This window comes from Streptomyces sp. NPDC051776 (genome assembly GCF_040681345.1).
Taxonomy (GTDB): domain Bacteria; phylum Actinomycetota; class Actinomycetes; order Streptomycetales; family Streptomycetaceae; genus Streptomyces.
This window is the reverse complement of record NZ_JBFAYQ010000008.1, coordinates 57672-173014: the sequence shown is the minus strand read 5'-3', so window position 1 is coordinate 173014 and position 115343 is coordinate 57672. Positions and strand designations below refer to the sequence as shown.

At 71.1% G+C, this 115343-nt stretch carries 87 protein-coding genes, 1 tRNA gene and 1 pseudogene (2 of these 89 cut by a window edge); 56 read left to right on the top strand and 33 right to left on the bottom strand.

Translation table 11 applies throughout. The features are described 5' to 3' along the window. Positions 1–43 carry the 3' portion of a hypothetical protein gene (locus tag AB0M26_RS09685; RefSeq protein WP_365257224.1) on the top strand. Its footprint begins 2396 nt before the window's first position, so 43 of the gene's 2439 nt are visible here — the last part of the coding sequence; the start codon falls outside the window, past its left edge; it ends in the stop codon at positions 41–43. 93 nt (positions 44–136) lie between these two features. Here the strand turns inward: AB0M26_RS09685 and AB0M26_RS09680 are convergent, their stop codons facing one another. Continuing rightward, a complete protein-coding gene (locus AB0M26_RS09680; RefSeq protein WP_365257221.1) occupies positions 137–1228 on the bottom strand; it encodes a hydroxyneurosporene dehydrogenase in 1092 nt (363 codons plus the stop codon). A 110-nt stretch (positions 1229–1338) separates the two neighbouring features. Here AB0M26_RS09680 and AB0M26_RS09675 point away from each other — a divergent pair, with 110 nt between their 5' ends. The 3 genes from AB0M26_RS09675 to AB0M26_RS09665 all read left to right on the top strand — a co-directional run bounded on the left by AB0M26_RS09675 (position 1339) and on the right by AB0M26_RS09665 (position 3675). Next, on the top strand, positions 1339–1773 hold the full coding sequence (locus AB0M26_RS09675) for a hypothetical protein (protein ID WP_365257218.1): 435 nt from the start codon (positions 1339–1341) through the stop codon (positions 1771–1773). Next, positions 1734–2312, top strand: coding sequence for a helix-turn-helix domain-containing protein (locus AB0M26_RS09670; RefSeq protein ID WP_365257216.1), 579 nt, complete (start codon positions 1734–1736; stop codon positions 2310–2312). Before AB0M26_RS09675 ends, AB0M26_RS09670 begins: the two co-directional genes overlap by 40 nt. A gap of 535 nt (positions 2313–2847) precedes the next feature. After that, positions 2848–3675: an oxygenase MpaB family protein gene (locus tag AB0M26_RS09665; protein ID WP_365257302.1), complete on the top strand. Its 828-nt coding sequence runs from the start codon at positions 2848–2850 to the stop codon at positions 3673–3675. Between the two features lie 160 nt (positions 3676–3835). Here the strand turns inward: AB0M26_RS09665 and AB0M26_RS09660 are convergent, their stop codons facing one another. After that, the gene (locus AB0M26_RS09660) at positions 3836–5422 is read right to left on the bottom strand and encodes a M1 family metallopeptidase (protein ID WP_365257213.1); all 1587 of its coding nucleotides are present in this window, start codon (positions 5420–5422) and stop codon (positions 3836–3838) included. Between the two features lie 430 nt (positions 5423–5852). Between AB0M26_RS09660 and AB0M26_RS09655 the strand changes: the two genes are divergently transcribed. Next, a complete protein-coding gene (locus tag AB0M26_RS09655; RefSeq protein WP_365257299.1) occupies positions 5853–7553 on the top strand; it encodes a BCCT family transporter in 1701 nt (566 codons plus the stop codon). A 121-nt stretch (positions 7554–7674) separates the two neighbouring features. On the opposite strand, the gene AB0M26_RS09650 is transcribed toward AB0M26_RS09655, so the two are convergent. Further along, a complete protein-coding gene (locus AB0M26_RS09650) occupies positions 7675–8634 on the bottom strand; it encodes an FAD-dependent oxidoreductase (protein WP_365257210.1) in 960 nt (319 codons plus the stop codon). 355 nt (positions 8635–8989) lie between these two features. On the opposite strand from AB0M26_RS09650, the gene AB0M26_RS09645 reads away from it, so the two are divergent. Together AB0M26_RS09645 and AB0M26_RS09640 are read left to right on the top strand one after the other, a co-directional pair. Then, on the top strand, positions 8990–11218 hold the full coding sequence (locus tag AB0M26_RS09645; RefSeq protein WP_365257208.1) for an NADP-dependent isocitrate dehydrogenase: 2229 nt from the start codon (positions 8990–8992) through the stop codon (positions 11216–11218). Positions 11219–11408: 190 nt separating this feature from the next. Continuing rightward, entirely contained in the window at positions 11409–13046 is a 1638-nt protein-coding gene (locus AB0M26_RS09640) for an ABC-F family ATP-binding cassette domain-containing protein (protein ID WP_365257205.1), read from the top strand. Between the two features lie 411 nt (positions 13047–13457). On the opposite strand, the gene AB0M26_RS09635 is transcribed toward AB0M26_RS09640, so the two are convergent. The 3 genes from AB0M26_RS09635 to AB0M26_RS09625 form a co-directional block, all read right to left on the bottom strand. Further along, positions 13458–15851, bottom strand: coding sequence for a Tex family protein (locus tag AB0M26_RS09635; RefSeq protein ID WP_365257202.1), 2394 nt, complete (start codon positions 15849–15851; stop codon positions 13458–13460). 385 nt (positions 15852–16236) lie between these two features. Further along, positions 16237–17103 carry a hypothetical protein gene (locus AB0M26_RS09630; RefSeq protein WP_365257199.1) on the bottom strand — a complete coding sequence of 289 codons (867 nt, stop codon included), beginning with the start codon at positions 17101–17103 and terminating at the stop codon, positions 16237–16239. Between the two features lie 542 nt (positions 17104–17645). Then, positions 17646–18395 carry an enoyl-CoA hydratase/isomerase family protein gene (locus tag AB0M26_RS09625; RefSeq protein ID WP_365257196.1) on the bottom strand — a complete coding sequence of 250 codons (750 nt, stop codon included), beginning with the start codon at positions 18393–18395 and terminating at the stop codon, positions 17646–17648. Between the two features lie 439 nt (positions 18396–18834). On the opposite strand from AB0M26_RS09625, the gene AB0M26_RS09620 reads away from it, so the two are divergent. Further along, a complete protein-coding gene (locus AB0M26_RS09620) occupies positions 18835–19317 on the top strand; it encodes an ATP-binding protein (RefSeq protein WP_365257296.1) in 483 nt (160 codons plus the stop codon). 177 nt (positions 19318–19494) lie between these two features. Here the strand turns inward: AB0M26_RS09620 and idi are convergent, their stop codons facing one another. From idi to galE, 3 genes are all read right to left on the bottom strand, one after another. After that, positions 19495–20088 carry an isopentenyl-diphosphate Delta-isomerase gene (gene idi / locus AB0M26_RS09615; protein WP_365257193.1) on the bottom strand — a complete coding sequence of 198 codons (594 nt, stop codon included), beginning with the start codon at positions 20086–20088 and terminating at the stop codon, positions 19495–19497. A gap of 169 nt (positions 20089–20257) precedes the next feature. Beyond that, complete coding sequence (locus AB0M26_RS09610; protein ID WP_365257190.1) at positions 20258–21202, bottom strand: cation diffusion facilitator family transporter; 945 nt, start codon at positions 21200–21202, stop codon at positions 20258–20260. A gap of 129 nt (positions 21203–21331) precedes the next feature. Next, positions 21332–22339 carry a UDP-glucose 4-epimerase GalE gene (gene galE / locus AB0M26_RS09605; protein ID WP_365257188.1) on the bottom strand — a complete coding sequence of 336 codons (1008 nt, stop codon included), beginning with the start codon at positions 22337–22339 and terminating at the stop codon, positions 21332–21334. A gap of 294 nt (positions 22340–22633) precedes the next feature. Between galE and AB0M26_RS09600 the strand changes: the two genes are divergently transcribed. The 7 genes from AB0M26_RS09600 to AB0M26_RS09570 all read left to right on the top strand — a co-directional run bounded on the left by AB0M26_RS09600 (position 22634) and on the right by AB0M26_RS09570 (position 29792). Next, a complete protein-coding gene (locus AB0M26_RS09600; RefSeq protein WP_365257294.1) occupies positions 22634–24538 on the top strand; it encodes a DUF5941 domain-containing protein in 1905 nt (634 codons plus the stop codon). After that, positions 24535–25287, top strand: coding sequence for a phosphocholine cytidylyltransferase family protein (locus tag AB0M26_RS09595; protein ID WP_365257185.1), 753 nt, complete (start codon positions 24535–24537; stop codon positions 25285–25287). The genes AB0M26_RS09600 and AB0M26_RS09595 overlap by 4 nt, the downstream gene beginning before the upstream one ends. Next, the gene (locus AB0M26_RS09590; protein ID WP_365257182.1) at positions 25275–26336 is read left to right on the top strand and encodes an iron-containing alcohol dehydrogenase family protein; all 1062 of its coding nucleotides are present in this window, start codon (positions 25275–25277) and stop codon (positions 26334–26336) included. The genes AB0M26_RS09595 and AB0M26_RS09590 overlap by 13 nt, the downstream gene beginning before the upstream one ends. After that, positions 26314–27093: a CDP-alcohol phosphatidyltransferase family protein gene (locus tag AB0M26_RS09585; RefSeq protein ID WP_365257179.1), complete on the top strand. Its 780-nt coding sequence runs from the start codon at positions 26314–26316 to the stop codon at positions 27091–27093. The genes AB0M26_RS09590 and AB0M26_RS09585 overlap by 23 nt, the downstream gene beginning before the upstream one ends. Next, a complete protein-coding gene (locus AB0M26_RS09580) occupies positions 27090–27977 on the top strand; it encodes a glycosyltransferase (protein WP_365257176.1) in 888 nt (295 codons plus the stop codon). The genes AB0M26_RS09585 and AB0M26_RS09580 overlap by 4 nt, the downstream gene beginning before the upstream one ends. 110 nt (positions 27978–28087) lie before the next feature. Further along, positions 28088–29017, top strand: coding sequence for an ABC transporter permease (locus AB0M26_RS09575; protein WP_365257173.1), 930 nt, complete (start codon positions 28088–28090; stop codon positions 29015–29017). After that, positions 29010–29792: an ABC transporter ATP-binding protein gene (locus AB0M26_RS09570; protein ID WP_365257170.1), complete on the top strand. Its 783-nt coding sequence runs from the start codon at positions 29010–29012 to the stop codon at positions 29790–29792. Before AB0M26_RS09575 ends, AB0M26_RS09570 begins: the two co-directional genes overlap by 8 nt. Before the next feature lie 81 nt (positions 29793–29873). On the opposite strand, the gene AB0M26_RS09565 is transcribed toward AB0M26_RS09570, so the two are convergent. Then, on the bottom strand, positions 29874–32069 hold the full coding sequence (locus AB0M26_RS09565) for an MMPL family transporter (RefSeq protein WP_365257167.1): 2196 nt from the start codon (positions 32067–32069) through the stop codon (positions 29874–29876). Positions 32070–32153: 84 nt separating this feature from the next. Here AB0M26_RS09565 and AB0M26_RS09560 point away from each other — a divergent pair, with 84 nt between their 5' ends. From AB0M26_RS09560 to AB0M26_RS09515, 10 genes are all read left to right on the top strand, one after another. After that, the gene (locus tag AB0M26_RS09560) at positions 32154–32804 is read left to right on the top strand and encodes a TetR/AcrR family transcriptional regulator (RefSeq protein WP_365257164.1); all 651 of its coding nucleotides are present in this window, start codon (positions 32154–32156) and stop codon (positions 32802–32804) included. A 393-nt stretch (positions 32805–33197) separates the two neighbouring features. After that, complete coding sequence (gene hpnC / locus AB0M26_RS09555) at positions 33198–34097, top strand: squalene synthase HpnC (protein ID WP_365257161.1); 900 nt, start codon at positions 33198–33200, stop codon at positions 34095–34097. 8 nt (positions 34098–34105) lie between these two features. After that, positions 34106–35044 (top strand): presqualene diphosphate synthase HpnD, encoded by a 939-nt coding sequence (gene hpnD / locus AB0M26_RS09550; RefSeq protein ID WP_365257158.1) that lies wholly within the window; start codon positions 34106–34108, stop codon positions 35042–35044. After that, positions 35044–36534 (top strand): hydroxysqualene dehydroxylase HpnE, encoded by a 1491-nt coding sequence (gene hpnE, locus AB0M26_RS09545; protein ID WP_365257155.1) that lies wholly within the window; start codon positions 35044–35046, stop codon positions 36532–36534. The genes hpnD and hpnE overlap by 1 nt, the downstream gene beginning before the upstream one ends. Continuing rightward, the gene (locus AB0M26_RS09540; protein WP_365257152.1) at positions 36531–37649 is read left to right on the top strand and encodes a polyprenyl synthetase family protein; all 1119 of its coding nucleotides are present in this window, start codon (positions 36531–36533) and stop codon (positions 37647–37649) included. Before hpnE ends, AB0M26_RS09540 begins: the two co-directional genes overlap by 4 nt. 134 nt (positions 37650–37783) lie before the next feature. Then, positions 37784–39835, top strand: coding sequence for a squalene--hopene cyclase (gene shc, locus AB0M26_RS09535; RefSeq protein WP_365257149.1), 2052 nt, complete (start codon positions 37784–37786; stop codon positions 39833–39835). Further along, positions 39835–40539: a 1-hydroxy-2-methyl-2-butenyl 4-diphosphate reductase gene (locus AB0M26_RS09530; protein WP_365257146.1), complete on the top strand. Its 705-nt coding sequence runs from the start codon at positions 39835–39837 to the stop codon at positions 40537–40539. Before shc ends, AB0M26_RS09530 begins: the two co-directional genes overlap by 1 nt. Beyond that, positions 40490–41515, top strand: coding sequence for an adenosyl-hopene transferase HpnH (hpnH, locus tag AB0M26_RS09525; RefSeq protein WP_365257143.1), 1026 nt, complete (start codon positions 40490–40492; stop codon positions 41513–41515). Before AB0M26_RS09530 ends, hpnH begins: the two co-directional genes overlap by 50 nt. 123 nt (positions 41516–41638) lie before the next feature. Continuing rightward, positions 41639–43693: a 1-deoxy-D-xylulose-5-phosphate synthase gene (locus AB0M26_RS09520; protein WP_365257140.1), complete on the top strand. Its 2055-nt coding sequence runs from the start codon at positions 41639–41641 to the stop codon at positions 43691–43693. Continuing rightward, positions 43690–45225, top strand: coding sequence for an aspartate aminotransferase family protein (locus AB0M26_RS09515; RefSeq protein ID WP_365257138.1), 1536 nt, complete (start codon positions 43690–43692; stop codon positions 45223–45225). Before AB0M26_RS09520 ends, AB0M26_RS09515 begins: the two co-directional genes overlap by 4 nt. A 96-nt stretch (positions 45226–45321) precedes the next feature. Here the strand turns inward: AB0M26_RS09515 and AB0M26_RS09510 are convergent, their stop codons facing one another. Next, positions 45322–46143: a tyrosine-protein phosphatase gene (locus AB0M26_RS09510; RefSeq protein ID WP_365257135.1), complete on the bottom strand. Its 822-nt coding sequence runs from the start codon at positions 46141–46143 to the stop codon at positions 45322–45324. A 213-nt stretch (positions 46144–46356) separates the two neighbouring features. Between AB0M26_RS09510 and AB0M26_RS09505 the strand changes: the two genes are divergently transcribed. Beyond that, positions 46357–47190 (top strand): SGNH/GDSL hydrolase family protein, encoded by an 834-nt coding sequence (locus AB0M26_RS09505; protein ID WP_365257132.1) that lies wholly within the window; start codon positions 46357–46359, stop codon positions 47188–47190. A 283-nt stretch (positions 47191–47473) separates the two neighbouring features. Here AB0M26_RS09505 and AB0M26_RS09500 read toward each other — a convergent pair whose 3' ends face one another. Next, positions 47474–47956: an ATP-binding protein gene (locus AB0M26_RS09500; protein WP_365257130.1), complete on the bottom strand. Its 483-nt coding sequence runs from the start codon at positions 47954–47956 to the stop codon at positions 47474–47476. Between the two features lie 136 nt (positions 47957–48092). Here AB0M26_RS09500 and AB0M26_RS09495 point away from each other — a divergent pair, with 136 nt between their 5' ends. The 10 genes from AB0M26_RS09495 (at position 48093) to AB0M26_RS09450 (ending at position 57721) form a co-directional block, all read left to right on the top strand. Continuing rightward, positions 48093–48962, top strand: coding sequence for a helix-turn-helix transcriptional regulator (locus AB0M26_RS09495; protein WP_365257128.1), 870 nt, complete (start codon positions 48093–48095; stop codon positions 48960–48962). A 2-nt stretch (positions 48963–48964) separates the two neighbouring features. After that, positions 48965–49201, top strand: a complete 237-nt coding sequence (locus tag AB0M26_RS09490) for a DUF397 domain-containing protein (protein ID WP_360861825.1) — start codon at positions 48965–48967, stop codon at positions 49199–49201. 106 nt (positions 49202–49307) lie between these two features. Next, positions 49308–50054, top strand: coding sequence for an SAM-dependent methyltransferase (locus tag AB0M26_RS09485; RefSeq protein WP_365257125.1), 747 nt, complete (start codon positions 49308–49310; stop codon positions 50052–50054). A gap of 40 nt (positions 50055–50094) precedes the next feature. Next, entirely contained in the window at positions 50095–50904 is an 810-nt protein-coding gene (locus tag AB0M26_RS09480; RefSeq protein ID WP_365257122.1) for an SAM-dependent methyltransferase, read from the top strand. Between the two features lie 365 nt (positions 50905–51269). Continuing rightward, positions 51270–51887, top strand: a complete 618-nt coding sequence (locus AB0M26_RS09475; RefSeq protein ID WP_365257119.1) for a TetR/AcrR family transcriptional regulator — start codon at positions 51270–51272, stop codon at positions 51885–51887. A 327-nt stretch (positions 51888–52214) separates the two neighbouring features. Further along, entirely contained in the window at positions 52215–52772 is a 558-nt protein-coding gene (locus AB0M26_RS09470) for a carboxymuconolactone decarboxylase family protein (RefSeq protein ID WP_365257116.1), read from the top strand. A 58-nt stretch (positions 52773–52830) separates the two neighbouring features. After that, entirely contained in the window at positions 52831–53823 is a 993-nt protein-coding gene (locus AB0M26_RS09465) for a PfkB family carbohydrate kinase (RefSeq protein WP_365257113.1), read from the top strand. Between the two features lie 831 nt (positions 53824–54654). Then, a complete protein-coding gene (locus AB0M26_RS09460) occupies positions 54655–55512 on the top strand; it encodes a GNAT family N-acetyltransferase (protein WP_365257110.1) in 858 nt (285 codons plus the stop codon). After that, positions 55509–56153, top strand: a complete 645-nt coding sequence (locus tag AB0M26_RS09455; protein WP_365257107.1) for a GNAT family N-acetyltransferase — start codon at positions 55509–55511, stop codon at positions 56151–56153. The genes AB0M26_RS09460 and AB0M26_RS09455 overlap by 4 nt, the downstream gene beginning before the upstream one ends. Before the next feature lie 323 nt (positions 56154–56476). After that, positions 56477–57721 (top strand): MBL fold metallo-hydrolase, encoded by a 1245-nt coding sequence (locus tag AB0M26_RS09450; protein WP_365257104.1) that lies wholly within the window; start codon positions 56477–56479, stop codon positions 57719–57721. 211 nt (positions 57722–57932) lie between these two features. Here the strand turns inward: AB0M26_RS09450 and AB0M26_RS09445 are convergent, their stop codons facing one another. The 3 genes from AB0M26_RS09445 to AB0M26_RS09435 all read right to left on the bottom strand — a co-directional run bounded on the left by AB0M26_RS09445 (position 57933) and on the right by AB0M26_RS09435 (position 63630). After that, on the bottom strand, positions 57933–59117 hold the full coding sequence (locus tag AB0M26_RS09445; protein ID WP_365257101.1) for a low temperature requirement protein A: 1185 nt from the start codon (positions 59115–59117) through the stop codon (positions 57933–57935). 399 nt (positions 59118–59516) lie between these two features. Further along, on the bottom strand, positions 59517–62513 hold the full coding sequence (locus AB0M26_RS09440) for a glycoside hydrolase family 2 TIM barrel-domain containing protein (protein WP_365257098.1): 2997 nt from the start codon (positions 62511–62513) through the stop codon (positions 59517–59519). Positions 62514–62925: 412 nt separating this feature from the next. Beyond that, on the bottom strand, positions 62926–63630 hold the full coding sequence (locus tag AB0M26_RS09435; RefSeq protein WP_365257095.1) for a carbon-nitrogen hydrolase family protein: 705 nt from the start codon (positions 63628–63630) through the stop codon (positions 62926–62928). 772 nt (positions 63631–64402) lie between these two features. On the opposite strand from AB0M26_RS09435, the gene AB0M26_RS09430 reads away from it, so the two are divergent. Both AB0M26_RS09430 and AB0M26_RS09425 read left to right on the top strand, forming a co-directional pair. Next, positions 64403–65362 (top strand): alpha/beta hydrolase, encoded by a 960-nt coding sequence (locus AB0M26_RS09430; protein ID WP_365257092.1) that lies wholly within the window; start codon positions 64403–64405, stop codon positions 65360–65362. A 568-nt stretch (positions 65363–65930) separates the two neighbouring features. Next, the gene (locus tag AB0M26_RS09425; RefSeq protein WP_365257089.1) at positions 65931–66299 is read left to right on the top strand and encodes an MmcQ/YjbR family DNA-binding protein; all 369 of its coding nucleotides are present in this window, start codon (positions 65931–65933) and stop codon (positions 66297–66299) included. 101 nt (positions 66300–66400) lie between these two features. Here AB0M26_RS09425 and AB0M26_RS09420 read toward each other — a convergent pair whose 3' ends face one another. Together AB0M26_RS09420 and AB0M26_RS09415 are read right to left on the bottom strand one after the other, a co-directional pair. Beyond that, positions 66401–67312: a transketolase gene (locus AB0M26_RS09420; protein ID WP_365257086.1), complete on the bottom strand. Its 912-nt coding sequence runs from the start codon at positions 67310–67312 to the stop codon at positions 66401–66403. Between the two features lie 80 nt (positions 67313–67392). Then, complete coding sequence (locus AB0M26_RS09415) at positions 67393–68106, bottom strand: transketolase (RefSeq protein WP_365257083.1); 714 nt, start codon at positions 68104–68106, stop codon at positions 67393–67395. 220 nt (positions 68107–68326) lie between these two features. On the opposite strand from AB0M26_RS09415, the gene AB0M26_RS09410 reads away from it, so the two are divergent. After that, positions 68327–68400, top strand: a tRNA-Pro gene (locus AB0M26_RS09410). Positions 68401–68465: 65 nt separating this feature from the next. On the opposite strand, the pseudogene AB0M26_RS09405 reads toward AB0M26_RS09410, so the two are convergent. Then, positions 68466–69312, bottom strand: a pseudogene (locus AB0M26_RS09405) (site-specific integrase); the annotation flags it as partial. Positions 69313–69447: 135 nt separating this feature from the next. On the opposite strand from AB0M26_RS09405, the gene AB0M26_RS09400 reads away from it, so the two are divergent. After that, complete coding sequence (locus AB0M26_RS09400; protein ID WP_365257081.1) at positions 69448–71553, top strand: hypothetical protein; 2106 nt, start codon at positions 69448–69450, stop codon at positions 71551–71553. 1067 nt (positions 71554–72620) lie between these two features. Here the strand turns inward: AB0M26_RS09400 and AB0M26_RS09395 are convergent. Then, a complete protein-coding gene (locus tag AB0M26_RS09395; RefSeq protein ID WP_365257291.1) occupies positions 72621–73298 on the bottom strand; it encodes a helix-turn-helix domain-containing protein in 678 nt (225 codons plus the stop codon). Positions 73299–73381: 83 nt separating this feature from the next. Here AB0M26_RS09395 and AB0M26_RS09390 point away from each other — a divergent pair, with 83 nt between their 5' ends. Continuing rightward, on the top strand, positions 73382–73819 hold the full coding sequence (locus AB0M26_RS09390; RefSeq protein ID WP_365257078.1) for a hypothetical protein: 438 nt from the start codon (positions 73382–73384) through the stop codon (positions 73817–73819). Between the two features lie 184 nt (positions 73820–74003). On the opposite strand, the gene asnB is transcribed toward AB0M26_RS09390, so the two are convergent. Beyond that, the gene (asnB, locus tag AB0M26_RS09385) at positions 74004–75539 is read right to left on the bottom strand and encodes an asparagine synthase (glutamine-hydrolyzing) (protein ID WP_365257076.1); all 1536 of its coding nucleotides are present in this window, start codon (positions 75537–75539) and stop codon (positions 74004–74006) included. An 80-nt stretch (positions 75540–75619) separates the two neighbouring features. Here asnB and AB0M26_RS09380 point away from each other — a divergent pair, with 80 nt between their 5' ends. Further along, positions 75620–76381: an IclR family transcriptional regulator gene (locus AB0M26_RS09380; RefSeq protein ID WP_365257073.1), complete on the top strand. Its 762-nt coding sequence runs from the start codon at positions 75620–75622 to the stop codon at positions 76379–76381. Between the two features lie 101 nt (positions 76382–76482). On the opposite strand, the gene AB0M26_RS09375 is transcribed toward AB0M26_RS09380, so the two are convergent. The 6 genes from AB0M26_RS09375 to AB0M26_RS09350 form a co-directional block, all read right to left on the bottom strand. Beyond that, positions 76483–77709, bottom strand: a complete 1227-nt coding sequence (locus AB0M26_RS09375) for a hypothetical protein (protein ID WP_365257070.1) — start codon at positions 77707–77709, stop codon at positions 76483–76485. 454 nt (positions 77710–78163) lie between these two features. Next, positions 78164–78565 carry a DUF4234 domain-containing protein gene (locus tag AB0M26_RS09370; RefSeq protein ID WP_365257068.1) on the bottom strand — a complete coding sequence of 134 codons (402 nt, stop codon included), beginning with the start codon at positions 78563–78565 and terminating at the stop codon, positions 78164–78166. A 296-nt stretch (positions 78566–78861) separates the two neighbouring features. Then, on the bottom strand, positions 78862–79851 hold the full coding sequence (locus AB0M26_RS09365; RefSeq protein ID WP_365257065.1) for a glycine betaine ABC transporter substrate-binding protein: 990 nt from the start codon (positions 79849–79851) through the stop codon (positions 78862–78864). Between the two features lie 23 nt (positions 79852–79874). After that, the gene (locus AB0M26_RS09360; protein WP_365257062.1) at positions 79875–80777 is read right to left on the bottom strand and encodes an ABC transporter permease; all 903 of its coding nucleotides are present in this window, start codon (positions 80775–80777) and stop codon (positions 79875–79877) included. After that, a complete protein-coding gene (locus AB0M26_RS09355) occupies positions 80774–82012 on the bottom strand; it encodes an ATP-binding cassette domain-containing protein (RefSeq protein WP_365257288.1) in 1239 nt (412 codons plus the stop codon). Before AB0M26_RS09355 ends, AB0M26_RS09360 begins: the two co-directional genes overlap by 4 nt. Positions 82013–82139: 127 nt before the next feature. After that, positions 82140–82787 carry an ABC transporter permease gene (locus AB0M26_RS09350; protein ID WP_365257059.1) on the bottom strand — a complete coding sequence of 216 codons (648 nt, stop codon included), beginning with the start codon at positions 82785–82787 and terminating at the stop codon, positions 82140–82142. A 374-nt stretch (positions 82788–83161) separates the two neighbouring features. Here AB0M26_RS09350 and AB0M26_RS09345 point away from each other — a divergent pair, with 374 nt between their 5' ends. From AB0M26_RS09345 to gntA, 3 genes are all read left to right on the top strand, one after another. Continuing rightward, positions 83162–83341, top strand: coding sequence for a hypothetical protein (locus AB0M26_RS09345; RefSeq protein WP_365257056.1), 180 nt, complete (start codon positions 83162–83164; stop codon positions 83339–83341). Between the two features lie 275 nt (positions 83342–83616). After that, the gene (locus AB0M26_RS09340; RefSeq protein ID WP_365257053.1) at positions 83617–83994 is read left to right on the top strand and encodes a hypothetical protein; all 378 of its coding nucleotides are present in this window, start codon (positions 83617–83619) and stop codon (positions 83992–83994) included. Positions 83995–84372: 378 nt separating this feature from the next. After that, positions 84373–85077: a guanitoxin biosynthesis heme-dependent pre-guanitoxin N-hydroxylase GntA gene (gntA, locus tag AB0M26_RS09335; protein WP_365257050.1), complete on the top strand. Its 705-nt coding sequence runs from the start codon at positions 84373–84375 to the stop codon at positions 85075–85077. Between the two features lie 162 nt (positions 85078–85239). Here gntA and AB0M26_RS09330 read toward each other — a convergent pair whose 3' ends face one another. The 6 genes from AB0M26_RS09330 to AB0M26_RS09305 all read right to left on the bottom strand — a co-directional run bounded on the left by AB0M26_RS09330 (position 85240) and on the right by AB0M26_RS09305 (position 90410). Further along, a complete protein-coding gene (locus AB0M26_RS09330) occupies positions 85240–85941 on the bottom strand; it encodes an amidohydrolase family protein (protein WP_365257285.1) in 702 nt (233 codons plus the stop codon). Between the two features lie 4 nt (positions 85942–85945). Further along, positions 85946–86428, bottom strand: coding sequence for an amidohydrolase family protein (locus AB0M26_RS09325; protein WP_365257047.1), 483 nt, complete (start codon positions 86426–86428; stop codon positions 85946–85948). Then, positions 86428–86817, bottom strand: coding sequence for an MAB_1171c family putative transporter (locus AB0M26_RS09320; RefSeq protein ID WP_365257044.1), 390 nt, complete (start codon positions 86815–86817; stop codon positions 86428–86430). Before AB0M26_RS09320 ends, AB0M26_RS09325 begins: the two co-directional genes overlap by 1 nt. A 232-nt stretch (positions 86818–87049) precedes the next feature. Continuing rightward, positions 87050–87676: a sterol desaturase family protein gene (locus tag AB0M26_RS09315; RefSeq protein ID WP_365257041.1), complete on the bottom strand. Its 627-nt coding sequence runs from the start codon at positions 87674–87676 to the stop codon at positions 87050–87052. A 200-nt stretch (positions 87677–87876) separates the two neighbouring features. Next, the gene (locus AB0M26_RS09310; RefSeq protein ID WP_365257038.1) at positions 87877–89187 is read right to left on the bottom strand and encodes an alkaline phosphatase family protein; all 1311 of its coding nucleotides are present in this window, start codon (positions 89185–89187) and stop codon (positions 87877–87879) included. Between the two features lie 443 nt (positions 89188–89630). Beyond that, positions 89631–90410, bottom strand: coding sequence for a nuclear transport factor 2 family protein (locus AB0M26_RS09305; protein ID WP_365257035.1), 780 nt, complete (start codon positions 90408–90410; stop codon positions 89631–89633). Between the two features lie 192 nt (positions 90411–90602). On the opposite strand from AB0M26_RS09305, the gene AB0M26_RS09300 reads away from it, so the two are divergent. From AB0M26_RS09300 to AB0M26_RS09290, 3 genes are all read left to right on the top strand, one after another. Then, the gene (locus AB0M26_RS09300) at positions 90603–91484 is read left to right on the top strand and encodes an AraC family transcriptional regulator (RefSeq protein WP_365257032.1); all 882 of its coding nucleotides are present in this window, start codon (positions 90603–90605) and stop codon (positions 91482–91484) included. A gap of 148 nt (positions 91485–91632) precedes the next feature. Continuing rightward, positions 91633–92019, top strand: a complete 387-nt coding sequence (locus tag AB0M26_RS09295; protein ID WP_365257029.1) for a nuclear transport factor 2 family protein — start codon at positions 91633–91635, stop codon at positions 92017–92019. A gap of 213 nt (positions 92020–92232) precedes the next feature. Then, positions 92233–93648, top strand: coding sequence for an FAD-binding oxidoreductase (locus AB0M26_RS09290; protein ID WP_365257026.1), 1416 nt, complete (start codon positions 92233–92235; stop codon positions 93646–93648). An 80-nt stretch (positions 93649–93728) separates the two neighbouring features. On the opposite strand, the gene AB0M26_RS09285 is transcribed toward AB0M26_RS09290, so the two are convergent. Then, positions 93729–95009, bottom strand: coding sequence for a helix-turn-helix transcriptional regulator (locus AB0M26_RS09285; protein ID WP_365257282.1), 1281 nt, complete (start codon positions 95007–95009; stop codon positions 93729–93731). A gap of 431 nt (positions 95010–95440) precedes the next feature. Between AB0M26_RS09285 and AB0M26_RS09280 the strand changes: the two genes are divergently transcribed. The 8 genes from AB0M26_RS09280 to AB0M26_RS09245 form a co-directional block, all read left to right on the top strand. Continuing rightward, positions 95441–96817 (top strand): ATP-grasp domain-containing protein, encoded by a 1377-nt coding sequence (locus AB0M26_RS09280; RefSeq protein WP_365257023.1) that lies wholly within the window; start codon positions 95441–95443, stop codon positions 96815–96817. After that, positions 96814–98817: a PEP/pyruvate-binding domain-containing protein gene (locus AB0M26_RS09275; protein ID WP_365257020.1), complete on the top strand. Its 2004-nt coding sequence runs from the start codon at positions 96814–96816 to the stop codon at positions 98815–98817. The genes AB0M26_RS09280 and AB0M26_RS09275 overlap by 4 nt, the downstream gene beginning before the upstream one ends. Next, the gene (locus tag AB0M26_RS09270) at positions 98814–100106 is read left to right on the top strand and encodes an MFS transporter (RefSeq protein WP_365257017.1); all 1293 of its coding nucleotides are present in this window, start codon (positions 98814–98816) and stop codon (positions 100104–100106) included. Before AB0M26_RS09275 ends, AB0M26_RS09270 begins: the two co-directional genes overlap by 4 nt. 97 nt (positions 100107–100203) lie before the next feature. Continuing rightward, on the top strand, positions 100204–101712 hold the full coding sequence (locus tag AB0M26_RS09265; RefSeq protein ID WP_365257014.1) for an FAD-binding oxidoreductase: 1509 nt from the start codon (positions 100204–100206) through the stop codon (positions 101710–101712). A 684-nt stretch (positions 101713–102396) separates the two neighbouring features. Further along, on the top strand, positions 102397–109545 hold the full coding sequence (locus AB0M26_RS09260; RefSeq protein WP_365257011.1) for an SDR family NAD(P)-dependent oxidoreductase: 7149 nt from the start codon (positions 102397–102399) through the stop codon (positions 109543–109545). Positions 109546–109589: 44 nt separating this feature from the next. Then, positions 109590–114326 carry a beta-ketoacyl synthase N-terminal-like domain-containing protein gene (locus AB0M26_RS09255; RefSeq protein WP_365257279.1) on the top strand — a complete coding sequence of 1579 codons (4737 nt, stop codon included), beginning with the start codon at positions 109590–109592 and terminating at the stop codon, positions 114324–114326. Beyond that, on the top strand, positions 114313–114636 hold the full coding sequence (locus AB0M26_RS09250; protein ID WP_365257008.1) for a phosphopantetheine-binding protein: 324 nt from the start codon (positions 114313–114315) through the stop codon (positions 114634–114636). Before AB0M26_RS09255 ends, AB0M26_RS09250 begins: the two co-directional genes overlap by 14 nt. A gap of 2 nt (positions 114637–114638) precedes the next feature. Beyond that, positions 114639–115343 carry the 5' portion of an alpha/beta hydrolase gene (locus tag AB0M26_RS09245; protein ID WP_365257005.1) on the top strand. The gene runs 165 nt beyond the window's last position, so 705 of the gene's 870 nt are visible here — the first part of the coding sequence; the start codon lies at positions 114639–114641; its stop codon lies beyond the right edge, outside the window.

Here is a 115343-nt window from a genome sequence, read left to right as displayed (position 1 = left end):
GGCCATCGACCGCTCCACCAACATCCGCTCGGTCTACCGGTAAACCAGACCCAGCAACACCCCCTCACTCATCCCTCCCGAGGTGGTGGTTGAGCGTCCCGGGACCCGGGTCACCGGGACCCGGGACGCCGAGCCGTCAGGCCTGGTGGCCGACCAGCGGCATGCGGTCCCCCTGCACCGTCTCGCCGCTGCCCTTCCCCGGGCGGGGGCCGAAGTACAGCAACTCCCAGAGCGTGCGGCCCCGTACGACCTCGGTCCGGCCGTCGCGCGTGTCCTCCACGGTGACGTCGCCGCGGAAGCGGTGGTACGCCCCCGCGTTGCCGAAGTCGAGCATGAAGGAGTCCTCGCGGTGGTCGAACGTCACCTCGTAGGACGCCCCGTCGGCCTCGGTGCCGTACCGGAGCCGCTTCGCGACCGGTACGCCGCTCTCGGGATTGGCGACGATGTCCTCGGCCGAGAAGGTCAAACTCTCCTCACCCACCGCGGAGGCCAGGATCCGGCCGGACTCGGCGACCAGGAAGGCATGCATCCGCTTCTTGCCGTAGATCTCGTCGCTGACGAACATCAGGGTGACCACGGTGTGATCACCGACGCAGGCCCGGCCCCAGTACCAGTGGTCGAGAACCTTGCGCGGCGCGACATTGCCCCAGTTGTGGTCGTGGTAGCCGACGCCCGTCAGTTGCCGGGTGCGGCCCTCGCGGACGAGGGTCACCTGCGCCGCGGCCCGTGCGCACACCGGCAGCCAGGCGATGTACCGGTCCTCCCGCTCTCCGAAGAACAGATGCCCCGTCTCGGGCCGCCAAGGCGGGACTTCGGGGATGAGGGTGATGTCCGCGGAGAAGTCCGGGAATTCGACGTGGACGGAGTAGCCGTCCTCGACGCTGCCGCGGAAGGTGCCGGCCCCGATCGTCACGTCGCAGCCCTCCGTGGACGCGGTGAACGCGTCGGGCGCCTCCGTGCACGTCCTGTCGATCCTGGTGCCGTCGGGGAGGGTAAGCGACGCGAGGACGAACGGGGTCAGTGGTGACTTCGGGGACACGAACGGCGGCTTGGTGTGGAACTCGACCGTCAGCGTCGAGCCGTCCTCGAGGTGCGCGTCGCAGTACCACCACTCGAAGGTCCCGTCCGCCGCGTCCGTGCGAAGGCCGTCCTCCCAGGGCTGGATCACCCCCGGGGTGATGCCCAGTCGCTCGTAGTGCTCGGGCCGGGTGCCGATCACCGCGTGCATACGACGCCTCCTTCTGCTGTCCCCGTCATGAGTGCCTCGGTGAGATGCATGGCGGACACCGTAGGAAGCCGGGTGTCGGCGATCGCGACATCCGGCGTAGCGTTCACGACATGAAAGTCGGAGTGATCGCCCTGCCCGGTTGCTGGGACTCCGGACTCACCACGGTCCTGGACGTCCTGCGCACCGCCGACGCGGCCCGTCGGCATGTGGACCGGGACATTCCAGGTGTATCGGTCCGTACGGTCACCGCGGACGGAGAACCCGTACCGACGGCCGGCGGACTGCTCGTCCCCTCCGGTCTCGCGCTCGGCGACGACGCGGGCCAGGCGGAGCTGGATGTGCTGGTGATCCCCGCCATGGCCGCCAACAGCCCGGCCGGCATCGTCGACGCGCTCGCGCGCGAGGAGGTGCAGCGGCTGCGCGGGGTGCGCTGCGCGCCTGGTCGTTCGACGGCCGGGAACTGGCGGCCGCCTGTACGGGCACGTTCATCCTGGCGGAGGCCGGGTTGCTGGACGACCGGCAGGCCACCACGAGCTGGTGGCTGAGCGACCTCTTCCGGCGGCGCTATCCGAAGGTCGGGCTGGACATGTCCCGGATGGTCGTCCGCGACGGGGCGGTCGCCACGGCCGGAGCCGCCTTCGCCCACATCGATCTCGCCATGAGCCTGGTCTCCCGGGTCAGCCCGCAACTGGCCGAGTTCACCGCGGCGACGCTCCTCATCGACGAGCGCCCGGCGCGCAGCGTGGAGGCGGCGGCGGGCTATCTCTCCACGGCGGACGGGCTGGTGACCGCGTTCGAGGCGTGGATCCGCGCCAACGCCGGTCGTGACATCGGCGTCGCGGACGCGGCCGCCGCCATCGGTACGACGCGGCGCACGCTGGAGCGCCATGTCCGCGACCACTTGGGCCTGTCCCCGTACGCCCTCATCCGGCGGCTGCGCGCCGAGCGCGCGAACCATCTGCGCCGGACGACCGGCCTCAGCCTGGACCGCATCGCCCCCATGGTCGGCTACCGCAGCGCCGCCACGCTGCGGGCGGCGCTCAAGGCGGAGGCCGCGCGCACGGACGTGGACTCCGGGGCCTGAGCGCACTCGGGGTGCCTTCGCACGGTGACTCGGGGCGGGGCTTCGGGGCTTCTTCCGGTCCTTCGCGGATCCGGTCCTTCGCGGATCCGGTCCTTCGCGGATCCGGTCCTTCGCGGATCCGGTTCTTCGCGGAGCGTCAACTGCCGCTCTGCGCGGCAGAGTCGGCGGGACCGGAGCCTGCGCGGGGGCCGACGAGGGTGTGTCATCACTGTCGGCCGTCCGCTCCGAGTCCCGTACGGAGGCGAGTGCGGTCACGATGCTCTGCGTCCACGACAGCCGGGCCTGTTCGCGCTCCACGGGATCGTCGCAGGCCGGGTAGCCGAAGGCACCCTGCCCCGCCCAGGCATCACCCAGGTACGGAGGCCGCCCGTCGGCCCCGCCCCGCCCCGCGGCCCGTGCGCCCGCGATGGGAGGCGGCCGCCCGTCAGCCGCGGCCCGCGTACCCGCGAGGGATGATGGAAGGGTGACGACCGCACACCAGGCGGCGGACCGGGGACACCGGGACGGGGGACCCCAGCCGCCTCCCGTCGGCGGGATGCTGTGGAGCCTCGCCGGGGAGGTGCGGGCCGTGCTCGCCCTGCCCGCCGCGCTGACCATGCAGGTCGCCCACCCCGCTGTCGGCGCGGGCGTGGACGATCACTCCGTCTTCCGCACCGACCCCTGGGGCCGTGCCGAGCGATCGGTCGCCTCGACACAGCTCTGGGTGTACGGCGGTGAGGCCGCGGCCGAGGAGGGCAGGCGGCTGCGGAAGCTGCATGAGCCGATCCGGGGCACCGACGCCCACGGCCGCGCCTACCGCGCGCTCGCCCTCGCCACGTACACATGGGTGCACGCCACCGGCTTCCCCGTGTACCGGCACGCCCAGCACGTGATGGGCCGCCGCCCGTTCACCCCAGCCGAGGAGCGGCAGCTCTACGCCGAATGGCTGCGGGTGGGCCGGGTGCTGGGCATCGATGACCGCGACATGCCGCAGACGCCGGAGGAGTTCTGGCCGTACTACCGCGGTGTGCTGGCACGCGAGCTGGAGCGGACCGTGGTCGTACGGGAGTTGGTGGCCACCGACGTGTACGTGCCGCCGCCTCCGCGCGGACCGCGGTGGCTGCGAACGCTCCTGCGGTGGGCGTGGCCGGCGCTGCTGCCCCCGCTGCTGCGGGTGCGGCGCTTCCTGACCGTCGGCCTCATGCCGCCGGACGCGCGCCGCGCCATCGGCCTGGAGTGGAGCGCGAGCGACGAGCGCCGACTGCGGTGGTTCGGGCGGGTCGTACGGGTCGTGGTGCCGGTGCTCCCCGAGCGGCTGCGATACCTGCCGTACGCGCGCGACGCCCGCCGCCGCGCCGGGAACGGCCGAAGGGCCGGGGCGTAGCGGGGTCCGGAGGCGCCGGGAGTGACTCGCGCCGCCGACCACCACGACCTGCACCCGCGTGGTTCGTCCATCCGCCGCGGCCGGGCCCGCGGGCCGGGGCGGATGGACCGGCGCGCGACGAGCCGGGGGCCCCGTGGCCCCTCAGCCGTCCGCCATGCCGCTACTCCGCGCCCGGCCGGTCTTCCCGGCCCCCGCTGTCGCCGCGACCGGGGCCGTGGTCGTGCGCATGGACGGAATTCGTCGCGGCGATCTTCTTCCACGACCTCGGCTGCTCGGGCGCGCTCTCGACGGGCTCGCCCCGCTCACCGGGCCGTGCACCGACGTTCGCCTCGGCGGCGGCCGGGGCGTCCGGCTTCGACGGCGTGAACAGCCAAGTCTCGAAGAGGTCCGCGAGCGGCTTGCCCGAGACCTTCTCGGCGTACCGGACGAAGTCCCGCACCGACGCGTTGCCGTAGGCGTACTCCTGCGTCCAGCCCTTGAGGATCGCGAAGAAGGCCTCTTCGCCGACCTCGTTCCGCAACGCCTGCAGCGTCATCGCGCCCCGGTCGTACACCGCGATGTGGAACTGGTTCTCCGGCCCCGGGTCGCCCGGCAGGACCTTCCAGAACGGGTCGTCGGCCGGATGCGAGGCGTACACATAGTCGGCCAGCTCCTGGGCCGTGCCCTCGCCCTCCTTTTCCGACCACAGCCACTGCGCGTAGCGGGCGAATCCCTCGTTGATCCAGATGTCGTTCCAGCCCTTGACCGAGACGCTGTCGCCGTACCACTGGTGGGCCAGTTCGTGGACGACCACCGAGACGTTCGTTCCCGACGCGAACTGCCTCGGGCTGTAGAACGGACGGGTCTGGGTCTCCAGTGCGTAGCCCGTGGGCACGTTCGGGACGTAACCGCCCAGCGCGTTGAAGGGGTACGGGCCGAAGACCCCGGTCAGCCACTCGGTGACCTCGACGCTCCGCTCCACGCTGGCCCGCGCCGCGCCCGCGTTGCCGCCCAGGTCCTTGCTGTACGCGTTGAGCACGGGCAGGCCGTCGGCGGTCTTGTCCGTGGTGATGTCGAACTTCCCGACGGCCAGGGTGGCGAGGTAGGTGGCCTGCGGCTTGTCGGAGCGCCAGTTGGTGCGCGTCCAGCCCAGTTTCGAACTCTCCGACAACAGAACGCCGTTGCTGATCGCCTGAGTGCCGTCGGGGACGGAGACGGAGATGTCGTAGGTGGCTTTGTCCAGCGGGTGGTCGTTGCTCGGGAACCACCACCAGGCGGCCTCGGGCTCGCTCGCGATGACCCCGCCGTCCGGCGTCCGCAGCCAGGCCGAGAAGCCGCCGACCTTCACCTCCGAGGGCGTGCCCGCATAGCGGACGACGACGCTGATCTCACGGCCCTTCTCCAGCGGCGCGGAGGGGGTGATCTCCAGTTCGTGCGCGCCCGACCGGCGGAACTCGGCCTTCTTCCCGTTCACCCGCACTTCGCTCACGTCCAGCGCGAAGTCGAGGTTGAAGCGGGAGAGATCCTGCTGGGTGGTGGCGATCAGGGTCGCGGTTCCCTCGAGGCGGTCGGTCTTCGGCTGGTACTTCAGGCGCAGGTCGTAGTGCGAGACGTCGTACCCGCCGTTGCCGTTCTCGGGGTAGTACGGGTCGCCGATTCCCGGGGCGCCGGGCGTGCCCGCCTGGGGGGCGGCTGTTGCCGTGGCGGCCGGGATCGCCAGCAGGACGCAGGCAGTCAGCGCGCTCGGGGCAAGGAGTCTGCGGTGCACGGTCAGTCCTCCAACTGGTCGGGGAGAAGGATCAGTCGTGACCCTATTCGGACATCTGTCGCACCGTCACGAGCCCCGCTGTGATGTCACAAGATCGCCATGTTGATGCCATCGTGGCGGAGCGCACGGCGCTTCCCGGCGCCACGACCCGCAGCAGCCCGCTTCGCGGGCGCGGCCCGCCGGAGCACCGGGGACCGTCCGCCCTCGTGCTCGAGCGGTCGGGGCGTCGTGCGCAATCGCCGCGGGGCGCCGGGGCGCGCCCTCGTGCCGGAGTGGTCCGGGGACCGTGCTGGAGCCGCAATTCGCTGCATGACGCCGGAATGAGAACGCGACCACGTGGTAAGGCGTACGGGCGATATGAATTCAGCCAGGAAAGGGTCGTGACGTGCCGGACAGAGAACATGACACGCATGACGGGGCAGCCGAGGTAGTGGTCAGACATCTACCCGGAAGTCCGCACGAGACCCGCCGCCCGCAGACCGACAAAGTGGTCTTCGGCGTCACGGCGCTGGCCACTCTGGTCTTCGTCGTCTGGGGCGCCCTGTTCACGGACGCGCTGGAATCCGCGTCCGGCTCGATGCTCGACTCCTTGATTCACAACGCCGGCTGGGCCTTCGTACTGGCCGCGTCAGGTTTCGTGGTCTTCGCGCTGTGGTTGGCGATCAGCCGCTACGGACGGATCACCCTCGGCGCAGAGGGCGAGGCGCCGGAATTCCGGACCGTTTCCTGGGTCGCGATGATGTTCAGCGCCGGTATGGGCATCGGCCTGATGTTCTACGGCGTGAGCGAGCCGCTCTCCCACTTCAAGGAGCCGCCGCCCGGCACCGATCCGGCCGACGCGGCCGAGGCCATGGAGACCGCCATGGCCACCACGCTCTTCCACTGGACGCTCCACCCGTGGGCCATCTACGCCGTCGTCGGTCTCGCCATCGCCTACAGCACTTTCCGGCGGGGCAGGCGGCAGTTGATCAGCTCCGTCTTCGAGCCTCTGCTCGGCAAAAGGCACGCGAACGGCTGGGGCGGCCAGGTCATCGACATCCTGGCGATCTTCGCGACCCTCTTCGGCTCCGCAGCGTCCCTGGGCCTCGGCACACTCCAGATCAGCAGCGGCATCCAGGAACTCGAGTGGATGGGCGACGTCGGCACGGGCCTCCTCGTCGCCATCATCGCGGTTCTGACCGTCGCATTCGTGGCCTCCGCCGTGTCCGGTGTCGCCAAGGGCATCCAGTGGCTGTCCAACATCAACATGGTGCTGGCCCTGATCCTGGCGGTCTTCGTGTTCGTCGCCGGTCCCACGATCGTCATCCTCGACCTGCTGCCCACCTCCGTCGGTGCCTACCTCGGCGACCTGCCGCAGCTCGCGGGCCGTACGGAGGCGTCGAGCGGCAAGGGCGTGGCGGACTGGCTCTCCAGCTGGACGGTCTTCTACTGGGCGTGGTGGATCTCGTGGACGCCGTTCGTCGGCATGTTCATCGCCCGCATCAGCCGCGGCCGTACGATCCGGCAGTTCGTCGGGGGCGTGATCCTCGTGCCCAGCAGCGTCAGCCTGCTGTGGTTCGCGGTCTTCGGCGGCTCGGCGATGTCGCTGCAGGACCACGGCCGCCTCGGCAACGAGTCGACGCCCGAGGGGCAGCTCTTCGCCGTCCTGCAGGAGTACCCGCTCGCCACGGTGATGAGCCTGCTCGTGATGCTCCTCGTCGCGATCTTCTTCGTCTCCGGCGCGGACGCGGCGTCCATCGTGATGGGAACGCTGTCCCAGCGCGGCTCCATCGAACCGACCAAGCCCGTGGTCATCTTCTGGGGTGTGCTCACGGGAGCGGTCGCGGCCGTGATGCTGCTGATCGGAGGCGGCGCGGGCGATGCGCTCACCGGCTTGCAGAATCTGACGATCCTGGTCGCGGCACCGTTCACCCTCGTCATGGTCGGTCTGTGCTGGTCGCTGATGCGCGACTTGCGCCGGGACCCGTTGATCGTGCGCGGGCAGAGGGGCGAGGAGGCCGTCGAGGGCGCGGTCATCGCGGGACACGAGAAGTTCGGCGGCGACTTCGAACTCCGCATCGGACCCTCGACGAACGGAGGTACGGGCGCCCAGGCGCCATCGCCATCGGACATCGACGCTCCGAAGAGCTGACGCGTTGTCCGGGGGCCTGCCCCGGGCGGGCCGAGGTGCATCTGAAGTACGGGACGACGGGCTGTCCGGAGCGCCGCTGAACCTGGAGGCACTGAGCCGCGGAGCCCGTCCTGCTCCGCGCCTATCCGCCCCCGGCCACCAGCCGCGCCGCCTCCTCCGCGCACCCCCACGACACCGTGACGCCCCCGCCTCCGTGCCCGTAGTTGTGCACGCACAGCGAGCCGCCCGGCAGCCGCTCCGGCTCGATCCGCACACTGGGCCGATACGGCCTGAGCCCCACGCGGTGTTCCAGGACGCGGGCCGTCGCCAGCTCCGGGTGAACGGGGGAGCAGCGGCGGACGATCGCCGCGGCCGTCGCCGGATCGGGGGTCGTGTCCCAGACGCCCTCGCGGGCCGTGCCGCCCAGCGCCAGGCCGTACGGCTGCGGCAGTACATACGTCGTCTCTTCGGCGCTGTCCCCGGCCGCCACGAACCACGCGTCGATCCCGGGGTTCTCCACGATCACGATCTGGCCCTGCACGGGGCGCACGTCCGAGTCCGGCACGAGCCAGCGGGCACCCAGACCGGTGCAGTTGACGACGACGGGGGCGGCCCGGCCCGCCTCGTCGAGCGAGGCCGCCTCGCGCTGTTCCAGCACACCGCCGGCGGCAGCCAACCGGCGTTCCAGATACGCCAGATGGGTCCGCATGTCGACCAGCGGCACGCGCGCCCGGACCCCGGAACCGTGTCCGCCGGGCAGCTCCTCGGGACGGGCCGCGCGCAGCCCCGGGACGCCTTCGGCCCAGGTGCCCAGGTCCACGGCACGGGTGCCGGCCATCGTGCCGGTGACCAGCCGCGCCCCGGTCTCCTCGGGCCGTTCCGCCAGGCCGGTCAGCACCTGGAAGGAGCGCAGGGACCACGCGGCGGCGCGCTCCTCGGGCTGTACGCGGTAGGGCCAGCACAGCCCGCCCGCCACAGCGGACGTCGTGCTCGCGTACGGGTCACGGCTCCACACGGTCACACGCCGGGCGCTCTCGGCGAGGGTGACCGCGGTGGTCAGCCCGATCACTCCGCCGCCGACGACGATCACTTCACTGTCCATGGCGGGACGCTATCCGCTGCCCGTCGCGGCATGCGACGGCGGACGGCCGCGGCGCGGGTGCCGGTGCCGGTGCCGGTGCCGGTGCCCGGGGGAGGGTGCGACCACTACGCCGGGAAGCGGGCCACGAGGGCCGGTCATCCCTCCGCTCACGGCCCTCATTCCGCTCTTCGCAGGGTTCGCGACGACGGTCAACCTGACCGGCAACGGCTTGTGCATGCCTTCCGCACAGCACATATCCGCAGGTGACAGCGGTGCCGCGGCATCGGGCGGCGCGAGGCGGGGGGCAGTGTCGGGGAGGGGTGAGGACGGGATATCTTGATATCGAGACGATGGAGAAACGTGAAGCGGAGTATCGGTGACTGACTCGACGATCATCTACACGCACACTGACGAGGCCCCGGCCCTGGCCACGTACTCGTTCCTGCCTGTGATCCGGGCGTACGCCTCAACCGCCGGCGTCAGCGTCGAGAGCCGCGACATCTCCCTGGCGGGGCGGATCATCGCGAGCTTCCCCGAGCGGCTCGAGGAGAGCCGGCGGATCGACGACGCGCTCGCCGAGCTGGGCGAGCTCGCCAGGACGCCGGGCGCCAACATCATCAAGCTGCCCAACATCTCGGCCTCGATCCCCCAGCTCAAGGCCGCGATCGCCGAGTTGCAGCAGCAGGGCTACGCGCTCCCGGACTACCCGGACGACCCGAGGTCCGACGAGGAGCGCGACATCCGCGCCCGCTACGACAAGGTCAAGGGCAGCGCCGTCAACCCGGTCCTGCGCGAGGGCAACTCCGACCGCCGCGCCCCCGCCTCGGTCAAGAACTACGCCAAGGCCCACCCGCACCGCATGGGCGCCTGGACGCCCGACTCCAGGACCAACGTCGCACACATGACGGGCGACGACTTCCGCTCCACCGAGAAGTCCGTGGTCGTTCCCGAGGACGGCTCGCTGCGCATCGAGCTTGCCGGTGACGACGGCACCACGACCGTGCTGCGCGAGTCGGTGCCGGTGCGCGCAGGTGAGGTCGTGGACGCCTCCGTGATGCGTGTGGCGGTGCTGCGCGAGTTCCTCACCGAGCAGGTGGCGCGCGCCAAGGCCGAGGGCGTGCTGTTCTCCGTGCACCTCAAGGCCACGATGATGAAGGTCTCCGACCCGATCATCTTCGGCCATGTCGTACGGGCCTTCTTCCCGGAGACCTTTGCCGAGCACGGCGAGACCCTCGCCAAGGCGGGCCTGACCCCGAACGACGGTCTGGGCGGCATCCTCAAGGGCCTGGAGTCCGTACCGGGCGGCGCAAAGATCAAGGAATCGTTCGAGGCCGAGCTGGCCGAGGGCCCGGAGCTGGCGATGGTCGACTCCGACCGCGGCATCACCAATCTGCACGTGCCGAGCGACGTGATCGTGGACGCCTCCATGCCCGCCATGATCCGTACCTCCGGCCACATGTGGGGCCCGGACGGCAACGAGGCCGACACCCTCGCCGTCATCCCCGACAGCAGCTACGCCGGCATCTACCAGGTCGTCATCGACGACTGCCGCGCCAACGGCGCCTTCGATCCGTCCACGATGGGCTCGGTGCCCAACGTCGGCCTGATGGCGCAGAAGGCCGAGGAGTACGGCAGCCACGACAAGACCTTCGAGATCCAGCACACCGGCACGGTGCGTGTCCTCGACGCCAAGGGCGACGTCGTCCTCGAGCAGACGGTCAGCGCGGGCGACATCTTCCGCATGTGCCAGACCAAGGACGCGCCGATCAAGGACTGGGTCAAGCTCGCAGTGACCCGTGCCCGCGCGACCGGCGACCCGGCCGTGTTCTGGCTGGACGAGGGCCGGGCGCACGACGCCAACCTCATCGCCAAGGTGAAGCAGTACCTCTCCGAGCACGACACCGAGGGCCTGCGGATCGAGATCATGCGGCCGGTCGACGCCATCGCCTTCTCCCTGGAGCGGATCCGCCGCGGCGAGAACACGATCTCCGTCACCGGCAACGTGCTGCGCGACTACCTGACCGACCTCTTCCCGATCCTGGAGCTGGGCACCAGCGCCAAGATGCTCTCCGTCGTACCGCTGATGAACGGCGGCGGCCTGTTCGAGACGGGCGCCGGCGGCTCCGCGCCGAAGCACGTCCAGCAACTCGTCAAGGAGAACTACCTGCGCTGGGACAGCCTGGGAGAATTCCTGGCGCTCGCGGTCAGCTTCGAGCACCTCGCGCAGACGACGGACAACGCGCGCGCCCAGATCCTGGCCGACACCCTGGACCGTGCGACGGCGACCTTCCTCAACGAGAACAAGTCGCCGAGCCGCAAGCTGGGCGGCATCGACAACCGCGGCAGCCACTTCTACCTCGCTTTGTACTGGGCGCAGGAGCTGGCCGAGCAGACCGACGACACGCAGCTCGCCGAGGCGTTCAGGGCCCTGGCCGAGACGCTGACCCAGCAGGAGCAGGCGATCGTCGACGAACTGCTCGCCGTGCAGGGCTCCCCGGTCGACATCGGCGGCTACTACCAGCCGTCGCCGTCCAAGGCGGAGGCCGTCATGCGCCCGTCGAAGATCCTCAACGAGGCGCTGGCGACGCTCGGCCGACGCGGCTGACACGGCTGACGCGGCTGACGGACGTCGGCGCCGTCCGACGTACACGTCTCGCGGAACGAGGGAGGTCCCTCGGGCCCGCTCCACCGCCCGGCGGTGGGGCGAAGGTCCGGGGGGCCTTCTCACCTGCGCCCCGCCCGGCCACCGGACGCACACCCGACCCCCGGGCCGCGCCGCTAGGATCGGCCGTCTGATGACTGCCACCCTCGTCGCCAAAGACCTCACCGCGGGTCACGGCGAACGCCCCCTCTTCTCCGGCCTCGACCTGGTCGTCGCCCCCGGCGATGCGATCGGCCTCGTCGGTGTCAACGGCGCGGGCAAGTCCACCCTGCTGCGCATGCTCGCCGGCCTCGACGCACCCGAACGCGGTTCCCTGCAGCTCAGCCCGCCCGCAGCCGCCGTAGGCCACCTGCCGCAGGAGCCGGAGCGGCGGCCGGGGGAGAGCGTGCGGGAGTTCCTCGCCCGCCGTACGGGCGTGGCTGCGGCCCAGCACGCCCTCGACGAGGCCACCCAGGCGCTCGCCGACGGGTTGCCCGGAGCCGACGACGCGTACGCAGGCGGCCTCGAACGCTGGCTCGCCCTCGGCGGCGCCGACTTGGAGGAGCGGGCCGAGGAGACCGCCGAGAGCCTCGGCCTCGCCGTGGGACTCGACCGGCCCATGACGACCCTCTCCGGTGGCCAGGCCGCCCGAGCCGGCCTGGCCTCACTCCTCCTCAGCCGCTACGACGTCTTCCTCCTCGACGAGCCGACCAACGACCTGGACCTGGACGGTCTTGAGCGCCTGGAGGCGTTCGTGACGGGCCTGCGCGCAGGGACCGTTGTGGTCAGCCACGACCGCGAATTCCTCACCCGGACCGTGACGAATGTTCTCGAACTCGACCTGCACCAGCAGCAGGTGAACCTCTACGGCGGCGGCTACGCGGCCTATCTGGAGGAGCGCGAGGTGGCCCGGCGCCACGCCCGCCAGGAGTACGAGGAGTACGCCGACACACGTGCAGGCCTGGAGGCGCGCGCCAGGATGCAGCGCAACTGGATGGCCAAAGGCGTGAAGAACGCGCGCCGCAAGGCGGGCGACAACGACAAGCTCGGCCGTAGGTTCCGCTCGGACGCGAGTGAGAAGCAGGCGGCCAAGGCCCGCCAAACGGAGCGGATGATCGAACGGCTCGATGTCGTCGAGGAACCGCGCAAGGAGTGGGAACTGCGGATGGAGATCGCGGCCGCCCCGCGGTCCGGCGCCGTCGTGGCGACGCTCACCGGGGCGGAGGCGAAGCGCGGCTCGTTCGCCTTCGGACCCGTGGATCTGCAGATCGACTGGGCCGACCGCGTGGCGATCACCGGCGCCAACGGCTCCGGCAAGTCCACGCTTCTCGCGGCCCTGCTCGGGCGCCTGCCCCTGGACGCCGGGCGCGCGGCGCTCGGCCCGGGTGTGGTCGTGGGCGAAGTCGACCAGGCCCGCGGCCTGTTCTTCGGCAACGAGCCCCTGATGGACGCTTTCGGCGCGGCCGCACCGGATATGAGCCCGGCGGACGTCCGTACGCTGCTGGCCAAGTTCGGCCTCAAGGCGGCGCACGTACTGCGGCCCGCGTCAACCCTCTCACCGGGTGAACGCACGCGCGCGGCCCTGGCGTTGCTCCAGGGCCGCGGCGTGAACCTCCTGGTGCTGGACGAGCCCACGAACCACCTCGACCTGGCGGCCATCGAACAGCTCGAATCGGCTCTCTCCTCGTACGAGGGGACCCTGCTCCTGGTGACCCACGACCGGCGCATGCTGAGCGCCGTCCGCCTGACGCGCCGCGTGGAGGTCGCGGAGGGACGCGTGACGGTGCTCTGAACTCCCGTGCCTGACGGGGCTGTTGCCTCGGAGCGGGTCGGCCCTGCGACCGCCCGGGCCGGACGTCACACGGCGGCGTCGGCAGGCCTCGTGAGCAGCCGCTGCGCCAGGTAGCGCTGGAGCTGCTCCTCAGCGGCCAACTCGGCGGCCGGCGCACCGGGTTGTCGGCCTGCATCGCAGAAGGGCGCCGGTGAAGCGCCGGTTCGGGAGGCGACGGGGAGTGGCGGATGAGCGGAACCGCGATACGAAGCGGCCACCCATGGCCGTCACGTACCTGAGGCAGCCGACGGCGAACCCGGGACGTCGAGCGCGTCGCACCAGCATCGCGAAATGTTGGCCAGCATCGCGGAGTGTCGCGCCAGGGGCGGAGAAAGACGTCGGCGGCGGGGACGAATCCCCGCCGCCCGCGCCTCAGTTGCCGTTCGGGCCGAGCAGACCCGCTCGCCGCAGCGCGTCCGCCATCGCTCCGTTGGCCGGCGCGCCGCCGCGGTTGCCGCCCTGGCGCTGCTGCGGCGCGCCCCGCCGCGGCCGGTCCTGACGGCGGTCCTGGCCGCCGTCGCCGCGGCCGCCGCCGCCCTGACGGCCTTCCCCGCGGCCGCCGCCCTGCCTGCCGCCGCCGGAGGGCGACTCGTCGTCCAGGCGCAGGGTCAGCGAGATCCGCTTGCGCGGGATGTCCACGTCCAGGATCTTCACGCGCACGATGTCGCCCGGCTTCACCACGTCCCGCGGGTCCTTCACGAATGTCCTCGACATCGCCGAGACGTGCACCAGACCGTCCTGGTGGACTCCGATGTCCACGAAGGCCCCGAACGCGGCGACGTTGGTGACGACACCCTCCAGGATCATCCCCGCCGAGAGGTCGCCGATCTTCTCGACGCCCTCCTTGAAGGTGGCCGTCTTGAAGGCCGGCCGCGGGTCGCGCCCCGGCTTCTCCAACTCCTTGAGGATGTCGGTGACCGTGGGAAGTCCGAAGGAGTCGTCGACGAAGGCATCCGGCTTCAGCCCGCGCAGCACCGACGTGTTGCCGACGAGCGTCTTCACGTCACCGCCCGTCGTGCTCGCGATCCGCCGCACCACCGGGTACGCCTCCGGGTGCACGCTGGAGGCGTCCAGCGGGTCGTCGCCGCCGCGGATACGGAGGAAGCCCGCGCACTGCTCGTACGCCTTCGGGCCCAGTCGCGCCACATCCTTGAGCTGCTTGCGCGCGCGGAAGGCGCCGTTGGCGTCGCGGTGGGCCACGATGTTCTCGGCCAGGCCCGCACCGATGCCGGAGACGCGCGCGAGCAGCGGCGCGGAGGCGGTGTTGACGTCGACGCCGACGCCGTTCACGCAGTCCTCGACCACCGCGTCCAGCGAGCGGGACAGCTTCACCTCGGACAGGTCGTGCTGGTACTGGCCCACGCCGATCGACTTGGGATCGATCTTGACCAGTTCGGCCAGCGGGTCCTGCAGGCGGCGAGCGATCGACACGGCCCCGCGCAGCGACACGTCCAGGTCCGGCAGCTCCTGGGAGGCGAAGGCCGACGCCGAGTACACCGAGGCCCCGGCCTCGGAGACCATCACCTTGGTGAGCTTCAACTCCGGCTGCCGGGCGATGAGATCGGCCGCCAGCTTGTCCGTCTCACGGGATGCGGTGCCGTTGCCGATGGCGATCAGCTCGACGCGGTGCTCCTGCGCCAGCTTCGCGAGCCTGGCCAGCGACTCGTCCCACTTCTGCTGCGGTACGTGCGGATAGATGGTGTCGGTGGCGGCCACCTTGCCCGTCGCGTCCACGACCGCGACCTTCACGCCGGTACGGAAGCCCGGGTCCAGGCCCATCGTGGCGCGCGTGCCGGCGGGTGCGGCGAGCAGCAGATCGCGCAGGTTCGCCGCGAAGACCCGTACGGCCTCGTCCTCGGCGGCCTGCCGCAGGCGCAGCCGCAGGTCGATCCCGAGGTGGACGAGAACGCGGGTGCGCCACGCCCAGCGGACGGTGTCGGCGAGCCAGGTGTCGGCGGGCCGGCCGCGGTCGGCGATGCCGAAGCGCGCTGCGATGGCCTGCTCGTAGGAGGTGCGGCCGTCCTCCGGTTCGTCACCCGGCCCGGCGTGCTCCAACGCGAGGTCGAGGATCTCCTCCTTCTCGCCGCGGAACATTGCCAGCACGCGGTGCGAGGGCAGTTCCGTGAACGGCTCGGCGAAGTCGAAGTAGTCGGCGAACTTCGCGCCCGCCTCCTCCTTGCCGTCCCGGACCTTCGCGGCCAGCCGCCCGCGCTCCCACATCCGCTCGCGCAACTCGCCGATCAGGTCGGCGTCCTCGCCGAACCGCTCGGTCAGGATGGCGCGGGCGCCGTCCAGCGCCGTCTGCGCATCCGCGACTCCCTTGTCGTCGTCGACGAACGCGGCCGCGGCCGCGAGCGGCTCCACCGACGGGTCGGAAAGGAGCCCGTCGGCGAGCGGTTCGAGGCCCGCCTCGCGCGCGATCTGCGCCTTCGTACGGCGCTTGGGCTTGAAGGGGAGGTAGATGTCCTCCAGACGGGCCTTGGAGTCCGCGGCCCGGATGCGGGCCTCCAACTCCTCGTCGAGCTTGCCCTGGGACTTGACCGACTCGAGGATCGCGGTGCGCCGCTCCTCGAGCTCGCGCAGATAGCGCAGCCGCTCCTCGACCGACCGCAGTTGGGAGTCGTCGAGCATCTCGGTGGCTTCCTTGCGGTAGCGCGCGATGAACGGCACGGTCGAACCGCCGTCGAGCAGCTCGACGGCCGCCTTCACCTGCCGCTCCCGTACGCCGAGTTCCTCGGCGATCCTGCCCTCAATCGACGTCGTCACGATCCCGTTCCGCCTTGTCGTTGCCACTGGTGCCTGCATTGTGGCAGGTGGCACCGTCATGAGCGGAAACAGGCGTGGCGGCGTGGCCCGCGCACGGGGCGTGCGGTGCCGCGCGCCCCGGCCGAACGGCGAGGGCACCCGCGGGGCCGGAACGTCGTCGCGGCGTCGGAACCCGGGCCGGGGTCTGGAACGGCGGCGGGTGCGGGGTTCTGGGATGGGCGTGGTCGGGGCCTGGAAGGGCGGCGGGTGCGGGGTCCTGGGACGGCGGCGAGGGGCCGGAGCAGCCGAGGGCGCGGGACGGCGTGCCGCACGGCCGGCACGGCTTCGCCCGGCCAGGGGGCCGGGCCCGGCCCGCCCGCGACCCGGCCGCTCCGGAGGCGCCCGGCTACCCCTTGCCGAGGAGGTCGGCGGGGAAGGCCCCCGCGGCGACCGCCTTGGCGGTCCAGCCGCCCGCCAGCTCTGTAAGCCGCTCCACCCCTGCCGCGCCCAGGTGCTCGTACGGCGCGCGGTCGAGCCGGTCGGTCTCCTCCTCGATCCGCTTGCGCAGCGCGACGCCCTCCTCGGTCAACTCGCCCTCGGCGTCCATGAGCCCGCGCTTGCGCAGCCGGTCCTCCGCCGCCGACCAGTCGTCCGTCGTCCATCCGCGCGTGCGCATCAGCCACTTGGGCTGCTGGCCCCTGCCGCTCGCACTGTGGCTGACGATCGCCTCCAGAGCGTCGAGCTCGGCGCCGGCGAGCACCGCGATGTGCCCGTCGCCGCGGTGCTCGCGCAGCAGGGTCACCGCATGCCAGAACGCAAGATGCGGTTCCTCGGGCACCGGCAGGTCGGCGTGGGCCGCGTACAGGGGCCGGGCGGGGCGGCTCCCGGCCTCGGCTGCACGCAGCGCGAGCTCCGCGGCCTCCGCCATCTCGGGCGAGGTCACGGCTTCCTCACCGAGCAGCCGCCGCAGGGTGGCGTCGACGCCACGGGTGCGGGCCTCGAGGGTCTCCTCGGGCGAGGCGGTACGCCAGATCCCGGGTACGTGCCGGGCCACCAGGTCGTGGCTGAAGTTGTAGAAGGCGGCGGTGACCGCCCCCGCGCCCACCGGCCCCATGGCGGCGGCCCGCGTCGCGAAGTAGGCGGCGGACGACTCGCCGTGGCCTATGGCGGCCATTTCCCGGGCCATGTCCGGGGAGAAGTAGATCGCCGAGTGGAGCGGGTTGAGGACGTTGTGACAGCGGCGGCCTGCGCGGTCTGGCAGCGGAGTAGTCATGGCACCGCACGCTACCTGCAGGTAGAGGCGGCTTGAAGGGCCCAGTCGACGCCGGCCGTCCGCCCCTGCATGCCGGGGACGCCGCGCCGCGCGCGGGCCGGGGTGCGTCTCCCGTACGGGGCCGGTCCTGCGCCGTACCGAGTGCGTCGCGGACGCGGCGGTCACGAGGGTGGGCGGCCCCCCTGCGCCGATGTCGGTCTCCACGGCCGAGCGCACCGGTCCGGTTCGTGACGTCATCTGCTCGCTGAACGTGGTGGCGAACGCCGGACTCGATGAGGTGCATCGCCCAGAGTGCTCGTGGTCCCGGGGGCCCGGGCCGGTTCGCGCCCATGGACGACGGCCCTTGCACACGCGTCGAACATGTCGGTGCCCGCGCTTCGCTTACGCCCGTCACGCTGCTCGGTGCACCCAAGTCATGCTGTGCCAGGGGCAGTTGGAGTGCCAAGAAACCTCCGCCCCGAGAAGGCCGAGTCGGATGAACTCCTGTGGTGACAGGAGCAGTTGAACGCGTGGGCGAGAGGCGGTTGATCCCGTGACCGTCGTCAGCCCGGCCACATGAAACGGGGCGCTCGCCGTTCCAGGAACGCGGATACGCCCTCGGCTGCCTCGCCGGATTCCCGCGCCAGCCGGGACCAGTGCGCCTCCCGCTCGGGCAGCGTGGGCGCGCTCGCGAACTCCTTGGCGGCGGCCTGTGTGAGCAGCGAGCGTGAGGCGAGGACTCCGGCGAACTCGGCCACACGCTTCCCGAGGTCGCCCGCGGGCAGCACCTCGTCCACCAGTCCGGTGCGCAGCGCACGTTCCGCATCGATCAACTCCGCGGAGAACAGCAGGTACTTGGCGGTGGCCGGTCCGACGAGGGAGGCAAGCCGGCGCGTGGACGGAGCCGGATAGACGATGCCGAGCTTCGCGGGAGTGATCCCGAAGGAGGAGCCCTCGGCGGCGAACCGCAGATCACAGGCGGCCGCGAGCTGGCAGCCGCCGCCCACGCAGTAGCCGCGGACGGCCGCCAGCGCCGGCCATGGGAAGGCGGCCAGCGCCTCCTCCGCGGCCACCGCGAGTCCCTGGGATTCCGCCGCCGACTCCCTGAGCGCGCCGATGTCCGCGCCCGCGCAGAAGGTGTCCCCGGCTCCGGTCAGCACCAGCACCCGTACCCCCGGGTCGGCCGCCAACCGGTCGAGCACGGCGGGGAACTCGCGCCACATGGCGGTCGTCATGACGTTGCGCTTGGCGGGGTTGTGGATGACGACGGTGGCGACGCCGTTGGCGGTGTTCACCTGCAGTCCTGGCTCCATGGCCGGATGCTATCCGGACGCTTCGGCGGAGACGGGCCCAGGTGAACAGGACCAGTCGTACAACTGCTGCCTTGATGCGCAGTTGGTCAGAATCAGCCGATACTCCGTCGATACCTGATGACTTCCGGCCACCAGACCGGTACGGACCAATGTATTCCCAACACTTCGACGTGTGAGGAGCGCTCAGCGGTCCTGTCGCGGGGACAATGCGATGCGACGGCGGAGGCTGCGGGTTCCTCCGCGGTTCGTCGCGCAAAGCGGAGAGGAGGCGCGGGACATGGAGGTTGGCGGTAGCAGACCGGGCGACCCGAGAGCGTCCATGGCCGCGGGACACGCCATGGTGCCGGAACAGGCAGCAGTGCCCGGCCCGGCAGCTGCGCCGGGGCAAGCCCTGCCCCGTGAGCACGCCGTGGCCCGTGCCGGGGTGACGGGTCCTGCCGTGGCCGCGGGACAGGCGGCCACGGGTGTCGCCGAGGCGCCCGCCGCGGACGGGTTCGGCGCCCGCCGGCCCTACGAGGGCGCATGGCGCTTCACCGCCTCGGCCCGCGACTCCGCGGTTCCGCAGGCGCGTCACGCCCTTCGCGACCTGCTGCGCAACCAGCGCGTACCGCTCCAGGACGACGTCCTCCACGGCTTGTTGCTGATCGTTTCGGAGTTGGTGACCAATGCTGTACGGCACGCGGCTCTGCTCTCGCCCACCGTCACGGTGGAGGTCTCCGTCGGCGGCGGATGGGTGCGGGTGGCGGTCGAGGACAACCATCCGTACCGCCCCAAGGCCCTGGTGGCGGAGGAGGGGCAGACGGGCGGGCGGGGGCTGCTGCTGGTGAAGGCGATCACCGCCGAGGCGGGCGGGGTCTGCGACGTCGAGCAGACCGCCGGCGGCGGCAAGGTGATCTGGGCGGCCGTACCGCTCGCGCTCTGAGGGCACGGCTCGCGCTCCGAGGGCACGGCGGCCCCTGCGCCCTTGCCCGCGCGCGACGCGGCCGACGCGCGGGGCGAACGCGGCCGACGCGAGGGGCGCGAACGCAGCCGGTACGCCCCGCCGCCCTGCCACGACGGCCGGTTCCGGCGGGTGCCCCCCGCTGGACCGGGCCCGCCGTTACCAGCCCGCCGAGGCGCCCGTCAGTTCCCGGATCGCCGGTCGCGCCGCGTCGAGCACCGTCATGAACCAGGCCGAGAACGGCCGCTCGTCGTGCATGCGTGCCAGTTCAGGCGCCGTCACGAACGCCGTGGAGCCGACCTCTTCGGGATCCGGCTCCGGCTCGTCCCGCACGAGCCCCACGAACAGGTGGTTGAACTCCTGCTCCACCAGACCCGAGGCCGGGTCTGGGTGGTTGTAGCGCACCGTGCCCGCCTCGCACATCAGCGACGGCGAGACCCCGAGTTCCTCCGCCGTACGCCGGGCCGCCGCCGCGAACGGCGCCTCACCGGGGTAGGGGTGGCCGCAGCAGGTGTTCGACCAGACGCCGGGGGAGTGGTACTTGCCCAGAGCCCGCTGCTGGAGCAGCAGCCGTCCCGAGGTGTCGAAGAGGAAGACGGAGAAGGCCCGGTGCAGTTTGCCCGGTGGCACATGGGCGGAGAGCTTCTCCGCCGTGCCGATCGTCGTGCCGTTCTCATCGACCAGTTCGAGCATGATCGGCGTCGCGGCGCCGTTCTGCGAGGCGTGGGCGGTGGTGGCTGGTGTGGTCGGCATGGCCATCCTTGGGTCGGGCTGCAGAGTTCAAAGTCTGCCGTACAAATCGGGCGCGGCCGGGCGGCTCAGCCGCATGTCAGCCTGATAGGCGGCGCGTCGTCGCGCGACGCGTAAGCCGATCCGGTGACGCGTCGCAGGGTGCGGCCGGTGAAACGCCGGGGGTGCGGCTTCAGTGGCACAGCCCGGCCTCGTGCTCGGCGTGACCGACGGGCTCGAGCTGGAACGTGCAGTGCTCGACGTCGAAGTGACGGCCCAGGCACCCCTGCAGCGCGTGGAGCATCTTCTCGTTGCCCACCGAGTCCAGGACGTCCTCCCGTACGACGACGTGGGCGGAGAGTACGGGGAGCCCCGACGTGATGGTCCACACATGGAGGTCGTGCAGGTCCTCGACGCCGGGCAGCCCCACGATGTGCGACCGGACCTCCGCCATGTCGACGTCCCTGGGGGCTGCCTCGAGCAGGACGTCCAGCGCCTCGCGCAGCAGCCGCCAGGCGCGCGGCACGATCATCAGGCCGATGACGATGGAGGCGATGGGGTCGGCCTGGCGGAAGCCGGTGGCCATGACCACGGCCGCCGAGACGATCACGGCGAGGGAGCCCAGCGCGTCGGACATGACCTCGAGAAACGCCCCGCGGACATTGAGGCTGGCCTTCTGGCCGCGCATCAGCAGGGCGAGCGAGATCCCGTTCGCGACCAGGCCCACCGCACCGAAGACGATGGTCAGCCCAGCGTCGACCTCCGGCGGGTACAGCAGCCGCTCTACCGACTCGTAGAGGATGAACCCGCCGACGCCGAACAGCAGCAGGCAGTTGGCGACCGCGGCGAGGATCTCGGCGCGCGCGTACCCGAAGGTGCGGCGCTCGCTGGGCGGGCGGTTGGCGAAGTGGATGGCCAGCAGAGCCATCACCAGCCCGACGGCGTCGGTCGCCATGTGCCCGGCGTCGGCGAGCAGTGCCAGGGAGCCGGTCAGGAGCCCGCCGACGACCTGGGTGACGAGCACGGTCACGGTCAGGCACAGGGCGATGCGCAGCCTCACGCGGTACTCGGCGGCCGCGGTGCGGTCCGCGCCCGGCGCCGGGCCGTACGCGTGCCCGTGGTCGTGCCCTGCCCCCATGTCGGGTGCCTCCCGGGAATCGGTGGGTAGGTCGCCGCGGATGCCGCGACGCAACAGTCGGCGGGTGCCGACGGGATCACAGTGAACTACGGGCGACCGGTCGGGGCAACACGACGCTGAACACCGTTGTCATGTGCTCTGACCTGGCGTTTTGAACTCGCCTGAAATGCGCAGGCACCAGCCCTGCCACGCCGACTCGACCATGTCACGCACCTCGTGGCGCGCGGTCCAGCCGAGCTCCCGCTCGATCCTGCCGACGGCGGCGACGACGCGCGCCGGGTCGCCCGCCCGCCGCCCCACGACCCGGGCGGCGGGCTCGGTCCGGCCCGTGACCTCGGCGACGAGACGGGCCAGCTCGCGTACGGAGACGCCGTGGCCGGTGCCTATGTTCACGGTCAGATCGCCGGGCCGGTCCTGGGCCGCGAGGCGCCGGGCGGCCATGTGATGGGCGTCGGCGAGGTCGGCGACATGGACGTAGTCGCGGATGCAGGTGCCGTCCGGGGTCGGATAGTCGTCGCCGAAGATCAGCGGTGGCTCGCCCTTGGACAGCGCCTCGAAGAACGTCGGGATGACATTGGACACTCCCACGTCCGCCATCTCGGGACGCGCGGCGCCCGCCACATTGAAGTAGCGCAGACAGGCGGTGGCCATGCCGTGGGCCCGGCCCGTGGCGCGTACGAGCCACTCGCCCGCCAGCTTGGTCTCGCCGTACGGGTTCATCGGCAGGCAGGGGGTGTCCTCGGTGACGAGCTGGGCGTCGGGCATGCCGTAGACGGCTGCCGAGGAGGAGAGGACGAAGCGTTCGACGCGGGCGGTGACGGCCGCCTCGAGGAGCACGGTCAGGCCGTGCACGTTCTCGCGGTAGTAGAGCAGTGGAGACTCGACCGACTCCCCGACCCGCTTCCGGGCCGCGAGATGCACCACGCCGGAGATCTGGTGCCCGGTGATCGTACGGTCGAGCAGTTCGCGGTCCAGGACGCTGCCGGTGACGAGCGGGACGCCTTCGGGCAGCCGTGCAAGGCCGCTGCCGGGGGCCGAGAGGTCGTCGAGGGCGACGACGCGCTCCCCGGCCCGGGCCATCGCCCGCACCACATGGGCACCGATGTATCCGGCTCCGCCGGTGATCAGCCACGTCATGCCGGGCAGCCTAAGCCGCGGCCGGGGATCGGGGCGTTATGGGCGCTTCCTGCCGCCGTTTGTCGCGGGGCGGCGTGATCGACCATGATGCTCGGAGGCGGAGCCAGTCGGCCGTCTCTCGCAACCTGTGCGGCCTTGTCAGGGCGCAAACGGGCGATGAACTGTCGCTTCCGAGGATCCGATAGCCTCTGCCGACGTGCTGCCGCCGGTCATGGTGCCGGGGTGTGCCACGACCGCTGCCCGGACCTCCCACGTCCCGGCGCGGCCATGTCAGATTCCAAGGAGTGAGTTCGACTGTCGACCGCAATCCTCACCGGTCAGCAGGTCGCCGGATCGCAGCTCGGGAGCGACCTGCGATTGCTGGGCTTCGACGTCGTCGAAGCGGGGGCGGGCACCGACCTGGCGGCGCTGGTGAACTCACTCCCTGCCGCCCAGCGCGTGGCGCTGGTGGATCCCCGTACGGTCGCCCACACCCACGCCCTGCGGTTGGCCCTGACGGACCCCCGCTTTCCGGCAGCCGCCGCCCCCGGCGTGATCACGGTCCAGGCCGAGGCCCGTCCGGACCTCCTGCGTGCGCTCGTGGCAGCGGTGTCCCCGGCGGCCGCGGGCTCCACCGCGACCACCGCCACCGGGTCTGCTGCCCCTGCCACCGGGTCTGCCGCCACCGGCGGCGCCGCCCCGGATCGCGTCTCCCTGGCCGAGCTCGCGGCGGGCGACTGCGTGCCGGACCGCATCTCCGCTGCCCTGCGCGCCGCGGACGTCGAGGTCCACCGGCCCGAACTCGGCGTCCTCGTCGCCACCGTGCCGTCCGGGGATGAGGAGCGCGCCGCAGCCCGCGCCGCCGTCGACGCGGTCGACGACGAGCGGGTGCGGCTTCGGACCGCCGTGAAGTCGCGCGACGGCTTCTTCACGACTTATTGCATCAGCCCGTACTCCCGCTACATCGCCCGCTGGTGCGCCCGTCGCGGTCTGACCCCGAACCAGGTCACCACCGCCTCCCTCCTCACCGCGCTCATCGCCGCCGGCTGCGCGGCCACCGGTACCCGCCCCGGGTACGTCGCCGCCGGTGTGCTCCTGATCGCGTCCTTCGTCCTCGACTGCGCCGACGGCCAGCTCGCCCGCTACTCGCTGCAGTACTCCACGCTGGGCGCCTGGCTGGACGCCACCTTCGACCGCGCCAAGGAGTACGCCTTCTACGCGGGGCTCGCGATCGGCGCGGCCCGCGGCGGCGACGACGTCTGGGCCCTCGCGCTCGGCGCGATGGTTCTCCAGACCGTCCGTCACGTCGTGGACTTCTCCTTCACCGAGGCCAACCACGACGCCTCCGCCAACACCAGCCCCACCGCGGCCCTTTCGGACCGGCTCGACAGTGTCGGCTGGACCGTATGGGTCCGCAGGATGATCGTCCTGCCGATCGGTGAGCGCTGGGCGATGATCGCCGTCCTCACGGCGTTCACCAGCCCCCGTGTCGTCTTCTACGCCCTCCTGGTCGGCTGCGCCGTCGCCGCGTGCTACACCACTGCAGGCCGCGTGCTCCGCTCCCTCACCCGCAAGGCCCTCCGGACCGACCGCGCCGCCCAGGCCCTGCGTGACCTCGCCGACTCCGGGCCCCTGGCCGACCTCTCCTCGGTCGCCGTCCTCCGGGGGGCGCGCCCCTCGGCGTACGCCGCCCCGGTGTGGGCTCTCATAGGCGCGGTCGCGCTGCTGGTCACGGCGCTGGACCCGCTGTTCGGCGCCTGGTTCCTGCCGGTGGTCGCCGTGCTGTTGTACGCCCGCTGCTCGGGCCGGGCCCTCACGCATCCGCTCAAGGGCCCCCTGGACTGGCTGGTGCCGCCGGTCTTCCGTATCGCCGAGTACGGCCTGGTCCTCATCGTCGCGATGCGGGCCGAGGTGAACGGAGCCTTGCCTGCGGCCTACGGGGTGGTGGCCGCCGTCGCCTACCATCACTACGACACCGTGTACCGCATCCGCGGCGGCACCGGTGCGCCCCCGCGCCTGCTGGTGTGGGCGGCCGGGGGGCACGAGGGACGCGTACTGGCGATCGCGATCGTCGCCGCCTTCCTGCACGGCACAGCTTTCACCATTGCGCTGGCGGCCCTTGCCGTGGTCCTGGCGCTGGCGGTGCTCACCGAGAGCATCCGTTTCTGGGTCTCTTCCGGAGCACCCGCAGTACACGACGAAACAGGAGAACCCGCATGATCGGCCTCGTGCTGGCAGCAGGCGCCGGACGGCGTCTGCGCCCCTACACCGACACCCTGCCCAAGGCACTGGTGCCGGTGGGCCCTGAAAAGGACGAGGAGGCCACCACCGTCCTCGACCTGACGCTCGGCAACTTTGCCGAGGTCGGCCTGACCGATGTGGCGATCGTCGTCGGCTACCGCAAGGAGGCCGTGTACGAGCGCAAGGAGGCCCTGGAGAAGAAGTACGGCCTCAAGCTCACGCTGATCGACAACGACAAGGCCGAGGAGTGGAACAACGCCTACTCCCTCTGGTGCGCCCGTGAGGCCCTCAAGGACGGTGTGATCCTCGCCAACGGCGACACCGTGCACCCGGTCTCCGTGGAGAAGACCCTGCTCGCGGCCCGCGGTCAGGGCCAGAAGATCATCCTCGCCCTCGACACGGTGAAGCAGCTCGCCGACGAGGAGATGAAGGTCGTCGTCGACCCGGCCAAGGGCGTCCAGCGGATCACCAAGCTGATGGACCCGGCCGAGGCCACCGGTGAGTACATCGGCGTCACCCTCATCGAGCCCGAGGCCGCCGTCGAACTGGCCGACGCCCTGAAGGCCACCTTCGAGCGCGACCCCGACCTCTACTACGAGGACGGCTACCAGGAGCTGGTCAACCGAGGCTTCAAGATCGACATCGAGCCGATCGGCGACGTCAAGTGGGTCGAGATCGACAACCACGACGACCTCGCCAAGGGCCGGGAGATCGCGTGCCTGTACTGACCCGGCTCATCCCCTCGCCGCTGGTCGTCGACATCCGCGCCGGAGCACTGGACGATCTCGCGGGTGTGCTCGCCGACCAGCGGATCTCCGCCTCGGGCAAGCTCGCCATAGCGATCAGCGGGGGCTCGGGCGCCGCGCTGCGCGACCGGATCGCCCCCGCCCTGCCCGGCGCGACCTGGTACGAGGTGGGCGGCGGCACGCTGGACGACGCGATCAAGCTCGCCGACGCGATGAAGTCCGGTCACTACGACGCGGTCGTGGGCCTGGGCGGCGGCAAGATCATCGACTGTGCGAAGTTCGCCGCCGCGCGGATCGGGCTGCCGCTCGTCGCCGTCGCGACGAACCTCTCGCACGACGGTCTGTGCTCCCCGGTGGCGACCCTGGACAACGACGCGGGCCGCGGCTCGTACGGCGTCCCGAACCCGATCGCCGTCGTCATCGACCTCGACATCATCCGCGAGGCGCCGGTCCGCTTCGTCCGGTCCGGCATCGGCGACGCGCTGTCCAACATCTCCGCAGTCGCGGACTGGGAGCTCGCCAACCGCGAGAAGGGCGAGCAGATCGACGGGCTGGCCGCGGCCATGGCCCGCCAAGCCGGCGAGGCCGTTCTCCGGCACCCCGGTGGCGTCGGCGACGACGGCTTCCTCACCGTCCTCGCCGAGGGGCTGGTCCTCACCGGCATCTCCATGTCGGTCGCGGGCGACAGCCGCCCGGCCTCCGGCGCCTGCCACGAGATCAACCACGCCTTCGACCTGCTCTTCCCCAAGCGCGCCGCGAGCCACGGCGAGCAGTGCGGACTCGGCGCCGCCTTCGCGATGCATCTGCGGGGCGCGTACGAGGACTCGCGTCTGATGGCGGAGGTCCTGCGGCGGCACGGCCTTCCGGTGCTGCCGGAGGAGATCGGCTTCAGCGTGGACGAGTTCGTCCGGGTGGTGGAGTACGCACCGCAGACCCGCCCCGGGCGTTACACGATCCTCGAGCACCTGGACCTGTCCGTCGACCAGATCAGGGACGCGTACGCCGACTATGCCAAAGCCATCGCTAGCTGAACTGCGTCCGGTCGTTCACCCCGAGGGTGTGAAGGACCGGCGCAGCGGTGAGCACTGGGCCGGGCGCCTGTACATGCGGGAGGTCTCGCTGCGTCTGGACCGGCACCTGGTGAACACGCGGGTGACGCCGAACCAGCTCACCTACCTCATGACCGTCGCCGGTGTCCTGGCCGCCCCGGCCCTGCTGGTGCCGGGCATCCCGGGCGCCGTCCTCGGTGTGGTGATGGTCCAGCTGTACCTGCTGCTCGACTGCGTCGACGGCGAACTCGCCCGCTGGAAGAAGCAGTTCTCCCTCGGAGGGGTTTACCTGGACCGGGTCGGCGCCTACCTGTGCGACGCCGCGGTGCTCGTCGGCTTTGGCCTGCGCGCCGCCGACCTGTGGGGCTCGGGTCGGATCGATTGGCTGTGGGCCTTCCTCGGGACCCTCGCCGCCCTCGGCGCCATCCTGATCAAGGCGGAGACCGACCTCGTCGGCGTCGCCCGCCACCAGGGCGGGCTGCCGCCGGTCAAGGAGTCGGCGTCCGAGCCGCGCTCGTCGGGCATGGCGTTGGCCCGCAAGGCCGCCGCGGCGCTGAAGTTCCACCGGCTCGTGCTCGGTGTCGAGGCATCCCTGCTGATCCTGGTCCTGGCGATCCTCGACTCGGTCCGGGGCGATCTGTTCTTCTCGCGCCTCGGCGTCGCCGTGCTGGCCGGTATCGCGATCCTGCAGACCGTGCTGCACCTCGTCAGCATCCTCGCCTCGAGCAGGCTGCGATGAGCGGGCCCGGTATGAAGCTCGGAGCGGTTGTCCTGACCATGGGCAACCGCCCCGAGGAACTGCGTGCCCTCCTCGACTCGGTCGCCAAGCAGGACGGCGACCGGGTCGAGGTGGTGGTGGTCGGCAACGGCTCCCCGCTTCCCGAACTGCCCGAGGGCGTACGGACCGTGGAGTTGCCCGAGAACGTCGGCATCCCGGCCGGGCGCAACGTGGGCATCGAGGCCTTCGGCGCCGGTGGCCGCGACGTCGACGTCCTGCTCTTCCTCGACGACGACGGTCTGCTGCCCGGCACCGACACCGCCGAGCTGTGCCGCCGCGCCTTCGACGCCGATCCCGAGCTGGGCATCATCAGCTTCCGGATCGCCGACCCCGGCACGGGCGAGACCCAGCGCCGCCATGTGCCGCGGCTGCGGGCGTCCGATCCGATGCGCTCCTCACGCGTCACCACGTTCCTCGGTGGCGCGAACGCGGTCCGTACGGCCGTCTTCCAGCAGGTCGGCGGGTTGCCGGACGACTTCTTCTACGCCCATGAGGAGACCGACCTCGCCTGGCGTGCCCTGGACGCGGGCTGGATGATCGATTACCGCGCGGACATCGTGCTGCACCACCCCACGACCGCCCCGAGCCGTCACGCCGTCTACCACCGTATGGTCGCGCGGAACCGGGTCTGGCTCGCCCGCCGCAATCTCCCGGCCCCCCTGGTCCCGGTCTATCTTTCCGTATGGCTGCTGCTCACGCTGGTGCGCCGGCCCTCGCGGCGTGCGCTGAAGGCCTGGCTGAGCGGCTTCAAGGAGGGCTGGACGACCCCGTGCGGGCCCCGCCGCCCCATGAAGTGGCGTACGGTATGGCGGCTGACCCGACTGGGACGACCTCCGGTCATCTGACAAGCTTCGTGTCTGAGAGCATCGGTCGTACAGGGGATAACGGCTGCGCGTCGTCCAAGCCTGCCTACGCCCGATCCGGCTGCGCATCTTGAAGACGAAAGTTTCCATCAGTGAGTGAGACAACGCATGACGGTGCGGTCGCGATGAGCGCCCCGCCATCCCCTGACGAGGGTCTGTCCGCGGCGGAACTGGCGGACAGGTACGGGCTGTCCGTGAGCGGTGCCCGCCCATCACTCGGCGCCTATGTGAGCCAGCTCTGGGGACGCCGCCACTTCATCCTGGCCTTCTCGCAGGCGAAGCTCACGGCCCAGTACAGCCAGGCGAAGCTCGGCCAGCTGTGGCAGGTGGCGACCCCGCTGCTGAACGCCCTCGTCTACTTCTTGATCTTCGGCCTGATCCTCGAGGCCCACCGGGGCATGCCGCTCGAGGTCTACATCCCGTTCCTGGTCACGGGTGTCTTCGTCTTCACCTTCACCCAGAGCTCGGTGATGGCCGGTGTCCGCGCGATCTCGGGCAACCTGGGGCTGGTCCGCGCGCTGCACTTCCCGCGCGCCTCTCTGCCGATCTCGTTCGCCCTGCAGCAGCTCCAGCAACTGCTGTTCTCGATGATCGTGCTGGTCGTTGTCGCCGTCGCCTTCGGCAGCTATCCCGCCATGTCGTGGCTGCTGATCTTCCCGGTCCTGGCGCTGCAGTTCCTCTTCAACATGGGTCTCGCGCTGGTCATGGCCCGTATGGGGGCCAAGACCCCCGACCTGGCCCAGCTCATGCCGTTCGTGATGCGGACCTGGATGTACGCGTCGGGCGTCATGTTCTCGATCCCGTTGATGCTCAAGGACAAGCCCGCGTGGATCGCCGACGTCCTGCAATGGAACCCGGCCGCCATCTACATGGACCTCATGCGGTTCGCGCTGATCGACGGTTACGGCCGGGAGAACCTGCCGCCGCACGTCTGGGCGGTCGGGCTCGGCTGGGCCGTGCTCGTCGCCATCGGCGGCTTCGTGTACTTCTGGAAGGCGGAGGAGCGGTACGGCCGTGGCTGAGCTGGAGACGGGCGCACAGATCCCGACCGTCATCGCGGACGAGCTGCACATCGTCTACCGCGTCAATGGCGCCAGGACGGGCAAGGGCAGCGCCACCGCGGCCCTGAGCCGCATCGTCAAGCGCGGCGGCGAGTCGCCGGGCGTGCGCAAGGTGCACGCGGTGCGGGGGGTGTCCTTCACCGCGTACCGGGGTGAGGCGATCGGTCTGATCGGCTCCAACGGTTCGGGCAAGTCCACCCTTCTGCGGGCCATCGCGGGGCTGCTCCCGCCGGAGAGCGGCAAGGTCTACACCGACGGCCAGCCGTCGCTGCTGGGTGTGAACGCGGCGCTGATGAACGATCTGACCGGTGAGCGCAACGTGATCCTGGGCGGGTTGGCCATGGGCATGTCCCGTGAGCAGATCCGCGAGCGCTACCAGGGGATCGTCGACTTTTCGGGGATCAACGAGAAGGGCGACTTCATCACGCTGCCCATGCGTACGTACTCCTCCGGCATGGCGGCCCGGCTGCGGTTCTCCATCGCGGCGGCGAAGGACCACGACGTGCTGATGATCGACGAGGCGCTGGCCACCGGTGACCGCAAGTTCCAGAAGCGCTCCGAGGAACGCATCCGGGAGCTGCGCAAGGAGGCGGGCACGGTGTTCCTGGTCAGCCACAACAACAAGTCGATCCGGGACACCTGCGACCGGGTGCTGTGGCTGGAGAAGGGCGAGCTCCTGATGGACGGCCCGACCGACGAGGTCATCAAGGCGTACGAGAAGGAGTCCGCCAAGTAGGCTCCCGCGCCCGGGAACCACGGATGAGGGCCCTGCCGGACGCGCGTCCCGCAGGGCCCTCGACCGCCTTATGGGGGCGGGTCAGACCTCTACGGGGGTCCTGTCCGGGGCGGGTTCCCCCTCGGGCATGCCGAGCCGCCGGTGGAGTCTGCGCAGCGGCTCCGGTGCGTACCAGGCCCATCGTCCGAGCAGCCGCATCGCCGCGGGCACGAGCACACCGCGTACGGCGACGGCGTCGATGAGGATCGCAAGTCCGCTGCCGAGACCGAACATCTGGATGAAGCTGACGTCGGCCGTGCCGAAGGCGAAGAAGCTGACGGCGAGGAGCCCGGCGGCCATCGTCACGATCCGTCCGGCGTGCGAGAGCCCGCCACCGACCGCCGACTCGTCGTCCGCCCCCGCGTCGTGCAGTTCCTTGATCCGGCTGGTCACGATGACCTCGTAGTCCATGGCCAGGCCGAAGGCGATGCAGAACATCAGTACGGTCATGGAGGTGTCCATCGGCTGGGGCGTGAATCCGAGCAGCGAGGACAGATGGCCGTCCTGGAAGATCCACACCATGACGCCGATGGCCGCGGTCAGGCTGACGGCGTTGAGCACCAGCGCGCGCAGGGGCTGTACGACGCTGCCGGTGAACAGGAACAGGATGACGAACGTCGTGGCGGCGACCAGCCCGACGGCCGCGGGCAGCCGGTCGGCGATCGATGCCTTGGCGTCGACGAGCCGTGCGTCGGTGCCGCCGACCAGGGTCTGCGTCCCGGCGGGCGGATCGACCGCCCGTACGTCCCTGACCAGGTCCTGCGCCGGGCCCGACTTGGGCGTCAGATCGGTGATCACCGTGATGCGCTGGGCGTCGGGCCTGCTCAGTTCCGCGTTCGCCGGTCCTGGGGGCGAGGTCCGGCCGTCGCTGTAGGTGGCGCCCGCGGTCTCGACCCGGACCGCGCCGTCGAGCCGTGACAGCTCGGACGCGTAACCGCCCAGTGCCGCCGGGGCAACCGGTCCTGTCGTGACGATCTGCACGGCCGACTCGTCGCTGCCGCTGAAGTCCTGCCGCACGGCCGCAGCGACCTGGCGGCTCTGTGCGCTCTGCGGCAGCACCCTCTCGTCGGGTGTGCCGAAGGTGACGCCGAGCAGCGGGCTCGCCGCGAGCAGCAGCACCCCGAGGACCGGCAGTGCGGTCAGCGCCGGCCGGCGCATCACCGTACGGGCGATCCGGCCCCACAACGGTGCCTCGGGGCTGCGGACGGTCTCGGCCCATGGCAGGCGGCCGCGGTTGACCCGGTGGCCCAGCAGGGCGAGCAGGGCCGGAATGACGAGCAGCGCGCTGACCGCGGCGATGGCCACCACGCCGATCCCCGCGTAAGCGAAGGAGCGCAGGAAGAACTGCGGGAAGATCAACAGGGCGGCCAGGGCGGCGGCGACTGTCGCGGACGAGAAGACGATGGTGCGGCCGGCCGTCCGTACGGTCTGCCGGAGCGCGTCGGGGACGTCGGCCCCCTCGGCCAGACGCTCGCGGAACCGGCTGACCAGCAGCAGGGCGTAATCGATGCCGAGCCCGAGCCCGAGCGCCGTGGTGAGATTGACGGAGAAGACGGAGACGCTGGTGAGACCGGAGAGCACGGAGAGCTCGGCGAAGGTGCCGAGGATCGCGACGAGTCCGATGACCAAGGGCAGCAGGGCGGCGACGATGCTGCCGAAGGCGATCACCAGCAGGATCAGGATCAGCGGTACGGCGATCATCTCGGCCGTCGCCAGGTCCTTGGCGACCTGGCTGGGCACTTCGTCGCTGACCGCGGCCGAGCCGCCCGCCTCGACCGTGAGGCCGTCGTGGTCGCCCGTGTACTCGTCGATGATCGCCGCGGCATGGTTGCCCTGCTCGGTGTCGTCGCCCCTTACGTGGGCGAGGATCAGCGCGGAGTTCCCGTCGCGGGAGGCCAGGGCAGGTGCCCCGGAGTCCCAGTACGACATCACGTTCGCGACGGTCCGCTCACCCTTCAGCTCGGCCGTGAGGGCACGGCCGCTGCGCTCGGCGGCGGGGGTGGACACGCCGCCGTCATCGGGCCGTACGAGCAGCACGAGATTGCTCTCGCCGCCGAATTTCTCGTCGATGAGCTGCTGAGCGCGGGTGGATGGTGCGCCGGGATCCTCGAAGCCGCCTCCCAGCAGTTTTCCGAAGGCACCGAAGCCGATGACTCCCATGGCGACCACGGCCGCGAGACCGAGGGTCAGGACGAGCCGGGCCCGGCGGAGCGCCAGGTCGGCAATGCGGTCGAACATGGTCATCGCCTCCAGATGTTTACGCCATTAACATAGATGGTGGCGCACAATGTTAATGGCGTCAACATCGGGCAGGATGAAGGCATGGGTTCGATCAAGGGCAGCAAGACCGGCTATCACCACGGAGATCTGCGCAACGCGCTCGTCGAGGCCGCCGTCGAGCTCGCGACCGAAGGGGGCCCGGAGGGTGTGGTGCTCCGCGAAGCCGCACGTCGCGTCGGCGTGTCGCCCACGGCCGCCTACCGGCACTTCAGCGGCCACGGTGACCTGCTCGAAGCCGTGAAGATCCGCGGCCAGCAGGCTCTCGCCGCATCGATGGCCGAGGCCGTCAACGCTCTCCCCGCCGATGGCGGTGCGGGGGAGGGGGCGGTGCACAGGATGACCGCCATCGGGCGCGGCTATGTCCGGTTCGCGATCGACCACCCCGGGCTCTACCGGACCGCGTTCTGCCGTACGCCCGTAGCGGAGACCAGTACCTTCACCGGCCTGGTGGCGCCCGGCGGCGGTCCGGAGTTCTCCGCGTTCAGGCTGCTCTCGGAAGCACTCGACGCGCTCCTTGCGTCGGGCCGTATGCACCCCGGGAACCGGCCCGCGGCCGAAGTCGCCGCCTGGTCGGCCGTCCACGGCCTCTCGCTGCTCATCCTCGACGGTCCGCTCGCCCTGCTCCCCGCCGGTGAGCGCGACGCCGTCGTGGAGCGCACCCTCGCCACCATCGTGGCGGGGCTCACCCGATAGGCCGCGCGCGTGGCGCGGGGGACGTCCCGTCGCCCCGTCAACTCCCCTTGGACTGGCCAGTGTTGAGAGGCGCCCCGCCGCCGTATGGCCCGATGGGTCACCCAGACGAGCCGTGATGAGTCGTACGGCATAGGCTGTACCGACATCAAATGCAGCAAGTCGGTGCATTGCTCCGCAAAAGGGAATGCCGGTGTCCGACTCGGCGTCAGCTCCGAAGGCGGGCATCGTCGCAGGCGGGCGGGCGGCGTGTCCGAAATAGGATGTTCTGGGTTGGCAGTGTAGAACGGGAGATATGACGGCCATGGCTACGAGTACTCTCCGGCTCCGAGGCACGTCTGCCGTCGCTCCCTGGCGTCGTCCCCCCGCCCCGACCGCTGCGCAGGGCAGGCAGCGGTGACGCCGGCGGAGGACGCCCACGCGCGTGCCGTACTCGACAAGGCCGCGCGTGAGAACTTTCCGGTGGCGCCGTTCTTCCTGCCCCGCGCCTGGCGTGTCGACCTCATGGCCGTCTACGGCTACGCCCGGCTCGTCGACGACATCGGCGACGGCGACCTCGCCCCCGGCGGTACCGACGCCGTCCTGCTCGGCCTCTCCCGGGAACAGGCCGACGACCGACTCGCCCTGCTCGACGCCTTCGAGGCCGATCTGCGCCGCGTCTTCGCCGGCTCGGGCGAGGGGCCGCGCCATCCGCTGCTGCGTCCGCTCCGTGCGACCGTACGGCGCTGCGGCCTCACACCCGAGCCGTTCCTCGACCTCATCGCGGCCAACCGCCAGGACCAGCGGGTCTCCCGCTACGCCACGTTCTACGACCTGCTCGCGTACTGCGAGCTCTCGGCAAACCCGGTCGGCCGGCTCGTCCTCGGCATCACCGGCACCACCACACCGGAGCGCGTGCGCCGCTCCGACGCCGTCTGCACCGCGCTGCAGATCGTCGAGCACCTCCAGGACGTCAGCGACGACCTCCGCCGCGACCGTATCTACCTGCCCGCCGACGACATGAAGCGCTTCGGCGTCGACGAGGCGGCGCTCACCGCCCCGACGAGCACCGCCGAGGTGCGTTCCCTGATCGCCTACGAGGCGGACCGCGCCCGGCAGATGCTGGACGAGGGCGCCGCACTCGTGGGCAGTGTCCGCGGCCGACTCAAGCTGCTGCTCGCCGGCTTCGTCGCCGGCGGGCGCGCAGCGCTCAGATCGATCGCCGCGGCGGGCCACGACGTACTCCCCGGACCGCCCAAGGCCACCACGTTCGGCCTTGTCCGCGAGCTGGGGGCGACACTGCGAAGAGAGGGGTGAGGCGGACCGTGGACAAAACCCTCGACGCGGAAGCGCCGGTGCTCGCCGCGTACCGCTACTGCGAGGCCGTGACCGGAGCACAAGCCCGCAACTTCGCCTACGGCATCAGGCTGCTGCCCACCGAGAAGCGGCACGCCATGTCGGCGCTCTACGCCTTTTCGCGCAGGGTCGACGACATCGGCGACGGCGACCTCACGCCCGACCTCAAGCGGGCCCGGCTGGAGGCCACTCGCGATGTGCTGGGCCGCATCCGCGCAGGCACGATCGACCCGGACGACACCGACCCCGTCGCCGTCGCCCTCGCCCACGCCGCACGGCAGTTCCCGATCCCGCTTGACGGCCTCGACGAGCTCATCGACGGTGTCCTGATGGACGTCAGCGGCCGGACCTACGAGACCTGGGACGAGCTGAAGGTCTACTGCCGGTGTGTCGCGGGTGCGATCGGCCGGCTCTCGCTCGGGGTGTTCGGCACCATGCCCGGTGCCCAGGACGCGGAACGGGCCCCCGAGTACGCCGACACGCTCGGCCTCGCCCTCCAACTCACCAATATCCTCAGGGACATTCGCGAGGACGCCGCAGGCGGCCGGATGTATCTGCCCACCGAGGATCTCTCCAAGTTCGGCTGCTCCGAAGGCTTCCACCGCACCGCCCCGCCCCGCGGCTCCGACTTCGCCGGACTGGTGGCCTTCGAAGTGGGGCGCGCCCGGGGCCTGTTCGCCGCCGGGTTCAGGCTGCTGCCGATGCTCGACCGGCGCAGCGGAGCCTGTGTCGCCGCCATGGCCGGTATCTACCGGCGGCTCCTCGACCGCATCTCCCGCGACCCGGAGGCCGTGCTGCGCGGGCGTGTCTCGCTGCCCGGGCACGAGAAGGCGTACGTGGCCGTACGCGGCCTCACAGGTCTGGACGCGCGCCAGATCTCCCGGCAGGCGTCCCGGAGGCGTGTCTGATGGCCGCCCCGGAGCCCGGCGGCGCCGGCCGCCCCGAGTCCGGCGCACGCGGCGCGGGCGGTGCGGCGGGCCGCTCGCGGTCGGCCGTGGTGATCGGCGGCGGCCTCGCGGGCCTGACGTCCGCGCTCGTCCTGGCCGACGCCGGAGTGCGCGTGACCCTTGTCGAGGCCCGCCCCAGACTGGGCGGCCTCGCATTCTCCTTCCGCCGCACGGGGGCGGTGGGCGAGCTGAAGGTCGACAACGGTCAGCATGTCTTCCTGCGCTGCTGCACCGCGTACCGCTGGTTCCTGGACCGTATCGACGGCAGCCGCCTCGCACCGCTCCAGGACCGCCTGGACGTCCCCGTCCTCGACGTGCGCGGGCCGCGGCTCGGCCGGCTGCACCGCACCGCGCTCCCCGTGCCCCTGCACCTGGCGGCCGGGCTCGCCCGCTACCCGCACCTCTCGCTCGCCGAGCGGGCCCGGGTCGCGCGCGCGGCGCTCGCCCTCAAGAAGCTCGACCCGGCCGACCCCGCGCTGGACGGCACCGACTTCGCCGGCTGGCTGCGCCTGCAGGGGCAGTCCGAGCGCGCGATCGAGGCGCTGTGGGATCTCGTCGGTGTGGCGACCCTCAACGCCCGTGCCGGTCAGGCGTCGCTGGGTCTGGCCGCCATGGTCTTCAAGACCGGGCTGCTGTCCGAACCGGGCGCCGCCGACATCGGCTGGGCTCGCGTGCCGCTCGGCCACCTCCACGACACGCTGGCGCGCGCCGCCCTGGACAAGGCCGAGGTGCGTACGGTCCTCCAGGGCCGGGCCCAGGTCGTCGGGCGCGCGGCCGACCGGGGCTGGCTCGTCGACATCACCACCGGCGCCAAGGGCACGGGATCCGAGCAGCTCCACGCCGACACCGTCGTCCTCGCCGTACCGCAGTACGAGGCACGCGGGCTGCTGCCCGACGGCGCGCTCGACGACCCGGACCGGCTGCTGTCCATCGGCACCTCGCCGATCCTCAACATCCACGTCGTGTACGACCGCACCGTGCTGCACCGCCCCTTCCTCGCCGCGCTGGGCACGCCCGTGCAGTGGGTCTTCGACCGTACGCACGCCTCCGGTCTCCGCGGCGGCGGCCAGTACGTGGCCGTCTCGCAGTCCGCGGTGCACGACGAGATCGACACTCCAGTCGCTACGCTACGCGAGCGCTACCTGCCCGAGCTGACGCGGCTGCTCCCGGCCGCCCGGAACGCACAGGTGCGCGACTTCTTCGTCACCCGGGAGCGGACAGCGACGTTCGCCCCCGCACCAGGTGTGGGACGGCTCCGACCAGGAACCCGTACTCGCGCACCCGGCCTCTACCTGGCGGGCGCGTGGACCGACACCGGCTGGCCGGCGACGATGGAGGGAGCCGTCCGCAGCGGGGTCACCGCGGCGGATGCGGCGCTCTCCGAACTCGGCCTCCGGCACGCCACTCCTCTCCCTGCCTTCGGCGTGGGAAGCACCAAGGAGGCAGCATGAGCACCATGAGCACGACCAGCAGCACCGGCACGACCACAGGAGACAGAGGAGAGACCGTGTCTTCGGAGAACCCGGCCCAGGACAGCGCGGGCGTCGCGGCGCTGCTGGAGCGCGGACGGACCCTCACAACGCCGGTGCTCCGTGCCGCCGTGGACCGGCTCGCACCGCCCATGGACACGGTGGCGGCGTACCACTTCGGCTGGATCGACGCGGAGGGCCGCCCGTCCGCGGCGGACGGCGGCAAGGCGGTGCGCCCCGCGCTCGCCCTGCTGTCCGCCGAGGCGGCCGGCGCGTCGCCGGAGACCGGCATTCCCGGCGCCGTCGCCGTCGAACTCGTGCACAACTTCTCGCTGTTGCACGACGACCTGATGGACGGCGACGAGCAGCGCAGGCACCGGGACACGGTCTGGAAGGTGCACGGCCCCGCCCAGGCGATCCTCGTCGGTGACGCGCTCTTCGCCCTCGCCAACGAGATCCTGCTCGAACTCGGCACGGTCGAGGCCGGCAGGGCGACACGCCGTCTGACCACGGCCACCCGCAAGCTGATCGACGGCCAGGCCCAGGACATCAGCTACGAGCACCGCGAGCGTGTCAGCGTCGCGGAGTGCCTGGAGATGGAGGGCAACAAGACCGGTGCGCTGCTGGCCTGCGCCTGCTCGATCGGCGCGGTCCTCGGCGGGTCGGACGACGCCCTGGCCGACACGCTCGAGGCGTACGGCTACCATCTCGGCCTCGCCTTCCAGGCCGTCGACGACCTGCTCGGCATCTGGGGCGACCCGGAGACCACCGGCAAGCAGACCTGGAGCGATCTGCGGCAGCGCAAGAAGTCCCTCCCGGTCGTGGCCGCGCTGGACGCCGGCGGAGAGGCGTCGGAGCGGCTCGCCGAACTCCTGGCCAAGGACGCAAAGAGCCACGACCTCGCGAACTTCGACGAGCACGCGTTCGCCACCCGTGCCGCCCTCATCGAGGAGGCGGGCGGGCGTGACTGGACCTCCGAGGAGGCCCGCCGCCAGCACGCAACCGCCGTCGGCGCGCTGGACCGGGCCGACATCCCGGGACGGGTCCGCGAACAGCTCGTCGCGCTCGCGGACTTCGTGGTCGTGCGAGAGAGATGATGCGCCCCCGCATCATATGAGTCGCCGTCGCCGGCCGGTCCCGTACGTCGTTGACCAGACGGGCACCGGCCGACGGCACGCCCCAGCACAGCAGATGACGCACCTCGCACCACGCGCTGCACGAAGGGGAAGCCATGACCGCGACGACAGACGGCGGCGCCGGGGCCGTACCGCACCGGTCGGCCTCGGCCACCGGAGATACCGCGCACGACCGGCCCGGTACGGACGGCTCCGGAGCGATCCCCGGGCCCTCGGGCCCGGGAACAGGCGGATCGCCTGGCCGGGCCGCCGCCGAGAGGGCGACCGCACGCGCGACCGAGTACCTCCTCGCGCGGCAGGACGCCGAAGGCTGGTGGAAGGGCGACCTGGAGACCAACGTCACCATGGACGCCGAGGACCTGATGCTCCGTCAATTCCTCGGCATCCGCGACGCGGAGACCACCGAGGCCGCCGCCCGCTTCATCCGCTCCCAGCAGCGCGAGGACGGCACCTGGGCCACCTTCCACGGCGGGCCGGCCGAACTCTCTGCCTCCATCGAGGCGTACGTCGCCCTGCGCCTGGCCGGGCACCTGCCCACCGCACCGCACATGGCCGCCTGCGCCGCCTGGGTCCGCTCCCAGGGCGGCATCGCCGCCTCCCGTGTCTTCACCCGGATCTGGCTGGCGCTCTTCGGCTGGTGGAAGTGGGACGACCTCCCCGAGCTGCCGCCCGAGATGATCTACCTGCCGAAGTGGTTCCCGCTCAACATCTACGACTTCGGCTGCTGGGCCCGGCAGACCATCGTGCCGCTGACCGTCGTCTCCGCCATGCGCCCCGTACGGCCCGCTCCGTTCCCCCTCGACGAGTTGCACACGGACCCGGCCGAGCCCGACCCGCCGCGCCGCAAGGCCCCCGCGGCCTCCTGGGACGGGCTCTTCCAGCGCATCGACCGGGCCCTGCACGCGTACCACAGGGTCGCGGTGAAGCCCCTGCGCCGGGCGGCGCTGCGCTCCTGCGCGCGGTGGATCGTCGAGCGGCAGGAGAACGACGGCTGCTGGGGCGGCATCCAGCCCCCGGCCGTCTACTCCGTCATCGCCCTCCACCTGCTCGGCTACGACCTCCAGCACCCCGTGCTGCGCGCGGGACTCCAGTCGCTCGACCGGTTCGCCGTCCCGCGCGAGGACGGCGCCCGGATGATCGAGGCCTGCCAGTCCCCGGTCTGGGACACCTGCCTGGCCACCATCGCGCTGGCCGACGCGGGCGTGCCCGCGGATCACCCCGCCCTGATCAAGGCCGCGGACTGGATGCTCGGCGAGCAGGTCGTACGCCCCGGTGACTGGACCGTGAAGCGGCCTCGACTCGCGCCGGGCGGCTGGGCCTTCGAGTTCCACAACGACAACTACCCCGACATCGACGACACCGCCGAGGTCGTCCTCGCCCTGCGCCGGATCCGCCACCCCGACCCGCGGCGCGTCGACGACGCGGTCCGCCGCGGTGTGCGCTGGAACCTGGGCATGCAGTCGAGAAACGGGGCCTGGGGCGCCTTCGACGTCGACAACACCAGCCCGTTCCCCAACCGGCTGCCGTTCTGCGACTTCGGCGAGGTCATCGACCCGCCGTCCGCCGACGTCACCGCGCACGTGGTGGAGATGCTCGCGTACGAGGGCATGGCCTCCGACGAGCGGACCCGCCGCGGCGTCGACTGGCTGCTGGCCGAACAGGAGGAGAACGGCGCCTGGTTCGGCCGCTGGGGGACCAACTACGTCTACGGCACCGGGTCGGTGGTCCCCGCCCTCACGGCTGTCGGGTTCCCCGCATCGCACCCCGCCGTCCGCCGGGCCGTCGCCTGGCTGGAGAGCGTCCAGAACGACGACGGGGGCTGGGGCGAGGACCAGCGCTCGTACCGCGACACCGAGTGGATCGGGCGCGGCGAGTCCACCGCATCGCAGACCGCGTGGGCCCTGATGGCTCTGCTCGCCGCGGGCGAGCGGGACGGCAAGGTCGTCGAGCGCGGTGTGACCTGGCTCGTCGAGACCCAGCGGGAGGACGGCACCTGGGACGAGCCGTACTTCACCGGCACCGGCTTCCCGTGGGACTTCTCGATCAACTACCACCTCTACCGGCACGTCTTCCCCCTCACCGCGCTTGGCCGCTACCTCAACGGCGAGCCGTTCCTCACCACCGATCCGCGCCCCCAGGGGGCCTGATGGCCGCGGTCCCCGGCACGGCACCGCTGCTGATCGCCTGCGCTCTCGGCATCGAGCGTTTCGCGCTGCGCAGCGGCGACCACAGCGGTGCGCCGGGGCCCGTGACCGTCCTGCGTACGGGGATGGGCCCGGCGGCCGCCGAGCGTGCCATGGCCGGCGCTCTGGGCCCTCCGTCGGCGGCCGCAGCGGCCGTCATCGCGACCGGCTTCTGCGCAGGCCTCGCGCCCGGTATGCACCCCGGTGACGTGGTCGTCGCCGACGAGACCCGCGACGAGGACGGGAACACGGCGTGCACCGGGCCCGGCATCCTCGCCGAGGCCCTGACGGAGATCGTCGCGCACCGCCCCGGCCGCACTGTCCACATCGGCCCGCTCACCGGATCCGACCACGTCGTACGGGGTGCGGAGCGGGCCGAGCTGGCGTCCGGCGGGGCGATCGCGGTGGACATGGAATCGGCTGTGACCCTGCGCAGCGCGGTGCTGGCCGGACCCCGTCCGGTTGCGGCCGTCCGGGTGGTCGTGGACGCTCCTGAGCATGAGCTCGTCCGTATCGGGACATTGCGCGGTGGAATATCTGCTTTCCGCGTATTGCGGGCCATCCTTCCGGCTTTCTTCGAATGGCACCGTTCTTACTGCTCCCCAGGAGGTGAGCTAGATGGCCATGCCGCTCCGCCAGACCATCCGGGTCGGGACGTATCTCCTTGAACAGAAGCTTCGGCGACGCGGGAAATTTCCCCTCATCGTCGAACTGGAACCGCTCTATGCCTGCAACCTGAAGTGCGAGGGATGCGGAAAGATCCAGCACCCGGCCGGGGTGCTCAAGCAGCGCATGCCGGTGGCGCAGGCGGTCGGTGCCGTGCTGGAGTCCGGGGCGCCGATGGTCTCGATCGCCGGCGGCGAGCCCTTGATGCACCCGCAGATCGATGACATCGTCCGGCAGCTGGTGGCCCGGCGGAAGTACGTCTTCCTCTGCACGAATGCTCTGTTGCTGCGCAAGAAGATCGATAAATTCGAGCCCTCCCGGTACTTCGCCTTCGCGGTGCACATCGACGGCCTGCGGGAGCGGCATGACGAGTCGGTGGCGAAGGAAGGCGTCTTCGACGAGGCGGTGGCGGCCATCAAGGAGGCCAAACGGCGCGGCTTCCGGGTCACCACCAATTCGACGTTCTTCAACACCGACACACCGCAGACCGTCGTCGAGGTGCTCAATTTCCTCAATGACGACCTGCGCGTCGACCAGATGATGATTTCGCCCGCCTATGCCTATGAGAAGGCGCCCGACCAGGAGCACTTCCTGGGTGTGGAGCAGACCCGGGAACTCTTCCGGAAGTCCTTCGCGGGCGGGAACAGGCGGCGCTGGCGGCTCAACCACAGCCCGCTGTTCCTCGATTTCCTCGAGGGCAAGGCGGATTTCCCCTGCACCGCCTGGGCGATCCCCAACTACTCGATCTTCGGCTGGCAGCGGCCCTGCTATCTGATGGCCGACGGGTATGTGCCCACGTATCAGCAGCTCATCGAGGAGACCGATTGGGAGGCGTACGGTCGCGGGAAGGACGACCGGTGCGCGAACTGCATGGCGCACTGCGGCTACGAGCCCACGGCCGTGCTCGCGACCATGGGCTCGCTCAAGGAATCGCTGCGCGCCGTACGGGAAGGCGTCACCGGAAACCGTCACGCATGAGTGCCGATTCCGGTTGTGCATGACCCGAGGAATTCGCGGAAGCCACGGTGGCCCCGGCCGTCCCCCACGGGACGTCCGGGGTCATCGCGGGCTCAAGAGCACTCACAACTGAGGTGGCCCGACGTGTCGTTGTTGGACAACATCAAAGAACCGCGCGATCTCCGGGCGCTCCCCGAAGAGCTGATGGACGAACTGGCCGAGGACATCCGGCAGTTCCTCATCGGCGCACTGTCGCGGACGGGCGGTCACCTCGGGCCGAACCTCGGGGTGGTGGAGCTGACGATGGCTCTGCACCGCGTCTTCGACTCGCCCACCGACCGGATCCTGTGGGACACCGGCCATCACGCCCATGTGCACAAGCTCCTCACGGGGTGTCAGGACTTGTCCGGCCCGAGTGCCAAGGACGGCCCGGCGCCGGACCTGAAACGCTTCCGCCGCGACGCCGGCAGCGACGCGGCACGCGCCGGCCACCACTCGAGCCCCGGGCCCCCGCATGACGTCATCGAGAACAGCCATGCCTCCACGGTGCTGGGCTGGGCCGACGGTCTCGCCAAGGCCGACCGGCGACTCGGCAGGACCGGCCATGTCGTCGCGGTGATCGGTGACGGAGCACTGACCGGTGGCACTGCGTGGGAGGCGCTCAACAACATCGCCGACGCCAGGGACCGCCCGCTGGTCATCGTCGTCAACGACAACGAGCGCTCGTACGCGCCCACCACCGGCGGTCTGGCGGGCCACCTCGCCACCCTCCGCACCACCGATGGCTATGAGCGCGTCCTGTCCTGGGGCAAGGACATTCTGCGGAACACGCCCCTCTTCGGCCGGCCGCTCTACGGGTCCCTGCACGGTGCGAAGAAGGGGCTGAAGGACTTCATCGCCCCGCAGGGCATGTTCGAGGACCTGGGCCTGAAGTACGTCGGCCCCATCGACGGCCACGACGTCGAAGCCGTGGAGTCCGCGCTGCGGCGAGCCAAGCGGTTCACGGGCCCGGTCATCGTCCACTGCCTGACGGAGAAGGGCCGCGGCCACCGTCCTGCCATGGAGGACGACGCCGACAGCTTCCACACCGGCGGCGTCTTGGACCCGCTGACCTGCCGGCCGCTGTCGCCGCCCCGTGCACCCTCGTGGACCTCGGTCTTCGGCGACGAGATGGTGCGGTTCGGGACCGAACGGCCGGACGTCGTGGCGATCACGGCGGCGATGCTGCACCCGGTCGGCCTCGCGCGGTTCGCCGCCGCCCATCCCGAGCGTGTGTGGGACGTCGGCCTCGCCGAGCAGCACGCGGCGGTCTCCGCGGCAGGCATGGCCACGGGCGGTCTGCACCCGGTCGTCGCCATGCACGCCGCGTTCCTCAACCGCGCCTTCGACCAGGTCCTCATGGACGTGGCCCTGCACAAGTGCGGCGTCACCTTCGTCCTGGACCGTGCCGGAGTCACCGGCACGGACGGCGCCTCCCACAACGGTATGTGGGACATGTCGATCCTCCAGGTCGTCCCCTCCCTGCGGATCGCCGCCCCGCGCGACGCGGATCGGCTCCGCGAGCAATTGCGCGAGGCAGTGGCCATCGACGACGCGCCGACCGTCATCCGGTTTCCCGATGGGCCGGTGGGCGAGTCCGTCCCCGCGGTGGGCCGGATCGGCGGCATGGACGTGCTCCACCGGGGCGGCAGCGACGGCATCGGGAGCCACCCGAACGACGTGGGGAGCCACCCGGACGACGTGGGGAGCCACGACGGCACGGACGGGCTGGGGGAGGCGCAGGCGTACGCGGCCGAGGTGCTGCTCGTCTCCGTCGGCGCGCTCGCCTCCGTATGCCTCGGGGCCGCCGAGCTGCTGGAGGCGAACGGCATCCGCTGCACGGTGGTCGATCCGCGCTGGGTCAAGCCTGTCGACGTCACTTTGCCCCCGCTGGCCGCGCGTCACCGGCTCGTGGCAGTCGTCGAGGACAACTGCCGTACCGGTGGCGTCGGTTCGGCCGTGGACCGTGCCCTGCGCGACGCCGAGGTGGACCTGCCCGTCCGCACCTTCGGCATCCCCGAGGCGTTCCTCGCCCACGCCGGGCGGCGCGAGGCCCCGGCGGGCATCGGACTCACCCCGCCGGGGATCGCGGGCGCGATCGGTGCCGCCCTGGCCCGCGGGGAGGCTCGCCGCCCCGTTGTGAAGGAGAGCCGCGCATGACAGCCGCCCGCCCCGCCGAGTCAGCGGGTTCCGGCGAGTCCGGAGCACACCGAGGGACCGGAACGCACGGCGGGACCGGAACGCACGGGACCGGAACGCACGGGACCGGATCACGCGGAGGGACCGGAGGGTGCCGAGGGACCGGAGGGGAACGATTCGACCTGCTGAAGCTGCTGGGCGAGCGCAGCGGCGAGCGTTACGCCCTCCATGCGCGCCATCTCAACCACCAGCTGCCGCGCATGCTCCGCACCATCGGCTTCGACAAGGCCTATGTGCGGGCCGAGGGCGCCTACTTCTGGGACGAGGACGGGCAGGACTACCTCGACATGCTCGCGGGCTTCGGCGTCATGGGCCTCGGCCGCCACCATCCGGTCGTCCGCAAGGCCCTGCACGACGTGCTCGACGCCTCCCTCGCGGACCTCGTCCGCTTCGACTGCCAGCCGCTGCCCGGGCTGCTGGCCGAGCGGCTGCTCGCGCACGTTCCGCACCTGGACCGGGTGTTCTTCGGGAACAGCGGGGCCGAGGCCGTCGAGACCGCGCTCAAGTTCGCCCGGTACGCCACCGGCCGGTCACGTGTCCTCTACTGCACGCACGCCTTCCACGGGCTGACCGCGGGCGCGCTCTCGGTCAACGGCGAGGACGGATTCCGTACGGGCTTCGGCCCCCTGCTCCCCGATGTGCCGATCCCTCTCGGCGATCTCGGGGCGCTGGAGCGGGAGTTGGGGCGGGGCGACGTCGCCGCCCTCATCGTGGAACCGATCCAGGGCAAGGGCGTGCACACCGCGCCGCCCGGCTTCCTGCGCGCCGCACAGGACTTGCTGCGCCGCCACAAGGCGCTGCTCATCGCGGACGAGGTGCAGACGGGACTCGGACGTACCGGGGACTTCTTCGCTTACCAGAACGAAGAGGGCGTCGAGCCGGATCTGGTGTGCGTCGCGAAGGCCCTCTCGGGAGGCTACGTCCCGGTCGGCGCGACCATCGGCAAGGACTGGATCTTCAAGAAGGTGTACTCGTCGATGGACCGGGTGCTGGTCCACTCCGCCAGCTTCGGCGCGAATGCCCAGGCGATGGCGGCCGGACTCGCCACACTCGCCGTCATGGAGAACGAGCAGATCGTCGCCAACGCCCGGCTCACCGGCGATTTGCTGCGCACCCGCCTTGCGGACCTGGTGGGCCGCTACGAGCTGCTGCACGACGTGCGGGGACGCGGCCTGATGATCGGCATCGAGTTCGGGCGGCCCAGCTCGCTGGGGCTGCGCAGCCGTTGGTCGATGCTCCAGGCCGCACGCAAGGGCCTCTTCGCGCAGATGGTCGTGGTGCCGCTGCTGCAGCGGCACCGGATCCTCACCCAGGTGTCCGGGGACCGTCTCGAAGTGATCAAGCTGGTCCCGCCGCTGATCATCGGCGAGCGCGAGGTCGACCGCTTCGTGGACGCGTTCACCGACGTCATGGACGACGCGCACAGCGGGGGAGGCCTGATCTGGGACTTCGGCCGCACACTCGTCAAGCAGGCCGTGTCGCTGAACCGCTGACTCGACAGGCGGAGGAGCGCCTGGGTCCGTACCCGCCCCCTGCCGTACGTGGTCCCTTGCCGCACCGTGTGGTCGGGTCCGAGGCCGCGCGGCTCCTCAGGCCGCGCCGTCGAGCAGCCGCGCCCGCAGCCGCTCGCGCCGCTCGGGGCCGAAGTCCAGTCCCTGCGTGAGGTAGTCGTCCACGGAGCCCCAGGTCTCCTCGATGACCGCGAACGCGGCATCGAGGTACTCGGCGCGGGCGTCGAAGAGCGGGCTCAGCAGCTCCCGCACCTCGGCGGACATCTCGGTCTCCGTCCGGTCGCCGCGGCGGACCCTGTAGCGGCGGTGTGCGGCATTGCTCGCGAGGTAGTCGTTCTCGATCGCGTCCCGCTCGACGCCCAGGGCGAGCAGGGTCACGGCGACGGACAGACCCGCGCGATCCTTCCCGGCCGCGCAGTGCATGAGTACGGGCACGCTGTCGTCGGTGATGGCGTGCAGCACCCGGCTGTGCTCGGCCGTACGGGTACGGATGATGTGCCGGTAGGTGGCGATCATCCGGTCCGCCGCCTTCCCGTTGCCGAGCGCCCTCCGCAGCTGCGACACCTCGCCGTCGCGCACCATCCGCCAGAAGTCCGCGCCCGCCGCGGGATCGGTCAGCGGGATGTTCACATGGCGTACGCCCGGCAGTGCGATGTCGGGCCCTTCGAGCTCCACATCGGCCGAATTGCGGAAGTCGAAGATCGTGTGCAGGCCCAGCGAGGTGAGGAACTCGGCGTCGTCCTCGGTGGCGTGGGCCAGATGGCCGCTGCGGTAGAGCACACCGGTCCGTACCCGCTTGCCGTTCGCGGTCGGCAGCCCGCCGACATCGCGGAAGTTCCGGACCCCCGACAGTTCGGGCTCGGCCTGCGGGGCGTGCGGGACCTGCGGCGTCTGCGTCACGGGCGTTCCTCCGGTGCGGGCGTCGGGCCGTCGGTGCCGGTTCGCCGACGGCGTGACATGTCGACGATACGACAAGAGTTCACTGCGCAATCATCTCCGCGGCGCACGTCTCTTTCCGCGTTTGTGGAAATTGACGCGGTGGTTCAGATCACGCCCCGTCAACCCCCGGTTACGGTGGCGTAGGTCACTACTGGAACGGAATCATGGGGCGACGTGGAAGACGATTCGACATCAATCACCGAGGGACCCATCACGGAAGGCGCCATCGGGTCGTACGCGGCACTGGGGGACAGTTTCACCGAGGGCGTGGGTGACCCCGGCCCCGACGGCGCGTTCATCGGCTGGGCCGACCGACTCGCCGTCCTTCTCTCCGACCACCGGCCCGAACACGACTTCCGCTACGCCAATCTCGCCGTCCGCGGCCGGCTGCTGGACCGGATCGTCGAGGAGCAGGTGCCGCGCGCCAAGGAGCTCGGCCCCGACCTGGTGACCTTCTGCGCCGGGGGCAACGACATCATCAGGCCGGGAAGTGACCCCGACGACGTGGCCGAGCGCTTCGAGTCGGCCGTCGCCGATCTGGCCGCCGCGGTGCCCGTCGTCATGGTGACCACCGGATTCGACACGCGTGGTGTGCCGGTGCTGCGTCACCTGCGGGGCAAGATCGCCACGTACACGGCACACGTGCGGGCCATCGCCGACCGGTACGGCTGCCCGGTGCTCGATCTGTGGTCACTCCGCTCGGTGCAGGACCGGCGGGCCTGGGACCCCGACCGGCTGCATCTCTCGCCCGACGGGCACACGCGCGTCGCACTGCGCGCCGGCCAGGTCCTCGGCCTCAACGTGCCGGCCGACCCCGACCAGCCCTGGCCGCCGCAGCCCGAGCGCCCGGCGTCCGCGGTGCGCAGGGACAACATCCAGTGGGCGCGCGAGTATCTGGTGCCGTGGATCGGGCGGCGGTTGCGCGGTGAGTCCTCCGGGGACCACATCGAGGCGAAGCGTCCGGATCTGCTGCCGCTGGAGTCGTCCCCGACGGCGCCAGGTGCGTGAGGCGGGGGAACGGGCGTGAACGGTTGCGCCCCGGTCACCGGTACGCGGTGCGTTTCACGGTGCGTGTGCCGTCTCCGGCGCGTGGACCCTCTCCCGGCGAGCCCCGCCCCCACCACGGCCGACTGCGCCCCACGTACGTTCAACCTGACCGGTCCGTCAGCGGGGTGACGGTGCGTCAATGTTCCTGCGAAGGCTCGTCAATGTTGCAGTGACGGTTCTCAATGCCGCATCGACGCTTCTCAATGCCGCAACGCCGGCGCGTCAATGCCGCAAATGACGGTTTTCAGAAACAGTCGGCGGGTCCTGCCGGGCCCTGTGCGTAGGGCAGTTCGGCCCAGACCACATGTCCGTGGCCGCCCACCGCGGCCAGCACGCCCCAGGTCTCGGACAGGGCGTCGACCAGGAGAAGGCCGCGGCCGCCCTCGCCATCGAGATCGACCGGGCCCGGGTGGGCGAGCGGGGCCGTGGTCGACCACCCCTCATCCGCCACGTCCACTCTCAACAGCGCCCCGGTCACGCGCAGTTCGCACCCTATGGTGTCGCTATCCGTGTGACATATCGCATTGGTGACCAGCTCAGAGACCACCAACTCGGCGCCCTCGGCGGTCTCCCCGTCGGCTCCCCAGTCGTGCAGCAGAGTCACGACCTGCCTGCGCGCCTCGGCGACCGACGTGCGCAACGCCGGCAGCTCGAACGCGTTCCGGCAGTCCACAACGGCGATGTCACCCCGGTCCGCTAACTGAAGCGCGTCGTGAAAGGAAGCCACTCCGCAACTATGCGGGGTGTGACTCACGCATGGCAAGGTTCAATCTGTAAATTGCAGAATCGCAAGGACAGTCTGTTGCCTCAGGTGACGACATGACACACTTCCGTCCGATGACGGCAGTTGGAGGGGATGGGTAGTGGCGGACTCGCGGCCCGGCGGCGCCGCCCCGACCGTTCTGCGCGTGGTGCTCGGCAAGCGCCTGCAGGATCTGCGGGAGCGGGCGGGACTGTCGTACGAGGAAGCGGGGCGGGCCCTCGACGTCACCCACGCCACCATCCGGCGCATGGAGAAGGCCGAAGTCGGCCTCAAGATCCCGTATGTCGAGAAGCTGCTCCGCACCTACGGGGTGACCGGTCCTGAGGAGCTGGAAGACTTCCTCTCCCTCGCCCGCCAGGCGAACCAGCGCGGCTGGTGGCACCGCTTCCGCGACGTCCTGCCCGAATGGTTCAGTGCGTTCGTCTCGCTGGAGGGCGAGGCCAACCTCATCCGCGCCTACGAACCGCACTACGTCCCGGGGTTGTTGCAGACCCGCGACTATGCCCACGCCGTGCTGCGCGCCGGACTCCCGAACGCCTCGGACGAGGAGATCGAGCGCGGTGTCGCCCTGCGCATGGAACGCCAGGCGGTGCTGACGAAGGACAACGCCCCGCTGCTGTGGGTCGTCATGGACGAGACCGTGCTGCGCCGTCCCATCGGGGGATCAACCATCATGCGGGAGCAGGCCGACCGGCTCGTCGAGGCGACCTCGATGCCCAACGTCCGGCTGCAGATCATGCCGTTCACCGCGGGACCGCACCCCGCGATGTACGGCCCGTTCCACATCTTCCGGTTCCCCATCCGGGAACTCCCGGACATCGCCTACACGGAGAGCCTCGTGGGCGGCGTCTACCTCGACCACCGCGACGACGTCTCGGCCTTCCTGGAGGCACTGGACCGGATGTGCGCGCAAGCCGCGCCCGCACACACCACCGGGGGATACCTGGGTGGCATTCGCAAGGAGCTCTGACCATGAGTCGCATATACAACGGCATGCCTGCCAAGGACCTCGGCACCGAGGGCTGGAGCAAGCCGTGGAGCGGCGGCAACGGGGGAAGTTGTCTGGAGGCGATGAAGCTGAGCGACGGCCGGGTGGCACTGCGTCAGTCGACCGATCCCGACGGCCCCGCCCTGATCTACACGCACCACGAGATCGAGACGTTCATCCAGGGCGCGAAGTCCGGCGAAGCCGACTTCCTGCTGGCGTGAACACGATGGCCGAGACCCGTGCCACGGAGGACCGAAGGGAGACCGGCGTGAGCGAGCAGGGACACCGGCCGACGCGATCGACACGAGCAGACCGCACCCGGCCCGCATGTACGACTACTTCCTGGGCGGGCGGGACAACTACGAGGTCGACCGCGAGGCGGCGGAGCGCGTCATCGCGATCTCCCCGGACGCCCGCCCGAGCGCCCGCGCCAACCGTGCCTTCCTCCGACGGGCCGCCAAGTCCGTGGTGGACAGCGGCATTCGGCAGATCATCGACATCGGAACGGGCATCCCCACCTCGCCCAACACCCATGAGGTGGCCCGCGAGTCCGCGCCCGGCGTCCGTGTGGCGTACGTCGACAACGACCCCATCGTCGGGGTCCACGCCGGGGCCCGTCTGACCAGCGCGGGCGACACCGGCTTCGCGCTGGCCGATGTGCGCTCGCCGGAGACGGTGCTCGGTCACCCGAGCGTCCGCGAGCTGATCGACTTCGAGGAGCCGGTGGCGCTGCTGATGGTCGCGGTGCTCCACTTCATCACGGACGAAGAGGATCCGGCGGGTATCGTCCGCACCCTCACCGGGGCGCTGCCGAGGGGCAGTTACCTCGTCCTGACGCATGGCACGGCCGACTTCCACCAGCACGTGGACGGTGACGCGACGGAGGTCTACCGGCAGGCGACCGCGACGCTGAATGTCCGTCCGCACGACGGCATTCTCCCGTTCTTTGCCGGGTTCGAGCTGCTGGACCCCGGCCTCGTACAGGTGCCGCTGTGGCGTCCGGACGCACCCCTCCCCGATGTCGACGACATCCGCAGGATCGCCTTCTACGGCGGCGTGGGCATCAAGGATTGAAGGGCGGACACCCCCACATGACGACCGAACGGAGGCCGGCGTGACGGAGCACGGGTTCTCGGCCGACCAGATAGACACCTCCAGGCCCCACCCCGCCCGGATGTACGACTACTACCTGGGCGGCCGTGACAACTACGAGGTCGACCGCGAAGCGGCGGACCGGGTCATCAGGGACGTCCCGGAAATCCTTCCGGCCGCCCGCTCGAACCGCGCCTTTCTCCAACGTGCCGTCAAGTCCGTTGCCGAGACGGGGGTTCGGCAGATCATCGAAATCGGTACAGGAATCCCCACCTCGCCCAATACCCATGAGATCGCCCAGGCCGTCTGCCCCGGCGTACGGGTGGCCTACGTCGACAACGACCCGATCGTCGCCTCGCACGCCGGGGCCCGGCTGACCGGGACCAGCAACACCACTTTCGCGCTGGCCGATGTGCGCAAGCCCGAGGCGGTCCTCGATCACCAGGCGATCCGGGACCTGATCGACTTCGACGAGCCGGTGGCCCTGCTGATGGTCGCCCTCCTCCACTTCGTCACGGACGAGGAGGATCCGCGCCGCATCGTCAGTACCCTGACCGAGGCGCTGCCCGCCGGGAGCCTGCTCGTGCTCTCCCACGGCACGGCCGACTTCCACCCGGGCGGCTTCCCCACGGCGGTGAAGGTCTACCGAGGGGCCACCGCAACCCTCAACCCCCGTACGCACGCGGAGATCCTGGCGCTCTTCGGCGGCTTCGAGCTGCTGGAGCCGGGGCTGGTGCAGGTGCCGCTGTGGCGTCCGGACGGACCGCCGCTGCCCAAGGACGAACTCGCGAGGACCGGCTTCTTCTACGGCGGGGTGGGCAGCAAGAGCTGAACCTGAGCGGGAACTGGAGCGGGTGGCGGCCGCGTTGACACGGCCACCGGTCGCCACCGGTCGCCACCGGTCGCCATCACGGGTCGTGCGGTACGTGGTCCACCGGGCTCCGCACGTCGCTGAGAGTTCCCGTGCGGTCCCGTACGTTCTCCCGCGCCCGCGTACGTTCTCCCGCGCCGCCGTACGTTCTCCCGTGCCCCGTGTGTTCTCCCGTACCCCCGTGCTGCGCCGTGCGGCCGGGGTCCTTCTGCCGCGGGCGGCCCGGTCCCGGGTGCGTCCGGGGGGCAGGTGGTGCCCCGTCGGCGACGGCGACCGCGGGTGGGTTACGGCCGGTAAGCCCTTTGTCGCCGCTGTAGGGTTGCGCCGTGGCCAGGGTCCGGTTGAGCGTGCAGGAGCGGCGTGAGGAGCTGCTGCGCGCGGCCGTTGAGCAGATCGAGGAGCGCGGGGTCGCGGCGCTGCGCATCTCCGATGTCGCCGCGGTGCTCGGCGTGAGCAACGCCCTGGTCATCTACCACTTCTCGACCAAGGAAAAGCTCGTCGCCGCCGCCTTCGAGCACGCCGCCCAGGCCGACCTCGAACGGCTGCGCGGGCTCGCCGCACACGGCGGCAGCGCGGTGCGCAGGCTGCGCTCGGTTGTGCGCTGGTACTCGCCGACCGGGCAGGCCAAGGGCTGGAAGCTGTGGATCGAGGGCTGGGCCGTCTCGCTGCGCGAGCCGGTGCTCCGCGAGGTGACCCTCGGCCTCGACCGGCAGTGGAAGTCCATCCTCACGGAGGTCATCGCGGAGGGCGCGGCCGCGGGCGAGTACGAGTGCCCGGACCCAGGCGCCGCGGCGTGGCGGCTCACCGCGTTGCTCGACGGGCTCGCCGTGCAGATGACGGCCTTCTCGGGCACGCTCGGCCGCCGGCGGCTGGAGACGTGGGTCGACGACACGCTCGCGGCCGAGCTGGGTCTCGACCGCGCGGATTTGGTGGCGAGCCACTGAAGAGGGCGTCAACACGCTGCCGGTTCAGCCCGCGCCCGACCGCCGCCCGGCTCCGACCTGCGCCCGGCCTCATCCCGCGCCCGGCCTCGACCCCCGCCCGGCCTCGACCCCCGCCCGGCTCCGGCCCGCGCCCGGCCCCGGCGTGCAGCGATTCAGGGGCCCGCCGGAGCGGCGCCCGGCCCCGGGCGTGCACCGATTCCACCCGACGTGATGTCACACACCGGCGAGTCCGTACGTCGCAGGAGTGATGAACACCGGCGCCGCGTTCCGGACCGGCCGCCCTCGGAAAGCAGCCCGGAGCGGCCGCTCCCCGACAGGAGCCACGTCATGGCCCGTATCTCCCTCGACCAGCCCCGCACCCTCTTCGTACGCCTCACGGACTGGTACTCCCGCCGCACCTATGGCACGGCTCTCGATCCCGCCAGGACCACGGCCCACCAGCCCCGCGTGCTGATGTCCCAGGCCCGCTTCGAGCGGTCCCTCGCCAAGTGGAACAAGCTCGCCCCGGAGCTGAAGGCGCTCGCCGTCATGGCATCGGCGGCCTCCATCCGCTGCTCGTGGTGCATTGACTTCGGCTACTGGGACAGCCGGCGGCACGGCATGGACCACCGCAAGCTTCACGACGTCCCGGCGTGGCGCGGCAGCGACGTCTACACCCCGCTGGAGCGCGCCGTCATGGCCTACGCCGAGGCCGTGACGGCCACCCCGCCGGCCGTCGACGACGCCATGGTGGAGCGGCTGCGCGAGCATCTGGACGAGGCACAGCTGGTGGAGCTGACCGCGATGATCGCTGTGGAGAACCTCCGGTCGCGCGTCAACGCGGCACTCGGCCTCACCAGCCAGGGTTTCAAGGACCGCTGTGACGTCCCTCAGCCTCTAGGCTGACCTCGCCCTCGACGACAGGGCGGCACCGACAGCAGTACGGGAGAGGACGGACACGGGCATGGGCAGCACGAAGGAGGCGGCGGAAACGCCGTACGACGTCCTGGTCGTCGGCGGCTCTGGCGTCGACACGGTCGTACGCGTTGACGCGCTGCCGGTGCCGTACGCCGACTCGTACGGCGTGTCGCCGATCCGCGAGTGGGTCGGCCACACCGGCACCGGCGTGGCGCTGGGCTGCGCGGAACTCGGCCTCGCCACAGGCTTCCTGGACTTCATCGGTGACGATCCGCTGGGCGAGCTGATCCGTGAGCGGTTGGACGCGAGCGCCGTGGACTTCCACCCCCGCGTGTCGCCGCACGGCACGCGGCGCGCCGTGAACCTGGTCGACCCTCAGGGCCGGCGGATGTCCTTCTACGACGCCCGCGACCCGCTGGACATGCGCATGCCCTCCAAGCACTATCTGCCGCACCTGCGGCGCGCCCGGCACGTACACCTGTCGATCACCAACTTCGCGAGGTACCTCTTCGAGGACATCGAGGAACTCGGCCTCCCGGTCTCCACCGACCTGCACGACTGGGACGGTCTCGATCCTCACCACCGCGACTTCGCTCTCCGCTCCGACATCGTCTTCCTCAGCGCCGCGGGAGCGGGGGAGCGGCTGGCCGAGGTGATGCGGCAGATCTTCTCCGACGGGCGGGCGGAGGCGGTGATCGCCACTGCGAGCGCGGGCGGCGCCTACGTACTGGCCCGGCAGGGGAGCGGGTCGCTCCGGCACGTACCCGCGGCCGTGCCGCCCGGCCCGGTGGTGGACAGCAACGGTGCCGGTGACGCCTTCGCATGCGGCTTCCTCTACGGGCATCTGGAGGGCCGAGAGCTGGAGGAGTGCGTACGGCTCGGTGCGGTGGCGGGTGCGTACGCATGCACCGTCGAGGGCACGCACACCGCCCTCATCGACCAGGCAGCGCTCACGGGGGCGCTGGAGGACCAGGACGCGAAGCCCGCCGGTGACGAGGTCGAGGAGCCTGACGCTGCTCTGGAGGGGCAGCACCCGTGAGCCGCAGCAACAGGCAACACCCTTGATCCGCGTCGTGGTCGGCGCTGTTCGAGAAGCGGGCGGGGCTGCCCGTCGCGCATGAAAGGCGGCGGGTGGGCGGCGACCTGACGGGGCGTCGCATGCTCAGGGTGTCGTCTGCGAGGTCGACGGGGTCGGCGCAGGCTGCACCGGGCCCGAGTCGAACGCGTCGGCGGCGCGTCGCCTCGCCGGGACACGGCACGCCGATACCGCGGCAGGCGCGTGCGTCGGCCGCCGGTGCCCCCTGGCTCCCGCTGTCGCCGACAACCGCCACCCGCAGGGCGGCCGGTGAGCCGCAGAGCGCCGCCACGCCGGTCGACCGCCTGGCTCGGGGTCGCGGATCCGGTGGCCCCCGGTGTCCGAGGTCTCCGGCGGGCACGGGCCGTACGCTCGTACGCAGGACCGGTCCGGCCGGAAGCGCTCCGGCGACCGACACAACGAAGGAGCCCGCACCATGCCCGGTCCGGCCGTCGCGCGGCTCCGGCTCGCCCGTCCCGGGCACGACCTTCAAGCCGATCTCGTCACGGGCGAGGCCGTATGCCGCCGTGCCAAGGCCGTGGGCGCGGACACTGCCCTGTTTCCCGAGATGTTGGAGCAACGGCAACACCGCGGACACACGCAACGGTCACAGGTTCCCGGGCTGACCCGAGCTGTGGGGCTCGCCGGGCCGCAGCGAGCCGTGGGGCTCGTCGCGATGACCCGAGCCAGGGGGCTCGCCCGGCCCAGCGGAGTCCGGCCCATCGCCTCCCGCCGAGCGCGGGCGGGAGGAAAAAATGCCGTGCGGCCGAGGCGATCCGCACGGGAAGCTGGGCCATGGCATGGACCACGACACATGACCTCGACGCGTTCCTGTCCGTCGCGGGCGGCTTCCTGCGCACGCGGCCGGCGCAGCACACCGTCCTGCTGTCGGTCGCCGCATCACTCCACGCCGGGACCGTGACGTTCGGAGGGGACCCGCCCGAGTACGGCTGGTGGCGGGCGCCCGACGGTTCGACGGGAGGCGCCTTCCTGCGCACCCCGCCGCACCCCGTACTGCTGTCGTGCATGCCGGACGAGGCCGCGGACGACCTTGCCGGAGTCGCGATGACGGTCGACCGCCCCACCCCCGGCGTCAACGGCGGGCGGGACGCCGCCCGGGCGTTCGCCGCGGGCTGGGAGCGCAGGACGGGTGCCACTGCCCGGTGCGGCATGTCCACCCGGCTGTACCGGCTCGGTGAGCTCACCCCGCCTGAGCCCGTGCCTCCCGGCGCCGCCCGGCCCGCGCGACGCGCGGACCGCGATCTGCTCATCGACTGGTACGAGGCGTTCGGCCGGGACACGGGTGCCCGCATGAGCAACAACGCATCAGCCGTTGACGACCGGCTCTCGTACAGGGGCCTCACGCTCTGGGAGACGGACCGCACGCCCGTCTCCCTCGCGGGTGTGACGCGCACGGTCGCGGGCATGGTCCGCGTCGGGCCCGTGTACACCCCGCCCGCGCATCGCCGCCGCGGTTACGCGGGTGCGGTCACTGCCGCGGTCAGCCGGGCCGCCCGGGATGCCGGCGCCGCCGAGGTGCTTCTCTTCGCCGACCTCGCCGATTCCGCGACCAACGCCCTCTACCAGCGCATCGGTTACCGGGCGGTGGAGGACCACGTCCAGTTCGTCTTCGATTCCGGGGGGCCCGCATGACCCCGCCCGCCCCCGTTCCCCTCCCCGGCATCTCCCCTGTGCCCATCTCCGTACGCCGCGCGGGCCCCGGCGACGCCCGCGCCCTCACCGGCCTGCGGGCCCTTATGTTCCGGGAGACGGGGACGGAGGACGGCGGCCCGGACGCGCCCTGGCGCGCCGCGGCCGAGCAGTGGTTCGCCGTACGACTCGGCGAACCGCGCGATGCCGCCGCCTTCGTCGTCGACGATCCCGAACTCGGCGTCGCCTGCTGCGCGGTCGGTATCTGCGACCCCCACGTACCGGGGCCGGTGAACCCGAGTGGCCGGCACGGCCATGTCTTCAACATCAGCACGGATCCGCGGCGGCGCCGCCTCGGCTACGCCCGGGCCTGCCTGGAGGCGCTGCTGGTCTGGTACCGGGACGAGGCCGGAGTGGGTGTCGTGAATCTGCACGCCACCCCCGCCGGGCTGCGCGTCTACCGCTCCCTCGGCTTCGGTGCCCCGCCCTACGACGCCCCTCCAACTCCGGCTCTCCACACCGGAATCCCCGCGTTCCCCGGAATCCCCGCGTTCCCCGGAATCCCCGCGTTCCCCGGAATCCCCGCGTTCCCCGGAATCCCCGCGTTCCCCGGAATCCCCGCGCTCCCTGGGCTCTCCGGGTGACAGGGGCTCATAGGAAGTTCCCGGAGTACCGCACTGCCCGGCCCCTGTGGCTCCTTCGGCTCGTTCGGTTCCTTCGCTCCATGGCGTTCAAGGCTCCGGACATCGACGCCATCCCCCTGCGGATCCCCTCAAGGCTCCGCGGCGAGCCCCTGGATATCCCTTGAATCCCCACAAGTGACCACTCTCACATCTCCGTCCCACACCCCTGACCTGCGGCGATGTAAAGAGCAACCTGTAAGAATCTGTGTGTGAGCACATAATGGAAGGACCGGAGTGCGCCCCCTCGGGTGTCCTCCCCCTTGTTTCCGCCTGGAGGTGCCCCTGTGTCCGGATCCAGCCCCCGACGCTCGCTCTTCGCCGGGCTGCGTCCCGCGTCGTTCGGCGCGGAACCCACCGGGGAGCGCCTGGAGCGCATGCAGCGGTCCCCCAACTACCGGGACGGCCAGTTCCACAACCCCGTACCCACCCGGACCATGCTCCCCGGCTCCAACGGGCCCATGTTGCGGCGGCAGTTCGACCGCGCCGAGCGCGCCCTGAGGACACCCGCCGGGACCGTGCCCGTGCACCGCCCCACCGCCGCCGACTGGGGTGAGCCGCCCGCCTCCGGCCTCCGGCTGACCTGGATGGGCCACTCCAGCGTGCTGGCCGAAATCGACGGGCACCGCGTGCTGTTCGACCCCGTCTGGGGCGAGCGCTGCTCCCCCTTCTCCTTCGCCGGACCGCGCCGGGTTCACCCCGTGCCCGTGCCACTGGACGAACTCGACCCGGTCGACGTCGTCGTCATCTCCCACGATCACTACGACCACTTGGACATGCTCTCGATCCGGGCCCTGGCCCGTACGGACGCGGTCTTCGCCGTGCCGCTGGGTGTCGGCGCCGACCTGGAGCTGTGGGGCGTCGACCCGAAGCGCATCACCGAGCTCGACTGGCAAGAGACCACGCGCGTGGGCGAGTTGACCCTGACCGCCACCCCGGCCCGGCACTTCTGCGGACGGGGGCTGCGCCGCGGTCTGCGTACGCTGTGGGCCTCCTGGGTCGTGGCGGGGCCGCGGCACCGGATTTTCCACAGCGGGGACACCGGCTACTACGACGGTTTCCGCGAGACCGGCGCACAGTACGGGCCGTTCGACGCGACGATGATCCAGATCGGCGCGTACAGCGAGTACTGGCCAGAGATCCACATGACGCCGGAGGAGGGCGTGCGGACACACACCGATCTGTCCGGCGGTACCCCGGCCGGGACGCTGCTGCCCATTCACTGGGGCACGTTCAACCTCGCCCTCCACCCATGGGTCGAACCGGCCGAGCGTACGGTCGCCGCCGCGCGCGCCGCGGGCGCAAGGGTGGCTGTGCCGCGACCGGGAAAGCCATTCGAACCGGCGGGCGCGGAGGCGGTCGACCCGTGGTGGCGCGCGGTGGCCGAGCCTCCGGCGGTCGGATGGCCGGGGGACACCGCTCCGGTACCCGCCGCGGACCCCGCACCGCTTCGGGACGCCGCTGCCCCGACTACGGATTCGGTGTCCGCACCTGTCCAGGACGCCGGCGCCGCGACCCCGCAGGTCTCCTGACAACGGCGGACGGGGAGACGCGGGAGACGCGGGAAACGCGGGAAACGCGGGAAACGCGGGAAACGCGGGAAACGCGGGAAACGCGGAGAGTACTCAGAGCGCGGAGAACGCCAGGGGGCCACCCCGCGAGGGGGCAACCCTCGTACCGCCCCCCGTCACCCCGTAGCGCGCTCCCCGGTCACCCCGTACCCCCGGTCACCCATCCCGCTCGTCACAGCAGCCCGGCGGCGCGCCTCCTCCGCGCGACCGCGTCGGCGTAGAGCAGATGCGCCACGGCCTCGGCCACCAGCAGCAGCACCACGGCCCATGGCGCCAACACATGGCCGAGCAGCAGCACGATCAGCAGCGGCACGCCCACTCCGGGAACCGTCCACACCGCGACTGATCCGGGCGGCCGCCCCACGCGCAGCGCGATCGCGGCATGAGCCGCGTGGTAGAGCGCCTGCCCGCCCGCGAGGGCCCAGAGCGCGCCCGTCGCCAGGTGCGCGTGATGGGCCTCCTCGACCGCGGTCGCCAGCCCGGCGGCCATGGCGATGACGGCCGCGGTGACGAAGAAGTACAGAAAGCCCGTGGTGTCCCGGGCGAGCCGGTACGCGCTGCCGCGCACGGAGTGCAAGGCGCGTTCGGCGGCCGCCGACCCGAAGTCGAAGTACGACCACCACAGCGCCGCGATCAGCACGAACCCTAGGACGGCCGTCAGACCCGAACTCCCCGCCCAGTGATGGTCGGTTGAGGTGACCAGGCCCAGCACCGCCTCACCCAGCACGATGATCACGACCAGGCCGACCCGCTCCACCAGATGGCCCGTGTGCAGTCTGCTCAGCAGCCCACCGCCGCTCGACCTCCCCATGAGCAGCGGCATCTCGGCCGTGATCAGCACGGCCCACACGACGTAGCACCAGGGCGAGGGGACGAAGGCCGACACGGACCACAGCGCGGCGGCAGCCAGACAGTAGGTGAGCGGCCGCCACTTGGGGAGTCGGTGCGGCTCGGGGAAGGCGGTGGCCGGCCACCACAGACCCATCAGCGCCAGCCGGGCGCCCGCGAACCCCAGGGCGTAGGCGGGCGCCCGGTCACCGACGGCTCCGGGCAGCGCCGCGGCCATCGCGGCCAGGCAGAGCATCGCCCAGAGGACCAGCAGGCGTCTGCGGGGGCTGTCGCGCTCGACGACGTTCATGGCGGCCGTGACATTGATCCACGTCCACCAGGCGGGGAAGTAGAGAGCGAGGAAGAGCGCGAAGTCCCCGACCTCCGGGTCGCCGTGCAGACCGTGGGCGAGCTGGGCCGCCACGGCCACGAAGACCAGATCGAAGAAGAGTTCCAGCCAGGCCGCGTGCCGCTCGCGCTCACCCGCACCGGCCGGCCCGCTCCCGGCAGCCGTCACCGAGTCTCCCACCTGCGCTCCTCCGCCCTCGGTCCGTAACGCCGTACGGAACGGCTGACCGAGGACCGCGGCATTCGCTCGGTGGGCACACGAGCCGTACGTCCGGCGCCGTGCGGCGACGTCCGATCACGGTCCGCGTGTCACCCGGGACGGCGCCATGCCCGTTCGCCCAGGTCGGGGCGGCCGCGGGGCCTCGAATCGCAGGCCAGAACTACCACCGCGCGTACGGAGTTGTCCAGTCGCGGCCGGCCCGCCCGGGCGGCGGGCGCCCGGCCGGAAACATGCGCCCGGGGAACGGGACGGGGTGTGGGCGCCGTGGTACGGGACGGGGTATGACGGCCGCGGTACGGGACGGGGTGTGGGCGCCGCGGTGCGGGACGGGGTATGGGCGCCGCGGTGCGGGACGGGTGGTCAGCGGTCTTCGTCCCCCCAGGTCGCGCCCGCTCGCGTCGCCACCGTCGAGAAGGCGAAGGAGAACGATGCCGGGGCCACGGCGAGCCGGTGCTGCGGCAGCACACCGGGCCCGCACGACTGGCTGCCGATGCCGTGCTGCCCGTGGTCGACGTTGATCCACACCAGAGGGCCCGGCCGCAGATCCGTGGTGTGCGCGGCCGCGTCAAGTTCCTCGCTCGTCCACCGCCGCGCCGTGAACCAGAACGCCGGATCACCCTCGATCCGGAGCCCGGTGCCGTCCTCGCGGCGCAACTCCGCCCAGCGCACATCCGCCCGCGCACCGTTCTCCTGCGGCCGTACGTACGGGGTCTGCAGGGCGTCGACCGGCAGCGTCCAGCGCCCGATCCGCGACGCCGTACGGGTGTCCGGGTAGGCCTCGCCCGGCCCGCCGCCGTACCACTCCGCGAGCCCCAGGCTGCCGCACACGCCCAGCCGTACGCCGAGCCGCGGCAGCGGGCACCACCAATCGCCCTCGGGCACCACGGAGACATCGAGCCGTAGCGCCCTGCCGCGCTGGTCCGCCGTCCAGCGGAAGGTGGTGTCCAGGGCCAGGTCGGACGAGGCGGGTGCCACGCGCGTACGCACCACGAGTTCGCCGTCCGCGTCCCGCACGGAGACCACGCGGTGCTGCATCCGGTGCAGGCCCAGGCCCCGCCAGATCGTTCCGTAGCGCTCGTCCGGCTGCCATTCGGCCCCCTCGTCGTTGTCCGTCGGGGCCCGCCACACGTCGAGCCGGGGCGCCACGACCTCGAACCCGTCCAGATAGCGGAGCGCTCCCGTCGCCGCGTCGAACGCACCGCGGCCCAGCACCAGTACGTTGCCCTCGCCCTTGCGGAGGACGGCGGGACAGGCGGGGGGCGGAGCGGGCACGTGGGGCACCGCCGGAAGCTGGGCCCAGGCGATCTCGTGCCCAGCGCCCGCCCACGCGGTGTCGTCCGCCAGCACCGCCCGCACCGTCCACAGCGCCTCCCCGGGACGTTCCGGAGCCGGTGGTTCGGGCAGCTTCAACTCAGTGGACTCGCCGGGCCCGAGAGGCGGCACGGCCAGCTCGCCGTGCGCGACGGACACGCCCTGGACCTCGTAGTACCAGAGGAACGACAGGCCGGAGAGGTCCGCGAAGTTGAACCGGTTGGCGATCCGCACCGTGCCCGCCCTGCCGTCGCCGCTGATCCGGACCGGCTCGATCACCTTCTTGTACTCGATCAGGCCCGGGGAGGGCGTCCGGTCCGGGAAGAGGAGCCCGTCGCAGACGAAATTGCCGTCGTGCAACTCCTCACCGAAGTCACCGCCGTACGCGAACCAGCGCTCCCCGTCGACCGTGCGGCGCGCGATGCCGTGGTCGATCCACTCCCAGACGAAGCCGCCCTGGCAGCGCTCGTACGTCTCGAACAGCCGCTGGTACTCCAGGAGGCCGCCCGGGCCGTTGCCCATGGCGTGCGCGTACTCGCACAGCAGGAACGGCATGGCCCGGCGCCGCTCGTCCAACTCCCGGTCTCCCCAGGGGGATTCGGTGCGGCGGCCGATCTGCTCGACCTCCGCGTGACCGGCGTACATCCGCGAGTGGACGTCCACGTCGGTGCAGGACGGATCGCCTTCGTAGTGCAATGGGCGGTCGGCGTCGCGCTCGCGGATCAGGTCCGCCATCGCGCCGAGCCCCCGGCCGGTGCCGCACTCGTTGCCCAGCGACCACAGCACGACCGACGGGTGGTTCTTGTCGCGCTCGACCATCCGGGACGCACGGTCGAGCAGCGCCGGGGTCCAGCGCGCGTCGTCCACCGGATTGCCCCGCCAGCCGACGATGGCGAAGCCGTGGGTCTCCAGGTCGCACTCGTCGATCACCCACATCCCCAACTCGTCGCACAGGTCGAGGAAGGCCGGATGCGGCGGATAGTGGCTGGTGCGTACGGCGTTGATGTTGTGCTGCTTCATCAGCAGCAGGTCGCGGCGCATCGTCTTCGCGTCGACGGCCCGGCCGTGCTCGGGGTGGAACTCATGGCGGTTGACGCCCCGGAAGAGGACCCGCGCGCCGTTGACCTTGAGCACCCCGTCCTCGACCGCGACCGTACGGAAACCGATGCGCAGCGGCACCCGTTCGCCCGGTGTCGCAAGCTCGGCCGCGTAGAGCCGGGGGACCTCCGCGCTCCACGGCTCCACTCGCACGGTCGCCGGCTCACCGGTGGCGAGGTCGATCCCCAGCTCGGGGACGGTGAGGCGGCCACCGGGGTCGGCTTCGACGAGGAGTGTGCCGGTGCCGTCGGTGTGGTCGTACGAAGCGTGCACGAAGAAGTCGCGGACCGCACCTTCGGGACGGTGCAGCAGCGTCACGTCCCGGAAGATGCCGGGCAGCCACCACTGGTCCTGGTCCTCCAGATATGTGCCGGACGACCACTGGTGGACGCGTACGGCCAAAACGTTGCCCCGTGGGCGCAGTTGGCGGCCGACCTCGAACTCGTGCGGCAGACGGCTGCCTTTGAACGTGCCGAGTTCCTCACCGTTGAGCCACACCCGCGCACATGACTCCACGCCGTCGAAGCGCAGGAGACTCTCGCCGCCCTCCCACCCGTGGGGCAGGTCGAAGACGAGCCGGTGGTCGCCGGTCGGGTTCTCCGTGGGCAGATGGGGCGGATCGACGGGAAAGGGATACCGGGTGTTGGTGTACGCGGGGGCGCCGTGCCCGTGCAGCACCCAGTGGGCGGGGACAGGCAGTTCGGCCCAGCGGGAGGCGTCGAACTCGCGCCGGGCGAAGGCGTCGTCCTCCGCGGTCGCGGTGGGCGACAACCGGAAGCGCCAGATGCCGTTGAGGGAGAGCCGGGCCGCGTCGGAGGACGCGTACCAGGCGCGGGGCGGGGTGGTACCGCGGGCGGGGGAGACGTCCTCGTAGTACGGGAGATCGCGGTACGGGAGCTCGTTCTGCGCGAGGTCGTTCTGCGCGAGGTCGTTCTGCGGGGTGCTCATACTCCTCCTCGGGAGGCGGCCCTTGACGTGGGTCCGTGCCACAGCCTGCATCAGCCGGGGGCGAGGGTGAACGGACTGCCGCGCCGTCCTGGTGGATTTTGCGCCGATACCGGTAGCCGTGCGGGCCGGTCCCGGCGGTACGGGGCGGTGACCCGGCGCTGGGAGCCCGCCGGCCGGCGCTGGCGGTGGGCGGTTCGTGGGTACGGGAGTTGACGTCCCTCGATCCGCCTTCGATCCGCATTCGATCGGCCTTCGATCCGCCCTCGATACGCCGTGATGCCGCACGCTCCGTCGTCGCTCCGGTCGTCCGACGTACGGGCTCTCCCGGTGGTTCCATCTCCCCGACGGGTTCCGGCCGTTCCGGTGGCTTTCCTGTTCCGGGGCTTTCCGGCGGGTTCCGGCCGCCCCGCCGTCAGGTGAGCGTCGCCCGTGCGACGGCACCGGTCTCCGGTCCCGCCTGCGCGAAAACGACCCCGTCCGGCCGCCAGATGCCCGAACGACCGGCGGCCTCGGCGAAGCCCCCGCCCGTCGACCCGGCGAAGCTGGCCACTGCAACCCACACACCGTGCTCGGTGGCGATACGGCAGGAGCGCTCGTCCTGGAGCGCCGACTCACCGGCGGACTTCACGCTGCCGGCGACATAAGCGTCGATGCCGAGAGCCGCGGTCTCGGCCGCATGCCGCGGGATGCCCGTGTCCTTGCAGATCGCCAGGCCCAGCCGCCAGCCGTCGACCTCGAACACGGACGGCTTGCCGCCCGGGGCGAAGTACGTGGACTCCGTCTCGCCGAGCCACATCTTCCGGTAGGCCACGGTGGCCCCGGACCCATCGACCGCCAGCATGGCGATGTGCGCCTCGCCGCCCTCGCCGCGTACGGGCGCGCCCACCAGGGCCCACGCCTCCGTCTCGGCGCAGGCCGTGACGACGGGGTCCAGCCGGGGGTCGTCGGCCGTGATCGCCTCGGCCTCCAACTCGTATCCCGTGAGGGAGAGTTCGGGGAAGACGATCACCCGGGCGCCGGCCGAGCGCACGGCCTCGGCGTGCGCCTTGGCGTTTCCGACGATGTCGTACGACGCGCAGGGCGGCTGGGCTACGGCAATGGTGAGCGGTTCGCGCAAGGCAACTGTCCCGTTCGGTCGGTGCGCAGTCCGCCCGGGGCTCCGGCGGTCCGGCCGGAGAGCGAGGGACCGCGCGGGGAGCGGGTGGGCGGCACCGGGTCGCAGGCCGTCCAGGAAGATGGCGAGAATACGGCGCCGTCCGTCGGGGGCGGCCGCGACCCCGGTACGGGATTGCGCGGCGCGGCGGGGACGCACAGCAGGTCCTCGGTCGCCGCATCGGCCCGTACGGTGCCCCGTTCCTTGCCGCGGCCGATCCGGATGCAGATCGTCTCGTGGTGGTGTCGATGGCGCGGTCCCCGCCATGGGCCGACCCTAGCAGGGCCCCACAGACAACCGGGGAGTGTTCCCGGTTGCCGCCGTGGCCGTCGCGGGGAATCCGGGAGCTCCTCGGTCCCTCTTCCCGGGAGATTACCAGCGGCCACCGGCACGGCCGCCGGTCACCACTGAACTCCGGGCGGGATGAGGGCCTCCGACGGCACGTCGGAAGGCCTGATGCACCGTCAGCACGCTCTGGGCGTACGGGAAGGTCCTGTTGACGCTGGAGCGGGCGGTGCATAGCTTCATGGCCCGTGACCGATCCGTTCATGGGCGTCCTCGGCTGCTGTCGGCGTGCCGGCCTCGCCGTCACCGCCCATCGCTCCGGTGAAGGCCACAGGGCCACCGCGGTGGCCGGCTCGGACCGGCAGCCCCTGAGCGCGCGGGACGGCTGTTGCCCGCAGTGTCCGCCGGCCCGGGGACAACGAGCGGATTCCCCAACCAGGAGGCGAGCCGTATGACGCAGCGGACCGATGGCGCGGCCGGAACCGGCACGGCGTACCGCACCAGCTACGTGGAGGCTCCCGACGGGGTCCGCGTGGCCACGTACACCTGGCTGCCCACGGGCGGTGCCCGGCCCCGCGCCCTCGTCCAGATCGCCCACGGCGCGGCCGAACACGGCCTGCGCTACGACCGGTTCGCCCGCTTCCTGGCCGCGCACGGCTACGCCGTCGTGGCCTGCGACCACCGCGGCCACGGCGCGACAGCCCCCGCGACCGGCGGCTACGGCGTCGCGGGCGACGACGGATGGCGTGCGATCGTCGCCGACCTCAAGGCCATCGGGGACCGGGCCCGCGCGAAGCACCCGGGCGCGCCGCTGATCCTGCTGGGGCACAGCCTCGGCTCGATGCTCGCCCGCGACTGCGCGCAGGAGTACGGGGAGGAGCTCTCCGGGCTCATCCTCTCCGGCACCTTCCGCTCGCTGCCGGGTGCCGAGACGGAGAGCGCTATCGCGGCGCTGGAGCGGGAGATCGCGGAGCGCGGCAGGGCGGCGCTGTCCTCCTTCATCCCGGATCTGTTCGCTTCGTTCAACGACCCGTACGAACACCGGACCGGCTTCGAGTGGCTGTCGCGCGACACGAGCGAGGTGGACGCGTACGCCGAGGACGAGCGGTGCGGGTTCGCGTTCAGCGCCGGTCTGGCCCTCGACTGGGTGCGCGCCACCCGCAAGATCAACGACCCGCGCAACCTCGCCCGCATCCCGGCCCGGCTCCCGGTCCACATCGCGGTCGGCACGGAGGATCCCTGCAACCAACGGATGACGCTGGTGTACGAGCTGCTGGAGGACTTCCGCCACCTCGGCACCGAGGACTTGAGCTGGAAGGGTTACGAGGACGCCCGCCACGAGATCCTCAACGAGACGAATCGGGATGAAGTGCAGCAGGACCTGCTGGCCTGGATCGACAAACACATCTGAGCGCCGGGCGGCCGGTGGTACCGGTGCGCGGGGAGCCGCGCACCTACCCCTGCTCTCCGGCTCCCTGCTTTCCTGCCTCCCGGCTCCCGGGCTCCCCGGCTCCCCGGCTCCCGGGCTCCCCGGCTCCCCGGCTCCCCGGCTCCCGGGCTCCCCGCCTCCCCGGCCTTGCGGCCGCGAGACCCGCGGCCTTCCGGCCCCTGGCATTGCGGCCCGCGTCCCCGCCTCTCCGCGTCCCCGCCTCTCCGCGTCCCCGCCTCTCCGCGTCCCCGCCTTCCCGCCTCTCCGCGTCCCCGCCTCTCCGCGTCCCCGCCTCTCCGCGTCCCGGCGGCCCGCTTCTCCGTGTCCCGCGTCCTGACGGCCCCGCGCCCCGCCTCTCCGCTTCCCCACGTTCCCGCGGCCTTCCGGCTTCCCTGCCTCTCGGCCCGGCCGTGTTCGCGGTGCTGCAGGCGCGGTTGTCAGTGGGGCGGGCTACGGTCGGTGACAGTGGGGAGGGCCTCCGGACCGAGGGGAGCCGTGCGTACCCACCGCGGGATCAGCCGCAGCCACAGCTGAGAACGGAGGCCGGGGGATGGGCACCACTGCAGAGGACGCCCGGAGGATCGCACTCGCACTGCCGGAGACGGCGGAGAAGCTCGCTTGGGGCATGCCGACCTTCCGCGTCAAGGGGAAGATCTTCGCCTCGCTGGCGGACGACGACGCATCGATAGGTGTGAAGTGTCCGATCGACGACCGGGAGGAGCTGATCGCTTCCGAGCCGGAGAAGTTCTTTCTGCGCGGGGGCCACGACGAGAACTTCCCCTGGCTGAGGGTGCGGCTCGCCGCGCTGGACGACGCGGAGGAACTCGCGGCGATCCTTCTGGACGCCTGGCGCCTGACGGCGCCGCGCAGACTGGCCGAGGCGTATGCGGCGGAGGGGGAGGAGACGCCGACGACGTAGAGGCGGCTCCCGAGGTCCCCGGGCCGGGCGCGCCTCGGCGGACCGGGGCGCGCTGTGCGTGGCGACGTCAACGGCCTCGTCGGGGACGGACCCCTGGCTGATCAGGCCGCGGCACCGGCAGGGGCGAGGAAGCCGGTGATGCGTTGGCGGAGCGCGCGGGGGTCGAGTCCCTGCGCCGTGAGATGCTCCTCCATGGTGCCGTAGCGGCGCAACTCGCGCCGTGCCGTACCGAGTCCGAGGACCCGGTGCGGGATGGCGGCGAGCGCATCGCCCGCTGCGCCGGAGGACGTGCCCGCGAGGTAGGGCTCGACGAGCACGACGTCGGCGCGGGCGCCCAGGACGGTCCGCAGGGAGACGCTGTCGAAGGGACGAACAGTGGGCGCGTACAGCACGCTCACGTCCAGGCCCTCGACGGCCGCCAGGACGTTGTCGAGCATGGGCCCGACGGCGACGACCGCTCCTTCGCGCCCGCGCCGTACGGTCAGGTATCCGTCCCCGGTGACGGGCCGGGGCACGGCGTTCTCCTGTACGGACAGCCGTACGTACACCTTGTCGTCGTCGGCGGCCACGGCGTGCCGCAGAAGGGCTTCGGCCTCGTCGGGATGGCCGGGGACGTGCACGGTCCAGCCGTCGAGCGTGTCGAGAAGGGCCACGTCACCGGGCGCCATGTGCGTGTAGCCGCCCGCGGGCCAGTCGTACGAGGCCCCCGCGCTGACCAGCACACCGCCCGAGTCCTGGTGTCCGAAGTCCAGCTTGACCTGCTCGAAAGGACGCTCCACGAGAAAGCTCGCAAAGGTGTGCGCGACCGGCCGCAGTCCGGTCATCGCGAGCCCGGCGGCGGTGCCGATGAGGAGCTGCTCGCGGATGCCGACGTTGATCACGCGGTCGGGGTGCCTCCGTTCCGCCTCGGCGAAGCCGTCCTTGCCGATCTCCGCGAGGACGACCGCGACACGCGGATCCTCGTCCAGGAGCCGGGAGAGGGTGGAGGCGAAGCGCTCTCGCATGGTGTCCATCAGGTTCTCTTTCTTCGGGCGGGCTGTGCGACTTTCCTCGGGCGGGCTGTGCGACCGGGGGTGGGGCGTGGCGGGGACGGTCAGGCGTCCTTGGGCTCGACGCGGGCCACGACGGCATGCGGGCGCCGTGGGTGCGGTGCTGTGAACGCCTGGTACAGCGCGTCGTGATCGCGCCCGTCGACGGTGATGGCCGCCCAGCCGGCCGTCGCGAAGCGCGAGGCGATGCCGCCGGGCCAGCCGTGGGTCGCGGATGAGTTGTCGATCACCAAGGCGTGGAGCCGGTCGAGTCCGGCAGCGGGCGCGTAGGCGATGGCCTCGTGGTTGCTGCCCTCGTCCAGTTCGGCGTCCCCGATCAGCACCCACACCGCGGGCTCGGTCAGCCCCTGTGCCCGCAGCCCGAGCGCCGTGCCGACGGCGAGGGGCAGCCCATGCCCGAGGGAACCGCTGCCGATCTCCGCGCCGGGCACGAGGGTCCCGTCCGGATGGTGGCCGAGCGGCGAGTCGTACGACCCGAACCCCGTCAGCAGCGACTCGGGGAGGTCGGGGAAGAAGCCCTTGGCGGCGAGGACGGCGTAGTAGGCCATCGGGCCGTGCCCCTTGGAAAGCAGGAACCGGTCGCGTCCGGGAGCGTCGGCGGTGTCCGGGGAGACCAGCAGCACGCGGTCGTAGAGCACCCAGAGCGCGTCGAGCGTCGAGGTCGCCGCGGGCCCGTGCTTCTCGTCCCCGGTCATCAGCGCCATGAGGCGGGGGAGGTCGGAGTAGCGGTAGGCGCGGGGCTCTTTGGTGGTGGTCATGAGGCGAGCGTGCAACCTCAAGTTTGGTTCAGGTCAAGCGGACATTCCGGCTGCCGCAGCCCGGCAGCGCGGGCCCGACGGCCGCATGAGTCGCCGCACGCATCCCTCGTGCCGCCTCCTGCGTGCCCCGCCCGGGGAATGGGGTGGCCGACCACGCGGTGAGGTGCGGTATTGTTCTCGTGCGCGGTCGGCCGGGAGCAGCCCCGAGCCGCACGGGCACCGGGACGTGGCGCAGCTTGGTAGCGCACTTGACTGGGGGTCAAGGGGTCGCAGGTTCAAATCCTGTCGTCCCGACGGTGCAGACACAGGTCAGGGGCGATATCTCATCATGGGATACCGCCCCTGACGCGTGTGCGTGACTAACTGCGTGACTGTCGGTCCGCGGCACCGCCGAAGATGCGGTCCATCGCGACCGCTCCGGACTGGATCACGGGCCGGATCTGCTTCCGGTAGACCTCCTCGGTGACGGCCGTACTGGAGTGGCCGACAAGCCGCGAGATCTCTTCGAGGGCAACGCCACGGTCCGAGAGCAGCGACACGAAGCTGTGGCGCAGCTCGCGCGGCGTCCACTCCGCCGGGGTCAGACCGTCCACACCCTTGATCGCCTGGCGAAACGCCCGGCGGACGTTCGCGGCGTCCAGGGGAGTCCCTACGGCCGAGGTGAACACCAGCCCGTGTTCCTGCCAGCGGTCGCCTGCGGCGAGACGCTGCCACCCCTGGCGCTCGTGGTGCATTCGCAACGCCTGTATGCAGCGCTCCGGAAGCGCGAGCGTGCGCCGAGACTTTCCGCGTCTTGGTGTCGCCTCCGGCTCGCACAGAACGCCACACAGCGATGTGGGGCGGGATCACGGGAGACGCCGACGGGTCTCCCTCCAGATCAACGTGGGCCCACGTCATCGGCCGCAGTTCCTCCGTGCGCGCGCCCGTGAGCAGGGCTACGACGATGTACGCGTGCAGCGCCGATCGCTCCGACGCGATGAGCACCGCCTCAGCCTGGTTGAACGTAAGCGACTTGGAAGGCCGCCCCTCCAAACCTCGCGGGATAGAGCAGAGTTCCACGACGTTGCGCTTGACCTTGTCCCTGGCCATGGCCCTTTTCACCGCGCGGTTGAGACACGAGTGCATGAGCCGCAGGGTCCGGGTGCTGTGGGTCTTGGCCTTGCTGGCAAGCCACTTGTCTACATCGTCGGCGCTGAGGTCCCGTAGCAGTGCGTGAGGTGGATGGGCTGTTGGGGTGATGCACAACCTTCGCCCATGACGGAAGGCACGCAGTGAAGTTCAAGGAACGGAGATGGCTTGGAACATCACTCATCTTTCTCGTAGGCACAAGGAGGCACCCAGGTGCGGGCACACAAGATCGCGACAGCCACCATGCTGGTCCTGGCAGTCAGCGGATGGGGCGTAGCAGGATCCGGGGCGGCATACGCCGACAACGGCCCCGCCCATGGAGGGAAGGCGAAGGCCGCCGAGGACGACCCCGCCCACGGGGGGCGGGCGAAGGCCCGGGCGCAGGGAGGATCCGCCACCGGGGAGGGAGCAAGCCTCTTCCAGCAGAACGTTGCGCAGTCCGCACGGCAGAACAACAACTGCAACAACCCCAACACAGAGGATGAGGAGATCTCGCTCACCGGCAGCCGGGCAACAGGCCGGTGCGTGACCACCGACGGCTCCCTCACCGCGTTCTCCCCCATCCACAACGGGCCCGCAGACGCTGAAGGTGGCTCGGCAACCGCAAGCCTGATTCAGCAGGACACCGCCCAGCGCGGCAGGCAGAACAACACCTGCAACAACCCCAACGAGTCGCCCATCACGGTGGAAGGCGGCCGGGTGGAGAGCCACTGCTCGGACCAGGACTTCTCCTTCAGCAAGCACACCCTCATCAAGGGCAGCGGCGCCCGGGCAGAAGGCGGCTCCAGTACAGCCGGCACCGTGCGACAGCAGAACATCGCGCAGGAGGGGCGCCAGAACAACGCCTGCACAAACCTCAGCAACACAGAACCCGATGTGACCGGGGGCGGGCGGGTGCAGGATCGGTGCAAGAACCGGGACCACTCACTCAGCAAGCACACCCTGATCAAGAGCGGGGGTGCCCGCGCTGAGGGCGGCTCCAGCACGGCCGCCGACGTCGACCAGCAGAACATTGCGCAAGAGGGACGGCAGAACAACGCCTGCAACAACCGCAATCAAACCTTTCCCTTCGAGGTGACCGGGACGCGGACGCAGGACCGCTGCCAGAACCGGGATCACTCACTCAGCAAGCACACCCTGATCAAGAGCGGCGGTGCCCACGCGGAAGGCGGTTCATCCAGCGACAGCGGCATTAACCAGCAGAACATTGCGCAGGAAGGCCGGCAGAACAACACCTGTAACGACCCCAGCAGCTTTGGCAGCTTCGAGGTGACCGAGGGTGGGCGGACGCAGGACCGCTGCCAGAACCGGGATCACTCACTCAGCAAGCACACCCTGATCAAGAGCGGCGGTGCCCACGCGGAAGGCGGTTCAACCAGCGTCAGCGACATTGACCAACACAACATTGCGCAAGAGGGACGGCAGAACAACGCCTGCAACAACCCCAACGCCACCGGCGACGTCGAGGTGACCGGGGGGCGGACGCAGAACCGGTGCCAAAACCGGGACCACTCGCTCAGCAAGGCGACCCTGGTCAAGGGCGGCGGGGCCCGAGCCGAAGGCGGCTCCAGCACAGGCGGCGGCGTGAACCAGCAGAATATTGCCCAGGAAGGCCGACAGAACAACGCCTGCAACAATCCCAGCCAATCGGGCAACTTCGAGGTGTCCGGAGGTGGGCGGACGCAGGACCGCTGCCAGAACCGGGACCACTCGCTCAGCAAGCACACCCTCGTCAAGGGCGGTGGCGCCCGCGCTGAAGGCGGCTCCAGCACAGGCGGCACCGTCTCCCAGCAGAACGTTGCCCAGGAAGGCCGGCAGAACAACGCCTGCAACAACCTCAACCGCTCGGGCGACATCGAGGTGTCCGGAGGTGGGCGGACGCAGGACCGCTGCCAGAACCGGGACCACTCGCTCAGCAAGCACACCCTCGTCAAGGGCGGTGGCGCCCGCGCTGAAGGCGGCTCCAGCACAGGCGGCACCGTCTCCCAGCAGAACGTTGCGCAAGAAGGCCGACAGAACAACACCTGCAACAACCTCAACGACACGGTCATCACAGTGGAGGGAGGCCGTTCGGAGGCGAGCTGCAAGACGGCGGACCACTCCGCCAACCTTTACACCGCGGACATCGGCGGAGGAGCCAAGGCCGCCGGCGGCTCAGCCACCGCCGACCTCTTCCAGCAGAACGTTGCGCAAGAAGGCCGACAGAACAACACCTGCGCCAACCCCAACAACCTCAACCTCACCGCCACCGGCAGCCGCACCAAGGCCGAGTGCGTCGCCGTCGACCACTCCACCAACATCGCCACGATCAACGGGTAACCACCCCGGCACAGCAGCTGTTCCACACTGACCCGGTGCCGCGGATTCAGCGCCGGGAGCCGGGCGCAAGCAAGCGGAGCGCCCCCGCGGGGTCGCCAATGGCCTAGCCAGGTGAAACCCTGCCCCGGGCCCCTCGCTGCACGAAGCCCAAGGTCTTCGCGGGGGAGCCCGCAAGACCCCAGCCGGTGGGCGCACTCACCACCTGCTGGCCCCAGAGGCCTGTGTCCCGAGCAGCCGATCGGGACACAGGACTTTCGCCATACCGAGATCCCGGCAGCACAACAGAGACCTACTCGGTGTGCCGTCGGGATCGGGAAGTTGAGGGCCGGGAAGTGCCGCTCCAGGGCCTCCGCCCAGCAGTGCAGGAGGGGGAAGCCGGCCTCCCCATCCATGAGGTGGAGTCTTGACCCGGATCATGGCGGCCCACAAGACCGCGAAGGCCGTGCCACTCTCGTGCCAGAACGGACGGGAAGCCAGGGGGAATCGGGGTTCACAACGGCACAGCGGCCGGACTGCGACCAAGGTAGGGATTCCGCAGGACACACCCCGGGTCGCCCCAACTCGCTCCTAAAGCGGTGTCACCAGCCCGTGCCCAGTTGTCCGACCGGCAAGGGGAACCAACCCACGCAAGCCCCGTCGTGGCTCCTGTGGTTCGCTGCGTGACGAACTGCGTGACAACGGGCATGGAAACTCACGCACACCCATGGACGCCTGCGGACGCGCGGCGCCGGTCAGCGGCAGGTCGTTCCCAACGCACGGCTACCGCTGGGTTGCCTGGCGGTCAAGGGGTCGCAGGTTCAAATCCTGTCGTCCCGACGGTGCACAGGGCCCGTCGAGTTGGAGTGAAACTCCAGGTCGACGGGCTTCTTCGTGTGCTAGTGAAGGGGTCAGCGCTCGGACGGAGTTGGTGGACCGCTGGTGGTCGCGTTGGCGGTTCGGCCCGGTGGCGGTGGTGACTGTTTCGTTCCGCGTCCGTCCGGTTCGTTCTGTGTCCGTCCGGGCCGCGTCGATGGCGTCGGCGGGTCCCGCGGGGCTCGGTGCGTGAGGCGCGCGTCCGTGTGCCCGGGTCAGTCGGCGGGCTCCAGGCGGACGCAGCACCGGTCGGGGGAAGGCGCCAGGCACGCCTTCAGGCTGCTGTCGCCCAGTCCTTCGAGCACCCCGTGCAGCAGGTGCAGGTTCATCCCGCACACCGTCTGGGTGTGCTCGCGCGCCAGCGCGTGGAAGGGGCAGTTGCCCAGAACGATGGCGTCCGCCTCGTGCCGTGGCTCGAACCCGTATCGCTCAAGCAGGTCGAAGACGTCGGGGGTGTCCTGTCCGCCCAGGTGTCTGCCGAGATCCCGGGCCTTGCGGTGCAGCACTGAGCGCACGGGCTCATCCGTCTGCTCGGATTCCTCCACGGCCTGGGCGAACAGTCGGCCGGCGAGCTCGTAGCGCCGTTGCGGCAGGCTGACGGAGACCTGTGTCGTCGAGCGCCTGTACAGCTTGGCGGGTCTGCCCGCACCCGGCCCTGACCGCCCGCTCCGCCGCTCGTAGATCACGTCGAGAAGGGATTCCTCGGCCAGACGGTCCAGGTGGAACGCGGCGGTCTGCCGCGCCAGGCCAAGAGCTGCGGCCGCTTCGTCGCGGCTGACCGGACCCGGCTGGCGCACCACGTGGTCGTACAGCCTCCTGCGGGTCGGCTCGTCGAGCGCCGCGATGGCGGAGACGTCCGCGTCCGGTGACTCCTTCGTGTGGTCCACGAACACCAGTGTAAAACCCGCAGCCATTGACTTAAGAAGGAGAGCGCGGTTCTATCGATGGTGAAAGTTGTCAATAGAAGGAGGGTGTCATGGCGTCCGCAAGCACAAGCACCACATCCGTCACTCCGCGCCAGGCCGTGCTCGCCGATCCCGGCTACCAAGCCTTCATGATCCTTCGCGTCGGCTTCGCCGTGGCGCCGATCCTGTTCGGGCTGGACAAGTTCGCCAATCTGCTCACGGACTGGCCGGCCTATCTCGCGCCGTGGATCGACGACATCGTTCCGGGCAGCGCCCAGGGCGCCATGTACGCGGTGGGCGTCATCGAGATCGTCGCAGGCGTCGCCGTGGCCCTGGCCCCGCGCTTCGGTGGCTGGCTGGTGGCCGGATGGCTCGCCGGCATCATCGTCAACCTGCTGACCATCCCCGGCCACTACGACGTGGCGCTGCGTGACTTCGGGCTGCTCCTCGGCGCAGTGGCCCTCGCCAGGCTCGCCGCTCGCTACCCCGGCAAGCGGCAGCCCCACTGAAAGCTCACGACGAACAGGCGCGGGAGCATGAGGGCGTGCGGACCCCGGGGAGCGGCTCCCGCTCCCCGGGGCGGCAGTTGAGCAGCGTTGGCTGCGGATGATCGTCCGTCGGTGCCGCGGCTACGGCCGGAGCTGGAGGAGACCCCGGGGCCGGGCCGGCCGCCGGCTCACCCCGGCGCGGACGTCACGCCGTGGCGAACCGCGTCAGCACCGCCTCAGGTCGCACGTACGGCAACGCCCGCCGGAACGCCCGGTAGTAGGCGAGCTCTTCGGCCGACCGCAGCTCCACCTCCGGTGCTTCCGCACGGAGTTCGGTCTCGCTCACCGGTGCGCCCAGTGGCGGTGTCAGTACGTCCTGTGCACCACTTCCCGTGCCGAACTGCTCCTTGCGGCGCCATAGGAGGTGTTCGGGCAGCCAGCCGGTGAACGCCCGTCGCAGGTGTCCCTTCTCCATGCCGTCGGGTTCGAGCCCCTTCATCTCCGGCGGCAGGGACATGGCGTGCATGATGACCTTGGCGTCCAGGAACGGCACGCGCGCCTCGAGGCCGTGTGCCATGGTCACGCGGTCGCAGCGCTGGAGGTTCAGCCCGTGGAGGTTGCCGATGGTGCGAGCCAACTCGGCGTCCAGTTCGGTGGGATCGGCGTGCGCGCGGTGGTAGTAGTCGTACCCGGCGAAGAGTTCGTCCGCGCCCTCACCGGTCAACACTGCCTTGACGTGTCGCGAGGCCAGTTCCGAGAGGAACCAGTTGGGTACCGCGCTGCGGATGAGGCTGGCGTCGAACGACTCGACTGACGCGACCACCTCCTCGAGCACAGCCGCTGCCTGCTCCGCATCGAAGACCGCCTCGTGGTGCTCGGTGCCGAGAAATGCCGCCGCCTCGCGGGCCGCCAGCAGATCGGGAGAGGTCGCCGTGCCCACGGCGAAGGTCTTGAGCCGTGCGCCCGCCTTTGCGTACTCGCGGGCGGCGATGGCGGCGACGAGGCTGGAGTCGAGGCCTCCGGAGAGGAAGACGCCGACGTCGACGTCCGCCATGAGGTGCCGTCGCACGGAGTCGACGAGAACTTCGTGCGTGGCCTTCTCGGCGATCTCGGGGGCCAAGTGCTGCCAGTCCTCGGCGGGTTCGGCCGGCCGCGTGACAGGTACGGCGAACCGGACGACGCCGCTCTCCGGCGTCCAGTAGCAGCCGGGAGGGAAAGCCTCCACGGCGCTCTGGACGTCAGGCGGGAAGGCCCGCAGCTCCGATGCGAACCGGACGGTGCCATCCTGGCGGGCCCAGTACAGGGGCTTGATGCCGATCCGGTCGCGAGCCGCGACGAACCGGCCGTCGGTGTCGGCGGCGCACAGGGCCCACATGCCGTGGAGGCGGTCCAGGGCGGACGGGCCGTGCCGCTTCAGCAGGGCCAGGGCCGACTCGCTGTCGGACGAGGTGGTGAAGGACGCCTCTCCGAGTTCGGCGCGGATATCGGCGTGGTTGTAGATCTCGCCGTTGCAGACAAGCGCCCAGCCGCCCGGGGTGCCCAGGGGCTGACGACCACCGTCGAGGTCGACGATCGACAGACGTGTATGGCCGAGCCAGGCGGAACGCCCGATGGACCAGTGGTCGCTGTCGTCAGGGCCGCGGTGCCTGATGCCGTCCAGCATCGATCGGCCCGCGGCGCTGGTATGGAGGGGATCGGAATCCTTGGAGGACTGGTGATAAATCGCAGCTATGCCACACATGCAGATCGACCCTAGAGGCTTAGGGGCGCATACGGCAACCTGAGTTGCGCTATGCACACGGATCTTGGACAGTGGCACCCATGAGCAACGACAGCCTCAGCAGCGTGCAGCGCGCACTGGACGTCCTGCGGGCTCTGGGCCAAGGACCGCTGCGCGTCCAGGAGGTGGCGAACGCGATCGGCAAGGAGAAGAGCCAGGTTTCGCGAACCTTGAAAGTCCTCGCCGAGGAAGGCTTCGCGGTGCGCGACCCGGGGACGCTGGAGTACAGGCTGGGCTGGCAGTTCTTCGCCCTCGCCGCGGCCGCCGAGGACAATCCCCTCCGGCACGAGGCCCCCGGCGTGCTGCGCGCCCTCGTCCAGCAGCTCGGCGAGGCGGCGCATCTCACCTCGCTGGCCGGAAACGCCGTGGTGACGGTGCTCTCGGAACGCCCCGCACGCACACTCCAGGTTCACGAGAGGGTCGGTCAGACGTCACCCCTCAACTGCACCTCCTCCGGGCGCGCCCTGCTGCTGGGCCTCTCCGACGACGAGGTGGCGGCCCTTTTCGCGACCGCGGGAGAAAGCCTGCCCGGCGGCGAGCGCGCGCCACGGACAGTCCCCGCCCTGCTGGAGCGGCTTCATGAGGAACGGCGAGCTGGTTACGTGGTGTCCGCCGAGGAGCACGAGCCCGGTCTGACCGCGGTGGCGGCACCCGTACTGGACTTCCGCGGGACGCCCGTGGCCGCCGTCAACATCTCGGCGCCCACCGTCCGGTTGCCGCCGGAGGCACTGCCGCCCGTGATCGACGCGGTGGTGGCGGCAGGCAAGCGGCTGTCGAGGACGCTGGGGTATGCGCATCCCTAGGCACGTGGATCTCGCAAGGTGTCCCAACGGGGCTGTGCGGGGCTTCCGTTCGGCTGGGGGCGGCGGAGATTCTCAGGCTGTCGAGAGAGCGGCGGAGATTCTCAGGCGGTCGAGAGATACGCCTTCCAGCCGCCCGTCGGCGCCTGGCCGAGTCCCAGTCCGCGCAGCTTCCTCAGCACCCTGGGGTCCTGGGCGTCGAGCCATTCCACGAACTGCCGGAAGGAGACCAGGCGCACGTCCTTCCGCCTCTCGTCCGCCATGTGCTTGAGCGCCTCTTCGACCGCGTTCATGTAGATGCCGCCGTTCCACTGCTCGAAGTGGTTGCCGATGAACAGCGGGGCCCGATTGGTCTCGTATGCGCGCTGGAAGCCCTCGATGTAGGCATCGCGGGCCTGCTTCTCCCAGGCCGGGTACTTCGACGGGTCGCTCTGCGTCGCGTTCTGCGACTGATTGGCCATCATGTTGTAGTCCATGGAGAGGACCTCGAAGCTGCGGCCCGGGAAGGGTATTTGCTGGAGCGGGAGATCCCACAGGCCCTGCTTCTTGGTGGGCCAGACCTGATGGCCGCCGGGCGAACTCGCGTCGTAGCGCCAGCCGAGCCGCTTGGCGGTCGGCAGAAGGTCGTCCTGCCCCTGGAGACAGGGCGTCCGGCCCCCGACCAGTTCCTTCGCGTAGTCGAAGGGCAACGGGTCGAGGTCTTTGAACCCGGTGTTCGTCCGCCATTCCGTGACGAAGGACATGGCCTGTTCGATCTCCGACTGCCAGTCGGCCGGCCTCCAGTTGGCCACCGAGCCCGAACCGGCGCAGAAATGGCCGTTGAAGTGGGTTCCGATCTCGTGGCCCTCGAGCCAGGCGAGCCTAATGTTCTCCAGGGTCATCCGGATGTGCTCGTCGGTGAGGTAGCCGATGTCCGAGGCACCGATGGGATTGTTGGGCGGCCGGTAGAGGCGCTTCTTCGCTTCGGGCAGCAGGTAGAGCCCGGAAAGGAAGAAGGTCATGGAGGCGCCGTGATTCCGGGCGAGTTTGCGGAACCGGGGGAAGAGGCCGTTGCCGACCTCGCCCGCGCCGTCCCAGGAGAAGACCACGAACTGCGGTGGCGTCTGGCCCGGTTCGAGCCGCTCGGGCCTCGGCTGGTGGGGCTGCGGACCGGTGTCGGCGGTCGAGCCGTCACCGATCGGCCGTATCCTCGACCTCGGCCCGTCGGACCCGCCGCCGTCCACGGATGAACCGGAGCCGGGGATCACGCCGCAGCCCGCTACGCCGATCGCAGCCAGTGACCCGAGGCCCATGCTCAGGAAGCTTCGACGATTGATGGCAGTGGACGGCATGGCGCGGTCTCCTCGTGCGGAGGTGCTGGTGGGTACACCTGGAACCATGCCGACCTGCGTTGACGCACGGCTAACCCTCGACTAACGCCTCACTGTTGTCCGGGAAGGCGGGACCGATGACGGACCGGCGTCGGAGGCCCGGCCGGCTGCGCGGGTGGGCGCAGCGTGCTGTGGGGGCGGAAGTGGGCGCCGGGTCAAGATCCTCCGGTTGCGGGGACGACCGCCGCACGAATCGCCCCAGCGCCGAGAGCTCTGGGCGCCGAGAGCTCTGGGCCCGTTCTTCGCAGTCACATGACGAAGTCCGAGCCGTTCCGGACGCCATCCCCGGCTCGTTGACCGCAGCTCATCCCGGCTCGTTGACCGCAGCTCACCGGACCCTCCCATGCAAGGGGGGCTGGGAAATCGGGCGACGGCCTGATGTCAGCGGGGGCTTCGGGGCCTGTCGCCGCACCCCTCAGGCCGCCAGCGTCACCTGCTCGCCCTCTGCGGGGTACTGGTAGTGAGCCCAGATCCGGTTCAGCTCGTACTGGTAGTAGAGCGGGTGCAGGGCGGCAACGATCAGCAGGATGAGACCGATCCAGGGATTGCACGAAGGTTCCATCCCCGCCGAGCGCTGCATCCGGGCAATGCGTTGGCCGGTGTTGTAGACCGAAATGAACGGGGGAATGATCACCAGCCATCCCACCGTGATGGCGAGTACGGACACCACTGGATTGGCCTCGATCCGCTGATCGAAGTCCTGGGCTTCGCGATTGATCTTGTAGTACCAGACCAGGTGATAAATGCCCAGAGTGATCAGCGGCCAGATGAGCCACACCAGAAAGATGTTGCGGGTCTTGCCGACGCGACCTGACACGACACACCTCCCGTACTCCAGTGCATCACGAGCAGCCGGAACGCGCGCGCTGTGCGATCGCGGCGAGATCCGACGGCCGGGCGCCTCCTGCGGCGCCGGAGCGGCCGTGTCTTTGAGGCGATGTGTGGGCGGGGCGGCGGAACTCTGCTGCGATGACAGGGTGTGTCCGCGCATATGCAGTACGCAAGGGTGTGCGCAGTAGGGAGGGCGTCCGTATGGAGCGGGCGAGGGCCGGCCGTGCGCGGCCAAGGGCCGCGGGCCGTCCGTACGCAGTTGGTAAGGGCCGCGGGCGGTCCTCAGCCCTCCCGGATGAAGCCCTCCCGCACCAGCCAGTCCTTCGCCACCTCGTGCGGGTCCTCGCCGTCCACGTCCACCCGCGCGTTCAGCCGCTGAGCCTCCGCCCCCGTCAGCCGTTCGGTGATCGGCGCGAGGACCTCGGCGATGGCCGGGTACTTCTTCATCGTGGCGCTGTTCATCTCCGGTGCTGCGTTGTAGTTGGGGAAGAAGTGCCGATCGTCTTCCAGCACCCTCAGCCTGAGCTCCGGAATGCGGCCGTCGGTCGTCGCGGCCACCCCGAGAGTGCACGCCGCGCCCTTGGCGACCTGGGTGTAGACGACGCCGTCGTCCATCTTCTTGAAGTTGCCGGGCCGGAGCTTGAAGCCGTACTTCTTCGCCACGCCCGGCAGGCCGTCCTCGCGCACCGCGAATTCGCTGCCGCCGCAGATCGTGGCCGCGGCGGGGTTCTTCCTCGTCAGTCGCGCCACGTCGGAGAGGGTCCGCAGCCCGTACTTCTGCGCGTTCGCCCGGTTCGCGACCAGCGCGTACGTGTTGTCGAGCGGGGCCGCGGGCAGCCAGGTGATGCCGTTGCGGCGGTCCTCGTCGCGTACGGTCTCCCACTGCTCGTACGGGTCGACCACCGGATTTGTGTGTCCGAGGTACGTGATCCAGGCAGTGCCCGTGTACTCGTACATCCCGTCCGCCGCACCGGACTTGACGGCCTCGCGGGCGCCGATCGAGCCCTGGATGTTCGTCCGGTCCAGGACTTCCGCGCCGGCCGCCTTGAAGACCAGCCCCATGATCTGGCCCAGGATGATCTGTTCGGTGAACTCCTTGGAGGTCACGGTCAGTTGGGCGCCCTTCAGCGGCTGCTCCTTGCCGATCGAGCCGGGCCGCACCGAATCGGCCAGCGGGCTGCCGCTGGTCAGCCCGCAGCCACTCAGCGCTGCGGCGGCCATCAGCAGCGCGCTCGCGCCGGCGACGGCCGCCCGTACCCGGAACATACGCATCAGCCCTTCCCGCCCCAGGCGCATCAGTCCACCTCCAGGCCGCGCGGGCGCAAGCACATCTCGACGAGCATGCCCAGCCAGTCCACGATCAGCGCCATCGCGACCGTCAGCACGGAGCCGAGCACCAGAACCGGCATGCGCTGGTTGGTGATGCCGGAGGAGATCAGATCGCCGAGACCTCCGCCCCCGCCGAAGGTCGCCAGCGTCGCGGTGCCGACATTGAGGACCAGCGCGGTCCGTACGCCCGCCAGGATGAGCGGTACGGCCAGCGGCAGTTCGACCCGGAACAGCACGAGCAGGGGCGACATCCCGATGCCCCGCGCAGCCTCCACGAGCGAGGGGTCGATCGACTTCAACCCGGCCACGGTGTTGCTCAGCACCGGAAGCACCGCGAACGCCACGATGCCGACGAGCGCCGCCCGTTGGCCGATGCCGAGCCAGATCACCAGCAGCGCCAGCAGCCCCAGAGCCGGGGTCGCCTGCCCGATGTTGGCCGCTGCGACGAACGGCGGGGCAGCGCGGCGCAGGCTGCGGCGGGTCAGCGCCACTCCCAGCGGGATCGCGATGAGGAGCACGAAAAAGGTGGAGATCGCGACGAGTTCGGTCTGCTGGAGGAGTGCGGTGCGCACCGCACCGCCGGACAGTGCGTTCCGGGCGATCGAGTCCAGCTCGGTGGTACTGAGATAGAGCGCGGTGGCACCGAGGGCGGCCGCGACGAACACGGGCACCGTCACCAGCTTCTGCCAGGTGATACGGGGCGGGAGCCGGTCGGGTGGGACCGGACCGCGTACAACGGGCCGGCGGGCGGGCCCGCCCGTTGCCGCAGCCTCGGGAGCGGTCTCGTGACCGACCTCGTGATCGGCCTCGGGAGCGGAACCGCCATCGGCCCCGACGCCCGCCCCGACGCCGACCTCGCTCCGGCTCACGCGGGCTCACCCCGGCCGGTACGCCGAGCCTCCTCCGCGCCCCGCTCTTCCGGTGTTCCGCTCATCGCCTTCAGCAGCGTGGCCATGTCCACGACGCCGATGTACGCGCCGTCCTGCCCGGTGACCACGACCGGGCCCGCGCCGTCGGCCAGCAGTGCCTCCAGTGCGTCCCGCAGCGTCGCGTCCAGCCCGATCCGGCTCTGTACCGGGGTGCCCGCTGGCAATGGCAGTGCCTCCGCGGCGGGTTGGGCGCTCAGGGCGCGCGTCAGGTCCTCGCGCCGCAGCCAGGTTTGCGGGCGCCGGTTCCCGTCCAGCAGCAGTACGCGGTCGCCGGAACCGGAACCGGAACCGGAACCGGAACCGGAGCGCGAGTCGGAGCCGGAGCGCGAGCCGGGGTTCGTGGCGTCGAGCAGGGCCGGCACGGTCGCCGGCAGGTCGTTGGCGGTGGCGGTCGGGACGTCGGCGAGTTCCACCTCCCGTAGGCCCCTGAGGTTCAGTCGCCTCACTCCCGCACCCGCGCCCACGAACCCCGCGACGAAGTCGTCGGCCGGGCGCGCCAGAATGGCCTCCGGGGTGGCGAACTGGGCGATGTGCGACCGGTCGCGCAGCACCGCGATCCGGTCGCCGACCTTGACCGCCTCGTCGAAGTCATGGGTGACGAAGACGATCGTCTTGCGCAACTCCCGCTGCAACCGGATCAGTTGGTCCTGGAGGCGCTCGCGGGTGATCGGGTCGACGGCCCCGAACGGCTCGTCCATCAGCAGTACGGGAGGGTCGGCCGCCAGTGCCCGCGCCACCCCGACGCGCTGCTGCTGGCCGCCGGAGAGCCGGCGGGGATAGCGGCCCCGGAACTCCGCGGGATCCAGCCCGACCAGATCGAGCATTTCCTCGACCCGGTCCCGTACCTTCGTCCGGGGCCAGCCGGCCATCTTCGGTACGAGCGCGATGTTCTCCGCCACCGTCATGTGCGGGAAGAGTCCCGCGGCCTGGATGGCGTAGCCGATGGTGCGGCGGAGCGCCACGGGGTCGATGCCGGTGACGTCCTCGCCGCCGATGGTGATGCGCCCCGACGTCGGCTCGATCAGGCGGTTGATCATCTTGAGGGTGGTGCTCTTGCCGCAGCCCGAGGGTCCCACGAGGACCACGGTCTCGCCTGCCGCGATGTCCAGGGAGACGTCCTCGACGGCCGGAGCGGGGCTGTCCGGGTAGCGCTTGGTGAGATGGTCGAGCCGGATACTCGCGCCGGCGCCGGAGCCGGCGGATCCGGTCGTTCCGGCGGCGTCGGCCGTTCGGGCCGACCCTGCAGGCGCGGCGGCAGCGGAAGGCGGGGCGGTGGGTTCGGCGGTTTCGGTTTCGGCAGGTTCAGCCACGGATCCCCCGTGAGATGGTGAGTCGTCCGAGCAGCACGTATCCGGCATCGAACAGCAGGGCCAGGAGGACGATTCCGAGCGTCCCCGACAGGACTTCGTTGAGTGCGTTGGCGCTGCCCAGGCTGGAGATCCCGCGGAAGATCTGGTTGCCGAGCCCGGGCCCGGAGGCGAAGGCCGCGATCGCCGCGATGCCCATCAGCATCTGGGTCGACACCCGGACGCCGGTGAGGATCGGCGGCCACGCGAGTGGCAGTTCGACCCTGAGCAGCCGGGCGGACCGCGACATCCCCATACCCTTCGCCGCCTCGACGAGGGCCGGGTCGACCCCGCGCAGCCCGACGACCGCGTTGCGGACCACGGGCAGCAGTCCGTACAGCGTCAGCGCGATGACGGTCGGCGCGACACCGAGGCCGACGAGCGGGACGAGCAGGCCGATGAGGGCCAGGGAGGGGACGGTGAGAATGGTCGCGGTCGTGGTGATGGCGAGGTTTCCCGCCCACTCCGTGCGGTAAGTGAGGACGCCGATCAGGACCCCGAGCAGGGTGGCGACGACCATGCACTGGAAGACGGCGCTGGCGTGCTGGTAGGCGTCCACGAGCAACTGTTGGTAGCGGGTGCCCAGGTACTCCCAGAAGCTCACGTCTCGGCGCCTCCTTCTGCGGCGGTCCTCTTGCAAGGGCCCGCATGATGCGGTCGAATCCCGTCACCCGGTCGATCACGTAGTGGCACGTCCGGAATGAGCGTGCCACCGAAGGCACAGCCTGTCACCAGGGCGGTCCAGGTATGAGGCTTCGGAGCGTCCGGCGTGGCGTCCAAGTGCGCCCGCATGTCCGCAGCTTGACGTGGGGTCACCTGACTGGGGATCACCCCGCATTCTTCAGGAGCTTCCGAACCCCTGCGCGGCCGTTGACGCGGCCACCGCCCGCATCGCGCGGAGGCTCCCCGGTCCCGCGCGGAGACGGCTTCGCCGAGGACGTCTCCGGGGCCGCAGAGGGGCTCTCCGGGGAGCGAGGCGTGGGTGTCCCGCCGGTCGCCGTGTACGACTCGCTCCGGGTGGTCATTTCTGTCGGCTGCCCCGTCACCGCCGCCGGAGAAACAGCCGACGAGCACGACGACGAGCGCGCCTGCGAGGGCGACGCAGGCCGCGCGCGAACGGGACATGGAACTTCCTGGTCGAAGCAGGGACATGTCTGACCATCGGGTGGCCGATGGTCACCCCATGGCGTCGACAACGCCCGGATCGGGCCCAGGTGTTCCATGGGTCGGCCGCACCCCCACCTCCCGTAACCCTCTGAGGTTTGCATCCATACGCGGCGTGGCTGCGCCGCCCGGTTGCCGCGCTTCCCGCCCCGTGGAGCGAGAGCCGTGCAACAGTACGCAGCATTCGCCCGCTTCGGCTCTGGCGCCGATTACTACCCCGCGGTAATAATGCGTGGTCACACCCGGCCCACCGCACACGGAGGTCCCCGTTGCCCGCCACGCCTCGGTCCGCGCCGCTGCTCGCCGCTCTGCTCGCCACCACGGGCGTCGCGCACTTCGTGGCACCCGGGCAGTTCGACGCGATCGTGCCGCGATCGCTCCCGGGGCGCGCACGAACCTGGACGCACATCAGCGGCGCGGTTGAACTCGCCCTCGCCGCAGGCATCGCGGCGCCTCGGACCCGCCGGGCGAGCGGCCTGGCGGCCGCGGGCTTCTTCGTCGCTGTCTTCCCGGCCAACATCCGGATGGCATACGACTGGCGCGACAAGCCCCCCTTGCTGAAGGCCGCCGCGTACGCACGGCTGCCTCTGCAGCTGCCGCTCGTCGGCTGGGCCGCCAAGGTCGCCACCGGCGCGCGGCGGCAGTAGTACCTGACGCCAGTACCTGACGCCCTGCGGTCCAATTCACCCGAAGACCGGGAGCGGGGGGAGACGCCATCGGCGGGCCCCACGTGATGATCGCTCAAGGGCGTAAGGAGCCGCCGTCCGGGGTCCATTCCCCGCCGCACCGTCGTGCTGTCATCATGGCGCTCACCTGGGAATTTCGTTGATCGGCCTCGGGCCGTCACAATCACCCACGGACCTTCCCCAGTCTTCAGCGGACGGGGCCCCTCCCTGCGCACGGCGAGAGTGCCGTCGACGCTGCCCGCGGGGCCCCGGGTCATTGCTGGCGGGGCGGGTGGTCATGGACACGAGAAGGAGATGATCTCCCTTCGAGGAGGCACGTAGGTGGAAGGAAGGCTGGCCATGTCTGCGAGGGCGCGTGGTGAGGTCGAGGCGTTCATTCTGGGGGAGAAGTTCTCCTGTTTGGCGGGGCGCTCCGCCTGGCGGCGTGGGGGCATCATGCATCGGCACTACCACCTGCTGGGGTGCGAGTCGTCGGCGCGGCTGATGGCCGCCGATCTGGCTGAGTTCGTCGCCGGGGCCGACTGGAGCGCCCGGACGTTCACCAGCTTCGTCGCGACCTTCGAGCGGCCGCGCGGCGTGGACGAGCTCCGGTTCGAAGAGCTCCTCTGGCAGCAGCTGCAGCTGCTCCATGAGGAGGACGCGGAGGATCATCACTGGGCCGACGGCTACTCGTCCGACCCCGAATCCCGGGAATTCGCCTTCAGCGTCGCGGGTCACCCCTTCTTCGTGATCGGCCTGCACGAGACCCACCGCCGGTGGGGGCGCCGCCCTCCCTTCCCGATGCTGGCCTTCAACTCGCACGAGCAGTTCAACCGGATCAAGGGCGCCGGGATGTGGGACCGGCTCACAGAGAAGATACGCAAGCAGGACATCAAGCTGCAGGGTGACATCAACCCCAATCTGCACGAGTACGAGGAGCTCTCCGAGGCCCGCCGGTACTCGGGCCGCCCCAAGCCCGCGGAATGGCAGTGCCCCTTCGCCGCCCGTCCCGCGCGGGAGCAGGAGCTCGACCGCGAGCTGGAGCTGTCCGTCCCCGCGGGCTGAGGTGCCCCAGGGCCGGAGGACGACCCTGGGGCGGGCACGACAGCCACCGTGCCCCCCCAGCCCGAGTTGAACGAGCTCACCAGTGCCGCCCCCGCCAAGGTCTGAAAACCTTGGCGGGGGCGGCACGCGGGCATCCCGTACCGTCCCGGGTCTGCGTCCCGCTCACCACATCACCGGATCCCGTTCCGCCGTCCAGACGTGGCGAATGCGGCGGAGGGCGTCCAGGTCCGTCAGTGGGTTGCCGTCGACCACGAGCAGGTCGGCGCGCTTCCCGGCCGCCAGCCTGCCCGTGTCCGTCAGGCCGAGGGCGTGGGCCGCATGCGTCGTGGCCATGTCGAGAATCTCGGCGTGCGTGAATCCCCGGCCCTCGAAGAACTCGAGCATCCCCACGTAGTCGTCGAAGCGGGCGCCCGGTACACCGGCATCGGTACCGGCGATGAAGCGGACGCCGGCCTCCCGCATACGGTCGATGACCTCGTTCATGGACTTCGCCCGCTCCGGGCCCAACTGCTCCAGGAAAAGCGGCCAGTTGCCCGAGACGCACCGGCAGACGGCGACGTCGCTCTCCACGATGCGGCGCGTGGTCTCGGGGTCGTACACGACGCCGTCGGCAGTGCGCCACGAGCAGTGCTCGAGCGTCCGTACGCCGGCGTCCACGCAGTGGGCGATGGCCTCCGTGCCGTGGGCGTGCGCGGCCACCGGCAAGCCGTGCCGCTCGGACTCCTCGACGATCAGCCGCAGTTGGGCCGGTGTGAACTGCGACTGCCACATGCGCGGCCCGGTCGGGGTGATGGCACCGCCCGAGGCCATCACCTTGATCAGGTCGGCTCCGGCCTCCGCGTTGCGTGCGATCCGGGCGCGGATGTCGTCATCCGTCGTGACCTCGCCCCCCAGGAACGCGCAGTGGCCGCCGTGCGAGGTCAGCGGTGCGGTCGCCGCGACGATACGCGGTTCCCGTGGCCGTCCCGGCCTCGATGGACGCCCGCAGGGCCACGGTCAGCGCGTCGCGGTCGCCGAGATCCCGTACGGTCGTCACCCCGGCGGCCAGCAACTGCCCGGCGCGTCCGGCCATGGCGGCAGCCAGCTCGTCCCGGTCGGGTTCGGTGGCCGCGCCGATCGGGTCGCGTCCCGCGTCGAAGACGAGGTGGACATGGCAGTCGATCAGGCCGGGCAGCACGGTCGCCACCGCGTACGACTGCCGGGGCACGGCAGCGTCCAACGACGCCTCCAGTGCCACCGCGGCACCGACCGCGGCGATCCGGCCGGAGTCCACGAGCACGGCGCCCGCGTCGATCACCTGATCCGCTGGACCGGTGATGACACGGTCAGCGGTGATCAGAACCTTGTTCACTATGGCCTTTCGCGTAGGGCGTGGGATATGGCGATGAGTTCGCGCGGGTCGTCCCCCAGGTCGTTGCCGGACGGCAGGGCGACGCGGGCTGCGGGCAGCGCGGTGTCCGGGTCCTCGGCGTCCGGCTTGAGCGCCAGGGCCTCCGTGATGTGCCGGGCGATGTCGTCGGCCGGGCCGCGGGCGAGGTCGACCCCCGGCGCCACCCTGGTCAGATACGGGCTCAGGCGGACCAGCCCGTCGCGGCACTCGATGAGCCGCCGGTAGAAGCGTTCGTGGGTGCCGCGCAGCCGGAACCGGTTCCATCGGGAGCCGGTTGGGGGGCGGTTCAGGACCAGCTCCGGGTAGGCCCCGGCCAGTGCCGTCCACAGCGGCGTGAGTTCGTGGTACATGCGGCGGTGGTGCAGCACCGACCGCCAGCGGGAGACGGCGCCGTCCGCGGGGGAGGAAGGCGGCCCCGAGGGACATCGGGGCCTTGCCGGAGCGGGACGGAACGGGGGTTCGTCCCGCTCCGGCGCGCAGCGTTGGATCCCGTACGGGTTCCCGGTGCGGTAACGCCGGGCCCTGCACGGGTTCCCGGTGCCGTAACGCCGGGGCCCCGTACAGGGCTTGGTGAGCACGGGGCTATATCCCGTGCAGGTTCTTCGCGGTGGGCGACGTGGTCACCGTGGCCGGGTCGGGAAAGGTGCCGAAGAGCCGGTCGGCGGTGGCCGTGGTGGTCACGGTGAACCAGTAGTGCTCGTTCTTGTAGTGGTGCAGACGGTGGTTGCGCCAGATCGCCTTGTACACCCTGCCGCGGGGCCGGTAGTCGGTGTGGATCAGGTAGTGCGTCCACTCGTAGAGCAGGCCGACCGCCGTCACCGCCAGCATGAAGCTGAGCGCCTGAGAAGTCCTCGGGAAGGCGAGCAGGGAGACCGCGGCGCAGCCCACGATCACGTACACCAGCGATCTCCAGGGGATGAAGAGCAGCGGAATGTCCCGCGGATCCGCGTGGTGCGCACGATGCTTCCTGGCCAGCGGAGAGTCGAGCGTGACGCCCCCCAGCCGCCGGGGCCGCCAGTGGAGTATGCAGACATGGATCAGCCATTCCACTACGGGGAAGAGCGCGAACAGGACCACCGGGGCGTATGCGTCGTCGACGCGCCAGTCCCCGGCGGTGATGCGCGCACCGGTCAGGACGACGAACACCGCACCGATCATCCAGGGAGACGGGTAGCGCCAGAACTCCCTTGCGGCGGCGCGCAGTGTCATCACCCCCGCCCTGCGCGAGCCGGTGATCGCGGCCTCGTCGAGGCGGACGCGTGCCCGGGCGTCCGCGTCGGTGGCGGCTGAGGCGGCCCCCTGCGGGCGCGTCGTTCCGGGCGGGCGCGCTGCCGTTGGCTCATGACCTCTCCTCGGAGTCTCGGTGGGTCAGGAACTGATCGGTGCGGTGAACGGAGTTGCTCGATGGATCAGTCGACGTCGAAGCCCTGCTCCCGTGCGTGTTCGCGCAGTTCGGTCCAGCCGTCGCCCTGGTGCGCATGGTCCTCCCGGGCGGCGCCGAGGCAGCCCGGTGACACCACCGACGGTACGTCGTAGCGCGGAGGGGGCGTGGTGACCGGCGGGGCGGAGAAGTCCAGAACCTCGGCAAGGTTCCGGGCCGCGGCGTCCCGGACGGTGAGCGGCTCCAGGCCGAACCGCCACTCGATCATCTTGAGCACCGAGGCATGGTCGTAGACGTCGTGCGCCACCCGGCTCCTTGCGCGCGGGGAGACGACCAGGCAGGGCACGCGGAAGCCGCGCAGTCCGGTTCCCAGGTCGGGGCGGGGGTCGGGACCCTCCGGGGGGACGACATGGTCGAAGAAGCCGCCCCACTCGTCGTAGTTGATGACGAGTACGGTGCGCTCCCAGTTGGGGCTCGATGTCACGGCCTCGTACACGTCGTTGAGGAAAGCCTGGCCAACGCGGATGTCGGAGTGCGGATGTTCGTCGCCGCTCAGTCCCATGCCCGCGCCGAGGAAACGGGGGTCGACGAAGGAGACCGCCGGCAGTCTGCCGGCGGCAGCGTCGGCCTTGAACGAGCTGTGGTGGCGCGTGATGCCGAGGTACTTGGTCCCCCAGAGGGCCGTGAACGGGACATCACTGAAGTAGTACCGGCGGCTGATGTCACGTTCGGCGAGCCTGTCCCAGATGGTCGGCGCCTTCACCAGGTCGAAGCTGTTGTGGACCCGGTCCGTCTGCGCGGCGTGCTGGAAGATCCTGTTGGGATAGGTCTCGGCCATCACGGCGGAGAAGTAGCGGTCGCAGACGGTCCAGTCCCGCGCCGCCCGGCCGTGGAAGCCCAGATCGGCCGCTTCGTAGTAGCCAATGGAGAAGATGTCGTTGCCGCCGGCCCGCAGCCAGCCGTCGCACGCACCGTTGTTGAGCTCCACCCGGCCGCCCTCGTACGAGTGGTCGGGGTCGGCGAACGCGCAGCCGGTGAAGGTGTCGAGGTGGTGCGTGCCGTGCTCGGCGCCGCTTGCGTCCACGTAACGCAGGCCGCTCTGCTTGCCGTCGGCCCCCGGCAGCCAGCCGAGGTAGTGGTCGAACGAGCGGTTCTCCATCATCGCCACGACGATGTGGTCGATGCCGGAGTCATCGGGAGCAGGCAGTTCTTCCGCCGGGGCGCTGTGTCTGCGCGTCTCGCCGGTGGCCGGTCCCGCGGCGAGTGTCCCGGCTGCCAGTGCTCCCGCCGCCGCGCCCGCTCCGGCGAGGAACGACCTCCGCTTCATGTGCTCGCCCATCCTGGTCCTCTCTGGATCAAATGGTGGGGTTCGCCTCCGTCCGAGGCTCGGACTGAGACCTGAGTCCATCATTGTCATGGCCCTGCCCTTGTATGGGGTGGGTTGTGATGACTTTTGAGTAGTGGTCAGGGGAAAGCGGCATGAGGGCTGGTGGTGCCTGAGTAGGTGAGGACGGCTCACGCCCGTCCGGGACGCCGCGGGCCGGACCGATGGCGCATGCCGGGCCCCCACGTCGTGCGTGCGGGGAGCATGCGGGCCGCATCCGGGCGTGCGGGTCGCCTCGGGCGTGCGGGCCGAGCCCAACACGGTTCACCTGGCCGCGACAGGCCGGCCTCATGCGCGCGGGCGCGGGCGTGCGGGCCGAGCGGAACAGTTCGTTGTCCGTTCGAGAACGCGCAAGGGGCCCGCTCCGCGCCGGAACGGGCCCCTGCGTTCTGCCGGTGTCAGAACTTGCCGCTGTTCTTGGCCTCGGCCGCCGTGGGGACGGGCTCGGCGCTGTCCCAGTGCTCCACGATGAGTCCGTTCTCGAGCCGGAAGATGTCGAAAACGGCCATGGCGGTTCCGGCAAGGTCGACTTCGCTGAGTGTGACGACGAAATTCCCCTGGCCGATCAGACGGTGCACCTTCCCGTACGTCATGGCCTTCCCCTCGGCGGCGAGGCCGGCCATGAAATCGGTGAATCCCTCGATACCGTCGGCGACCTGGGGGCTGTGCTGGACGTAGGAGTCCGCGGAGACGAACTCGCCGATCCGTTCCGTCTCACCGCCCTGCAGGACGACGGAGATGAACTCCGAGACCCTGGCCTTGTTCTCCTCGGTCCGCTCCCTATCCGTGATCCGCGTTTCCCCGTCGGTCTGCGAGTGCCCGGACGGCGTGGTCACCCCGCCCGCCACGATCGTGTCCCAGTGCTCGACGAGACGGTCGTTCTCATCGGTGTCGAAGAGGTCCGCGGTCACCCACCGCGTGGATCCGCCGAGCGTCTGGCACACATGCAGAAAGACGTACGGGCCGTCCTCGATGGCTCGCACCACCTCGATCTCCCGCTGCGGATTACGGTCGAGAAAGCGCTCGAAAAAGGCGAGGAAGCCTTCCTTGCCGTCCGCGACGCCGGTGCTGTGCTGGATGTAGCGATCGCCGACGTATCGGTCGAGGGCCTGCTGGACACGGCCGTCGCGGATTCCTTCCAGGTAGAGTCCGAGCGCGCTGTCGAGTTTGGCTGTCATGAAGTGTCGATGTCCCCGAGTGAGTCGTCCGGCGTGCGGTTTTGACGGGTATATTCGGGCGGCCCTTTCCGCGGCCTACTTCCCGGCGCCCGAATGCCCGCGCCCCATGCTAGGCACGGGGCCGGTGCCCCACCGGATACACTTGCGACACGCGATGGTCAAAATCCGACAGAAGCGAGGGGGAATGCGGAGATGATCCCCGAGTTGGCGTTCACCCCTCCCGTCGGCACCCCCGCCGGGGTCGAGGTCCTCTCGCTTGCCGAGCTGCGCTCCCGTACCCGGCCGGAACAGCTCGCGGGCCCCAACCGGCACGACTTCCATGTCCTGGTCACGCTGACCGACGGATCCCTGCGGCACACCGTCGACTTCGCCGGGTACGGGCTCGAACTCGGATCATGGCTCTGGGTACGGCCCGGCCAGGTCCACCAGTGGGGGGACACCGCCGGCGCCGAGGGCCGGCTGATCCTCTTCGAACGGGACTTCCCCAATCCGGCCACCGCGGCCGCGGCCCGCCTCGACGAACCGTACGCCCCGGTCGTACGGACGCCCGTCGGCGACGAGGGCGAGGCGCTGCGTGTTGCCGCCGATCACCTGGACCGCGAGTTCCGCGGGACCATACGCATGCCGGTGGACGTCCATGTGGCGGTGCTGCGCCATCTGCTGGCCGTGCTCGTCCTGCGCCTGGCGCACCTCACCGGGCCCGCGGGCGGTACGGCGTCCGGGCCCGGCACGGCGTACGCGCGCTTCCGGGACGCGGTGGAGCGGGGCTTCGCCGACTCGCGTCGGCTGGAGGACTATGCCCGCGCGCTCGGCTACTCCTCCCGTACGCTCTCGCGGGCCACGCTCGCCGCCGCCGGTGTCGGAGCCAAGGAGTTCATCGACCGCAGGGTCGTCCTGGAGGCCAGGCGCATGCTCGCGCACAGCGAGTTGTCCGCGGCCCGGATCGCCGCCCAGCTGGGCTTCTCCAGCGCCACCAACTTCGGCAAGTACTTCCACAAGCACACCGGACGGACCCCTGCCGCCTTCCGCGACTCCGCCCGCGGACGCGCGGCACCCGGGTCGGACGGAGCCTGAGCACGGAGTCCCGGCACCTATGGTCACAAGTGGACACGGCCGGGAGCATGGAGATGATGCGCGCCGCCGCGACCGGGAATTCACCGATGCCGGACAGAATTCGAACCGGCCCTTCATTCATGGCCCGGGTATGCGTACGGTGGCCGGCATGGCCGACAACGATCTCGAACGGAACAAGGCCGCGGCAAAAGCCTTCTACGACCTGTTGTTCAATCAGTGCAAGCCGGCGGAAGCCTATGACGCCTATATCGGCGACACCTATGTCCAGTACAATCCGCTCGGCAAGGACGGCAGAGCGGACTTCGTCGACTACTTCGAGCGCATGGCCGCCGCATTTCCCGGAAAACGTGTCGAGTTCAAGCGTGCCATCGCCGAGGGCCGGCACGTCGTCCTGCACTGCCACCAGATCTGGCCGGGCCAGGAGTACGCAGGTATGGACATCTTCCGCTTCGACGACCGCGGCAAGATCGTCGAGCACTGTCACGTCCTGCAGCCCATCCCCGCCGACTCGGCCAACCCGCACACGATGTTCTGAGAGTTCGCCCGGGAGGTTCCGGGATGCGGTCCGGGAGGAACTGAGGAGAGGGCCGGCACGGGCCGAGACCTCGCGGCACGCCGAGCGCGGTTCCGGCAGGCGTCCGCCTCATCTTCCCGCATGCGGGCCTTACCCGGCCCGCCTAGCGTGGAGAGAAGGGGGGGCAGTGGCGCCGAGGAAAACGGCCGTCGAACCTGCCCACGAGGTGACCCCATGCCGGACACAGACCGTGCAACCCCATCGGCCATCGACGAGCGGGCGCTGGCGGACCGCCTCGGCGCCGCGCTGCGCGGCGAGATCATCGACCGCCGGCACCCCGAGTACGACGAGGTCCGCTGCGTATGGAACGGGGTGATCGACCGGCACCCCGCGGTGATCGCACGGTGCACCGGCACCGCCGACGTCGTCGAGGCGGTGACCGCGGCGCGCGAGCAGCGCCCCGTCGTCTCCATCCGCGGCGGCGGGCACCAGGTGGCCGGTAGCGCCGTCTGCGACGACGGGCTGGTCATCGATCTGTCGCGGATGAAGGGCGTGTACGTCGACCCCGAGGCCCGGACCGCACACGTGCAGGCCGGTGTGACCTGGGGCGAACTCGACCGTGAGACACAGCTCTTCGGCCTGGCCACACCCGGCGGGGAGATCTCGATCACCGGCGTTGCGGGGCTCACCCTCGGGGGCGGCATGGGCGTGCTGATGCGCGCCTTCGGGCTGAGCTGCGACAACCTTCGGTCCATGGAGATCGTCACAGCCGACGGCATGGTGCGTACGGCGAGTCACGACCGGGAGCCGGATCTGTTCTGGGCCGCCCGTGGTGGCGGACGCGGCCTCGGCGTCGTCACGTCCTTCGAGTTCGATCTGCACCCGCTGGGTCCCGAGGTCGCCACGGCACAGGTCATCTACCCGTACGAGAATGCGGAGACCGTCGTGAAGAACTGGCGCGAGGCCGCCCTGGCCTCCCCGGAGACGGTCTCTCCCGAACTCGCCCTCTGGAGTGTCCCCCCGGACCCGGCCCTCCCCGAGGAACTGCACGGCAAGAAGGTCGTCTTCGTTGTCGGTGTCCACGCGGGGCCCCAGGGACCGGAGGCGGATACGGTGCTGGCGCCGCTGCGACAGCTCGCGCCGCCACTGGCGGATCTGAGCGGACCGATGCCGTTCGTCATGGCGCAGAGCGCGCAGGACCCGATGTTCCCGCCAGGCGAGCGGTACTTCATGAAGTCGCACTTCGCGGAGGAGCTGTCCGACGAGGCCATCAGGGTCGTACTCGCGAGCGACGCAGAGCGGCCCACCCCGCAGACGCTGATCGTCTTCAGAACCCTGGGCGGCGCCGTCGGCCGGGTCCCGGAGGACGAAACGGCGTTCGCCCACCGCTCCGCCCGCTTCAATGTGAGCTTCGACGCGGGCTGGTCCGACCCGGCCTTCGACGACACGGCGATCGGATGGGCACGAGCTGCTTGGGATGCGCTGAAGCCGTACTCCAGCGGAGGCGCGTACATCAACTTCGCCGGATTCGGGGAGGACGCCGAGGAACTGGTCGACGCCGTATACGGGCCGCACGAGAAGCGGGTCGACCACACCCGCGCGTCCTACGACCCCGAGGGCATCTTCGCTCCGGCCGCCCGCATGCCCTGAGCGCAGCTCTCCGCCCCCGCCCCGCTCCCGCCCCCGCCCCCCGCTCCCGCACCCGGACCGGCGCGTACCTCGGGTCGGGCTCAGGCGGGGCTGAGCCGGTGGTGCGCGGTGGCCGAACGCGGGGGCCAGGCCTGGGGGTCGAGGATGCCCAGCACGTACGCGCGGCTGATCAGCGCCGGTCGTGTGGGGGCGTCCAGCAGGTCCCGGAGGCGGCTGAGGTGGTAGTCCACGGTCTGCCGTGACAGATGGAGGGCCGCGGCGATCTCCGCATTGCTCTGCCCGGCCGCCAGCAGCGAGAGGATACGTATCTGCGCCGGGGTGAGCGGGGGCAGCGGCTGGTGCGGCAGGCTCTGGTGGGTGAGCACGGCCCAGACCCTGCGGGCGCGTGACGGCGTACGGCCGACCGGGGTGAGGAGCAGCTTGCCCCGCCACTGGAAGCCGCGCGCGTCGATGAAGGCCGCGCTGGTCCGTATGCGGCGCCGGCGGCGGGCGATCAGGTCGTTCCAGCGGCTGTGCAGCACGCCGAGATCGCCCTCGGCGGCGAGGAAGGTGTGGGCGGGCCGGCCGATGAGGTCGGGGACCGTGACATGGAGGAGATCGGCGGCGGCCGTACTGGCCTGCCGTATGCGCCCGCCCGCGGAGAGCAGTACGCAGGGCAGCCCGCTCTGGTCCCGGAGGGCCTGGAGGTCCGCCTCGGCGGCGATGCGTTCGCTCAGAGTGCGGGTGTAGTCGGTGATGTCGGCGTAGATGCCCGCGACGCAGGGACCGGACTCCTCCTTGACGGGGAAGCGGTGGCCGACGGCCCGGCCGGGCGTGCCGTCGGGGTGGTGGTACGTGAGGCTGTGGCGGACGGGCTTCCCCGCGGACAGCACTTCGCGGTCCATGGCGAGGAACAGCGCGGCGTCCTCGGGCGGGTCGAGGTCGGCGACGGTACGGCCCACGATGGCGTCCGGCGTGGTGTCGTAGAGGTGGGCGTACGCGTGATTGACCCAGAGATAGCGGCCGTTCCGGTCGCGGATGAAGGCCGCGGCGGGGGCGAACGCGGCGAACGCGTCGTAGCGCCTGCGGTCGGTGGCGTGCCCGGTGACGTCGATGGCCATGCCCCGCAGGCCGACCAGGCTGCCGTCGGTGCGCCGCCGCGGGCAGGCCGTCACGTCGAAGACCTTGCCGCGGAACTGCGTCTGCCAGCGGCCGACTTCGCTCCCGCGAAGCTTTTCGCACTCGCTCCGCAGGCTCTTCAGGAACTGCTGGGCGGCATCGGCGTCCTGGAGCGCACCGCCGCCGCTGTCGATGAGCCGCATGTCGGGGCCGGTTTCGAACCAGGCCACGGGCATCTGCGCCAGAAGGGTGCCGAGGCTCATCCCGTCCACAGGAGTGCCTCCCTGTGGTACGGGCCACCGCCGGTGCCTGGGCGTGTCATCTCCATGGTGTCCACGGTATTCCCGTCCGGGCGCCGCGGTCACCGGGGCCTGACGACATCACGCCACGTCAGGCGGGCGAACCGGCCCTCGGAGGGCGGAAGTCGGGCAGCGGGCACGGGCACGGCGGAGGACCGGAACGGAACGCTCGGGGCGGCCCGTATTCAGGCATTTGCCTGAGTGCCCGTCATGTTCCCCGTGACCACGGGCTGTTGCCGACTGATTCGCTTGAGTAGTCGGCGGAGCGGACGGGCTTCGCGGATGCGTGTCCCGGATGCGTCCTTCCCGGAGGCGTCCCGCGCGATGCGCAGTCGTCCGTTATGTCCTTGCGGACCGCCGACCTGTCGCCCACCGGACCAAGGAGTCGGATTCCCATGAGCACCGTGCTGTTCGTCTACGCCAAAGGCGGGCCGCCGCTGGAGTACGCCCTGTCCAAGGCCGCCGCTCGGGCGGAGGTGCACCTCCTCGCCCTGAGTGAACCCCCGGCTTCCTCCAAGGACGTCTGCGCGCGCCTGTGTGCATCCGTCACCTTCCCCTCGCCGCAGGGGGAGCAGGATCTCGTCGAACTGATCGTGGAGCGCGCGAAGTCCGTCGGCGCCGACGCCGTGACCACCCTCTCCGAGTACGCCGTCGTCGCGGTCGCCGCCGCCTGCGCGGAGCTGGGCCTCGCCGGCGCCGGCCCCAACAGCGTCCTCGCGCGCGACAAGCGGTTGATGCGCAGGACCTGGGAACTGCGAGGCGTGCCGCAGCCCCGCTTCCGCCATGTCCTCACCCCCGGTGACTTGCAGGAGGCGGCGCGCACCATACCCTTCCCGATGCTTCTCAAGGCCGCCTGGAGCGCCGGGTCGACGGCCCATCAGATCATCCGGACCCCGGAGGAGATGGACGCCGCCTGGCAGCGGGCGCGCCGGGTCATGGAGGAGTCGAAGCAGCTCGGGTTCGCCGAGCTCCATGTGGCCGACGCGGGCGAGGACTTCCTGGTCGAGGAGATCGTCCGGGGCACGCCCGAAGGCTGGTTCACCGAGGAGGGCTGGGGCGACTACGTCAGTGTCGAGGGCATCGTGGCCGGCGGCGTCTACCACCCGATATGCCTCAGCGGGCGCCTCCCGACCATCGCCCCGTTCACCGAGCGCGCGAGCATCACCCCCGTCGCGCTGCCGCGTGCCGTCGAGGAGCGGATCGTCGACCTCTCCCGGGCCGCTGTGGACACCCTCGGGCTGGAGAACTGCGGTACGCACACCGAGATCAAGCTCGGCAAGGACGGCGAGATGTGGGTGATCGAGACCGCCGCCCGGTTCGGCGGTGCCATGACCGTCCCCCAGATCGAGGAGGTCTTCGGCCTCGACCTCGTCGGGATGCTCATCGCCCACCTGCTCGGCCGTACGGTTTCCTGGCCGCCCGGCATCCTCACCCGCGAGGACTCCCGGGGCGCGGCCGGTTCGCTGGTGGTCCTCGCCGTGGACGCGCACGGCGACCCGTGGCCCGACCGTAGACTGTGGGACTTCCCCGCGGTGGACTGGCCGTCGCTGGTCAGTGACGGCAGCCGGCTGTCGGTGGTGAGCGAGCACTCCCTGACCGACGGTACGCCGGTTCCGGTCTACGACCCTGCCGCCGGTGCCAACACCATGGCCGCGCTGTGCCTGTTGAACGCGGTCGACCCGGTCACCGTCGTACGGGACTTCGAGGCGCTGGTCGATGCCATGCCCCGGGTGCTCCCGGCCGCCGGCGGGAACGGGGAGGGCCGGCGATGACGGGTCTGCGCGCACGCTCGGGCTCCGCGGACGCCGGGGTCGATTCCACGGTGATCGGCGAGAATCTGTCGCTGCCGATGTTCCGGCGGCTGTCCGGGGTCCTGGCCGGACACCCGTATCTCAAGGTCATCGTCGACCGCGAGCGTTCGACCTGGCACGTGCTGGACACCGCTGTCCACCCGTTCCACGTCAACTACATCGCTGTGACGATCCTCGGCATGGACCTGGACGAACTCGACGCTCGGCTCGACGCGTTCAACGCCTCTGTCTACACCGATCCCGAGCGGCGCTTCCTGCTGGGCATCCTCTCGCTGCACACCGACCCCGAGAACGACGACCGGCCCTTCCTCGTCCTGGAGACGACCGAGGCCGACACCATGCACGGCGCGCTGCTGGAGGAGTTCTACACCTTCGTGCGTGAACGGCTGGACGGACGGCTGCCGTTGCTGCTGAAGCCCGCCAACCACCGCCAGGAGCAGGAGCTGACGGCGGTCAGCGACGTACGGGTGCCTCGGATCCTCAGCCACCAGCTCTTCGGCAACCGGACGCGCACCCCGCTGAACCCGGGCGAAGCCGTGGGGCGGCTGAGGTACTTCCGCTCCCCGGAGGAGTACCGGGAGGCGGCGTCCGGACTCGGCTGGTCGGACATCGTCGCGATGGACTGCGTTCCCGACGACGTACCGCGCGTGGCCGGATTCATCAATGCCGCCCCCATCACGCCCCTGTCGCACACCAATGTGCTGGCCTCGGGCTGGGGTATCCCCAACGCGATCGTCCGCGACCTCGCGGGACTCGTCGAACCCGAGGACCTCGACGGCGCCTGGGTCCGCTACCGCGTGCGCGAGGACGGCATCTCGCTGACCCGGCTCAGCAGCCCGCCCCGACTGGAGGCCCCGTCCTGGCACCAGCAGCGCGTCCTCCTCGAACCGCCCCTGCTGGAGGACGCGCCCGCCCTCGCCCTGCACCGGTTGCGCCGCACCGACCACGACCGGTACGGCACGAAGGCCGCGAACCTCGGCGAGCTCCACCACGTACTGGACAGCCGTACCGCCGATCTCACCGCCTTCTACGGTGTGCCGCGGCCGCCCCGCCCGGACCTCTACGGACATCTCGCCGCACGCCTCGGTACCCCCGCGAAGGCCGCGGACACCCTCCGCCGGGCCGCGGCCGAGTTCGTGGCCGCGAACGTCACGGCACCGGAGGGCGTGGCGCTGCCGTTCTCCCTCCAGCACCGCTTCCTCACCTCCTCGCCGCCCATCCAGCAGGCCATCGGCAAGTTGAAGATGGCTCTGGAACTGGACGCCATCGAACTGGTCGACCCGCTCTGCCTGCATCTGCAGAACCTGATCCGCAACACGCCCATGCCGCAGGACGTCACGCGCCGGATCGTCGAGGCGTTCCCCGCCCATCTGAACCCGGGCAGCCGCCTGGTGGTGCGCTCCTCCTCCAACGCCGAGGACCTGCCCGGCTTCTCCGCGGCCGGCGTCTACGACTCCATCACCGCCGTCTCCGGCACGGACGAACTGCTCGACGCCGTACGCCGGGTGTGGGCCTCGCTGCTCACCCCGCGCAGCGTCCATCTGCGCCGGCAGGCCGGGATCTCCGTGGACGACACCTACATGGGCGTGATCATCCAGCAGTACACGCCCGCGACCCTCGGCGGTGTGCTGGTGACCTGCAACCCCACTCAGCGCGAGGACTTCCGCAACGTCTACCTCAACTGCGCACCGGACTCCCCGGAGAAGGTGGTGGAGGGAGCGGTGTTGCCACTGCAGTACCTCTACAACACGGTGGAGGGAGGCGGTCGTACGGTCGGACTCGGCTCGGCCTCCGAGGACCTCCCGGCCGGCGTCCGGGACCGGCTGGCCGATCTCGCGCTGACCGGGCGGCTGTTGCAGTCCCACTTCAGCGGCCCCGACGGAGGGCCGCTGGACATCGAGTGGCTGATGACGGACGAGGGCGGCTTCCGCCTGGTCCAGATCCGCCCGTACGCGCTGTGAGCGGGCGGCTCCCACGACGCGCCGGGACGTCCGCGCGAGGCGACGTCCCGGCGCCGGCGCGCCGGATCATCGCGCTCAACAACGGGTTCCAGCTGTTGTTCAACCTGTTGTGGTGGATGCCGGTCTTCTACGCCTACCAGCGCGAGGCCGGCCTGTCCGACGCCGAGATCTTCGGCATCCAGAGCATCTACTACGTGGCGTTCTGCCTCTTCGAGATCCCCACCGGCCTCGTGGCCGACCGCATCGGCGCCCGCAACTGCCTGCGGATCGGCGCGGTGGTGATGACTGCGGCCAATCTGACCCCGGTCCTCTCGCCCGACTACGGCGGCTTCCTCGTCCACTTCCTGGCCATCGCGGCGGGGCGCTCGCTCACCTCGGGGGCGGCCAGCGCGTATCTGTACGACGCGCTCCACGTCCACGGGGCGGGCGAGCACTACCTGCGGGCCGAGGGGACCTCGCGGGCGCTCGGGCTGGCGGCGAAGGTCGTCTGCTGGCCACTGGTCGGCCCCCTGATGGCCGTCGCACACCCGGCGCCGTATCTGCTCAGCGCCGCCAGCGCCGCCGCCTCGCTGGGCTGTGTCCTGGCCATGCCGCGGCTGGTCTCCCGGCCCGGCAGGCTCCCGCGTGCTGGGGGCGGCGAGATCTGGAAGGAGGCGCGGACCGCGGTGCGCTGGGCGTGCACCACACCCTGGCTGGCACTGGTCATGGTGCAGGGCGTGGCGGTCTTCACCCTGTCGCGGATCTGCCAGGTGAACCTCTTCCAGCCGATCCTCATGGCCGAGGGCATTCCCGAGACCTCGCACGGCGGGATCCTGGCCGCCATGACGGTCGCCGAGGCCGTCGCCTCCGCCCGCCCCCAGTGGATGGGCAGGCGCCTCGGCGCGGTGAACCTGGTCTCGCTGCTCAGCGTGGTGATGGCCGGGGCGCTGGCCGCCATCGCGATCGGCGGCGCGGCCTCCGTCGTGGGGCTGCTCTGTGTGTTCGCCGCGGCCACCGGCTTCGCGTACCCGGTCCAGCGGAAGCTGATCAACGACGCGATCCCGCGTGAGGCGCCGCGCGCCACGCTGCTCTCCATCGAGAGCATCGTGGACCGGGCGGTCTGTGCCGTGGCGGCGGTGGCGGCCGGTGCCTATCTGGCGGCGGATCGGCTGGACGCGCTGCTGTGGCACAGCGCCGTGGTCACCGGTGTGGTGATGCTCGGAGTCCATCTCGTCCTGCTGCGAAGGAGGCGGTCCGATCATCGGCCGGACGTTGCACCGCTCAGGGGCAGGGTCTCCACGAAGGGGTGACGGCCCCGCGGTTCGACGCGCCTCACCGCGGGGCCGCCCGGAGCGCCCGCCAGACTGCACAGCGCATGGATCACTGCGCTCGTGAGGTGGGTGTGCGATGACGGCGGTCAGCAGACGACGGCTTCTCCAGGGCGGTACGGCCACCGCAGTCGCCGCGGCGGCGGCCGCACCGCCCTTCGCCGGGTTCGGCGGGCTCGTCCATGCCGCGCCACGGGGGACGGTGCCGGACGTCGCGTGGGAAGAGCTGGCCCGCGGGCTGGACGGAACACTCATCCGGCCCGAGGACGACGGCTACCGGGAGTGGGGCCACCCGCAGAACCTCCGGTACGACGCCAGGCGTCCCGCGGGAATCGTCGTCTGCCACACTGCCCGCGATGTGCGGACCGCGATCCTGTGGGCGCGCCGGACGGGCATCCACCCGGTCGCCCGCTCCGGCGGGCACAGCTACGGCGGATACTCCGCAACCCGTGAACTGCTGGTGGATCTGGGCCAGTTGAACGAGGTGCGGCTCAATCGCGAGGCCGGCACGGTCACCGTGGGCGCGGGCGCGCGGAACAGCGGCATCTACACCGCGCTCCAGCCGTACGACCGGGCGCTCTCCGCCGGGCGCTGCCCGACCGTCGGCATCAGCGGTCTGACGCTGGGCGGCGGATTCGGCTTCAGCTCCCGAGAACTGGGTCTGACCGCGGACGCTCTGGAGCGGACCACGGTGGTGACGGCCGCAGGCAACTTTCTGACGTGCGACGAGAAGCAGCATCCCGATCTGTTCTGGGCCTGCCGGGGCGGAGGCGGAGGGAACTTCGGCGTCAACACCGAATTCACCTTCCGCACCACGCCCGTGGACCGGGTGGCGGTCTATCAGCTCGACTGGAAGTGGCAGGACGCGCCCGCGGCGTTCGCGGCCGTCCAGGAGTTGGTCCTGCGGGCGCCGGACGCCCTCTCGTGCCGTATGGGCGGCGGCAGCGCCGGCAGGACCCGCGCGGAGATCGAGGAGCGGAGGGAGGTGTCGGCCATCGGCCAGTTCTTCGGAACCGCCGACGACCTGCGGGACCTGCTAGCGCCGGTCCTGAGCGCGGCCCGACCGAAGCGGACGCTCATCGGGGACCGGACCTTCTGGCAGGCCAAGGACTTCCTCTACCACAGCGTTCCCAGCGACCGGTACGCCGTGACCTCCCGCTATCTGGACCGACCGCTGCCCCCGGGCGGGGTCGGGACCTTCATGGACGCCATCGACGCCTGGCCCGGGAGCTCCAACCCGGACGGTGCGGGCATCGCCCTGTTCGCGTGGGGTGGAGCCATCGCCGAAGTCGGGCCGCGGGAGACCGCGTTCATCCACCGCTCCGCCCGCTTCCTGCTCGCCGCCGAGACGACCTGGGCGGGACAGGACGACCCCGCGCTCGTCGCGGCGAACCTCCGCTGGCTCCACGAGCTGAGCCACGCCCTGGACTCGTACGGCAACGGGCAGGCGTACCAGAACTTCATCGACCCCGCCCTGCGCGACTGGCGGCGCGCCTACTACGGGGCCAACTATCCGCGCCTGGCGGAGGTGAAGCGCCGCTACGACCCGCAGAACCTCTTCTGCTTCGACCAGAGCATCACCGGCTGACGGGATGCCGGTGCGAGCGAACGGTCAAAGGCCCCGATCCGGTGCACATCACTGCGACCGGGTCCGGACTCCCGGCCACCTGACGGATATTAATCCGGCCGCGACCTCGCACCATGCTCGACAACGCGTTGCACACCGCAACCGCCGCTCTCCGAAGGAACATGCCATGGTGAATGGGGCCACGGACCGGCGAAGACGCGGCAGCGTGATTTCCGCTTTCCCGATGACTTTCATGATCGCGCCGGAACGCGATTCAGCTCTTCGCCATGGGGTTTGCGTGGAGGAATTCACTCGACGTGCCGTGATCCTTTCGGAGTTCGCGCAGCGAACACCGAGAGTGAAGCGGCAGGGAATAGCGGATTCGCGCGGTAGCCGTCACCGGTCTCCGAGGTGAAACGTCCGGACCGTCATTAGTTCCCGGCGAGCCCCGGCCGTACGGCGCCCCGGCGGTATCTGTGCGGATACACGGGACGGCCCTGATCGCGCGTGAGTCTTACCTACTCCTTCTCTTGTGTGAACGGCTACTCGTGGGTTGACTGTTGGCATCGCTCTCGCTAGCTTCAGCAGGCGCCCTGAATTCGAACGCCCTTCCGGTGATCAGAACTCCGTGATCCCGGTGCCCGAATTTCTGCTCTTGCGCCACCCAACCCCCCAATGCGTCACCAAAGCCCCCCCGGAGAACACATGACGTCCGCTGCTGCGCGCGTAGACGACATCGTCATAGGCATCAGTCCCTTCAGAGAACCGGATCCACGACTCGCTTCCGCGGTCAGCAGAGCCGGCGGGCTGGGAGTTCTCGATCTCGGTACGGGGGGACGCCGCGCGCGGGAGGCGCTGGCCGACACCGATCGCTGGACGGCGGGCGCCCGTTACGGCGTCCGGGTGGCGGCAGGTTGCCAATTCGCCCCGGCCGACCTGGCCGTACCGGAGGGGACCGGCCCGGACACGGTGATCCTCGGTACGGACTCGCCCTGGTCCGCGGACCGAGTCGCGGCGGACCACCGCGTGCTGGCCGAAGTGATCGATCTCCGCCAGGCTCTGGCCGCCGTCCACGCCGGTGCCCACGGGCTGATCGCCCGTGGCAGCGAGAGCGGCGGGCGGGTCGGCGAACTCAGCACCTTCGTGCTGCTCCAGCAACTGCTTGCCGAACCGGCCGTGTCGGTGCCCGTCTGGGCCTGCGGCGGCATCGGGCCGTACACCGCCGCCGGTGCCGTGGCGGGCGGGGCCGCCGGTGTCGTCCTCGACACCCAGCTCGCCCTGCTCGCCGAGTCCGGGCTCCCGGAGGAAGCGGCGGCCGCAATCCGCTCCATGGACGGCTCGGAGACCGTGGTCCTCGGCGGCCACCGGGTGCTGCACCGCCGCGGCCAGGAGTCCGCGGACGTTGCCGCGAGCCCCGGCGCCGTCGCCGCCCGCCTGGGCGTTCAGGATCTGCGCACCCGGCTTCTGCCCGTCGGTCAGGACGGTTTTCTGGCCGCCCGGTTCGCCGCACGGTACCGGGACGTCCGCGGAGCCGTACGCACCGTGGCCACTGCCGTCCGCGACGCGGTACGGGACGAGGAGGCCGGGGAAGCCCTGCGCCCCGGATCGCCGATGAGCCGGACGCTCGGCACCCCGCTGCCCGTCGCGCAGGGCCCGATGACCCGCGTCAGCGACCGCGCCGACTTCGCCTCCGCCGTCGCCGACGAGGGCGGGCTGCCCTTCATCGCCCTGGCGTTGGCCGACGGGGACCGGGCCCGCGAGATGCTCGAGGAGGCCCGTACGGCCCTTCAGGGACGGCCGTGGGGCGTAGGGGTCCTCGGCTTCGCGCCGGAGGAGATCAGAACCGCCCAGCTCGAAGCGGTGACGGAACTGCGGCCCAGCCACGCGATCATCGCGGGCGGACGGCCGTCACAGGCCGAGGCGCTGGAGCGGGAGGGCATCACCACCTTCCTGCACGTGCCCTCGCCGGGACTGCTGCGCCAGTTCCTGGAGGCGGGGGCACGCCGCTTCGTCCTCGAAGGGTCCGAGTGCGGCGGCCACGTCGGCCCGCGGAGCAGCTTCGCGCTCTGGGAGGCCCAACTGGCCGTGATCGAGGACTTCCTGGACGAGACCGGGGATGCGGTGTCCGACCGCGTCGAGGTCCTCTTCGCCGGCGGTGTGCACGACGAAACGTCGGCCGCCATGGTCGCCGCGCTCGCCGCCCCGCTCACCCGGCGGGGCGGAGCCGTCGGCGTGCTGATGGGCACCGCGTACCTGTTCACGGAGGAGGCGGTGGGACGCGGCGCCGTGCAGCCGCTCTTCCAGCGGCAGGTCATCGCCTCGCGGCGCACCGTCCTGCTGGAGACCGCCCCGGGGCATGCCACGCGCGCCGTCGCCAGTCCGTTTGCGGAGAACTTCGCCGGCCTCAGGCGGACGCTGGAGCGACAGGGCGTTCCCAACCGGCGGATCTGGGAGGAGCTCGAGCGGCTCAACGTCGGCCGGCTGAGGATCGCCAGCAAGGGGATCGAACGCGGCGAGGGCGGCGCGCTACTGCCCGTCGGGGAGGAACGCCAGCTCACCGACGGCATGTTCATGGCCGGAGAGGTCGCGGTACTCCGCTCGGCCACGACGACGATCGCCGCGCTGCACCGCTCGGTCTCCTCCGACGCCGCGGACTTCCTCGCCGGACGCCGCGCCGAACTCCATCGACACCTCGGGGAGGAGAAGGCGGAACGATCCGCCGGGCCGGAGGCGCCGGAACCGCTGGACATCGCCGTCGTCGGCATGGCCTGCATGTTCCCGCAGGCACCCGACCTCGCCTCCTTCTGGGCCAACGTGCTCGCCGGCGTCGACGCCGTGACCGAGGTGCCCGCCGAACGCTGGGACCCTGCGATCCACTACGAGCGGGACGCGGACGCCTCCGGCGACAGCGGCACGACCTCCGCCCCACCGGAGCGCGCGACGGCCTCCAAGTGGGGCGGATTCCTGCCCCCGATCCCGTTCGACCCCCTGCGGTACGGCATCCCGCCCGCCTCGCTCGGCAGCATCGAGCCCGTCCAGCTCCTCGCCCTCGAAGCGGCCCGCCGTGCCCTGGAGGACGCCGGCTACGGCGACGGCGGCGGGCGCGCCTTCGACCGGACGCGGGCCTCCGTCGTCTTCGGCGCCGAGGCCGGCAGTGACCTCTCCAACGCCCAGACCGTGCGCGCCGTCCTGCCCTCGTACCTCGGCACCGTCCCGGAGGAACTGGCCGGGCAGCTGCCCGAGCTCACCGAGGACTCCTTCCCCGGCATGCTGGCCAACGTCATCTCCGGGCGAATCGCCAACCGGCTGGACCTCGGGGGCGCCAACTACACCGTGGACGCCGCCTGCGCCTCCTCGCTCGCCGCCGTCGACGTCGCGTGCAAGGAACTCACCGCGGGCACCAGCGACATCGTCCTGTGCGGCGGCGCCGACCTGCACAACGGCATCAACGACTACGTGCTGTTCTCCTCGGTGCACGCGCTCTCCCCGACCGGCCGCTCCCGCGCCTTCGACAGCGCGGCCGACGGCATCGCGCTCGGTGAGGGCGTCGCCTGTCTCGTCCTCAAGCGCCTGGACGACGCCGTACGGGACGGGGACCGCGTCTACGGCGTGATCAAGGGCCTGGGCAGCTCCAGCGACGGCCGATCGCTCGGGCTCACCGCACCCCGCCCGGAGGGCCAGCGGGCCGCGCTCGAACGCGCCTACCGCAACGCCCGTGTCTCGCCCTCCGACGTCGGCCTCGTCGAGGCGCACGGGACCGGTACGGTCGTCGGCGACCGCACCGAACTCACCGTGCTCAGCGAGCTGTTCACACGGGCCGGGGCCGAGCAGGGAAGCTGCGCCCTCGGCTCGGTCAAGTCCCAGATCGGGCACACCAAGTGCGCCGCCGGGCTGGCCGGAATCATCAAGAGCGTCCTGGCGCTGCACACCGGCGTCAAACCCCCGACCCTTCACATCGAGCAGCCCAACGACGCCTGGAAGGCGACCGGCAGCCCCTTCGTCTTCCACACCGAGGCGAGCCCCTGGGCGGCGCCGGCGGAACAACGGGTCGCCGGAGTCAGCGCGTTCGGCTTCGGCGGCACCAACTTCCACGTGGTGCTGGCGGCCCACGACAGCGGCCCGCCCCCGGCCACCGCCCTCGACGCCTGGCCCGCGGAGCTGTTCATCTTCCGGGGCACCGACCGGGCCACCGCCCTGCGCAGGGTCGAGGAGACCCTGCGGCTGACGGAGACCAACGACGCGGCGGGACGGCCCTGGCGGCTGCGCGACCTCGCGCTGGCCTCCGCCCGCCGGTCCGACGCCGGCCACGATCCCGTACGGGTGGCCGTCGTCGCCGAAGACCTGGACGGGCTCGCGGAACGACTGCGCCGGGTCCTCGCCGGCGAACACGACGCAGCGTCCGGCATCCATGTGCACGACGAGGAGGCGTCCCCGGAACCGAAGCAGGTGGCGTTCCTCTTCCCGGGGCAGGGCAGTCAGCGGCCCGGCATGTTCGCCGACCTCTTCGTCGCCTTCCCCGACCTGCACCGCTACCTCGAACTCGGCCGGTCCTACGCCGATGTGCTCCACCCGCCCGCCGCCTTCGACGAAGCGGGCCGGGCCGAACAGCGGGAGCGTGTCACCGACACCCGTGTCGCGCAGCCCGCCCTCGGCATCGCGGGTCTCACGGCGTACGCCCTGCTCACCGCCGCCGGCGTACGACCCGACATGGCGGCCGGGCACAGCTACGGGGAACTGGTCGCCCTCTGCGCGGCCGGTGCCCTCACCCCGCGCGCTTTGCTGGAGCTCAGCGCGGAGCGGGCGAACGCGATCCTCGAGGCCAACGGCGACGAGCGCGGCGCCATGGCCGCCGTGGCCACCGCCCCTGGCGAGGTGGAGAAGGTGCTGCGCAAGGCCGGACTCGCGGGCAAGGCCGTCGTCGCCAACCACAACGCGCCGCGCCAGAGCGTGCTGTCCGGCCACACGGACGCGGTGGACGAGGCCGTACGGCTGCTGCGCGACGCCGGGCACGGAGCCAAGCGCATCCCCGTGGCGTGCGCCTTCCACAGCCCACTGCTGGCCGGCGCGGGGGAGCGGTTCGCCGACGCGCTGGCCGGACGGCCGCTGTGCGCGCCCGAGTTCCCCGTCTGGGCCAATCGCACCGCGGACGTCCACGGCTCGGAGCCGGACGAGGTACGGGCCGAACTGGCCGCCCAGATCGAGGCGCCGGTCCGCTTCGTCGAGCAGATCGAGGCCATGTACGAGGCCGGGGCGAGGGTCTTCGTCGAGGCCGGTCCCGGCACCGTGCTGACCAAGCTGGTCGGCTCGATCCTCGGTGACCGCCCGCACCGCACGGTCGCCTTCGAAGGGCGCAGGCGCGGCGGCGGCATGCGCTCCTTCCTCGACGCCCTCGCCCAATTGGCCGTCGCCGGACTGCCGGTCCGCACCGGCTGGATGTTCCGGGGCCGCGATGTCGTGGAGGCAGGCCGCACCGCACCACCGAAACGGCCCGGATGGACGGTGGACGGCCAGCTCGTCCGCACAGCGGCCGGCGAACTCCTGCCCGGTGCCCTGGCGCCGGCCCGACCCATCGGGGACGTAACGATGACAGGTAACGGCCATCCAGCAGGCACCCCCGCCGACAGGGATGCCCTGATCTCCGAATTCCTGCGCAGCAGCAGGGAGATGGTCGCCGCGCAGCGCGATGTGCTGCTGGCGCACCTCGGTGTCGCACCGGGTGTGCAGTTCGCCTCCCCGGCCTCCCCGTCGTCCCCGGCCTCGCACACCTGGACCGCCAACGCCGGTGAGCCCGTCGCGGCCGCCCCCGCGGTGCCGGGTGAGGCCGATCCCGTCGCTCGACCTGCCGACGCGCGGCACGTATCGGAGCCCGTCCCGGACCCGGGACAGGGCGCCGTGACCGCTGACGACGTCCTGCGTGTGGTGTCGGAGATCATCAGTGAACGGACCGGCTACCCCCTCGACATGATCGAGCCCGATCTGGATCTGGAGGCGGACCTCAGCATCGACTCCATCAAGCGCGCCGAGATCGCGGGCGAGCTGGCCAAGCGGCTGGGCGTCGGCGGCGGTGGCGCGGCCGCCATGGGCGACGAGGAGCTGGAGGACCTCGCCAAGGCCCGTACCACCGCGGCCGTCACGGCATGGCTGACCGGGCGCCTCACCGCATCGGGAGCACCCGCCGCACAGGACGCACCCACCGAGCAGGAGGCCCGACAACCCCTCCCCGCCGGACAGCCGGAAGGGGCGGCGGGGGAGGAGCCGGCACGGAGCGCGGCCGGCCGTCCTGCCGCCAGCGCTCTGCCGGACGAGACCGAGCCACCGGATCCTGCCGTACCGGGGGTGGCCCCCAAACGGCTCCGGCTCGTCCCCGTACCCCTCGGCGACGCGGACCCGGCCGACCCCGCCGTGCTGGCCGGCACCCGCTTCGCGCTCCTCGGCGACGGCGGAGGCACCGCCGAGGCGGTCACCGCCCGCCTCGCGGAGCACGGCGCGCAAGCCATGACCTTCGACGCAGGACATGTCCTCACCGAGGACGACGGCCACGTCGACGGTGTCATCCTGCTCGACCCGCTGGCCGGGGCCGGAACTCCCGTGCTCCCGGAGGCCTTTCCGGTCCTGCGGGCCGCACTGCGGCGCTCCCCGCGCTGGCTGCTGGCCGCCCGGCACGCGGAGCCGCGCGGTGTGCGCGCGGCCGGAATGGCCGGACTCTTCCGTACGGTCGCCCGGGAGTACCCCAAGACCCTGGCGCGCCTGGTGGACATCGCCGCGGACCGCGGCGACGGCCCGGCACCGGACGGCGCCGCAGGGGCCATTGGCCGTGAAGCCGGTCCCGCGGCGGTCGCCGACGCCCTGATCGGTGAGCTGATCGCCGAGGGTGACGCCCCGGTCGTCCTGCGGACGGCCGACGGCCGGTCGGGACTCGAACTGGTGGAGACCCCGCTCGGTTCCCTCGCGGTCTCCGGCGCCGGCCCCGCCGGGGACGGAGCCGCCGAGGCCGCCGCCATCGGCCTCGACCGCGAGTCGGTGGTCGTCCTCGTCGGCGGGGCCCGCGGCATCACCGCGCGCTTCGCGTCCACGCTCGCCACCGCGTCCCGGTGCCGTATCGAACTGCTCGGCCGTACACCGGAACCCGTCGGCCCCGAGGACCCGGCCCTTGCCGAGGCCCGCGACCCCGCCGCTCTGCGCGCGGCGCTCGCCGCCCGGGGCGGCAGTACACCGGCCGAGATCCAGCGCGAGGCCGCGCGGATCCTGGCACAGCGTGAAGTGGCCGAGACAGTCGAGGAGTTGAGGCGAATCGGCAGTGAGGTGCGGTACCGCTCGGTCGACTTCCGGGAGACCGACGCCGTACTCCAGACCGTGAAGGAGATCCACGCCCACCACGGCCGTCTCGACGGAGTCGTCTACGCCGCCGGGGTCATCGAGGACCGGCTGATCGAGGAGAAGTCAGCGGAGTCCTTCCAGCGGGTGTTCAAAACGAAGGTGGACGGCGCGAGCGCCCTGCTGGACGCGCTCGGCGAACTGCCCGCCGGACCTTCCTTCGTCGTCCTCTTCGGCTCAATCTCCGCCGTCCTGGGCAACCGCGGCCAGGCCGACTACGCCGCGGCCAACGACGCGCTGGAGGAACTCGGCACGCGCTGGGCGGGCCGCACGGGGCGAAGGGCCCTGACCGTGCACTGGGGTCCCTGGGCCCCGTCCGCCACCCACGGCGGCATGGTCAGCCCCGAACTCGGGCGCGAGTACGCCCGGCGCGGCATCGACCTCATCGACCCCGAGGAAGGCACTCTCGCACTGCTCCGTGAACTCGCCTGGGGCGACGAGCCGTCCGGATCCGTCGTCTACACCGCGTCGGGCTGGTGACCGTGGCACACGACGACGCCGCGCCCGACGGACCAGCGGGAGCGATGCCCCCGGTGGCCATCGTGGGGATGGCCGTACTGCTCCCGGGCGCGCCCGATCTGGACACCTACTGGCGCAATCTGCAGCACTGCACCGACGCGATCACCGAGGTACCCGCCGGACGGTGGGACAGCGAGTACTACCACCCGCAGAGCGCGGATGGAGCGGCACGACCTCCCGACCGGGTCTACTGCCGCCGTGGCGGATTCGTCGACGAGTTCGCCGAGGCGGAGGTCACCCGGTTCGGCATCATGCCCGCCTCCGTGCCGGGGACCGAGCCCGACCAGTTGCTCGCGCTGAAGGTGGCCGCCGCGGCCATCGAGGACGCGGGCGGCGAGGACCGGCTGCCCGACCGGCAGCGCGTGGGCGTGGTGCTCGGGCGTGGCGGCTACCTCACGCCCGGGCTCGTACGCCTCGACCAGCGTGTCCGGACCGCACGTCAACTGGTCCGCACCTTGGGCGAGTTGATGCCGGACCTGGGGGAGGAGCGGCTGGCGCGGGTCCACGCGGCCTTCGTCGACCGGCTCGGGCCCGACCGTCCCGAGGCCGCCATCGGCCTCGTACCCAACCTCGCCGCCTCGCGCGTGGCCAACCGGCTCGATCTGCGCGGGCCCGCGTACACGGTGGACGCCGCCTGCGCCTCCTCGCTGGTCGCCGTCGACCAAGCGGTGGCCGAGCTGTCCTCCGGCCGGTGCGACGTGATGCTCACGGGCGGAGTGCACCACTGCCACGACATCACGTTGTGGAGCGTCTTCTCCCAGCTCGGCGCGCTCTCTCCGAGCCAGCGGATCCGGCCCTTCCACCGTGCCGCCGACGGCATCCTGATCGGCGAGGGCACCGGGGTGGTGGTGCTCAAGCGGCTTGCCGACGCCAAGCGCGACGGCGACCGCGTCTACGCCGTGATCCGCGGGACCGGAGTCGCCAGTGACGGCCGTACGGCGGGCCTGGCCAACCCGGACCCGGCCGGCCAGACCCGCGCCGTACGGGAGGCGTGGCGCAGGGCCGGACTCGACCCGCGGGAAGCCGGTGCGATCGGGCTGCTGGAGGCGCACGGCACCGCGACGCCCGCGGGAGATGCAGCCGAACTCGCCACGTTGGCCGAGGTGTTCGGCCCCGAAGGTCGCGGTGACGTCCTGGACACCGACGGGACGCGCGGACGCGCGGTGATCGGCTCGGTGAAGTCGATGATCGGTCACACCATGCCGGCCGCCGGGGTGGCGTCCCTGGTCAAGGCGGCCCTCGCCGTCCACCACGGCGCGCTGCTGCCCACCCTGCACTGCGACGACCCGCACCCGGAGCTGGAGCGGACCCGTTTCCGTACGCTCGCCGCCGCCTCGCCGTGGGAGACCGGGCCGGAGCAGCCCGTACGCCGCGCGGGCGTCAACGCGTTCGGCTTCGGCGGGATCAACGCGCATGTGGTGCTGGAGGAGCCACCGACCGCCGGAGCCCGGAGCGGAGCGGGCGCGCCCACACCGCCGCGCGCCACCGTGACCGAGCCGGAGCGTGTCCTCGTCCTGTCGGCCGCGTCCCCCGAGGAGTTGGGCGCGCTGCTGGACGCGGACGACTCTGCGGTTCTCGCCGCCGCCTCCGCGCGCCCGGACGGTCCGGACCGCAGCAGGCTCGGCATCGTCGATCCCACCGCCAAGCGGCTCGCGCTGGCCCGGCGTGCGATCGCCAAGGGCCGCCCATGGCGGGGGCGCAACGACATCTGGTTCACCCCCAGGCCGTTGCTCGCCGAGGGCGGGGACGGAGTGGACGACGGCAATGGTGGCGGCCGCGGCGGGCGGCCCGGGAAGCTCGCCTTCGTCTTCCCCGGCCTGGAGGGCGAGTTCGAGCCGAGGACCGAGGGTGTGGCCGAACACTTCGGCCTCGACCCCGCGGCCGAGGCATCCGCACAGGTCGGCGACATCGGACGGCACGGCGCCGGGGTCTTCGGTGTCGGCCGGCTCCTCGACGGCGCGCTGCGGCGGATGGGGATCGTGCCGGACGCGGTCGCCGGGCACAGCATCGGCGAGTGGTCGGCGATGGCCGCGGGCGGCATGTACGCCGGGGCCGCGGTCGACGCCTTCCTCCACGACTTCGACCCGGACGCGCTGCGCGTACCGGGCCTGGCCTTCGCGGTCCTCGGCGCCTCCGCGGAGCGGGTCCGCGCCGCACTGACGGAACGCGGGGACGGCCGGATCGTCCTCTCGCACGACAATGCCCCGCGCCAGTCGATGGTCTGCGGACCGCGGGCCCCCGTCGAGGAGTTCGTCCGGTCCCTGCGCGAGACGGGTGTGATCGCCCAGGTGCTTCCGTTCCAGTCCGGCTTCCACACCCCGATGCTCGCCCCCTACCTCGGGCCCATCGAGGCGGCCGCGGCCGGATTCGAGCTGCACCCGCCGACCGTCCCCGTCTGGTCGGGCACGACCGCCTCGCCCTATCCCGCCGATGAGGCCGGAGTGCGCGAGCTGTTCGTCCGGCACCTGCTGGAGCCCGTGCGCTTCCGGCAGTTGACCGAGGAGATGTACGCGGCGGGGTTCCGCGCGTTCGTCCAGGTCGGCACCGGACAGCTCGCCTCGCTGATCGGCGACACCCTCCACGACCGGGAACACTTCGTCGTCGCGGCCAACACCCCGCACCGCGACGGGCTGGCACAACTGCGGCGCACCGCAACCGCGTTGTGGGCCGAGGGCCTGCGGGTGGACCCGGCGCTGCCCCGGCCGGGACGGGACCCGGCTGCGTCCTCGCCTCCGCCCGTACGGCTCGACCTCGGAGGAGCCCTGGTCTCCCTGGACGCGGACACCACGGCGGCGCTGCGCCGCGAGCTGGCGCCGGGCGCTCCCTCCACGGCGCGCCCGGACCGCGTCACGGCGACGCTCGACGCGGTGGCCGGGCAGTCCCCACTTGCGGCCGAACTGGGTGCTCTGCTGCGGGAGACGGCCGACACCGCGGCCGAACTCCTCACCGCCGGAGCCCGCGCGGCGGGCCGTACTCCGCAGGCCCCCGCCGTGCCGGCGCCCGCGGCGGCACCCGCAACACCGAAGGTGCTGCCGTTCCCGTCCGCGGGCGCGCCGGCGTCCCCGCCGCCCGGCACCGGGGCCACGGCCCAGGGCCCCGGGGCGCCGGCCCCCGCGGGGGAGACGCGGACCGTTCTGCGCGTCTCCACCGACGCCATGCCTTATCTGCGTGACCACTGCTTCTTCCCGCAGCGGCCCGGCTGGCCCGAGGAGGAGGACCGGTGGCCGGTGGTCCCGGCCACCACGATCGTCCAGCACCTCATGGACGCGGCGGAGCGGGCGGCTCCGGGGCGGCGCGCGATCGCCGTGTCCGGTGCCCGCTTCGAGCAGTGGGTGACGGCCGCACCCCCGGCCGACGTCGCGGTCATCACGGCACCGTCCCCGGACGGCCCCGACCGGTTCACCGTCGGGTTCGGCAGGAGTGCCCGCGCCACGGTCCACGTCGCCACGGGATATCCGCCGGGCCCCGACCGGTGGGTCACGGATCGCGCCGCCGAACGCGTCCCCGACCATGTGGCGGCCCAGCTCTACGCCGAGCGCTGGATGTTCCACGGCCCGGCGTTCCAGGGCGTCACCGAGATCGCCGCCATCGGCGAGGCGCACGTCCGCGGCACCATCACCACGCCGCCGGCGCCCGGCGCGCTCCTCGACAACGTCGGCCAGCTGCTGGGCTACTGGATCATGGCCACCCGCACCGAGCGGACCGTGGTCTTTCCCGTCGGCGTCCGCTGGATGCGCTTCTTCGGTCCGCATCCGCGTCCCGGCACGGAGTTGGAGTGCCTGGTGCGGATCGTCTCGCTGATCGACACCGTCCTGGAGGCCGACGTCCAGCTCGTCGCCGACGGCACGGTCTGGGCGGAGTTGACGGGGTGGCAGGACCGCAGGTTCGACAACCACCCCGAGACCCGGCCCGTCGAGCGCTTCCCCCAGCGCAACACCCTCTCCCGGCCGCAGCCGGGCGGCTGGGTCCTCCTCCACGAACGGTGGCCGGACCTCGCCTCGCGTGATCTGATCATGCGCAACCACCTGGGCGGCGCCGAGCGTGCCGGCTACGACCGGCACGCCCCGCGCGGGCGCCGGCAGTGGCTGCTCGGCCGGATCGCCGCCAAGGACGCGGTGCGGCGGTGGCTGTGGGACCACGGGGAAGGGCCCGTTTTCCCCGCCGAGATCCAGGTGCACAACGACGAGAGCGGCCGCCCGTACGTCACCGGCGGGGGCGGCCGGATCCTCCCCGATCTCCACCTCTCGCTGGCACACCGGGCCGAGAGCGGCGTGGCCCTGGTGACACGGCGGAAGCCGGCCGGCACCGGCCGGAGCTGTCCCGGAGTCGGCATCGACATCGAGGAGATCGTGGACCGCGACGAGCAGACGGTTGCGGTCGCCTTCGGTGAGGCGGAACGGCGGCTCATCACCGAACTCTGCGCCTCCACCGGGGAGCCCGAGGCCCGGTGGGTCACCACCTTCTGGGCGGCGAAGGAGGCCGTCGCGAAAGCGGAGGGCACCGGACTGCGCGGACGCCCCCGCGACTTCGCCGTGACCGGGGCGAAGGCCATCGCGGGCGCCGCTCAGGCCCCCGTACGCCTCACGGTCGAGGCACCCGCACCCACCGACCGGCCGCGCCGCTACCGGGTGCACAGCACAAGGGCGTCCAACCCGCCGGGACTGCCCACCAGGGACTACGCCGTCGCCTGGACCCATGGCCCGACGGACGAGCACGAGGAGACCAGCAGTGACCACCAGTGAGCAGACCGCGGCCCCCGTCGCCGACGAGCGGACCGTCCTCGCGGAGATCGCCGGCATGCTCCGGGCCATCCTCGACGAGTACGGACTCGACGACCTCGAGATCACCATGGAGAGCCGCTTCACCGAGGACCTGGAGCTGGAGAGCATCGATCTCGTCACCCTGGCGGGCAATCTGGAGGAACGGTACGGGCGGCAGGTCAACTTCGCCGTGTTCGTGGCCGATCTGGAGCTCGACGAGATCATCGACCTGACCGTCGGGCGCCTCGTCGACCACGTCGTACGGTGCCTTGCCGCCGCGGAGGGCCGCTGACCATGGCGATGATCCACACAGGCGGCGGACGGGAGGGCACCAGGCTGCACGTGCAGCGGATGTCCCCCGAGGACGGCCCGCCGGCTGCCACGGCCGTTCTGCTGCACGGACTGCTCACCGACAGCCTGGCCAGCTACTACTTCACCATCGCCCCCGCCCTCGTCGCCGCGGGCATCGACGTGGTGATGTACGACCACCGCGGCCACGGCCGCAGCGCCCGGCCGGACTCCGGCTACCGGCTGGACGACTTCGTCACCGATCTGGAGTGCCTGCTCGGCCAGTTGGAGATCACCGCCCCGGTCCACCTCGTCGGCAACTGCTTCGGCGGCACGGTGGCCTTCGAGTACGCGGTCCGCCACCCCGGGCGGGTCGCCGGCCTGTTCCTGATCGAGGCGAACCCGGCCACCACCTCCTGGGCCGGGGAGATCACCGGGATCCTGGAGCGTATCGTCCGGGAGCTGGTGGAGCACGAGGCCGAGACCCTGGCCTGGGTCAACGCCAACCGCGGCGCGCACACCGCCCGGCTGGCCCGGTCCGCGGCCCGGCTGGTGCGCACCACCACGATCGCGCGGGACGTACCCGAGAGCGATGTGCTCAGCGAGCACGAGATCCGCGCCGTGCGCTGCCCGGTGTTCGCACTCTACGGCTCGGACTCCGAACTCGCCGGGCAGGAGACGTGGCTGGAGTCGCTGCTGCCCGATCTGCGG

Bases quoted from the DNA above. Each gene is read 5' to 3' on its own strand.
- AB0M26_RS09320 (WP_365257044.1), bottom strand. From the start codon at position 86,817: ATGTACCACGAACTCACGCCGCTGTGGACGGCACTGGCCGGGGCCTAC.
- AB0M26_RS09485 (WP_365257125.1), top strand. From the start codon at position 49,308: ATGTACGACTACTTCCTGGGCGGGCGGGACAACTACGAGGTCGACCGC.
- AB0M26_RS09305 (WP_365257035.1), bottom strand. From the start codon at position 90,410: ATGACAGCCAAACTCGACAGCGCGCTCGGACTCTACCTGGAAGGAATC.
- asnB (WP_365257076.1), bottom strand. From the start codon at position 75,539: ATGTGTGGCATAGCTGCGATTTATCACCAGTCCTCCAAGGATTCCGAT.
- AB0M26_RS09365 (WP_365257065.1), bottom strand. From the start codon at position 79,851: ATGCGTATGTTCCGGGTACGGGCGGCCGTCGCCGGCGCGAGCGCGCTG.
- AB0M26_RS09265 (WP_365257014.1), top strand. From the start codon at position 100,204: ATGACGGCGGTCAGCAGACGACGGCTTCTCCAGGGCGGTACGGCCACC.
- AB0M26_RS09415 (WP_365257083.1), bottom strand. From the start codon at position 68,106: ATGACCACCACCAAAGAGCCCCGCGCCTACCGCTACTCCGACCTCCCC.
- AB0M26_RS09465 (WP_365257113.1), top strand. From the start codon at position 52,831: ATGGGCAGCACGAAGGAGGCGGCGGAAACGCCGTACGACGTCCTGGTC.
- AB0M26_RS09470 (WP_365257116.1), top strand. From the start codon at position 52,215: ATGGCCCGTATCTCCCTCGACCAGCCCCGCACCCTCTTCGTACGCCTC.
- AB0M26_RS09290 (WP_365257026.1), top strand. From the start codon at position 92,233: ATGCCGGACACAGACCGTGCAACCCCATCGGCCATCGACGAGCGGGCG.
- AB0M26_RS09420 (WP_365257086.1), bottom strand. From the start codon at position 67,312: ATGGACACCATGCGAGAGCGCTTCGCCTCCACCCTCTCCCGGCTCCTG.
- AB0M26_RS09295 (WP_365257029.1), top strand. From the start codon at position 91,633: ATGGCCGACAACGATCTCGAACGGAACAAGGCCGCGGCAAAAGCCTTC.
- AB0M26_RS09300 (WP_365257032.1), top strand. From the start codon at position 90,603: ATGATCCCCGAGTTGGCGTTCACCCCTCCCGTCGGCACCCCCGCCGGG.
- hpnH (WP_365257143.1), top strand. From the start codon at position 40,490: ATGGCCATGCCGCTCCGCCAGACCATCCGGGTCGGGACGTATCTCCTT.
- AB0M26_RS09375 (WP_365257070.1), bottom strand. From the start codon at position 77,709: ATGCCGTCCACTGCCATCAATCGTCGAAGCTTCCTGAGCATGGGCCTC.
- AB0M26_RS09680 (WP_365257221.1), bottom strand. From the start codon at position 1,228: ATGCACGCGGTGATCGGCACCCGGCCCGAGCACTACGAGCGACTGGGC.
- AB0M26_RS09310 (WP_365257038.1), bottom strand. From the start codon at position 89,187: ATGGGCGAGCACATGAAGCGGAGGTCGTTCCTCGCCGGAGCGGGCGCG.
- AB0M26_RS09390 (WP_365257078.1), top strand. From the start codon at position 73,382: ATGGCGTCCGCAAGCACAAGCACCACATCCGTCACTCCGCGCCAGGCC.
- AB0M26_RS09640 (WP_365257205.1), top strand. From the start codon at position 11,409: ATGACTGCCACCCTCGTCGCCAAAGACCTCACCGCGGGTCACGGCGAA.
- AB0M26_RS09625 (WP_365257196.1), bottom strand. From the start codon at position 18,395: ATGGAGCCAGGACTGCAGGTGAACACCGCCAACGGCGTCGCCACCGTC.
- AB0M26_RS09610 (WP_365257190.1), bottom strand. From the start codon at position 21,202: ATGGGGGCAGGGCACGACCACGGGCACGCGTACGGCCCGGCGCCGGGC.
- AB0M26_RS09455 (WP_365257107.1), top strand. From the start codon at position 55,509: ATGACCCCGCCCGCCCCCGTTCCCCTCCCCGGCATCTCCCCTGTGCCC.
- shc (WP_365257149.1), top strand. From the start codon at position 37,784: ATGACCGCGACGACAGACGGCGGCGCCGGGGCCGTACCGCACCGGTCG.
- AB0M26_RS09515 (WP_365257138.1), top strand. From the start codon at position 43,690: ATGACAGCCGCCCGCCCCGCCGAGTCAGCGGGTTCCGGCGAGTCCGGA.
- AB0M26_RS09380 (WP_365257073.1), top strand. From the start codon at position 75,620: ATGAGCAACGACAGCCTCAGCAGCGTGCAGCGCGCACTGGACGTCCTG.
- AB0M26_RS09280 (WP_365257023.1), top strand. From the start codon at position 95,441: ATGAGCACCGTGCTGTTCGTCTACGCCAAAGGCGGGCCGCCGCTGGAG.
- AB0M26_RS09260 (WP_365257011.1), top strand. From the start codon at position 102,397: ATGACGTCCGCTGCTGCGCGCGTAGACGACATCGTCATAGGCATCAGT.
- AB0M26_RS09665 (WP_365257302.1), top strand. From the start codon at position 2,848: ATGCTGTGGAGCCTCGCCGGGGAGGTGCGGGCCGTGCTCGCCCTGCCC.
- AB0M26_RS09425 (WP_365257089.1), top strand. From the start codon at position 65,931: ATGGGCACCACTGCAGAGGACGCCCGGAGGATCGCACTCGCACTGCCG.
- AB0M26_RS09430 (WP_365257092.1), top strand. From the start codon at position 64,403: ATGACGCAGCGGACCGATGGCGCGGCCGGAACCGGCACGGCGTACCGC.
- AB0M26_RS09585 (WP_365257179.1), top strand. From the start codon at position 26,314: ATGCCAAAGCCATCGCTAGCTGAACTGCGTCCGGTCGTTCACCCCGAG.
- AB0M26_RS09560 (WP_365257164.1), top strand. From the start codon at position 32,154: ATGGGTTCGATCAAGGGCAGCAAGACCGGCTATCACCACGGAGATCTG.
- AB0M26_RS09580 (WP_365257176.1), top strand. From the start codon at position 27,090: ATGAGCGGGCCCGGTATGAAGCTCGGAGCGGTTGTCCTGACCATGGGC.
- AB0M26_RS09490 (WP_360861825.1), top strand. From the start codon at position 48,965: ATGAGTCGCATATACAACGGCATGCCTGCCAAGGACCTCGGCACCGAG.
- galE (WP_365257188.1), bottom strand. From the start codon at position 22,339: ATGACGTGGCTGATCACCGGCGGAGCCGGATACATCGGTGCCCATGTG.
- AB0M26_RS09285 (WP_365257282.1), bottom strand. From the start codon at position 95,009: ATGAGCCTCGGCACCCTTCTGGCGCAGATGCCCGTGGCCTGGTTCGAA.
- AB0M26_RS09440 (WP_365257098.1), bottom strand. From the start codon at position 62,513: ATGAGCACCCCGCAGAACGACCTCGCGCAGAACGACCTCGCGCAGAAC.
- hpnE (WP_365257155.1), top strand. From the start codon at position 35,044: ATGGCCGCCCCGGAGCCCGGCGGCGCCGGCCGCCCCGAGTCCGGCGCA.
- AB0M26_RS09650 (WP_365257210.1), bottom strand. From the start codon at position 8,634: ATGGACAGTGAAGTGATCGTCGTCGGCGGCGGAGTGATCGGGCTGACC.
- gntA (WP_365257050.1), top strand. From the start codon at position 84,373: ATGTCTGCGAGGGCGCGTGGTGAGGTCGAGGCGTTCATTCTGGGGGAG.
- AB0M26_RS09255 (WP_365257279.1), top strand. From the start codon at position 109,590: ATGCCCCCGGTGGCCATCGTGGGGATGGCCGTACTGCTCCCGGGCGCG.
- AB0M26_RS09530 (WP_365257146.1), top strand. From the start codon at position 39,835: ATGGCCGCGGTCCCCGGCACGGCACCGCTGCTGATCGCCTGCGCTCTC.
- AB0M26_RS09630 (WP_365257199.1), bottom strand. From the start codon at position 17,103: ATGACTACTCCGCTGCCAGACCGCGCAGGCCGCCGCTGTCACAACGTC.
- AB0M26_RS09675 (WP_365257218.1), top strand. From the start codon at position 1,339: ATGAAAGTCGGAGTGATCGCCCTGCCCGGTTGCTGGGACTCCGGACTC.
- AB0M26_RS09315 (WP_365257041.1), bottom strand. From the start codon at position 87,676: ATGACACTGCGCGCCGCCGCAAGGGAGTTCTGGCGCTACCCGTCTCCC.
- AB0M26_RS09275 (WP_365257020.1), top strand. From the start codon at position 96,814: ATGACGGGTCTGCGCGCACGCTCGGGCTCCGCGGACGCCGGGGTCGAT.
- AB0M26_RS09540 (WP_365257152.1), top strand. From the start codon at position 36,531: ATGAGCACCATGAGCACGACCAGCAGCACCGGCACGACCACAGGAGAC.
- AB0M26_RS09565 (WP_365257167.1), bottom strand. From the start codon at position 32,069: ATGTTCGACCGCATTGCCGACCTGGCGCTCCGCCGGGCCCGGCTCGTC.
- AB0M26_RS09595 (WP_365257185.1), top strand. From the start codon at position 24,535: ATGATCGGCCTCGTGCTGGCAGCAGGCGCCGGACGGCGTCTGCGCCCC.
- AB0M26_RS09460 (WP_365257110.1), top strand. From the start codon at position 54,655: ATGGCATGGACCACGACACATGACCTCGACGCGTTCCTGTCCGTCGCG.
- idi (WP_365257193.1), bottom strand. From the start codon at position 20,088: ATGCCGACCACACCAGCCACCACCGCCCACGCCTCGCAGAACGGCGCC.